This is a genomic window from Brevibacillus brevis, from assembly GCF_900637055.1.
Taxonomy (GTDB): domain Bacteria; phylum Bacillota; class Bacilli; order Brevibacillales; family Brevibacillaceae; genus Brevibacillus; species Brevibacillus brevis.
This window is the reverse complement of record NZ_LR134338.1, coordinates 2,500,568-2,615,910: the sequence shown is the minus strand read 5'-3', so window position 1 is coordinate 2,615,910 and position 115,343 is coordinate 2,500,568. Positions and strand designations below refer to the sequence as shown.

Sequence of the window (115,343 nt, the reverse complement as noted above, 5' to 3'; positions counted from 1 at the left end):
ACGATACGCGATAAACCATATCAGCCCGGCCACTTGGCAGGACAGTATAAAATAACAAAAGTACTAGGGATGGGAAGCTACGGGATCGCATATCTCGCTACTCACAACCCTACAGGTAATCAGGTCGTGCTGAAACAAGTGAAACCAAGCCTGCGTCATACGCCAAAAGGAGAAGCCATGCAAGCGTATGAAAAAAAGGTGCTGATGTCCCTCTCGCATCCGCAAATCCCCCGCTGTCTGGATTCTTTCACTTATCGGCAAGACTCGTTTATGGTCATGACTTATATAGCAGGCCCGACACTCGAAGACATGTTGTTTGATCAAAACATCGTGGCGGATGAGCAAAAATGCGCCAAATGGATCCGCCAAATCGGGGAACTCGTGGCCTACCTCCATGAGCAAAATGTGATTCACCGCGACGTACGCATCCCCAACGTCATCTGGAAAGAGGACAAGCCGTACCTGATTGATTTTGGCCTCGCTCGGTTCATTGGTGATCGCCCGACTTACACGGCTGATGCCCTTTCCGCCTACCCGTCTGAAAAACAATTGAAGCGAGAAGTTGCTCCATCCAGTGATTTGTACGCATTGGGACATTTCTTTTTATTCTTGCTCTATTCCGGGTACGAATCGGAACCGGACGCACCTGAAAAAAGCTGGGAAGAAGAGCTCACTTTATCCCCTTCCATTCACATGATGATACGGCGCTTGTTACAAATGGACGCCCCTTATGAAAGCGTACATGATTGGCTAATGGAGCTGGACCGCTATTTGATCCACTACCAAGAAAAAAGAGCAGGGCATCCGTAGACTCCACGGATTCTCCCTGCTCTTCTTCGTCATTCATTCTGCAATCGGCTCTTGTTTCGCCTGTTCCATCTTTTCCTTCAGTTCCCCTGCTTCCTGGCGCAGCACTTGCCGTTCGTGTTTCGTCAGAACTTCTCCACCAACTGTGCCATTTACCAGCAAATCCTCTTCATATAACCGATCTTTGCGCATGGAAACCTCCTGCAGACAAGTTGTGTACTTCTTGTCCTACTTTGTTCCAAAGCTGCCCTTCTTATGTGCACGATTTTGATTCCGTTTTGCAGGGCTCGCATTTTTGGCTAGAGCGCCTGACCTTTGTGCTGGCTCGGGCTTTCGTACAGGCCGCGGATCTTCGAGTGCTCCGTGCGCCATGAATTTTTCAGCAATAGGCAAGCCTGTTTGCTTGGAAAATTTTTGGATGATGAACCGTTCCTGTGCCGTAATGATCGAAAATACCAGTCCGGCACGCCCCATACGCCCAGTTCGGCCACTGCGATGAATGTACGTGTCAGCATCCGATGCAGGATCGTAATGAACAATACATTCCACACCTGGAATATCAATACCACGTGCCGATACATCTGTCGTAATCAACACAGGAAATGCTCCATCCCGGAATTGTTGCAGGGTGCGGGCACGATCTTCTTTCGTAGCATCACGGTGCAGGAGTCTGCACGGCAAATGGTGGTAGTTGAGCTTCGAGACAATCTCGTCCACTTTTTCGATTTGATTGACAAAAACAATCGAGGAGCGTACATTCACGAGGCGCAACAAACGACGAAGCGTGTCCACCTTTTTGCGTGGATCGGTGACCAAATACATATGTGCTACTCCTGCGGCTCCTTCTGGTGCTGCTGCACGAATAACAGCTGCATCTTTTGTAAAAATTTCAGCCGTATGCACGACTTCCTCTGCGATTGTCGCTGAGAATAACAGACGTTGTGTATCACGCAGTGTTTTTTTCATGACCTCTTGAACTGGCTTGCCGAAGCCCGCATCCAGCATCCGGTCTGCCTCGTCGACAACAACCGTCTTCACTTCATGGACCTTTAGCTTGCGTTGCTCAATCAGTTCCAACAGTCTTCCTGGTGTCGCTACGATCAATACAGGCTTCTTCTTCAGCCTCTCGATTTGGCGTTTCACATCGACACCGCCAATAATGGACATCACGGCCGTGTCCTTCCCTGGCAGAAGGCTTTCTGCTTCCCGCGCGATCTGAACAACGAGCTCATGCGTCGGTGCAAGTACAATAGCCTGTACATCTTTTTGCTCCATATTGATTTTCGATAAAATCGGCAATAGATACGCAAACGTTTTGCCTGTCCCTGTCGGTGATTCAATCAAGGCATCTCGACCAGCCATAATCAACGGGATGGCTTCACTTTGTACAGGTGTCGGTGTTTCCATTTTTCGCTCTCGCAATATAGTCAACAGCGGTGCGCTAATTTGTAAATCTGCAAACGTGGTGCTCACAAAAACCCTCCTGGCATAAATTCGTGCATTGGGTAAGCTTACCACACTTTGCAGGTAGAAAACAGAGGTAAGCAAGTCCTCATGAGGTAAGGTCCATCAGAGATAGATAAAAACAGGCGAAATCCGCATTGGACTTCGCCTGACCTTCCTTCTACCCGTTATTGGAATCGAAACGGGTTTCCTGCTTCTCACCCTGGTCTTGACGGTCCCGGCTGGTGGTTTGGTTACGTGTCCCTTTTGGACTTTCCATGTACTCCTCTACTTCCTTTTGAAACGCCTCATCATAGTCACGCACACCTATCACCTCCTGTCCTTTATTTTGACCAGGGTGATCACATATTATTTTCTGAAACCTTTTGCTCCCTCATGCGTCTTCTCCTATAGGAATGATAACCCAAGTACAATTTGTCAAATGGATGTGAATATGGAATGGAGACGTTATCGCGCACTCGCACTCGCACACGGAAGCGAGCCAAGCGCAAAAGACCATGGCGTTGGGTCAAGAAATGGATGCTCGGCACTGCCTTAACCTGTACAACCTTAGCACTGCTGGGAATTATTTTTTTATTCGGAACGAAAAACGGAGTAGAATTACGCGAGTGGGCGGCAGGCACTTTGCTGACAACACAGCACGATTACTGGGCCCCCTATACATTTTTACCTGATGAAAAACTGAAAGAACTAAAGCAGCAAATTACACATCCGACCGTTATCAATTCCGAAGGCGCAGGTACAGTCACGGCAGGACCTGCTGTTCCGACGAAATCGAATCTGGTAACCGTCACACTTCCGGAGAAACCAAAGGAGCTAATCGAGATCGAGGAAATTGATGTCTCGAAAGGCAGTTATTATTTTAAAGGAAAAATCATGTACATTAGCGACCCGAGCAGAGTACGGCTCGTCGTCACGAATCGCAAGGACCGTGGAGATCTGCTCGATGAGTTCGTGAAAAAAACAGGAGCCATCGGGATTGTCAATGCGAGCGGATTCGCTGACCCAGACGGCTACGGCAAAGGAGCGCGAGCCTACGGCGTCGTCATCCACGACGGAAAGATTTTGCAGGGCTACAACCCGAGAAGCGGAGAAACCGCGTTAGGACTGACCTATGACGGTAAACTGATTACAGGCAGCTACTCGGCTGAACAACTCGTAAAGATGGGCGTGCGTGACGCTGTGAGCTTTCGTCCGCAGTTGATTGTAAACGGGAAAAATATGTTTGAAGGAAAGCCTGCCAAAAGCTGGGGTATTCAACCGCGTACCGCAATTGGACAAAAAGAAGACGGGACGATCGTATTTGCTGTCATTGACGGACGCCAACCCGGCCATTCCATCGGCGCAAGCATGAACGATATGGCGGAAGTATTGGCTGAGCGCGGCGTAGTTACAGCAATGGCCATGGACGGTGGTTCCAGCTCCATGATGCTGCACAACGGTGAAGCCATCACGAAGACGTCTTCTCCGTATCATCGAGGCCGCTATTTGCCAAATGCGTGGGCTGTTTTTTAGAGAGGGCTGAGAGGATAGAGGAGGTTTAAGACACTTGGACAAATTGTTTCATTATAGTGAAGACCCGGCCATTACGATTTTTCAGCCTCGCGCACATCCCTCCCACCCCACACTTGCTCCGGCTGTATGGGCGATTGATGCAGCAAGAGCGCCGATGTATTATTTACCGCGAGATTGCCCAAGGATTTGCTTTTACAAAAAAGCAGATTCCGAGTCAGCAGACGTCGAGCGCTTTCTTGGGTTGACGAGCGTCAAAATGGTTATGGCTATCGAAAGCAAATGGTACCCCGTGCTTACACAAACTAAGCTATATGAATATGCCTTCTCTCCAGAACCTTTTTATTTCTGGGACGAAGGCGCGGGTTACTATTTGTCAAAGGAAACCGTTACGCCACTAGACGTAAGGCCATTAGGAGACCTCGTACACTGCCTTAGCCAAGCGGATATAGAATTGCGAATTACGCCTTCGCTGTTGCCGCTTCGAGATTCATTGCTACAAAGCAGTCTGCACTTTTCCATGATCCGTATGCGAAATGCGTCGCTCACATAAAAAAACAGGCAGTCTCACCCAATGGTGGCTGCCTGTTTTTGCTTTTACAATTTAATCGGAGTTTTTGCCTGTTCCAAGCTCCATTTCTCAACATCCCACGTCTGTGTAACCCAATCCTCATAAAATTCAGGTTCGTGGCAAACGAGAAGGACGGTCCCTTTGAACTCCTTCAACGAGCGTTTGAGCTCTTCCTTGGCGACGACATCCAAGTGGTTCGTCGGCTCGTCAAATACCAGCCAGTTGCTTTCGCGCTGCAGTAATTTACAGAGACGAACTTTTGCTTGCTCGCCCCCGGACAGAGCGTTCATGTTACGATTGATATGCTCATTTTTCAAGCCACAACGTGCCAGCGCTCCGCGAACTTCATGGTTATTCATGGAAGGGAATTCATTCCATACATCATCGAGTGCAGTAATTGGCTTCGCCTTTACTTCTTGCTCGAAGTAAGCAGGATGGAGGAAATCACCTTTCTCCAGTTTTCCGCCCAGCGGTGGAATCACACCCAGCAACGTTTTCAACAGGGTAGACTTACCGACACCGTTCATGCCGACAATCGCTACTTTTTCACCGCGCTCCAGCTTCACGCTAAGCTTCGGCAGCAATGGATGAGAATATCCGATCTCCAAGTTTTCAGCCTCGATGACAAAACGGCTACTTGCCCGGGATTCTTTAAAGATAAACGAAGGTTTCGCAGCCGTTTCCGGCTTGTCGATGCGATCCATTTTATCAAGCTGCTTTTGACGGCTCTTCGCACGGCCAGTAGTAGACGCACGTGCCTTATTGCGCGCAATAAAGTCTTCCATCTTTGCGATTTCTTCCTGCTGCTTCTCAAATGCGTCAAAGTGCTGACTGCGTTTCATCTCAGACTGTGCCAGAAAGGATTCGTAGTTCCCTGTGTAACGATTCAACTTGGTAAATTCCAAATGATAAATCACATTCACGACTTCGTTCATGAAGGTCGTGTCATGGGAAATCAGCATGAAGGCATAAGGATATTCCTTCAAGTAGTTTTTCAGCCACACGATATGCTCTTCATCCAAGTAGTTCGTCGGCTCATCCAGCAAAAGAACAGTTGGTTGTTCCAGCAGCAATTTTGCCAAAAGAACCTTGGTACGCTGACCACCAGAGAGGGAGGAAACGTCACGGTCCAAACCGATTGCACTCAAACCCAAAGCGTTGGCGATTTCATCTACTTTCGCATCGATCAAATAAAAGCCGCTAGTTTCCAGCTTGTCTTGAATTTCGCCCATGCGCTCCAGCAATTCTTCCAGTTCCTCTGGAGTCGCCTCGGCCATCTTTTCACCAATCGTCATCAGTTCCGCTTCTTGCTCCAACAGCGGCAGGAAAGCATCCTTGAGTACGTCGCGAATCGTTTTGCCAGCTTGCAACTTGGTATGCTGATCCAAATATCCGTATTCGATTTTGGGCATCCATTCAACACGACCATTATCAGGCAAGTTTTGGCCTGTCAAAATCCCCATCATCGTTGATTTTCCAGTACCATTTGCGCCTACGAGTCCTACACGGTCATTCGGTTGCAAACGGAAAGACACATCGCGAAACAAAACACGGTCCCCAAAACCATGGGACAAATTCTCTACAATCAAAACACTCATGCTTTATTCTTCCTCCTGATCTGTTTCCTCTATGAGGCTTACAACAAAATTCTTTCAAAATAAGTGGGAGCGTACCGTGCCACATAAGATTCGCCCGTAAATACCAATTCGTCCAGCCGAACGCGTATATCCTGAAGGTTGACACTTTCCCCGGCGATGTTTAAGATCGCGGCTCGTGTCATTGCCCTCAGCGTATTGACTTCTGCAGCCAGCTTGTCACCGAACAGCTTGCCGCTATGCACAATCTCTGAGCGATGATTGTACGATTTTTTTACAAACTGTGCAATCCGTTCACGCTGCAAGGCGGTTTCTCCAAAATAGTAAGCCATTCGGACACGCAATTTATAGGTAATCTCGCCTTTTTTGCCATCGGGAACGAACAATGATTCCAATGCAATCCACAGATCCAACAGCTGATCCTCGTAGTTTTTCTTCTCCAGCGAAAGCGTATAGCGACGAAAAGCAAGGGACGGCAGCTTCTGTTCGACTAATGAGGTAAAAATGCCCGCAGCTTCATCATCAAATGTGTACTTGTCACCATCAAGTGATCGCTTTAAATACGTAATGCCATACATATTGCCATTGACGGTAATGATGTAAGGAATCGAACAAGTCCCCGTTGTGGAAGCTAGATTCAGCTTACTTTCGATTTCTTCAATCCACACCCGATCATCCGTTACTTTCATCTCTTCGTGATCCCCAACTAAAAATAAACTGCTGGGGTCTACACGCAAATCAAAAGTTCGCTTGTTCTCGTCCATCTCATTGCGCAAGAAACGAGACGCGATCTCATATGGCCTCTTTGCCCCTGATATGAGCGTGTACGAATTAGGCAAATCGATCCGAACGGGCTGTGCTGTTGTTGAATTGAATACGGGGGCGATTAAGACCGGCATAGTTCTCGCTCCTTCCAGACCAGCAGAGCTCGTTTATTGTTTACATAATAAATATTATGTTCTATAAACAGTATCGTGCCATTCTGTAGTTTTGACAACATATCAATTCCTTCTAAATGTGGACATGCTTCCTTATAGAATACCAGCATTTCCTATGATTCGTCATCATGTGTTTACGCCAAACTACGTAAAGAAGGAGTTGATTTTATGGAAAAGGACCATATTCTTGATGAAAATCCGCATCAAACTTACAATAATGTAGCTCAACCGCTGGAACAGACTGGCGAACCACAGCCCGGCTCTAAAAAAGTGAAGCAAGAAAATCATTCGCGCTCCATTCGAACACGAGAAGGGTAATGGATGGCACCCGGCTCTATTGCGGTCGGGTGCCCTGCCCTTCCTTTTTTTTACATCGAAAAAGATTGAATTGTCCCACAAGGATGCACTATGATAAATTTAGTATCCTTGATGGAGGTTAAGTGAAGATGATCACGATTCCACTTCCGGGCAACCATAGCCCTCTTTCCAATTTGATCAGCTACAGTGTTTCCCCGCTGTACGAGATGGCTGCTAGTTTGTATACACTCGCCCAAGAGACACCTCCCGAGCGATTTGCGTATTGGACCGAAGAAAAGTTAGAGCAGTTTGACTCAGCCCGTCTATTAAAAGAATGGAGCTATTTCGTCCCCCTCTTTCGATATGGGATCCCTGACTCATTTGACCCCCTACATACAAAAGGCGTGATGGCTGTCGATGATCAATATGAGTACTTCGTAACACTTCCCACCGATCATTTTGTGCGAAGTATGAAACCGATCTTGGAGGAGTGGATATTGCATCACGATGCTCCTATGATTGCCTTCGATTTAGAAGAGGATGCCGATTATGTGAAAGGCCGTTTTAGCCTGTTCGTTTCATCTTATTGGCAGTTATTTTTTGAGGCGAATTGGGAGGCGATTGCTCCAAAATTTGTTCGTGAAGCAGAACGGATTTATTACTCTTTACAAGGAATCGAATCCCTTACCACCTATTTGCAATCCATTTCTCCCGCCATTACCTATGACACAGCAACTCATCAACTTACCTGTCCGAGTAGTGGTCCAAGCTACGATGCGCAGCAACTCATTCTATATCCTAGCTATTATTATGCCCAAGAACCCACGCTTACGAAAAAAGGCTGGAATGCCCATTTGCTTTATTCCATCTCGGAAGCACCCACTCAACCAAAAACGCCCTCATGAAGGGCGTTTTTCATGTTGCATATGTGCGACAATTAATTGATCTAATTGTTGGCTGATTCTCACGATTTCAGGGTCAAGAAAATTGTAACCTGCATCTTTTGCTGCGCGTTCTAGCCTTTGTCGCAAGTCATCAATCATCTTACTCGTAATTTCCATGCTGCAGACCCCCACCTAACGTTGTCTCCCACTATTTTACATTATTTCAGAACAGGTGGAAAGGGGAAGATGTGGAAGAAAAAGCCTTGTACCCGTTTCCGGCACAAGGCTTTTTCCACTTCCTATTTCATGACGTGGATCGGACGACCCAAAGCCAATTCAGCAGCTTCCATTGTTACTTCACCCAGCGTTGGATGTGCATGGATGGTCAGCTCGATATCTTCGAGTGTTGCGCCCATTTCGATCGCCAATCCGATCTCTGCGATGATGTTGGATGCTTCTGGACCAACGATTTGTGCACCCAATACGAGATTCGTTTCTTTTTCTGCAATCAGCTTCACGTAGCCTTCGCCTGCATTTACAGACAGAGCGCGACCGTTTGCTGCGAATGGGAAACGACCTACAACGTAATCGATGCCTTTTTCTTTTGCTTCTTTCTCATTGATTCCTACGCTTGCGATTTCTGGATCGCAGAATACAACCGCTGGAATCGCCTTGTAGTCTACTTCTGCTGGATGGCCAGCAATCGCCTCAGCTGCAACCTTACCTTCGTAGGAAGCTTTGTGAGCCAATGCAGGACCAGCTACGATATCCCCGATCGCGTACACGTTAGGAATGTTCGTGCGACCTTGTTTGTCAACAACGATCAACCCACGGTCAGTTACGTTCATGCCGATATCGCGAATACCGAGTTCATCTGTATTTGGGCGGCGTCCAACAGTAACGAGTACGTATTCCGCCTCGATTTTTTGTTGCTCGCCTTTTACTTCCGCAGTCACGATCACACCGTTTTCTGTTTCTTCCATTCCTTGTGCCAATGCTTTTGTATGGATGGTAACGTCGAGCTTTTTCAGCTTGCGTTCCACCAAACGTGGCATGTCTGGCTCAAATCCTGGCAAGATTTGATCGGAACCTTCCAAAATCGTAACTTTCGTACCAAACTTCGCGAACACAGTGCCAAGCTCGATACCGATGTATCCGCCGCCGATTACCACGAGGCTCTTCGGCAGTTCAGTCAAGGACAGCGCTTCAGTAGAAGACATTACGCGTTTGCCAAACGGGAATGCAGGCAACTCGATTGGACGCGAACCAGTTGCAATGATGCAATGCTGGAAGCGATAACGGTTGACATCATAACCGTGGAATACACGTACTTCATTTTCACTTACGAACAATGCTTCACCAGGGATTACCTGGATTTTGTTGCCTTTGAAGAGGGAGCCTACGCCACCAGTCAGTTGCTTCACGACGCCGCTTTTCCACTCTTGCACTTTGGCAAAATCCACTTTTACATTTTCCATGGTGATACCCATGGATTCTGTATGTTGTGTGTGCTCATATGTGTGTGCAGCGTGGATCATCGCTTTGGAAGGGATGCAACCTACGTTCAGGCACACGCCGCCCAGCTCAGCTTTTTCCACGACAGCTACTGTTTTACCTAGTTGAGCTGCACGAATCGCTGCAACATATCCACCTGGACCGGCACCAATTACGAGTACGTCAACCTCTGTAGTAAATTCACCTACTACCATTGTCTCTTATCCCTCCATGACGAGCAGCGTTGGGTTTTCGAGGAGCTGCTTCACGTAGTTGACGAAACGCTGTGCAGGTTCGCCATCAACCAAGCGGTGGTCAAAGCTCAAGGACAAGTGCAACATTTGACCTACCGCGATTTCTCCATTTTTCACAATCGGCTTTTCGCTAATGCGGCCAACACCCAGAATAGCTACTTCTGGATAGTTAATGATTGGCGTGAAGAACATACCGCCCGCAGAACCGATGTTTGTGATGCTGAAAGTAGAACCTTTCAGCTCGTCAGCAGTCGCTTTGCGGTCGCGTGCTTTCTTCGCCAGCTCGCCGATTTCGCCTCCGATTTGGAAGATAGATTTGCTGTCAGCGGATTTCACAACTGGAACCAGCAAGCCGTCTTCTGTCGAGGTAGCGATACCAATGTGGTAGTACTTTTTAAAGATGATTTCTTGTTTTTCATCGTCGATAGAAGCGTTGAGCTCTGGGAATTTCTTCAGACCAGCTACAACTGCTTTCACGATCATAGGCAGGTAAGTCAGCTTCACACCACGCTCTTCAGCAAGTGGCTTCGCATCTTTGCGCATAGCGACAAGCGCTGTAACATCCACTTCGTCGAAGATCGTTACGTGTGGTGCTGTGTAAGCAGATTTCACCATTGCTTTCGCGATTGCTTTACGCATACCTTTCAGCGGAACGCGCTCTTCCAGCTCGCCAGCTTGAGGTGCGTGGTGAACAGTTGGAGCCGCTGCTGCTTGTGCTACACCTGTAGCTGCTGCTGCAGGAGCCTCAGTTGCTACTGGAGCTGCCACTTGTGCGGTTGGTGCTGCTGCTCCGCCAGATACGAAGCGGTCTACGTCTTCACGTGTGATGCGACCCAATTTGCCTGTACCAGGTACATTAGCCAATTGAACGCCTTTTTCGCGAGCGTATTTGCGAACAGAAGGTGTAGCCAACACATGCTTGCGGTCAATCGGTGCCGCTACTGCTGTTGCAGTTGCTTGTGCCATTGGCGTTTCCAGAGATTGGTTCGCATTTGCGCTCACTTGGGAACCGATGTCGCAACCTGGCTCCATTTTGTCTGCAGCTTGAGGCGCTGGTGCCGCTTCAGCAGCGTGGGAATCGCCATGACCATGGTCTGGCAGGTTCGGAATTTCGCCTTCTACGTCAAACTCGATCAGTGGATCGCCGACTACAGAAACCGTACCCTCGGTTACTTTCAGGTCGATAACTTTCCCTTTAACAGGCGACGGTACTTCTACAACCGCCTTGTCATTTTGTACTTCCATGATGACTTGGTCTTCTTCTACGGAATCTCCGGGCTGTACGTGCCATTTGACGATTTCGCCTTCATGGATACCCTCGCCGAGCTCCGGGAGTCTGAATGTAAAACGACTCACAGTATCTCCTCCTTATAACACTTCGCCATAGTAGTAAGCCTATATTTCCCAAAAGAAGGCGGAAAGCTTTCAACTTTTCCGCCATTATGTCCGTTTCTCAATTAAAAATCGAGGACTTGAGTCAGACCATCTACTACGCGTTTTACGTCAGGCAGCCATACATCTTCTGCTTGTGCAAACGGGTAAACGGTATCTGGTGCTGTAATACGCAGCACTGGTGCTTCGAGGTGCAGGATTGCACGCTCGTTGATTTGCGTGATGATTTCTGCCGCAACACCAGACGTTTTTTGTGCTTCTTGAACTACAATCGCACGATTTGTTTTCTTCACAGAATCCACGATCGTATCGATATCGAGTGGGCTGATGGTGCGCAGGTCGATTACTTCTACTTTTGCTCCACGCGCTTTCTCGATTTCTTCTGCTGCTTTCAGGCTGGTATGCACCATCGCACCATAGGTGATGATGGTAACATCGCTACCTTCTTTAACTACGTTTGCTTTGCCGAGTGGAATCGTGTACTCGCCTTCTGGAACTTCTTGACGGAAGGAACGGTACAGCTTCATGTGCTCGAGGAAAACAACTGGATCGTTGTCGCGAATCGCGGAGATCAACAGTCCTTTTGCATCATATGGGTTGGAAGGGATAACCACTTTCAGACCCGGAGTTTGCATCATCAAGCCTTCCAAAGAGTCAGCATGCAGCTCAGGCGTTTTCACACCGCCACCAAATGGGGAGCGGAATGTAACTGGGCTCGTGAAGCGACCGCCGGAACGGTAACGCATACGAGTAGCTTGAGATGCAATAGCATCGAACGTTTCAAATACGAAACCAAAGAACTGAATTTCTGCTACTGGACGGAAGCCGTTTACGGAAAGACCAACAGCCAAACCGCCGATTCCGGACTCAGCGAGCGGCGTATCGAAAACGCGTTGCTCGCCGAACTCAGCTTGCAGACCTTCTGTTGCACGGAACACCCCGCCGTTGTTACCTACGTCTTCACCGAAGACAAGAACGGTTTCATCGCGCTTCAATTCTACGCGCATTGCATCCGTAATGGCTTGAACCATTGTCATTTGTGCCATGGCTTATTTCGACTCCTTCGCCAGGAATTCTGCCTTTTGCTCTTCGAGTGCAGGCGGCAGTGTCTCAAACATTACATCGATCAGTTCGGAAACCTTCATCTTAGGTGTTTCGTCCGCTTTTTTGATTGCGTCCGCAACAGCTGCTTTCGCTTCTTCGATGACAGCTTCTTCGTCTTTTTCGCTCCACAGGCCTTTTGCCTCGAGGAACTTGCGGAAGCGGATCAGTGGATCGCGCAGTTCCCACTCGCTTTGCTCTTCACCTGTACGGTAACGAGTTGGGTCGTCACCAGCCATGGTGTGAGGACCATAACGGTACGTCATTGCTTCGATCAGAGTCGCACCTTCGCCATTCACGCCGCGCTCTTTTGCTTGTTGAACCGCGTAGTAAACTGCGAGAATATCCATACCGTCAACGCGTTCGCTAGCAATACCAGCTGCAACTGCTTTGACTGCGATATTTTCAGAAGCCGTTTGTTTTTCGAACGGCAGTGAGATTGCATAACCGTTGTTTTGGGAGAAGAAGATAACAGGCAGCTTGTATACCCCTGCAAAGTTCATACCCTCATAGAAGTCACCTTGGGAGGTCGCACCGTCACCAAAGTAGTTGATCGCAACTTTCTTTTCACCGCGCAGCTTGTAACCCATTGCAACACCTGTTGCTTGTGTACATTGAGCTGCGATGATGATTTGAGGCATCAATACGTTTACACCTTCAGGAATTTTGCCACCCTCGATGTGTCCGCGGGAGTACAGGAATGCTTTGTGCATAGGGTAACCATGCCATACCATTTGTGGAATATCACGGTAGCTAGGCAGGACAAAGTCTTCTTTGGAAAGAGCAGCCTCGGAACCGATCATGCTTGCTTCTTGACCAGCTACTGGTGCATAGAAACCAAGGCGGCCTTGGCGGTTCAAGCTGATTGCGCGTTGGTCCCATACACGGGTAAATACCATTTTACGCATCAGTTCACGCAATTCATCATCGGAGAGCTTAGGCATCAAGTCAGGACGAACAACTGTACCATCCGGGGCAAGAATTTGCAGCGGGGCGTTGTTCTCTGTTTGTTCAACAGCAGTGGATACGCTCATCACATTCACCTCGTCACTAGAATAAGGGACTTCCTTTTCCCGAGTTGCCCTTTGTCGCCTTTATCTGAGCATCTGCTCGATGAGCGACGAATGCAATTCGCAGCGGAAGTGACCCTGATAAAAACCAGAAGAAAGTTGCATGGTGCAAGAAAGGGCTTACAGCGCCGTTTGCAACACCCTGTTATAATGCAGATGAAATACCTGTTTAACGTGTTACAGTATTGATATTACAGGGTTTATTTCCTCTCTGTTATCATTTACTATATAAGCTGTATCAGTTTTTTTCAAGGCTTAGTTTTTCATTTGAGCAAACAGGGAGTGTGAATCGATGTCTGACTATGTAAAGCGAACCATAATGAAAGAAGAAGTGCCCAGCATCCACGTGGACACTCCCCGCTCGGTCAAAGTATACCTACCGCCGGGGTACAATGAGCTTCTTTCTTACCCTGTTGTGTATTGTCAGGATGGGAACGACTTTTTTACGATGGGGCGAATCGCAACCATCTCCAATCAATTGATTCTGGAAGAAGGTATCGAACCCTACATCGTCGTCGGTGTCTCAGTCGATCGCAACAAGCGCACGAGCGAGTATTCTCCGTCTGGGTCGAGAAACGCAGCCTATCAGCGTTTTTTCACCGAAGAGCTGATTCCTTACATAGAGGAGCGCTATCCTGTACGCCGTGATCCCGGTTCACGCATACTGGCAGGAGACTCTTTGGGTGGAACCGTTTCTTTGCATCTCGCATTGGAGCACCCCGACCTCTTTCCACAGGTACTCGCGCTGTCCGGGGCTTTTTTCCAAACGACACTCGACCCGCTTTTGAATCAGTCCAGTCTATCTTGGCTGCGAATCTGGATGGTCGTTGGCCTCGATGAGACAGCTGTGGAAACAAGTGCGGGTACCTTCGATTTCGTGCAATGGAATCGCGAGGCAAAACAGATTCTGGAGGACAAGCAAGCAACCTTGTCCTACCGAGAAAAACCAGGGAATCACGTCTGGGGTTTGTGGCAAAAAGAGCTGCCTGACGCCTTGCGTTACTTCTTCCCACCTCCCCGTCTGTAACCATTACGAGCCATTGATTTCTTTGATGTCCTCGTACCCGTAATACCGGCCATCCACCAGGAAAATACCTTGGTGGTTGGCTTTTTCAATTTCGCCCGCAACCTGATTGGCGTCGTTTAGAACGATGTTGACAATCTTGCTCTCGTCCCGTTTCATTTGATTGAGAATGCGTTCTCGCTCTTTAGCCGAGATCATATCCATCCCTCTTTTCCCCTATGTTGGATAGCTATAGTATTTCATTGGCGGGTCTGAATTACACACACAAGTGAGTCAACCGAATGGAACCAAAAAAAAGCCTTGCCGCTCTCCCATTTTCCGGACACGGCAAGACTTTTACACGTCTTTATTTATTGTTCGACGGTTGTATATTTAAAATCTCTACCACCAAACGGGTTGATCAAAAACCCTTTGACTTTGTCATTTTTTATATAGGGTCTTGCGCCATAATACACAGGAGCAATCGGCATTTCCTCCATTAAGATAGTCTCAGCCTCACGCATGATCGCATTACGCTTCGTCGGATCTTTTTCCAAGTAACTCTGGACGATTAGCTCCCGGTATCTGTTGTTTTCCCAAGCAGCGTCATTCGTCCCCACTGTTTTGTCCTTGAAAATTTCCAGGAAATTGATGGGGTCGTTAAAATCAGCACCCCAATTTCGGTAGGCAAACTGATAGTTTTTGGAGCGCTTGTTTTGTAAAAATACTTTTTCCTCCAAGCCACTGATTTTCACATCAACACCTAGACTTCTTTTCCATTGATCCTGAAGAGCTTCCGCCAGCTTTTTCTGACGATCGTCACCTGAACCATATGTGAATGTCACTTCAGGCATCGTCGAAAGCCCCAGCTCCTTCAACCCTTCAGCCAATAACTGCTTGGCTTTGTCTACATCCTCTTGAAAATAGTCATTTCCGCTGAGTTGCATAGAGGGCGGAACCCATGCAAAAGCCGCAGGCACCCCTGTCTGCACGATTCCGTCTACGAGAGGCTGCCGTTGGATCGAATACGAGAAGGCTTGTCGAATCTTTTTATTCGTAAAAGGGGGCATGGTTGTATTAAAGGTGACGGCAACAGTATTCGGATACGGCGCCATTACGACTTTTCCTTCATCCTGCAAAGCGGGGATCACATCGACGGGCAACACATAGGTTGGATGCCCTCCCCAATCCAAATCACCAGAATCAAACAACGCTTGAGCGGTGTTGGTATCGGTAATCATGCTCCAGACGATCTTGTCGAGTTTTACAGCATCTTTGTCATGATACTTCTCGTTTTTCACAAGAACCAATTTGTTTTTATGCTCCCACAGCTCCATTTTGAATGGGCCGTTGCCCACGTAGTTGTCTGGAGACGCTGCCCAGTCCGGATGTGCCTCCAAGGTCTTTTTATGTAAAGGAAACAATGTCGGGAAAGCTGTCAGCTCGTAAAAAAACGGAGCTGGCGAATTGAGCTTGACCTCTAGTGTAAAATCGTCTAGCGCTTTGACCCCTACGTCTTCATGCGATCCTTTCCCTGTGTTGAACTCCTCTGCTCCTTTAATGAAATAAAGCATATAGGCATATTCGGATGCTGTCTTCGGATCGAGATTTCTTTTCCAGGCAAACTCAAAATCATGGGCGGTTACCGAATCTCCGTTGCTCCATAGCGCATTCGTTTTCAATTTGAACGTGTACGTCGTCAAATCCTCGGATACTGTATAGCTGTCGGCAATCGCGTTGGCTATTTTCCCATCCGGTCCATAGCGGGTCAGTCCTTCAAAACAGGCAGTAATGACATCAAAGGAAGTGCCATCGGAAGCAAGTCCGGGATCTGCTGTCGGAGGCTCTCCACCGTCTGCGTTCCAATTCAAGACCATCTCTTTCCCCGTTGGCTGCGTTGGTTGAGATGCCAGATCATTCGGTTTGTTAGGTACAGCCGTTTCACTTGTACTACATCCTGCTAAAACTTGAAGTAGCAAGAAACAGCTGAAAATGAAGCTCATCCTCTTTCTCATCGAGACCATCCCCCTTGATTCCATTCGATTCCATCCACCAGTAAACGTTATCGCTTTATCACACTACCATGATAGCGCAAGTGTAGACGAAACAAATCAGACGGAATGGCGAAAAACAGATCGTGTAGAGACTCTTATTTTGTACAAATTGTCTAACTATTTAGAATCTATTTTTGAGGCAAAGAAAAAAGCCAGCCTTCCCTTCGACTGGCTACAACCCATTGAAACAATTACACCGTTTCCAATAATTGCTCGACTGCTTCCACAACGGTGTTGATATGTTGATCACGAATGTGTCGATGCGTCGTAAAGCGAATGACATACTCGTCAAAATCAACAGCGAGCACTCCTTTTTCCTCCAATCGTTCCAAGAAGGCGACAGCTGTTTGTCCAATCGAGTCCGTATTCACGAGTACGATATTCGTCTCGACTTGCTCGACCTGGAGCGATAGCTGGCGCAAGCCTTTTGCCAATTGCTGTGCCCGTTCATGGTCTTCGGCCAATCGTTCAGTCATTTGAGTCAGAGCGATGATGCCCGGTGCTGCCAAATACCCTGCCTGGCGCAGCCCGCCTCCTAATTTTTTTCTCCACCATCTCGCTTCTTCGATAAACGCACGATCACCAGCCAAAATAGAACCAACTGGAGCACTAAGCCCTTTGGACAAGCAAATCTGAACGGTATCGGCAAAAGCGCTTAGCTCACTGACTGCAACACCTTGGGCCACAGCCGCATTGAAGAGACGGGCACCGTCCAAATGAACGGGAATACTGTATTTTTGTGCGATATCATAGACACTCTTCATTTGCGCGACAGAGATTACCGCCCCGCCAGCGCGATTATGTGTATTTTCGAGACAGATCAATTTTGTGCGAGGAAAATGGATATTGTTGCCCCGAATCGCCCTCTCCACATCCTCTGCACGCAAAGCACCACGTTCGCCAACCAGTGTCCGTGTCTGCACGCCAGCCAATGCCGACATAGCGCCGCCTTCATAGTAAAAAATGTGCGAATCCGCTTCCGCAATGACCTCGTCTCCGTTGACACAATGCGTCAAAACAGCCACTTGATTGCCTTGCGTTCCACTTGTTACGAACAGGGCTGCTTCCTTTCCGAGTATTTCAGCCGCGATCGCTTCCAAACGATTGACAGTTGGGTCCTCCCGGTAAACATCATCACCAACCTCCGCTTCCGCCATTGCTCGAAGCATCTCCTCGGTTGGTTTGGTAATGGTATCGCTGCGCAAATCGATTTTCATAGATGACTCTCCTTCCTCCCTGTTGTCATTCTCTAGACATGTCGTAACACTTTCAACATTGCATCCTGAATTCCCTCTTGCTAAGATGAAGGGGTAACTTACATACAGTTAGGGGATTTGACCTGTGAAACTAAAAATCACGCGTAACGCTGCCAAGCAATTGGCTCCAATCATCGAGCAAGAAGAAGACAAAGAATTGAAACTGCGCGTTTATATCACTCACGCTCACGGTGATCATGCACACTACGGACTCGCTCTGGACAAGCCAACAGAAGAAGATGTTGTGATCTCGACAGACAAAGAGATCGATGTGATCGTGAAAAAGGATGAGCCATTGCTAGATGGCGTCGTCATTGATTACCTCTTCTTGCCGCAAGAAGGTTTTGTTATTACCAACCCTTCTAAAGGTAACACAGGCGACCACTAAGCATGATACAGATAAACCCTCTGCTTTTTACAGGCAGAGGGTTTTCTTTGATAATTCGTTTCTTATTCGTCAGTAGCCATGGTGTACAGCTCTATCGGTAAATCTTTCAGCAACGGTGAAGAAACGCCATCAACCTGCGTCAAAACAAGTCGATGGACCGGACGCGTCATGGCGACATACAATAATTTTGCGTCCCATTCATTATTTTGATAGGCGTCTATATCCAGTAAAATGACCACATCGAACTGCAAGCCTTTCGTTAAAAAAGCAGGCATGACGGTGACGCCACCCGGAAATTGGTTATCCTTGCTGCCTAACAGAGTCAGATCAGCGACCTTGTCTTGCAGGCCTTTATGTGCTTTTTTACTGGCTTGAATGGTTTTCGCTACGATCGCAATCGTTTTGAAGCCTTCCGACTGGTAGGCAGCCACACGCGAAGAGATGTCCTCCCACAGTTGCACTCGTGAACGAGCCTTGACCATGATTGGTTTTTCACCATGCCGCAAAACCGGTTTTGCCAATACCGTCTCTGGCAATTCAATTTGCCGCAACACTTCATTGGCACAGCGCATAATTTCTATTGTCGAACGATAGCTTTGCGACAACGTATAATAGGAAGGAAACAGATGTGCAAAAATCCCCTTCGTCAACTCTTCCCACGCATGAATCCCCCGATAGCTATGAATGCCTTGCGCAATATCTCCCACGATCGTGAGCGAATTTCGCTTGGTTGCCAATGCAATCACGGCTATTTCTAACGCACTCAAGTCTTGTGCCTCATCCACGACCGTATGATCAAAATGCTCCGCTTTATTCATTCCTTCAACAATATGCTGCAAATATAGCAATGGCGCGATATCTTCCGGTTCCAATCTCTCCTCTGCAAACAGCGCAGCACTTGACTGCGTCACATCACGAACAACTTCGTCTGAAATGTCAGCAGGTACGAGCTTGCGCAGCAATTCCTCGTCAGCAATCAACTCGCGATAAGCTGCGAAGATCTCCAGTCTTGGAAACGAAGTCAGGTACGTATCCAGTATTTGCTCCAGCATTTTCTCGAATTTGTACAAGCCTTCTTTGTCCAAATCGACTTTTCGCTCTCGCAAATGGGCAAACAATTGCTTGTTCATTTCTTGTTTCAAATGCTTGCGAAGCGCTTCTACCCGGCGATGATACGGCATATTGGCGAATTGCTCCAGGAAGCACTGACGAATAAAATCACCGGGAATGGAAAAGACTTGCTTCGTTTTGTTGTATAAAAAGCTGAGCTTCTTAAAAGGGATTCTTGTTTCGACGATATGCCGAATGTACTGCTCAAGCGCCTCTCGACAAGCGAGCGATCCTTTGAAGCGAAGCCTGTTGCGCGTCATTTCTTGCTGGCGCTCATCCTGCCCCTCTTCGAAGAACAATTGAAGAGGCTTATCTGGACTCACGATTCTCCATCCTTTTGGCAGCAGAGGCTTCACAAGACGCGCTGCCCAATCTACAAAGGTAGACTGTTGAACGTCATCGACTCCCAGCTCAGGTAAAACCTCGGATATGTAGGTAAGAAACATCCGGTTAGGTGCAAACACCATGAACTTTTTGGACATCATGGAATCCTGGTAGTTATAAATCAAATAGGAGAGTCGGTGCAGCGCGATGGTTGTTTTTCCGCTCCCCGCTACTCCTTGCACAACAATGGGCCGTTCTTTTTCCGCCCGGATAATATCATTTTGCTCGGATTGAATCGTAGCGACGATGTCTTTTAGCCTGCTATCGTTTGCCTGATTCAGATTGGCTGCCAAAAATTCATCAATGAAGCCCTCTTGCAAAAATTCGTCGGGATGCCCCATTTCGCGGTTAATCGTTTCTTTTACCGCTCCATCATAGATGCCGACGATCTTTCCGTCTTCAATCGCAAAATTACGCTTTAATCGAACTTCACCACGTACGATCTCGCGTCCCATCCGGTAAAACGCGTCTTTGCTCTCACCAGAGTAATAAAGACCGGCGATAGGCGCACGCCAATCTACGACGACAGAATCAAATGTATCGCTGCGTACAATTCCTCGTTTTCCTATGTAGACCTGATCCAGCTCGTAGATTTCATCCTTCAAGAAATCCACTCTGCCGAAATAAGGCTTCTCTCGACCCTGATCTTCCAGGTAGCGCAAATCCTTTGCCTTTTTATAGTTCACGACCTGTTTCACATAGTCATCCGTTGCCTCGCGAATATCATTGCGAAGCTGCTCCATTTCTTCGTCGATCGCTGAAATGGTTTCATCCAGCTTTTTTTGTTCCAATTCATAATCACGATGCTGTGTACTCACATTCATTCCCCCTCACATGTATCGTGTCATTGAACGTATCAGGACCATTGCCTAGCCAACCATATTCCAACCGCACAAGAGAGTAGGCCGACTCCCAAACTGAGAAGAGCGTACAAAGTGCCACGCAACAGGTGACCTTCTCCCCAAAAAGAGACCACTTCCAAGGAGAAGCTAGAGAAAGTCGTAAATCCTCCCATGACACCCGTTGCAAATAAGAGATAGAGCGTTGGAGATAAAATGTCGCGTTCTTTCCCCAGCACGAACAAGATGCCGATGATCAAAGATCCACAAACATTGGCGATCCAGGTTCCCCACGGCCATCCCGGCTGATTCGCGAGCAAAGACAATAGGTAGCGAACAAGAGAGCCAACTGCTCCTCCAACCGCCACAGCTATCCACGCCATCGCTTTCCCTCCTTGGCTATCAAAACCGTATGTATGTTACAGAAAAAGACACCCTAGCTTCAAGCGAGGATGTCTGTCGTATCAGTAATTGTTATCTTACTGTTTTGGCTTATTTTCTTCAAGGTCTTCCACATAACGGATGGAGTCCAAATTTGCTTTCAATGAAAGCTTAACGGCGTCAATATACTTTTGGCGCAATGCTTTTTGTTCGAGCTTTTCCTCTTCGGTCAAACCTTCTTCGCGAGATTTTTTGACCAATTCGTTAATGCGTTTAATTTCTGCGTCAGATACCACTGCTGGTTCCTCCCACTCTGTAGTAGTGCCGCTTCATTATACCACATTCGAATGATCCCGCAAGACAGCCGAACACTTATGGGGTATCAGGAAGGATGAGAGTCTGACCCGGATAAATCCTGTTGCTCTCTAAACCGTTCGCATCCTTAATCTCTATTATATAGTCACGAACATCCATATGCTGATTTGTATTGTATTGAACAGCTAATGACCATAGGCTATCTCCGGATTGTACAGTTACCTCTCTACCCTTTGGCTCCTCCATTGGCGAAGAAGCAAACACTAGTTCGGTCAACAAGTAAAAAAAGAGAGTAAATGTAATAAGAAACAAGAGAGCTTGTCCTCTCGTGATACCAAAACGAACACGGCGTTCTTCTTTTTTCTCGAAACGATTACGTACTGTCGATGAATTCATGATAATGGCCCCCTCACAAACATACGTTCTGATCACTTGTAACCTCATAATAAATGAGAACATATGTTCATGTCAACAAATAATCGAACTTATGTTTGTCGAACGCAAGCTCCCATGGTATAATATAGGAAAATATGTTCGAGAAATCAGGGGTGTCTTTCTATGTCAAAATTATCGAGTAGACAACAAGCCATCATCGAGTTCATACGAAAGGAAGTTCGTGATAAAGGATATCCGCCATCTGTACGTGAAATTGGAGAAGCTGTTGGACTAGCTTCCAGCTCAACGGTACATGGGCATTTGGCACGTTTAGAGAAAAAAGGCCTCATTCGTCGAGATCCTACCAAACCTCGTGCCATCGAATTGCTATCAGATGAAGATCGTTTTCAAGACAATTTCGAAGACTCTGTCGTCCGTGTGCCAGTAATCGGAAAAGTAACCGCTGGACAACCGATTACTGCCATTGAGGATGTGGAAGAATACTTCCCGCTTCCAGATAATATCGTGACTTCTGACAAGGTCTATATGCTGCGCGTCTCCGGGAACAGTATGATTGATGCCGGGATTCTCGACGGGGACTACGTAATTGTTCGCCAACAGCACGTAGCGAACAATGGTGACATTGTCGTAGCCATGACAGAAGAAGACGAAGCCACCGTCAAAAGATTTTTCAAAGAAAAGAACCACTTCCGTCTCCAACCGGAAAATGCCACGATGGAACCGATCATTCTGGAACATGTCACCATTCTCGGTAAAGTCATCGGTGTCTATCGACTCATTCACTAGTTTCCACGTAAAAAAGGACAGCCTCGGCTGTCCTTTTCGTTTTCTGTATGTTATCTGGCGATAAAAAACCAGATGATCATCGTAACTTGCAAAATGACTTTTACGACCGCACTGCCCAAAAATCCGATCAGTGAGCCTACGCCCGCTTTCACTGCTCGCTCCATTGACTGCTTCTGTACCATCAGTTCTACCAGAACGACAAATACGAACGGCAAGATCAGCATACCAAACGGTGGGAAAACGAAAATCCCGAGGATAATTCCGACCACAGCCGCAACGGACGACCACTTGGACCCCCCGTACCTTTTCACGAAGTACATGTTCGTCAGTAAGTCAGCACCGTAAAGCAGAATGCTTAGAACGACCATTCCCCACCAAAAGGATGCCGGCAATCCCGCTCCCGGATCTGCAATGAAAAAGTGATAGAGCAAAAAGCCCGCCCACAGCAAGATCGTATCAGGTAAAACGGGTAAAAAAATTCCTGCGATGCTTAGCAAGAACAATAACACAACCACGACCCACAAAAATATTTCCATCCACTACACTCCCTTCATCTAGGTATACGAGTAATGACCGATTTCGTTGCGTACTTATTCACTTTTGTCTAAACTATTTTAAAAGAAAGTAGACATGGAGGTAGTCTCATGAGAAATTGGCATGATCTCTCTTACTTGGGCAGAGGAACGATGCGCCAAAAAGCGGCGTGGGCAGCGATTCAACATACGCACATCATGAAAGTACTATCCGATTACCGCCCAGTGCTTGCCGGAACCATCCCATTGGACATTGATGTCAAGGAAAGCGATCTAGACATTATTTGCGAAAGTCATGATCTGGAACAGTTTGAGCAAGCTGTTCGTACAGCGTTTGGCTGCTTGCCCGGATTTGAAGTGACATACCTGGATGTAAAAAGTATTCCCACGTGCGTTATCTCGTTTTTCACAGCTGACTTTTGGTTTGAATTGTTTGCTCAACCGGTGGCTGTCGAAAAGCAAAATGCCTACCGTCATATGGACATTGAAGCACGATTGTTAGACATAGGAGGCTTGGATGCGTACCAACATATCAGATCTCTGAAGCAAAGCGGCATCAAAACAGAGCCTGCATTTGCTCGATACTTTCATATTCCGGGTAATGATCCCTATGAGGCATTGTTGCAATTGGAGCCGTTAACCGACCAGGAATTACGACAAAGAATTCAGCTCCTGCGAAAGGATTAATCTTCGAACAAAGAACCGATGTCTACTTCTTGAATACAGGAAGGATCATCATTTTTGGGACTGCCCACTTTGGTAGATACCGGATACACCGTCATCTCGCTGGAATCATAGGGGGTAAACAGTGACTGTAGCTGCAGCTGATCATACTTCTCCCGATCAAGCCATAAGTCCTCGTCATCTTTCTTTAAGATGACAGGCATTCGCTCATGTATATTCTTCATGAGCTCATTCGCCTTTGTCGTAACAATCGTGCAGGTATGTACTTTTTCTCCCTCTTGATTCGTCCACGTATCATACAGGCCAGCAAAAGCAAATGGTTCCCCGGTCTTCATCATGATCCGAATCGGTTGCTTCCCTGTAATGGCGTTCATCCACTCATAAAAGCTGTCAGCAGGAAGGATGCATCTCTTTCGGGCGAAAAGCTGTTTGAATGCGGGCTTTTCATTTAATGTCTCGCAACGCGCATTGATCATTTTGTAGCTGCTCTTCTCATCGGCAGCCCACGACGGCACTAACCCCCATCTCAACTGACCCATACGTCGCTCGCCACGATTAGCAATAATCGCTGGAATGAACTGACCCGGTGCAATATTGTACCGTGGCTTTGCATCAAATGGAATGACTTCGATTTGGAACCGTTCCTTCCATTTTTCCAAGTTCGTTACGAGAGTAAAACGGCCACACATGCTTTTCCCCTCACACCCCTCCATACTGGACGTCTGCTTTTTCTCTTCTACTTTACTGTTTCACCTGACGTGTCATTTCAAACCTTTTATGCGTGTGAAGTAAGCGGAAAACGAAAATGCTCTCTCTCCATTTTTAACGAGGGACGAACAAATAAGGCATCATCCGTCGTTGTCATCCATGCAGATTGGATCTTTTCATTCTCACTATCCGGCATAAAGTGAAAATGAATGATCGTTGTCTCAGCCGTTACCAAATGAGAAAGGACTGCTTCTATATCAACTGGTTTTTTACTTACTAGATCAAATACATGCAGGTGGTCATCTTCTTGTTCAAATAAGACAATCACATCCTCTTCTTCGACATAATAAATCGCATCCCGAAAAGCGAGCAGAAAGTAAAACATCAACAGATGCTCGCTATCCTTGACACCCAATTTCGATGAAACAGGAATTCGTTTGGCAGCAAATTCCTTCATGATGATAAAATCAACCTCATTATCAACATCTAGCTTGCGCAAGACCGACTTTTTTCCTACTTGCTTTTTCAAATCAGACGCCATTAAGCGAAAACTACTTTCCTGTACTCTCTCAAATCCGAACTTCGGATAAAAATCGAGCACAGTTTCGTTGGCAAACAAATAAATAAAATCGTATTCCTTCTCGCATGTTTGAAGAATATGGTTCATCAATTTTGCTGCCAATCCTTGGGTGCGATATGCCGGGTGCGTCATGACCGTTCCGATCTGGAGTGCCTTATAGTCTTTACCATTGGATGTCACGACCATCTTGCTGGCAGAAGCGTTGGCAATGACCTGGTCCCCATCCATATAGGAGTAGCAGACATAGTTGTCATTCCAAAAGCCCTTGTTATACCATTCTTTAAAATCGAGCTGAAAGATCAGCTTGGCGAGGTCATTAAAGCTTTCCTTGTATGTTTCGATATGCTTGTAGTCGCTAATCAAACGATATTCACCCATGTAAAAACCTCCCATTCTATTGTTAGTGCTGTTTGTCATCATCCATTCCTTTTCAGCAATCCCTTCGTTCCAATAAAAAAGACCACAAGAAGAATTCTCTTCTCATGGTCAAATTTATCGATGTGAGGAAGACACCTATCCCGAACAGAATAGATATCATGCACAAACGGAAATTTGTTTTGATGAGATATAATGTCTTCTAATCGCTTTTGGAAAAAAGGGGTAAAAAATAAACAAAGGGCATGCCCTTCATTTGACCTTTTCCCGTATCAAATTCAGTTAGAATTTTATTTAGCGATTGTCAGTTTCATCATATTCTATCAAAACCTCTTTTCACATTCGTTACCTTTACTATATTTGACTTTCAATAGGCTGTAAATGAGTAATTCATATGTTTTAGTTGCGTAAGTACCGTTATACAAAAAAGTCATTTTCTTATATAATTACATATAGTCCCTTCGTATATAGGAAGGGAAAACCATACCTCGAGGGGGGTGTACCAATGGCGAATGCTCTCAATTTGCCACATACCGCAGCGGCTCATGCAAAGCCTAGAAATAGTGAGGCGATACTTTGCATGAGGTGGTCTTACGTTTAATCGAATCATCGCCTTCATTTGCGTATCTCATTTCCTATTTCTTGGCTTTGCCCCTTATTTGCCTATTTATAAATAAGGAGCGAGCAGAAATGAAATGTGTGAAAGCAAATTTAATCCTTCCTGAATCGTTACTCGCAGAAATTCAAAAGTACGTGCAAGGAGAAACCATTTACATTCCGAAGACAAAAGTAGCCCATCAAAGATGGGGGACGCGTACTGGCGGGAGAAAACTCCTGGATGAGCGGAATACGGCTATTAAAAGCAGCTTCCGGGCCGGGACGGCTATTTCTCAGTTAGCGGAGGAATACTTTTTGTCTACAGAGACGATTAAAAAGATCGTGTATACCAAATAGACGTTTATCAAGCACTGACGACCTTTCCATTCAGGTTGTCAGTGCTTTTTTATGGCGAGTTTTTTTAGGAAATGTCCTCCCCCTTTCTCCTCTCTTGCAAACACGCTAAAGTAAAGAAGAACCCACCTTACAAGACAGAAGCAGGAGGAACCGAAAGATGGAACCTTTTATCCATACGCATCAGTATCACTTCATTAAATCACGCGTTCAAGCAATCATGAACGCCTATGCGACCAGTACAGACGTCAACGTGATTCGTGCTCGCAAAGAAATCGCCCATGAAGAAATCTTTCAGTTGTTCCCAAACATGACGGAAGAACAAAAAGAGATTTTGCAGCCGATTGACTCGATTAAAGAAAAAGCAGAAGGAAAGCAGTTTTTGCATCAACTTTCACCGTTTGTGATTCCATTCCCTGCTCTCACAGAGGCTTCCATTAAGAAGCTCTTTCCAAAAGTAAAGAAGCTGAAAGTCTCGAATTTAGCTGAGATCAATTTTTCAGAAATCTCTTATGTGAGCTGGCTAGACACTGCGACGGAAAAGAAATTTATTGTCGCTTACCACGAAGGAAAACTGATTGGCATACACGGACAATTTACAAACGTAAACAAAAAAGGCGTTTGTGCTCTCTGTAATCGCTTTGAGGAAATCGGCATGTTCGTACTCGAAGCAAAAGGTTCTGGGGATGGAACGTATTTGAAAAAAGGAAACTACATTTGCCAAGACAGTGTGACGTGCAATCAAAATATCATTTCGTTGGATAAGTTAAATGATTTTATCTCGCTAATGGTGAAATAAATCTGCAACGAAAATGAAAAAGCCGCCGGGTCTCCATGCCAGGCGGCCTTTCCTATATGTCCCTTACTTAATCTCGTTCAGACTCTCTTCCAAACGATCCCATGTTTGGGTGATACCCTCTAGCATGCCCATGTCCATGACAGTCTTCAGTGCTTCTGCGGACACGTATTCACCACGGCTAACCAACTTCGTCTTGCCGCCCAAATCAATGAATTCCATCGTGACCTCTGTTGAAGGCATTGTATCATTCGTATTGCCTTCTGCATCTGAAAAGTAATCGGTATAGATGATTTTTTCCGGCTCGACAATTTCCTTATAAACGGCCTTGCCCCAAGATTCCATGCCGTAAAAATCACCTTGATTCTTATCGACACATTTCATGCAGTAGTGCCAAACACCGCCCGGTCGGAATTCGACATGACAAACCGGAAGTTCCCAGCCTTTCGGTCCCCACCAACGCTTGAGATGCTCAGGCTCCTTAAACATCTTGAACACGAGATCTCTGGGCGCGTCGAAAACACGCTCCAATATCAGCACCCGCTCATTCTCTACCTTTGAAACCATTGTATTTCTTGTCATAGCAATTCCTCCTCATTCATTTGAGTGGATCTCAAGAATTTTCCTTGTTTTGCAGTTCCCGCAAATAGTCTTCCAGATTATCGAATCTTTCTTCCATAACACGCTGGAATGATCTCACCCAAGAATCCAGCGCTCGGAAGGGCTCGGGCCTGAGTTTGTAAAATCGACGATTGGCTTCGGCCTTCACATCTACGATCCCGTTGTCACTAAGCACCTTCAAATGCTTCGAGGCTTGGGGTTGGCGAAGCCCCAGTTGTTCAGCGATTTCCCCTACAGTTAGAGGACCCTCGCGTAAAAGTTCGACGATTTTCATACGATTCGGTTCAGCCAAAGCACTCAGCGTCGCCATGTCCATGCCCGGATCCATCCCTGACATGTCACTCACCTCGTTACATGATGGATTCTACGTTCATCTCATCCCCTTCAGCGTTATTGTGATCATCTTGTTAGGTAAAATATACACCAAGGGGAATATTCCTGTAAAGGAATATTTAAAGAATTATTTGTTAGTGATTAATCAATAACTAACCGCTAGCATTTATTTCATGGAAGTTCGATTCTGCAAATGCTGGATCGTTGCCGTTATACCCTCCTCGAAATTCGTCGCTGGGATCGGTCCAATAAGCCGTTTATATTTTTCTCCGCTAAGGATCAACGGTTTTTCGGTTAAGTACAGCATCTCGACAACCTCCTTCATCACAGGGACGAACATACCTAACAAAGACAAACCCATTTTGCCAAGAGGAATGACAGGTTTCACGGTGCCACTTGCTTTTTGGGCGATTCGAACAATGTCTCGACCGGAAATGATGCCTCCACCTGGAATATGCCAGTTTTGTCCATAAGCCAACTCACGGCTGGCCAACTCTACAATCATCTTCGCCGCATCCGGCAAATAAACAAACTCGCGAGGAACGCGCATATTCCCAATGAAAAGCCCTGGTTTTCCAGCCGCAATTGCCTCAAGTGTGGAACCCAAATACGATGCTTGATTAGCAGTAGGTCCGTAATAATCCGGTAATCTGACAATCATCGTTCGCGCATGATCCCAGCGACTGCTAAACAGCATCTGTTCAAATGCCAATCTGATTTTTCCTTTCTTCGTATGCGGTTGCTTTGGATGCTCTTCCGTCACTGGTTCCATCTGCTTTCTTCCGTATGGATAAATGCCGTCTACTGCAACAACCTTCAAACCTTTCTTGTTGGCGGCTTCCATAACCGCTTCGCCAAGTGGGATCAGCTTATTTACCATCTCGTGATATGGGACGTTTGCACAATGGAAAAGTACATCCGCTCCTTCCGATGCTGCTACGATGTCTTGAGACCGGAATGCATCCCCGACGGCCAGGTACAAATGTGCTGGATTCCCCAGCTCTGACGCCATTTGTTCTAGCTTTTGTCGAGAACGCCCAAAAGCAATTGTTTCAACCCCTCGATTGATGAGTTCCGCCAAAATTGCCGCTCCCGTTCCGCCTGTTGCCCCGACTACAATCGCTTTTTTCATTCAGATCATCTCCACTTGTTTTATTTGTGATTGATCAATCACTAACTAATTTGAACTATAACGTTTTAGTTAGTGATTAGTCAATAACTAATTGTCGCATTTTTTTTCTCCGCTACACCTCCATCAATTCTGGCATGTCCAAAGCCGCTGAAATATTACACAGCATTCCTCTTGCCAGGAAAATTAGTGTTCTCTCTTCCGGACTCGCGATGCCCGCTTCACGAAAAGCTGTTAGGACAATCTGACGAACCTCCCGAAATCCTTCGCGCATTGCCTCTCGAATCGAAGGCTCTTGAATCGTCTGGGACTGCATTTGAAGAAGTATTTCATTTTGATGGGAAGCCAAAATCTTTTCATATGCCTTGATTAAATCTGTTTCCACTTGCTCTTTGGATGTGGACTCCACAACGAGACGGAAAGAGTCAATGATTCGCTCCCACGAAGCCTCCAAGGCTGCCTGTAACAGAGCTTCCTTCGATGCAAAAAACTTGAAAATATACGGCTGGGAAATCTTTGCACGCTCTGCCACTTGCGCTGTCGTTGCCCGGAAATATCCGATTTCAGCAAAAACTTCAATGGCAGCAGAAATGATTTCCGTTTTACGATTGACCGACGTCATTGCAAGATCGACTCCTTTTAGTGATTAATCAATAATAACTGATTATACGCCAGTTTGTGATGGGTTTCAAATGACGTGTAGCACTCTCATACAGACTTGCCACAAACCTCGCGATTGATGATGGGTGTTTGCTTGTTCTCACAGTTGCAAATGATTAAGAAAGCCTTGATGATTCTAGTAGTAAGCTCTGTTGTCGCGGTACCAGGCTTAGCCACAACCGCCCAAGGAGCAACACTCCCGTTACAGGGGAAGTCGGTCCCCTTCGCAGCAAGCACTACCCAATATGACTGGAAAGGGAAAGAAACTTCTTACGCTGTCCAACCAACAAGCTGACGTTGAAACTCCATCGACATCAGCTGGTTTCCTTTCCTATTTCAATTTCTAACACACTCTTTTTCTATGTCCTTTTACAAAGTGGCGGCTGCCGCTTGGCGCTGTATTCCAACAATAGTTAATGAAGAATGGAGAGACATAATTAGATGCTTTCAAGTGAGAGATCATTGAACGATAATTTTACATTGCCGCAGGTATCAGTCAGTTCCCTTTCTTGTTATCACAATTCGTAGTTTAATAACTAAGACAACGACATTTCATTAGCAGATTTTTATTTTCCGAATTTTTGGTATTTTTCATGTTAATTTGAGTGTATGTGTGTTATTATTAAATTAGAAGTTATATTTTTCCATTTAAGGAGGTGAATAACAATGTTGAAGAAATTACTTCAAAAAATAGGTGCTAACTCATACCGCCCATGCCCTCGGGAGTGCATTCCAGCAGGAAAACACTGTATGTGTCCTGCGTAATGTTAGATGGTACTTAAAAAAGGCCGTCCCAAAAACCATGTGCGTGGCGGAGGGATGGTCTTTTTCCGTCTAACTATTCATCAAAATTTCTTGACTGTTTTACGGATTCACTCTATGAGCACTCGCCAGCTACTCGATTTCTTTTCAGAATAGATGTTGTTCACGAGCCTATACTTTTTTTGAAGTTACACTTACGAGGGGGAAGATTTATGAAAAAGCTTGCTCTGTTTGGTATTGCTGCTGCATTACTTTTATCGCTTTCATTTCCTGGGGTTAGCAGCGCAAAAGAACAACGCGTACCATGTGAAGCTGACGGGTATTGCGGATGGCCGACCTATAGCGTTTAACACCAAACATTCCAATAAAGACTGATATGAAATAGTAACGTAAAAGAAAGCAAAGTAAATTCTACATCGTTTATTTTAGCTAAACATCATACACCGACTGTTCAACGATCGGTATGATGTTTTTCTTTTTTCTTATTTGTAAATTACGATTCGTGATACCATTATGAAAAAACATATATGAATGGAAACTTTCCATTACCGATTGGTAAAAGAACTGGTTTCATTTGCATTTCCTATTGAATCGTTTTCTCTGTGTTCCTCGTCTTATTAAACAAACGTATGTAGCAGGGAGAAGAAAGCATGAAAAGTCTTTGAAAATGATGATTGGTTTGGCCTTTGCTTTTTGGTTCTTTATTCTTTGGGCCAATAAATCGCTTCTTTCAAGCGATATTCCAGTAACCATCTCGACCTGGGGCACGATCGTTTTCTCTTTCAGTTATCTCGTTTCTACGGTAGTAGCTCTTATCTATGTCAGGTTTACGCATAATGGAAAGATACATATCTTCCTGTCTATTCCTACACTTTTGTGGATTCTGATGCAGCGTAAATCTCCGAATTTTACCTAAAACAAATGCTACATCACTATATCCATGATTGTTCATGATCCTTCTTCAAGTGTTATTCATGAATCCCAGCTTTGCATTGGTCTCTTGAGAAAATAAGTTCAAATTTAGAAGAAATCACCTCAGATTATTTCCAAATTCTTCGAAAGGCTTGAAGCTTTAACTCCGAACATCGTGTTCAAATAAAATTCATGTTCTTATAATCACTTACCCACGATAATATGGTAATACATGGAAGATATATCTACCAAGGAGGTGAATGAACATGCTGAAGAAGCTCCTGAAAAAGTTAGGTTCAAATTATTCAATTGAGCCTTGCGGAGATTCATGCATTATTTATCATGGCAGATGCTTATGCCCTTGGTAGAGATAGCTACACTCACGAAAGTTCCAAGAAGGCTGTCCCGAATGCCATAAATGTGGCTAAGGGATGGTCTTTTTTCGTCATATCTCCCTGATTTTTTAACATAATTGAGTTTGTGGACATGACAGGTAACAGTTGGTTACATGCCCAAATTTCCCACTTGCTGTGATATCGCCCTTACATAGCTCCTCCATTTGCATAGCTTGAGTTTGAGGTTCTTCCTCATACTCTTGAAGGGGTGATATCGATGGGATTCTTTGACGACAATTTTGCTTTAGTTTTGGTTCTTTTCGTTTTATTAACAATTGTTGCTGTCAGCTGTGATGATTGCTAATATCCGTCCAATGTTTTTGGCGGCTTAGCTGCCCTCTTTCTCACTCTTAGACATAATTGAGCTTTGAGCCCATCTTTTTGTCCAATCCTCCCCCGTTACGCTTTAGTAGAAGTCGTGCAGTATTGCGGAGAGGTTAGATTTGGACACCCTGTCATACGACATAACTTTTTCAGTGGTATGTCCTTCACCTACGATTTCAACAAAAAAGCCGCCCGGTTCTTCCCCCCGAGCGGCTTAACGCCTTTCACATCATCATGTTAGGAACCTAACAACTCGTCACTGTATAGCCCCCTTGCGATGGGCATTTTTTTAGTACAACCGATTTACCTCATTCTGCTGCCTCATCACAGTTTCTCTTATAGTAAATGGCATGCTCAGTACTCTGCCTAGCCAAGATTCTCCATTTCCATCGTCATCACGATAAAGGGGGTGCCATCGTTTACGAATGAGGCCGACTCTTTAAATCTCGCTCTTGTATAAACTATAATAGGTACCATCTAATAGTTCCTGAAATGTTTCTGGACTATCTTCAAAATCATAAAAAGAATATTCCTGCGGATATTTCCAAGTTGCGACTTGCTTTGCACTGTATTTGTCATCAACTGAAAGTTCATTTATTGCCCCTCCATAAAACCTTTAAAAACTCACTTCGTTTTTCAGAGAGCTACCCCCTGCTTTTGCTTCACCTTCTATACGAATTTTCTCCATGTTATTCTCCTCATGACTTAAAGTACGAGTTGGATGAAGGAAACGAATTGCAATAGATTAAGAACAGCTTTATGATGATAAAAAACAGAGGTGTCCATTTCATGTATTTCATACCATTTACTGACGAGTTAATCTCAGAGGCTGGGCAACTATTGTCCAATCGTCATAGACTAGATCGAGAAATCCTTTCGGTACTACCCATTGAATGTGAAGAGGAAAATTATGCAACGACTGCTGTTAAAACGATATGGTCAAAACCAAACAGTAGCGGAGTCGCAGCAATTGAAGATGGTAAATTAGTCGGTTACCTAATTGGACAAAAGATTGAAAATCCTCTTCGGGATCGACATGTCTGGATTAATTTGGAGGGTCATGCAATTTCTCGCAATACCTCTGTTGAATTATATAGAGATCTTTATTCAGAGGCTTCTCAACTATGGGTAGATGAGGGATATTTCAGTCATTTTGCACTCATTCCAGCCAGTCAACCGGAATTACTTCATTCTTGGTTCCGTTTAGGATTTGGCTTTGAACAAACACATGCATTACTCTCATTACTTGATCGGGAATCTCCCCTTCCCTTGAGCATTCCAGATGTTGAAATTCGCTTGGCATCCCCAGAAGATCGTAGCTTGGTAGAGGATATTGCAAATATGATTAGAACTCATCAAAATAAGGCACCCGTTTTTGGTTATTCTTTACGTGATGATCCTCAGGAATTACGTAAAGGTTATGCAGGTCTCCTTGATGATCATGATGTCGATTTCTGGATCGCCTTAAAAGATGGAAAAATTGTTTCTTTCCAAGGATATTTCCCCTTAGATACAAGTAATGTAAATTTGAATGTACCGGATCGTTGTGTTGAATTAGGAGTTGCTGGTACTCTAGATCAATTTCGCGGGCAAGGTATTAATTATGCACTTACTCTACATGGACTTGCCCATGCGAAGAAAAAAGGATATGTCTACTGCATGACAGATTGGAGAGAAACGAATTTACAATCTTCACGTTATTGGCCTCGTCAAGGTTTCCTTCCTGTTTCTTACAGAGTTTCTCGCCTTATTGATAGCAGAATAACCTCGGTAAAAGAGTAGTTCCAAATACCCGTCCCCTCCGATATTTTGAAATGCTGTATTCAAATAAATGTTTCACGAATCCGTCCAATTTTTACAAAATTCCTTCTAAGCTGATCTACTATAGATCAGCTTGTTTTCATATCTAACCCAAATGATCGCAAACCGCCACCTTATATACTAGCACCGTTCCCCCTCCTTATCTCCCTAACTATTCCTGTAAGTCACCCATTCTGATTAGTTAAGTTCATACACATTGTTGCTTGCCAAAACGTAATTAGGGATTATTTAGCAATTTTGGACCTTGAATCTTTGCAAACATCTCAAAACCTTGTATCTCTAGATACCAAGTGGGGCTGCTGGGATCACAAAGATTGCTCGAATACACGTCACTACGTACAAATTCACCAGCGTTGCAAGAGAATAGATGGTACCAGCGACTATTAAGATGTATACCGAGAAGGCTGCCTCTAAGTAGATAATTCTACAAACGGGGCAGCCCTAGCAACCACATTTTCTTCAAATGAAGGAGATCTCTATTAGTTTAATGGGTATATTGGGGTCTGTTGCAGACCCGCTGCGTCCGGCGTAATAAATTTTAATTTTCGGCATCGATTATTCAGAGCGGTATAGCTGGCCGCATGCCACGTTAATGTCCGATCCGAATTGAGTTCGGACCGTGATGCTTATACCCTTTGACTTCAAGATCCGAACAAACGATTTAATCTGAGTAGGATCGGATTGCCGATAGCTGTCTGGCGTAACTTCGGTAGAATTGAATGGAATCAGGTTAACGTGGTAGAGATGTTCCCAAGGTCCCCTTCCCCTTAGCAACCCGGCAACTGCTTCCGCGTGCGCCGTCGAGTCGTTTACTCCACGAAGAAGAATATATGCAATATATACCTTTCTCCCTGTTTGCCGGATGTGACGATCCAATGCCATCAGTACGTCGCGGACTGGGAATCGGTCGTTGATCGGCATCAGCTCACTTCGCTGATCGTCGAACGGCGAATGCAGCGAGAAGGTTAGATTGACCTGGGGAAACTCCCGAGTCAGCTTGTCGATTCCCTGCAACAGGCCGATAGTGGAAATCGTAATTCGTCGATGTCCTAAACCAAAGAGATACGGGTCGGTCAATATCGTCATTGCATCAAAAATATGCGGGTTGGCAAGCGCCTCCCCCATGCCCATGAATGAGATGCTGTCCAAAGTGTGGCCGTTCAAGCGAAAGTACAGCAATTGGTCGGTAATTTCGTCGGCGGTCAGATTTCGTTTCAGGCCAATGGTACCGGTAGCACAAAACTTGCACCCGAATCCGCAGCCGCACTGTGTGGAAATACAATACGATTTCCACCCCCGCTCATAAGTAAGTCGTACGGCCTCCACGCGTTCGTCACCCGGAATAGCAAACAGCACCTTGCTAACCTGTTTCGATGTGAATTCCTTTACCGGAACGATACTGCAAACGTTTGGACCAAGTATCCGGTTCAACTCGTCACGCAAAAATTTGGGTAGTATGGTCATCCGTCCGTATTCGCCGATATTTTGCTTGAAAATTGCGTCCATAATCTGAGCATACCGATACTTGGGCTGCTTGAAGTCGGACAATATTCGCCGAATCGTTTCATATTTCGAGGTTAGTTTCATGTCTTCTCCTTACCGCCGGAGAAACCGTAAAAAGCAACCGTCAATTGGCGCTATGACACGTCATGTCAATAATCAACTATACAGAAAAAGCGCACACGTTTACAGACAGATTACTACGTGCACCTGTCGATAGATTGGTAAACCTCCGGCAACCGATTTGTTTTTTTGTGAACCGCTTCACACAATAGGAACCGGTTCACATAATCATCTACAACCTCAATCTCCATCACTTTCATCCTCCTAGAAATGGTTTATCTCTTGCAGTTCCACAATCTTTGTCCCGATATGCCTCCAAAAATTCGCTGTCATGCTTCAACCTCGACTAACGGCTGTTTGTGATACGCCATCTGAGATATTTTCAGTCTTTCCGAGCTCGACAACCTCCTTTGTCAGAATAAAAAAAGAGCTACAAGAAAGTTACCTTTCTTGTAGCTCAAAAAATACGGCACATCCAACCCATTGCAGGGTATAAAAAGGATATATTTTCTGAGTGAAAAGAATAAGGTAACTATCTTGCCAATAAAGAATAAAAGAAATTCTGCTTTATTCTTTAAAAAGGTGGCAAGAATTATTACATTATCCTCTTCAACTCCAATCGTTAAGTGTCAGCACGATTTTAACATACCAGTTTTTACATTACAACTTATTAAATGACAACTCGAAAATTTATGTAAATATTTACCAATTCATTCAATTTAAGTATAATTACCTTTAGTTCGTATAATTAGAATTTGATCAGAATTGATTCAAAGGAGTGTACTAGGTATGAAAAAACAGCTTCTCTCTATTTCGATGCTCGCTTTACTCCTCTCTGGCGGACCTGCCTATGCTTCCGCTTCTACCAATGCTCAAGTACAAGGTGAACCAAAAATATCCATGGAGCAGCAAAAACAAGAACAACAATTCACCAAATATTACTACCTTACACCTGGTCAGTTAAGTCCAAAAGAAGCGATTTATCTAAAGAAAGGGCAGGAGCTCCGTATCAATCCAAGAGGAAGCTTTGCTAATTACACCGTCTATCATGCTGAAAATAAACAGATTTGGAGCGGTACGACAGGAATCATTATTAAGGCTGATGCGGACGGGTATCGCTACGTACAATTTCAAGCCCCCTATTCCTATGAAGATCAAAATGTTATCGTAGCTACTTTTACGATTCAATAAAACATGAATAGCTTTTAGCCCGTCTTGTTTGTGAAGACGGGCTTTATACATATTTGCATTGCTCTTTCTTCCCGACACATTATTTCAATGTCAGCCTAATACCGTATTGTTCGTCAACCACTTCGCGTTGTCCATTCCTCCTGTGATAAGTCGAATAGCCAGCTTGCATCCTACCTTAGAGACGTTCCTAAATACTGATCTACATACATTTTTGAGACATAAGTACATTTGGCCAATCAAAACGATAATGGAGTTCGTACACTATCTAAGATCGTCATCAGGAGGGAATATCACTTGAAAAAGAAAAAATCAAAGTCTAAGCGCTTCAAGAAAGTAAATGGTCAATTGGTTGAATTTCTTCCTAGCTATCAAGAATGTGTGAACGAATGTAGACGTGTAAGTCCGCCTCAGGAAGATTGTGAAACGTTATGTCTCCCGTACCTAGACCCAAGAAGAGTACGATTGGATGTAGAGTGTTATGAACGTTGCCGTCGCTGGAGATCTCACGGGATTTGTGATCACATTTGTCAGGTGCCCTATTAAGCAGTAAGGCAGCTAAATATTCAGCCAACCGAGCAGGCATTGTTTTTCCTACCCTTAACGTTCGCGTTTACGCCGTGTTTCGTGGGTGCAGCCAAGATGACCTTTATTTTTTAAATGCACCCACGAAAGAAAAATTCTCTCGCACCAACAGGCACAAGGGGTTTCGCTTATTAGTAAGCAGTCAAACATAGCATATATTTTATCAAGTCCACGATAGGAAACAACTTTCGAATAGCTCCATTTTTAGTGTCTATCGCATGGTTATTGCTTTTTCAGCAACATGCTGCCAATCTCCTCTAAGAGCATTTCCTTGCCGATTGGGCCAAAGGCTTTGGTGTTGAATGTTTCATTGGTTACTTCATAGAGATGGCCTTGTTGAACTGCCTTGTTGCTTTTCCATACTGGGCTCTTTTTCAGTTCTGCGTAAACATCATCCGCTTTTCCGCCGAAATTGACGAGGAACATATGGTCTGGCTGAAACTTTGTCAGACCTTCCAGCTCGATCATTTCCATTGTTTTATCGGCAGGTGTTCCGGTAGCTGGCTTCAAACCGAGATCAGAGAACAGGATATCTGCATATCCATAGTTGCCGTACACGCGGAACAATTTTGGCGTTACGGCCAGGAACATGAAGGTCTGGTCGCCGTACGCTTGCTTGAGTTGCTCGCGCATCCCTTTCGTCTTCTCGTCGTAGCCAGCCAACCATTTGTTCACGTCCTCTTCTTGTCCGAGCAGGCGACCGATTTCTTTAAACTTATCACGCCACTTGTCCATATCTGTCTCCAGAACGACAGTCGGCGCAATTTTGGACAGCTGCTCGTACATCTTTTGCTGGCGGTTATTCATAATAATCAGGTCTGGCTTTGTTTCTACAACAGCTTCCAGATTGATGGAGTCATCCCACATCCATCCAACCGGTTTTACATCGGTCAGCTTATCTGCTACGTGGGACATGATTTTTGTCTTGTATGTATTGGCCGTAGCAACAGGCTTGTGTCCCAAAATTAAAAGCTCCTCCGCTGCTCCCGAGACGTCTGCAATTCGCTTTGGTTCCGCCGGGATCGTCACTTCCCCCATTAGATGCTTGACTACGCGTGTCTCAGACTTCTTGGGTGCTTCCGAAGCTGTTTGGCTGCTTCCGCAACCCGCCGATACGAGAGTGACTAATGCAACCAAGCAGGTCAGTACGATTCGTGTTCCTTTTTTCATGCGCTCATTTCTCCTTGTCACGTGATGTTTGGTGTGAAGTAATGTTTGATAATGATTATCATTATAAGTGACAGAGTAGATAATCACATATTTGAGCTCTCATGTCAATGATTTTTATATTTTTTGTGTATATAAAGAAAAGAGCTGGTCCCATTGTCTTTCGACTTTAGGACAGCCCCTTTTTCTTTTTCTTGTTCCGTCCCCTTTCTGATTACTCCCTCCCCTTCTCACACGTAATGTTGTGTAAAGTTCAATCGAAATGAAACAGCAAAATAACGAAAAGAATAGTGATTATAATTTGATATAGGTCTCTTATCTGAGACGATGGGAAACTTTTCTTTTCATAGTGGAGGGAGCGCGATTATGCATAAGGTAGTTGAGCCAAAAATTCTTTATTTTGGGACGCCAGTTGTACTCATCAGCACATTAAATGAGGACAATTCTGTCAACCTTGCCCCTATGTCTTCTGCATGGTGGCTTAATCAATCATGCATGCTTGGAATGAGTAGCTCATCTCAAACTGTTACCAATTTGTTGCGTGAGGGCGAATGTGTTTTAAATCTTCCTTCGTCTGATCTTGCTCATGCGGTGGATCGTCTGGCTCTACTAACTGGGCGAAATCCTGTCCCGGAGCGCAAAGCTAATGTGGGATACCGATTTGAACCGGATAAATTCGGAACGGCTAGGTTCACCCCACAAGATTCGGACCTGATTCGGCCTCCACGCGTTGCGGAGTGCCCGGTTCAATTAGAGGCCGTGGTAGAACAGGTCCATGTTTTTGAACGGCCAAGCACTTTAAAAGCTATTGAAGTAAAGATTATACGCGTTCATGTTGATGAACAAGTCCTAATGACTGGCGAGAAGAACTACATCGATCCCGAGAAGTGGGGCCCACTGATTATGAACTTCTGTGAATTTTTTGGCCTTAGCCACAAGCTGCACCCGTCAAGATTAGCCCCAGTTTTTAGCCCCTCTCCAAGTTCCGTTAGCAAATCGAATTAAACAAGGGGTGCTATGAGCGCCCTTTTCTTTTCGATTGTTTTTACAAGAAGGACAGTATTCGAAAAAAACAGTAGAACTTCATGAAAGAAACTTGTCCGGCTCCAATCATTCCTGCCACTTCTCTGCTATCTACCAGCAGTTGTCCATTTTGATTTATGACAGTGAGATTCTTCATGCTTCTATCCCTCCTAGATACACACGAAATATTTTGTTAAATATCGCGATTTCTTTACTTTCATGCTATTATTCACAAAGGTACAAGTTACCTAATGATTACCAATTAAGGTGGTATAAAAATGGATGTATTAGTCTTTGGGATTGTGGTAATGATCTCAATTGTGAATTTGTATTATCTGCTGAAGCAAACCAATCAACATTTACAGAGAATCGAAGACCTGCTTACCAAGTTAATCGATAAGAAGGATTAACATAGTTCATCACAATTTCTCATATGTTAAATGTCGATTCCCTTTGCCATAAGATAAACCTGGGAAGTAAGCTTCACGGAGACACCCTTTTTGGTCTTCCCAGCATTCGGTACCATCCCTCGTCAATCGCTTCTTTCCACCCCAACGTCTCCGTGACTTTTGCATCCAACTCACGTCCTGCTTGCATCGCCTATTCCTTTCATTTCCACTGCACGAATACGAATTCAGTCGCTCTATCTCTTACATGCCCCAGCTAACAACTGCTTCCTGCATTTCTATACGAAATATTGATTGAACCTCCTTTTTAGCTCCCTTAACTCGCTGATACCCATATATTTACATTTGAGTAAATGTTTTGTATAATTTCATTGCTTCCAATATACCGATCTAAAGGAGTGTTTTACATGAAACGTTTAGGGATCTCTACTGTGCTAGCTTTTGCATTAATGCTAAGTGGAACAAGCGCTTTTGCTTCTGAGAGCCTCCAAAATTCAAATCAAATTGAACCACTTGCATCGTACACCTATAAAGTTACTGTCAAAACAAACAATGCAGATGACGCAGGAACAAATTCGAAAATTCAAATTAAATTGCATGGCTCCAAGAAGGATTCCCCATGGACAACCTTAGACAGTGCTGGTGATGATTTTGAGCAAGGTTCTACAGGTGTATATTACGTAACCGCATCCGCCTCTCTTGGTAGTATTCAAAAGATTGAAATTAAATCTGATGGCAAAGGTAATAAGCCAGGATGGTTACCATACTCCTTTGTAATACAAAAAGATACTTCAACTTGGAAATTCTACAATAATAAGTGGATTGGTGATAATGGGCCTGAAACAGTCACTTTAACTCCTTAATTAAAAGCACAGAAAGCCGTTAAGAAAAGGATTTGATTGAAGATCATGGTCTTCCCATGGTCTTTTTTCTTTATCAAAGTTAACTAGTTTCCAACAACTCAGGATTATCATAAATGTTCCCGATAATGGTTAGTGTGTCCCAATCGTTCCACATTGGGCTGCGCTGCTCGTTCTTATCAATTCGTTTTCCTCGTTATTACCAAGGATGGTATCAAAACAAAATGCTCCCGATGATTTGTGGAATCAATTTTTTCCTGGACAAAAAATTTAAAAGCACAAAACACACCGTACGCCATTGATATTAGTCATGATCTTGATGTTCCTGATAATTCGATCATTCATCTCGAGGTTTATGGAAATGAAATGGATACTGTTAGTGATGACGAATTACCAGGATTTATTCATACATGGAACAGAGATAGCAGTTGGGGCTTAGGATTTCATCCCGAGAAACAGTCCAATGACACATAACTTACACACTTAATTATGAAATTCCCCAAATATAGGGCATAATTAACACCTGTTTATTACTTCGCCTCCCACGTTTTTTTTATTACAGCGTAGGGTTATCTCATTTAACATTCAATTCTCCTCGTTTCTTCCTTAACTATTTTGATAATTGATATACAACTCGTTTTTTTCTACAATTCTTGGAAGAACAATCAATAGGAGTGTTGAAGAATATTCCCAAGAATTCTCCGTATTAATGGAACCACAAGGCACGACAGACTTCATGTAATTGGAGAGATAAATGATGTGATCTCTGTGAGTGGCGGTTGGGCGCTTGATTACAAAATGTTTTCGAACGTATCGATAAACATTCTCTTCGAGATATCTCTTCGCGATGTCAATAGATTATTAACTGAGATACTGAAGATTAATGTGCAACTAACCAACGAACGTATTTCTCTTTTAGAAGAAGTCACTCAAAAGCAAGCTCAGCTTAGTGAAGATGCTATTTTTGACATTCCTGGTACACTACAAATTACCTTTATTCACAACGATCCAGATCTTAAAATCCCAGTCCCTCCCTTTAATCTGTTACGATCCCACTCTTGTCTCCCTACACATTGTGATAAGATCGCTTATTCACTGACCTAAGCTGCCTTGGCTTTTCAGCAACATAATCGGACCATTAACAAAGGCTTTTAGAATTGGCTGCACATTGACATCGCTAAACCCCCCGCCAAATCCAATGAAACCAGTTTGACTAAAAGTAATGCCTTCTCTCCTGCTGAAATAGCTGCCGTCTATTTGGATTTGAGCGTGCTTTAGGCCGCTTTTTAAAATCTTCACATCTTTTACTCTTGGCTTGCTTACTTTCATGTCCATCTGTCGGGCATGTACACCGCCATACAAGAGATAAGACCAAGCATATTTTGCAATACCATGATGTCTTCTTTCGTCAAGACGTCATAACTCAGCCCTAAATTTTTGAAGTGCTCCCACGCTTCGTTACTCTCCATGCTTATCCTCCTTATCTCCCTGAGCATTGTGACAAACACGCTCCTCAAATGATACAATTCAAAAAAATGGATTCTGGGAGTGTGTCCATAATGAAAGAATTAATTACTAAGAGTAGTGTATTAAAAATTACATATGCTCTCATTTTTCTTGCTCTATTATTCTGGGTGACCCATATCGTTCAGGAATACTACAATCAAAAGCCAATTAGGGACAAAATTGAGTCACGCCTCGGTAAAGTACTGAGCGTTAAAGAAGTTGAATTCAAGGACACCCCCTTTGCTGTCAAAATGAGGGGAAGGGACATTACAAATAGCGACATAGAAAAACGTTACTATGAGGTTTCATATCTCCTTTATGACAACCAATACAGAGCATGGTTCAACGGTGAAGATTGGTTTTTCCAAGCAAACCCAATAAATGAGGAACTGGAAACTTATCACAATTGAGCATTTGTCTCAATTATGGGTGATTTGTGGGTGAAACTATTTTTACAGCCACACCCACAAATAGAAAAAACTCCTCGCACCTACAGGCACAAGGGGTTTCGCTTATTAATAAGCAGTCATGTATTGCTCGCGCTCCCAATCGTGGACGCGTGTGCGGAACATATTCTTGGCTTTCGATCAGTTTTAAAACTCCATGAAAATCGCAAAATATCAATTGTTTCACCTACTATTGTTTCAAATGACATCAAAGCGTTTCAAATTTTCGTGGGCAAAAAGTAGGCAAAATTCAAAACTCCTATTCTTTAAATTAAGTGCACCCAGGGCAAACAAGCTCCTGGAATCTGCACTTTTCTTTATGCCAAATATCTTTCTTTCATGCTTGTTTGTTAACAGGATCACGAACCCCTCCAGCTTCCATCCAAGCAGTTAAACTACTGAGTTGAAAGGAATCACGCTCGCTGCTTTCTGATCGTCATGGTTAGATCCAGCTCTACGGCATATAAAATTCCATTCATATACATATACTGGAAATATATGTTATAATAGTTCCACATTGAAAATTGCATAAAATATACTGGAGGGAAAAGAATGAATATTAAGAGGCTTTCTATCGCAACTGTTTTACTTAGCAGTTTAGTAGTATCTGGAGCTGGTTCTGTTTTCGCAGCATCTCAAGATGACACTACTAAAATAGGTAACCTGAAGATTGTTGAACGTGTATATGAAAACCCAGTAGAGTATGATTTTACACCAGCCCTTACAAAGAGTGATTCATCTAAAATTGGTCCCTTAGGCAATGATATGACTGGCACAGTCTATGAAATGTCTAAAAAGGACCTATACAAATCAAAATCTTATGAAGCTGATATTGAAAATGATAGTAGCGAAAACGATTCCTTTTCAAGAAAGGTTACTAGAAAAACCTTTGTTACCGGAAAAATAGGTGGGTCAGCCGAGACGAAAGTCAACTGGAGGATAATAGAGGGGAAAGTTGGTATTAGTGCAGAAGTTGCATTTGGACAAGAAGACACTGTAGAAACAACCCACACTTGGGTCATACCAAAGCGTACAATTACAACCGTTGAATACGGATCAAAAGCCGTAAAAACAACTGGAAGCATAGTGGAATATTTTCAAGGCAGAGTAACAGATTCTAACTACGTTAACGTCAAATACTCGTACAAAGAGTATTCTAGTAAAAAATCAAAAGATCTATGATCCGACCTCTCCATATACTACTTCTCCTTCTGTTCATAGTTCTTCTTAGTGGTTGTAGCGAGGCAGTAACAGACCCTAAAGAGAAGTCATATGTAGGCGTCTACGATTATTTCGAAGAAATTACAGGGGAGAATTTAAAAACATCCGTGCTTCAAATAACAAAAAACGGTAATTCGGCAGAACTCACGTTACGAATCTTAATTTCGGACGAGTTGAGAGAAAAAATGATGCATACGGAAAAACCCATTTACTTTACGTTTGCAGATATGCCAGGTAACGAGACCATTAAAAATTTGCTTGCTGAGACTCCTTCACACGTTCAAATTGAGTTAAACAGTAAAGAGAATCGGTATACGATTTCGCAACAGCTAAAGTTAAAAGAAAATTTAACAGAAGCTGATAACCAGGCGCTATTGTCTCCTGCCAATTACCGATTACAGGTCATAAACGAAGAAAAACTCTCTGTAGCTAGTTTTATGGGTTTAGAATATTCACTACTTCCTGAAGATAATCAGAAGTAGCAAATCGCTGGTTACGAATTGTACCTCGTGGTCAAATAAAGTATTTGTTTCGTGTACCCGCAAATTCCGCATACGAATAGACAAAAGTAAAAACCCGTCTCCTGGAAATGTAGTGCACCCCTTAAAGTAGACATTGGAAAAACCTCCGTGGTTTTACCGATGTCTACTTTAAGGGGTGTATTTTTATGCCAGCAAAGAAAGGGCAGAAGTTTAAGCATTACAGTGAAGAACTTAAGTTGCAAGCAATTCAGATGAGATTAAAGGGTGTTTCCAAACGGGTGATCATGGAAGAATTGAATATTCATGATAAGGACCGACTAAAGATCTGGATGCGGAAGTATAAGAAACTCGGAGAGTTTGGTCTTCTAGATCAACGTGGCCGTCGCGAAGAATACATAGATACAAACAGATATATAGAAACATTAAAGCGGGAGAATACACCATCAGTGAGCTCTGTAAGTTGTTTGGCGTCTCAAGAAGTGGATACTACGCATACTTAAAACGCCAAAGAATAGATCGGGACAAGTCTATGAAAGATTTAGTCCAGGCTGTGTATAAGAAGTACCACGGTAAATATGGGTATAGACAAATCCAACTATTTCTCCTGCAAGATCATGGGGTGTGGGTCAATCATAAGAAGGTACTACGTCTCATGCAAGAAATGGGGCTCCGTTCTCGAATACGCCGCAAGTATCGTTATCACCTTGCTTCATCGGTTGGGGGACGAGTTGCCCAAAATATTCTACAGCGTAATTTCAAAGCAGATGCGCCCAATCAAAAGTGGGTAACGGACGTCACACAGTATCGTGTTGCGGATACTTGGCTCTACCTGTCTGCTATTAAAGATTTGTTTAATAACGAAATCGTGGCCTATCACATGGATGTTCGCAACGACAATCAATTGGTCCTACGGACCTTTGAGAAAGCTTTTGAAAAGACGAAAGACGTGACTGGACTGATCGTTCACAGCGATCAAGGATTCCAATACACGTCCTACACTTACCACGACATGCTGCCAAAGGTTGGCGCCCAAATCAGCATGTCTAGAAGGGGCAACTGTTATGACAATGCCTCGATGGAGAGCTTCTTCTCGCATCTCAAAACGGAAGGGCTCTATCCTTATGATATCCGAAGTATCAATGAGGCACAAAGGCGAATTGAGGAGTACATTGAATTCTACAACCAAAATCGCCCGCAGAGAAAATTAAAAAGCTGACGCCTGTTGAATTCAGACGCCAGCTAGTGGCCTAACGGCCCGGGTTTTTCTTACTGTCCACTAAACGGGGCCTTGACCAACAGGCACAAGGGGTTTCGCTTATTAATAAGCAGTCATGTATTGCTCGCGCTCCCAATCGTGAACGCGTGTTCTAAACATATCCCACTCAATTTCTTTCGCTTCAATAAAGTGTACCAATGCATGCTCGCCCAATGCTTCGCAAATCACCGGATCTGCTTTCAGGCACTCGATTGCTTCCTTCAAAGTAGCAGGCAGGTTCTCGATACCGTTTGCTTCGCGGTCTTGCTCAGTCATCACGTAGATGTTGCGATCAATGGCAGGTGGTGGCGTAAGCTTGTTTTTGATTCCGTCCAAACCAGCTTTCAGCATAACTGCCAGTGCCAGGTATGGGTTCGTTGCAGGGTCTGGGCTGCGAACTTCAATACGCGTGCTCAAGCCTCTGGATGCAGGGATACGGATCAATGGAGAACGGTTTTTCGCAGACCAAGCTACGTAGCAAGGAGCCTCGTAACCAGGAACCAAACGCTTGTAAGAGTTTACGAGCGGGTTCGTGATCGCAGTAAAGCTGCGAGCATGCTGCAAAATACCTGCCAGGTAATGCTTCGCTGTTTGGCTCAGTCCCATTACATCAGACTCGTCATAGAAAGCATTTTCTTTACCACGGAACAGCGATTGGTTCGCGTGCATACCGGAACCAGCTACACCGTACAGCGGTTTTGGCATGAAGGTCGCATGCAGACCGTGTTTTTGCGCGATGGTTTTGACAACCAGTTTGAACGTCAAAATTTGGTCAGCTGCTTGGAGTGCATTTGCATACTTGAAGTCGATTTCGTGTTGACCTGGAGCTACCTCGTGGTGAGATGCTTCCACTTCAAAGCCCATTTTTTCCAATGTCAATACGATATCACGACGGCAGTTTTCACCGGAGTCGAGTGGAGCAAAGTCGAAGTATCCGCCTTGGTCATTCAGATCCAGCGTAGGCTCGCCTTTTGCGTCCAGCTTGAACAGGAAAAACTCAGGCTCTGGACCTACGTTGAAAGCTGTGAAGCCCATTTCTTCAGCTTCTTTCAGGGCACGCTTCAGGATGTAGCGCGGATCTCCTTCGAATGGAGAGCCATCTGGCATGTGGATATCACAGATCAGACGTGCAATTTTACCAAACTCATTGCCCCACGGGAATACAACCCATGTATCCAGATCAGGTACCAGGTACATGTCGGATTCCTCGATGCGAACGAAGCCTTCGATGGAAGAACCATCAAACATCATTTTGCCATCGAGTGCTTTTGGCAATTGGGACAGCGGGATTTCTACGTTTTTAATGATCCCCATCAGGTCGGTAAACTGCAGTCGGATATACCTTACGTCCTCTTCTTGGGCCATGCGCATGATGTCTTCTCTTGTAAACTTGCTCACATTTCTCTCCTCCTGTCTCTATATCGGCTTTCTATCTAGTGGAAGAAGCGGGAAAGCTCTCCACGTATCAATGCACCCTCGCCATGGCGAGTGGCATCGCGATACATAATCTGTTGCCTTAGGAGCTGATGCAGCTCTTTGTCGGACATGTCCTTACGTTTCTCTTCGGACGTCGTGGTAATCTCTGTTTGTTCCATAGCAGGCTCTTGCATTTGTAGGACTTGCTTGATCCCTGCAATATTCAGTCCTTTTTCAATCAGAGCCTTGATCTCCAACAAGCGATCTACATCGTTGAAAGAAAAGAGCCTCTGCTTCCCTTCTGTGCGGGCGGGCTGAATCAGGTCGTTTTGCTCGTAATAACGGATTTGCCTCGCAGTGAGATCCGTCAGCTTCATGACGATCCCAATGGGAAAGAGGGCCATATTCCGGCGAAGGTCATCACTCATGACTTGTCCCTCCTGTTTCGTATTTCTTAGTCTTATTCTATTTTATAACAAAATCCCTGTCAATAGATGTTAGATAATATTACACAGAAAGTTATGTGCAGTTTTTTACTTAAAAAAACGACATCCTCCATCTTCAGAGAATGCCGTCCAATTTTTGCGCTTTTATCCTATTCACCCGGTATTTCGAGTAAGCCTTTTTCCAGCATTCCGTTCAACGCCGTCAAAATCCCTACTTTTACATGCGAGTACGTCAACCCGCCTTGAACGAAGCCCAAGTACGGTGGACGAATCGGACCATCTGCCGAGAATTCGATACTCGCCCCTTGAATGAAAGTACCTGCTGCCATAATCACAGGATCAGCGTATCCAGGCATTTCGCTTGGATACGGAGTGACGTGTGAATCGACTGGTGCTGCTTTTTGAATCCCTTGGCAAAACGTAATCAGTCGTTCAGCACTGCCGAATTCCACCGATTGAATCAGGTCGGTACGCGGCTCATGCCACAGTGGATTTGTTTTGAAGCCCAGGCGCTCCAGCATTGCCGAAGAGAATACCGCTCCTTTTAAAGCTTCTCCCACGACGTGTGGAGCCAAGAAAAAGCCTTGGTACATCTCCAGTAGTGAATAGAGCGATGCACCACCCTCTGCGCCAATTCCCGGTGCTGCCATCCGATACGAAGCAAGCTGAACCAAATCCCCGCGCCCTACTATATAACCGCCTGTTTTGACCAAGCCGCCACCCGGGTTTTTGATGAGGGAGCCTGCCATGAGGTCTGCACCTACATGCAGTGGCTCTTGCTCCTCCGTGAACTCTCCGTAGCAATTGTCTACAAATACGATCAGATCAGGCTTGATTTCTTTTACAACCTGAATCATTTCTTTGATTTTCGCAATGGTGAACGAAGGACGATCTGCATAGCCTCGTGAACGTTGAATCCCGATGACCTTCGTCTTTGGCGTAATCGCTTGTGCGACTGCCACAAAATCAATTTCACCTTCTGGCGTCAAAGGCACGTAGCTATAACCGATGCCGTAATCCTTGAGTGAGCCTTGCCCTTCGCCACGCACTCCTACTACTTCTTCAAGCGTATCGTACGGTTTGCCCGTAATATAGAGAAGATCGTCGCCCGGGCGAAGGATTCCAAACAAAGAAATCGCAATTGCATGCGTACCCGAGATGATATGGTTGCGAACCAAAGCCGCTTCTCCACCGAACACTTCGGCATAAATCGATTCTAATGTTGCACGTCCAGAATCATCGTAGCCATAGCCTGTGGATGGGGAAAAATGAAATTCATTAACCTCGTGCTTTTGGAAGGAACGCAACACTTTCAGTTGATTCGTATCCACCAAAGCGGAAATTTGACGATGTCTCTCTGAGATCGTCGCTTCCACCTCCATGACGAGGGGGCGAAGCTTTTCTCCATGGGAAAAATATGAAAACATCTGTTACTTACCAACTCTCTTCAACAGTCTCTGGTTTATCCAGGAGGAAAGGAGCAATCCTGCCGTAGATCGGATTATCCTTGTTCACACGGACGGTGATCAAGTAGGCCGCTTCCTCTTCATTAAATTCTTGTTCCATCTCTACCCCATCCCGATGCAACAGGGAGAGAATATCTCCGCGCTCGACAGGTACCCGCAGCTTCATCTCATTGAAGGATTGCAGGGCAAATGACTCAATTCTGGTGAGCAGTCGCTTCAAGTCATCTTCCCGCATAGCGGAAATCAAAATCGATTCGTCTGCATGCGGCAAGTAAGAACCCTCTGCAAGCAAGTCTGCCTTGTTGAAAACAACTAGCTGCGGAATTTCTTCTGCTTTTAGCTCACGCAAAATCCTATCTACGACTTCCATGTGTATTTGGAAATCAGGGTGATGACAATCAACCACATGCAGGATGAGGTCTGCTTCCTTCACACCTTCCAGCGTTGACCGGAATGCTGCGACCAAACTTGTAGGCAAATCTTGAATAAAACCAACCGTATCTGTCAATAGCACATCCAGTCCGCTCGGCAGCTCCAATTGCCTAGTCGTTGGGTCCAAAGTGGCAAACAGTTTGTCTTCCTGCAATGTGTTTGCATTCGTAAGCTTGTTGAGGATCGTCGACTTCCCAGCATTCGTATAGCCGACCAACGCAATCTGGAACACATTGTTTTTCTTCCGGCGTTCCCGATGCAATTGTCTCGTCCGAACGGTATCCTCTAATTGCTGCTTGAGTTCACTGATCCGCTTGCGAATATGACGACGGTCACTTTCCAGCTTGGTTTCACCCGGACCACGCGTACCGATACCGCCTCCGAGACGGGACAGCTGTTTCCCTTGCCCGGCAAGCCGCGGCAGCAAGTAGTTGTACTGCGCCAGCTCTACCTGGATTTTCCCTTCACGCGATTGTGCACGCCCTGCGAAAATATCCAAAATAAGCTGTGTGCGATCAATCACTTTGCAATCAAAAACTTTATCCAAATTACGAGTCTGACTTGGAGACAACTCATCGTTGAAAATGATGACGTCTACATCTAGCTCTTCAGCCCGCTGCGCGATTTCATCAATTTTACCTGTCCCCAAATACCAGGCAGAATCAACTCGGTCCCGATTTTGCGTGATGACGTCAAGTACCTCTACACCAGCAGTATCGGCCAGCTCATGTAATTCTTCCATGGAAAGACGGGTTCTTTCTTCATCCCGGTTATCTAAATAGCAACCAATCAGTATGGCTGTTTCTTTCGTTTTGATCAGATCGTTCACCGATTCACGCCCCTTCATGCACTATCATACCACATTTTGCCCAAAACGTTACGGCAGCGAGGCACACCAACTAAAATCGACTTGTCATGGATTACCTGCCTCTTTCTCTGAGAAAATCTCCTTCACGAAAATCGGAATCACTTTGCTAATCGCTTTGCGGAGTTCCTTCTCATCATATCCATCACGCAGGGAATCCGCCTCTTCCTTGAGGAGATCTTCATGAATGCGGAGATTCAGATTTTTCAGGATAACCCCCATGTCTTTTACGCCAAATGTCTCTTCCAGTAGGCCATCGTCAATCAATTTGTAGAGAAACTTCTCCACACGGGCGAGCGTCACATACTGCTCAACAAACAACACTTCTTCCGATTTCGGTTGATTCGGGTCTTTCGGTGGCTTTTGACGATTGACTTCACTAAATACATCCGTGACGATTTTGACAAATAACTGTCGTCCAAAACGATCCCGGTAATCGGCATTTTTCACGACGATGCCCTCACCGATTTCTTCATCCCGGAGCTTGCCACCTAGCGCTGTTTTACCGACAAACGATCTGAGATGCTCTTCCCCTTGGTATTCCCCCTGATAAAAGACCGGCACGAGCTGCAAGCCAAGTCGCTGTGCTTCCCTTTCCACGATAGTAAAATCCACATATTCGCAGGCAGCGGTATCGTACATATCAAATAAAAAGAATTGTTTTTCATACTGAGGATATTTGATTTTATGCGGATTCAACCACTCTCCGAAATAAACCATGCCCGCCACGATTTTCTCTTTCGGGAGCTGTTGTGTCCATTGAAAAAAGCCGTGCAGATTCTCTTCCTCATGCAATTCCATATTCCGAGAGAATGCCCGGATGCTGTTCGTTTCTTCATCGTATCGAAAGCTTGCATTCGCTCCGTCAAGCTTTTCTTGAATGATAATGAAATCCCCTTCTTTAAATACACCTTCTGTCGTTTGATGGCCGAGACGTACAACGTCCGTATATTTCTTTTGTTCCATCTTGTTCCTCCGCTTGTTTGCTAAAGTTACTTTATTTTGGAAGATTATATCATATTGTGGAAATTTGAATGGGAGCATTGAAAAAACAAAAAGACCATCACTCTGATATTATCCCCTTTGAGTAGACAGTGTAAAAAGCCCGCTCACCTAACGGTGGGTGGTACACTCTACTTGGAGGGGATTTTCTCATGGCTAAAAAAGGTCAAACATTCAAGCGTTATTCCGAGGAGTTTAAGCTGAGGGCAGTAAACATGTATCAACAGGGAGAGATGGGTTATAAAGCAATAGCTAAGGAATTAGGGATACCTAGTAAAACACAAGTTCTACAATGGGTCCGGAAGAAGAATAAAGGCGAAGGTTTTGTGGATCAAAGAGGAAAGAATGGTTCTAGTGACACCCCATTTGTTGGTCGTCCAAGAACCAAGTTTGCTACTGTGGAAGAAGAAAGGGACTATCTAAAGGCGCAGGTAGAATACCTAAAAAAGCGCAATCCCAATCTGCATCTGGGGGGAAGGTATGGAAAATAACTCGCTTTACGATCATAGACGAGCTGCGTAAAAAATATCCACTAACGTGGTTGGTAGAAATTGCGCAAGTGTCACGGTCGGGTTTTTACAAATGGCTTAGCACCAAAGGAAAGCCGTCAGCAAGAAATGAGTTAGATCAGATTCTGAAAAAGCATATGATGGCGATTCATTTGGAGCATCCATACTATGGTTATCCACGAATGCAGGTAGCATTAAAGAAGAAGGGATTGAATGCGAATCATAAGCGAATATACCGCCTGATGAAAGAATTAAACCTTCAATCCATCATCAGGAGGAAGCGCCGCTATTTTGGTAAAGCACCTTCGATTGTATATCCCAACTTACTTAACCGTAAGTTTAGAGCGGACAAGCCCAATGAGGTATTTGTAACAGATATTACGTATGTTGCACTTCATAACCGTTACTATTACCTTTCGGTCATTCAGGACCTTTTTAACAACGAAGTTGTTGCCTGGAAAGTTTCCAAGCGAAATGATTTACAACTTGTGTTAGACACTGTGGGGCAGCTAAACGAAGAAAGAGACGTGCTGAAAGCAACCCTACATTCAGATCAGGGCTTCCAATACACGTCTCGACAGTACAATAAGCGAATAAAGGAACTTGGCATAAGTGGCAGCCACTCTCGCAAAGGAAACTGCCTTGATAACGCCTGCATCGAATCCTTTTTCTCGCACCTCAAAACTGAGACATTGTACTTTACTGAGTGTAAGACAGAAGAAGATCTCTTTCAAGCCATTGAAAAATACATTTGGTTTTATAACCATGAACGGTTCCAGAAAAAATTAAACCAGTGTGCCCCGGTTGAATACCGAAACACACTGGCTGCTTAGGCTTTTTTAATTGTGTCTACTTGACAGGGGTAAGACCACTCTGCCCTTACCGAGTAATGGTCTTTTCCGTATTGCAACAGGGAGTCAAACTTCTTTTACTTCTCCCGTTTGTGCATTAATTTGTAGAATAGTTTCTTCTTCATTATCATAATCTGTTGCTTTAATCTGCCAATAATCCTTCTGTCCATTTGCACTTTTAATAATGATTCCGTTATCATAGTTGCTCTTTAAATAATTGATTGCGTGTTGAATAGCCTTTTTTTCATCCATTTGATTAATAGGATTTTTGCTTTCATCATTAATTACAAGTTTACTGAGTTCTGCTGAACTGGGGTATGACTGCGCGGAAGGTGTCGTTGACCATGTAGATACCATTTGTCCTACTTCAATTTTATCAAAGGAAATGTTATTGCCCTTGCTATCTTGGAAGACTGCTTCTTCTTTTGGGAAGTACCACTCTGCTTCATAGTTCGTACTGTCGTTCGTCTTAGTTTCATCATTTTCTATGACTAAGAGACCTTTTTTTTCCGTATCTTTTTCAATAACGTATCCAGTTATTGTTTGTCTTTCAACCTCATTGTTACTAGTTGCACATCCAGACATGAGTAAAATGGCTAAAAATAAGGTGAAAGCTTTTTTCATTGCAATCCCTACCTTACCTTTCTAGATTTCCATTTAATTTTCAGTAAAAATTGCATCAAGGTTGAAATAATCTTCTATTTTACTGATATGTGTATACACTCCTGTATCAGCACTATGCACCCCAATGGCTGTTCCGCCATAAAAAATAGGCCCTCCACTATCTCCGCTTATTTCAGAATAAGTAGCTTGTCTCATGTTAGTAAAGTATTGTGTTTCTCCATTGGGGCTTACTATACTCCCTCTCCAATTCGTAGATTCCAGCGTGCCACATTTCACTTTTCCCATTTGACTTCCTGAAATACACACAGTATCTCCAATGGTTTCGTCCCTTGTCCTTTGAACCTCTGTAATAGTACTGTAGTTTGATTTGTGATTTCCAAAAAGATAATACGTAGCATCATCAGAACCTTTGGTTAATTCGATAATTGCTGCATCCACGCTTCCACCGAAATTAAAATCTGCTGTTCTTCCAAACCTTGCCCCTCCTTGCTCAAACCTATCTCCAACATTATCTGTGCAGTGTCCAGCAGTTATGACATAAAAATTATTATTCTTTTGCGCAGAAAACGCCGACGTACAAGTTCGATTTTCCGTATCATTTTTTATTTCTAATCCTGCCTGAATAGGTCTGAATTTGTCATCTGGACGAGCCTGAGCTTTTCTGACTTCTTCTTCCTTGATATTGAAAATGTCAGCATCAAAACCCATTTCATCTCGTGCAGCCTTTTCATCTATTTCTGCCATAAGAAGCTTTGCAGCCTTTTTGGCTGATGGCTTTTCCTTTACTCCAATGTTAATTTTTTGAGTTGGCAAGTCAACATTGACAGAAACGATAGGTAACCCTCTTTTCTCAAGGCTTGCTGCATTTTGAAAAACATGATCGGCTATTTCGTTTAGTTCATCCTCTGAGTATTCCGTAAAATAGATGATTAACTTGTCTTCTTCGTACAACTCTCGCAATTCTTCAAGATGATTTTCTACTTTCGTTTTAGCATTGGCTTTAAATCCAATATTAACTACTCCACCTGATCTTTGATCGATATAGATCCCAGCAAATTCTTCTTTAAGATTCTCTTCAATAAAATCTTTAATAAATGGAATCTTATCTTTTTGCTGATTGATTCTTTCGTCAAGTTCTTGTTCTTCTTCTACCGTTAAGTAGGCACCAAATTTAGAGAGTTTGAACTCTCCGCTGGAAAAATCCGGTTCTTCTAATTCTTCAAGACCCATTTCCTTTCGAAATCTAATTGTGTCATCAATGTCTGCTGAGTTCACCTTTTCATTCGCAATAAGAGGACTACTGTTTGTTAATGACATGGAAGTAGCTACTACAATTGCAGCAAAAATAGTTTTACATTTACGCAAAACTTCCACTCTCCTCCCCATTACCAATTACCATAATAGTAACATTTTGGTATTTGGTCAATCTTGTATTTGCCCATATCATGCCCCCTACGCAATTTCGCCTACTTACATAACATCACTTTCACAACAACCCCTTCAACGACTTGTCCAATTCGATCTCTTGCGTAAAAATTGGCAGGTTTTCCAATGTTCCTGAGTATACATTCTGTATGATGGTCAAGGCAGGTGAAACATGTGAAGCAAGCAGGAGCCATTCCTCAAACTGAGGTGCTCGAATCTTCAAGTAGTAATAATCGAATTCAAGTTGTATTCAATCGACCAGTAAGTGTTAAGCAGCTAAATACTTTACCTGAAATAGTTCGTACCACATCGAGTTCAAATTTAACAACTGTTTTTGAAGAATTAGAAAGCCTGATTGGTTTACATGAAGCCAAGAAAACGATTTATGAAATTTATGCGCTCATCAAAATGAATAAAGCAAGGGAACGACACGGGCTAAAAATTGAGAAGCAAGTTTTCCATATGGTTTTTAAAGGAAATCCGGGTACTGGGAAAACAACAATTGCACGTCTTTTCGGAAAGATCTTTAAAGAAATGGGTGTTTTAACGAAGGGCCATCTAACTGAAGTTGAACGTGCAGATCTCGTTGGTGAATTTATTGGGCACACGGCACAAAAGACCCGTGATCTTGTTAAGAAAGCCATGGGGGGAATACTTTTTATCGATGAGGCCTACTCATTAGCTCGTGGTGGTGAAAAAGATTTTGGAAAAGAGGCTGTAGACTGTCTTACAAAATGCCTTGAGGACTTTGGCAATGATTTTGTCTGTATAATTGCAGGGTACAATGATGAAATGGATACATTCCTGGAGTTAAATCCGGGACTGCCTTCACGCTTTCCCGTCCACATCAACTTTGCTGATTATGAGGTAGATGAGCTGATGGATATTGCAAATTTGATGGCAAAGAACAAGGAGTATAGAATCTCTGCAGAAGCAAGTGAAAAACTGAGAAGAAGACTGCTAACAGTAACAAGCGATCCATTTCATGTGAATTTCAGTAATGCAAGATATGTACGAAATAATATTGAAAAGGCCATACGTGTGCAAGCCGTTCGATTGCTCAAAATTCCCGACCCAACTCGTGATGATTTAATGAATCTGAAGTCCGAGGATTTTTCAATTTAGAAACAATAAAATCCCTCATATTGAGGGATTTTGTATTCTATTACCGAGGTAAACCTGCCCTATATTTTCAATCTGAGCCTGACCAATGCGAAGCAGAGCACTACGATTCCAAGCAGTGATCCTGAGAGAAACGGGACCACTTGCTGCAAAGGATGGACGAAGGGTGAAATTCCTTTTACCAGGAATGCGTGAATAAAGACCGTCGCGATACCAAAAAACCCCACTCCGAACCAGAACAACCATTTTTCCAAGACAGGTACTTGTCTCAGAACGATCTGTCTGTTTTTCCGCGCCCTTTGTGCAATGACATACAATATGGCCAAGCCGCCGAAAAATGTACTACCGTGCTGCAGCAGCTTGTAAACAGGCACTTTATAATGAGCGATCGAGATGGTCTGTTGCAAGATCAAGAAGTGGTCTACCATACGTCCACCATCATGGGTAAAGGCATCCCATGCGATATGACTCAGACTGCCGAGTAACGCGGAGTACATAAACACAATTGCCGCTCGCCATGCTGGCATTCTGCTACCATTGTCGGTGTAGACTAGCCCTCGTCCAATCCACCCTGGCAACCGGGCAAGCATCGGCTTTTTCACCACATGCTGGTACAAAAACGCTAATAGGATCGCGATTGGCAAATCAACCACCCACAATCCGAGCATGGTGTGACTGTACACACTGAATGGCTGCATCCGGAAGAAATACTCAAAATCCGGTGCCATACTGCCAAAAACAAGGGCAGAGAACGAAAACCACTTGCATTTTCGTAACGGCAGTACAATAGCCGGATGAGCAAAAGTAAAAGGCATGCGCTTACTCCCTTTTCGTCATTAGAGTGGCAATAGATTGGCAACAACCTGCTTGCCGCTTACTTGAATCCCTTTATCCTGTTTTCCGCAATGAGTCAGATCTTTGATGAGCTGCTCAATTAATCGCTTGGCTTCCTGACTTTCCTTTTTCTCCAGTTTGACAGTCAACTGCACAGCATCCCCGGATGAAAGAATTCGTTCTGCCTGTCTTTTTTTCGTATCGTAATCATGGTCTTCGATGTAGGCACTTAAACGAATTTCTTTTACTTTTACGCCTTTTTCTGCTTTCCGGTTTTTGGCGTTTTCCTTGATGACCTGTTCCTTATAATTCGTTCGATTCACTAACTGACAAGGCGGCGGACTCGTAGCCAAAGACAGACATACTAAATCCACTCCCTGTTCCTTTGCCATTTGAAGCGCTTCTTTTGTGGAGATGATTCCGAGATCTTCTCCGTCTACCCCTGTTAATTGTACGACTGCCGCTTTTATTTTTTCATTCAGGATCATCTTGATCTCACCTAACCTGTTCATTCGATTTTCAAGGACATCATTACTTCTCCAAAGAATGCAGCGTATCCTTCCAAAGCTCGTAAATGCAAATCATTTTCATGACGAGGACCAATCGTTTTTGTATAATAGGACAAGGCATAAACTTACGGACGTCTTTAACAAAATATTCATTAGCAAACTAATTAATTGGGGGTACTTTGGTGGAGTTCAGTTATGCAACCGCATTAACCCATTCTGCGTCGCATGTAATGAAAATGCATCGGCAAAATGTAGAATTTCTGATTCAAAAATACGACGTCTATCCCGGACAGCCGATTCTGTTGATGCGCTTGATTGAAAAAGATGGAATGATTCAGAGAGAATTGGCCCGAAAAATCGGGGTAAAGCCCGCTACGCTTACTGTCATGATTAATCGGATGGCCAAATCGGGACTTGTCGAGCGCAGAGCAGATGAACGGGACCAACGTATCTCCCGCGTTTATCTTACCGACAAAGGTCGGATGGCTACCATGCACGTCAAAGAAGTATTACGCGTCATTGAGGAAAATTGCTTCATCGGATTCTCAGAGGAAGAAAAGGATGTATTGCGTGGCTTACTCGATCGCATGCACAGCAACCTCCAAGCTTTTTACTTGCAAAATACGCAACCCACTTCAGAGTTGTAAAAAGCTTCTTATCTGAAAAATAATGAGAAAGGTTTGACAACTTACCGTGAATAATCTAGCAAAAGAACTTGATTCCACGTCCCTAACCGGCAACAAGTCACGCCGGCTGTGGATGGCTGCGATTTTAGGGTCACTTTCGGCTTTTGGTCCACTATCCCTAGATATGTATTTACCTGCGCTTCCAATGCTTGCCGATGATTTGCAGACGAGCACCTCCATGACCCAACTCAGTTTGACAGCATGCATGCTCGGTCTGTCCATTGGTCAATTGTTCGCGGGGCCGATCAGCGACGTACGCGGTCGAAGAATCCCTTTGATTATCGGACTCATTTTGTATGCGATCTCTTCCTTTTTGTGTGCGGTGGCTCCCTCTATTTATACGTTCGTCTTGCTTCGCTTCGTACAAGGTCTTGCTGGTTCTGCTGGAATTGTTATCGCCCGGGCTACCGTTCGGGATTTGTACGCGGGGACAGAGCTGACGAAGTTTTTCGCCCTCTTGATGCTCATTAACGGGATTGCTCCGATCGCGGCACCTATCGTAGGGGGACAAATCCTCCAATTTACTACCTGGCACGGTGTATTTGTCGTACTCGGTCTCATTGGTGCGATCATGTTTCTCGTCGTGCTGCTTGCTCTTCCAGAAACATTGCCACAAGAGCGCCGCTCCAAGGCGGGAATCGGCAATACTCTGACGACCTTTGGTACCTTGCTGAAGGATCGCATTTTTATGGGTTACGCCATGGCGCAGGGACTTGTGACTGCTGCTATGTTTGCTTACATCGCCGGTTCGCCCTTTGTCTTTCAAAAAATATTTGAAGTGTCTCCACAAACGTTTAGTCTCATTTTCGCGATTAATGGTGTAGGCATTATTATTGCGAGTCAAATCACAGGTAAGCTTGCAGGTAAAGTGAAAGAAACTTCTTTGTTCATTGCTGGAATATTGATTGCGGGAGTCGGCGGAATCCTCCTTCTCGCGATGATCCTCCTACAAGCTGGTCTTATTGCTGTGCTCGTTCCCCTTTTCTTTGTCGTATCTAGTGTAGGGATTGTCGGCGCAACAGGATTTTCCCTCGCCATGCAAAATCAAAGCAAGGCGGCAGGAAGTGCATCTGCTCTCCAGGGGCTACTTTCCTTCATTAGTGGCGGAATTGTCGCCCCACTTGTGGGAATCAGCGGCGAACATACCGCAGTACCAATGGGGATCATTATTGCTCTTTCTACGATCGGCGCCATTGTCTGCTACGTAGTCATGGTTCGTCGGAGTTCATCAGCTTCCTGATCACTTTTCTACTTGCAAACATACGTTCTGTGCATTACAATCACATTATAGGTAATAATAGTAAGTGGGCTTGACAAGTTGGTCATATGAAAACCAAGGGAGATGTTGACTGATGGCATTGCGTTTGATTCCTTACATCGTTTTGAATGGTACTGCAAGTGAAGCAATTAGCTTTTACGAGCAAGCTCTAGGTGCTGAAGTGCTGTATAAGCAAACCTTCGGTGAAATGCCGGAAAATCCGGAGTTCCCATTACCTGAAGAAGCCAAGAATCGTATCGGACATGCTACTATTCGCGTCGGTGAAACGGAACTGATGTTTTCCGATACCTTTCCAGGACAACCGCATCAGCTTGGTGATCAAGTGACCATCTGCATCTCTACCGATGATAAAGAACAATCTCATAAGATTTTTGATGCCCTGCAAGAAGGCGGTCAAGTGCTTATGCCACTGCAAGAAACATTCTTCAGCCCAGCATACGGCAATGTGAAGGACAAGTTCGGCATCACGTTCCAAATTTACACAGATAACCATTGCATGGACTAATGTGAAAGCCCTGTTCGCTTCAACGGCGACAGGGCTTTTTATTGATGCTTTTTGCGTTTAATAAAAAAAGAACCAGGATCACATGTATCCTGGCTGTTGTGTTGCTTCGCTTACTGTTGGTTGTTCTCCTGAGACATGAGCGATACAGGGCGTTGCGGAGTGAAAGTGGAGATCGCATGCTTGTATACTAATTGTTGCTTGCCTTCGCTATCAATCACAATCGTGAAATTATCGAATGCTTTAATATACCCGCGCAATTGAAATCCGTTCACAAGGTAAATGGTAACCGCGATGTTTTCTTTCCGCAAATGATTCAAGAACGTATCTTGAATGTTGATCGTCTGTTTCATGTACACTACCCCCTAAAAGGACTTGTATGTTATATATTCGGCAATTGTTGAAACTTTCCTGCCAATATTCGCTTGATAGTTTCCACGTTATTCCTCTGTTCGGCCGGATCAGTCATGTCAAACCATTGAATTTCTTCCATGCGACGGAACCAGGAAAGCTGGCGTTTGGCAAAATGTCGGGTTCGCTGCTGTATGTCGTTCACCGCTTTTTCTAGCGTGATTTCTCCATACAGATAAGGAATGAGCTCCTTGTACCCCAAACCTTGCATGGAGACCAGTGACGCGTCGTAGCCAGCATCCAAGAGCCCCCTCACTTCTTCAACCAGTCCCGCTTCGATCATGAGTTCGACCCGGTGGTTGATTCGTTCATACAGCTTTGCGCGGTCCATCGTGAGACCAATCATCACCAAATCATAGGGTGAATGCTGCGCCCGCAGTTGAAAGTCGGACATTTTGTACCCGCTGCTTTCATAAATCTCCAGTGCGCGAATCACCCGTTTTACATCATTGGGATGCAAGCGTTTGGCTGTAATCGGATCGACATCGGCCAGTCTGGCGTGAAGTGCTTCCACGCCTTCGCTGTCAGCCAATCTTTGCAGTCGATCACGCAGCTCAGGGTCTTGAGAAGTGGTGGAAAACTGAAATCGATGGGTAACCGATTCTATGTACAGACCTGTTCCGCCAACGATAAACGGAAGTTTGCCACGTTGGTTGATGTCTGTAATCAACGCTGCGGCACTTTCCTGAAACATCGCGACAGAGTATTCTTCGTCTGGATTTTTAATATCAATGAGGTGATGCGGTATGCTCGCAAGCTCCTCAGGTTCTGCTTTTGCGGTGCCAATATCCATTCCACGGTATACTTGCATGGAATCTCCGGAAATGATCTCACCGTCGAACTGTTCGGCCAGCTCCAAGCTAAGCTGGGTTTTGCCGACCGCTGTTGGGCCAATAATCACGACTAGCCTTTCTCTCTGTTGCAAGGTCACTCCCCTCCACCTATCTCTTTGTAGCTGTACACGACCTGCTGGCCGCGGGAGCGAAACGGCGTAAAACCAAAGCGCTCGTACATCCTACCTTCTTTTCCTTCTTTCATTACCACACGTTTTCTCGCAACTCGCTGCGCTTCCAATACAGCCTCCTCTGAAAGAGCATCTGGATTGGCGAGCTCACGGACTCCGGCAATTCCCGACGAGCTTTGTACAGTTATTTCGAACATGGGATCGAAATAAACGACGTCGAAGGAACGTGCAGGCAGTCCTCTCAGTACTTCTAGATGGTTGCCACATCGCACCTCAATACGACGCATGGCCTGCTCCAGTTCTTCCGCATCGGATGACCAGTGCCGCAGTCCATCTTCTACCAAGATGGCTAGCAATCGCTCAGATTCGATGCCAACAACTTTCCCATTTGCCCCAGTCGCATGAGAAAATACAATAGCATCAGCACCTAAACCCAAGGTTGCGTCCAGCACTTCATCCCCTGGTTGAATTTGGCAAGCAACAAGCATAGTATCAGTATCGCCGCGCATGAGCCGCTTTATACGAAAAGCAGATGTGTTCGGATGAAAAAAGAATGGTTTTTTCCCCGGCACTTCCAGACGTGCTCCGAGAGCGGAAACCACCAATACTTCTTCTACCCCATATCGCTTGCGCATTTGACCCAATGAAAAATCGCGTCGATTCACAACTTGTAGCCCCAACGTACTAGCCAATTCAGCTGCGTGACGCAAGGTTTCTTCACCAGGCTCAAGTCCTGTCGTAACAATCACGCCTTTGTTCCCTTCCTTACGTCTTCGCCCTTTTTGACAAGAACTGCTGTTCAAGAAAAACGACTCGACGATTTTTACATAAACGGTAACGATCATATTATTGTAAGCAGGATTAATTTGCCGGTCAAATAGAATCTGAACCAAACTGTTTTCCTCTTCGCTATGACAATCATACCATTTTTTATGAAAGCGCGTCGGACTGTAGTATGATTTTCCAATCCATCCGTTTCACCCATGAAAAAAAGACCCGCGAAGTTCCGTGGGTCTTGTTACATGTGGGCATACGCCATGCGAATGAAAAATGCTATCTCCACTCCTCAACTGCAAGGTTCGCCTGTTTGATCCAGTCCAGCCTGCGGTTATTTAACAGTCCGAGATTGTAATAGGTAATCGATTGAGCACCTGCGTCCACCGCGGTTTTCACCCTCGCTGCCAACTCGACTGCTGACTGGATTTGGCTATGATGCAGGGAGAAAGCTGCCCCCAGCGCAGCTTCTGGGGCAACAAGCTTGATTGCATGGAACGCATACGCCACATCACCGACACTGTCTCCATAGGCGAGCGGAACAAGACGATCCAATGTAGCCACTGCTTTTCGCAACGAAACCCCTTCCCAATAAGACTGATTCACAAAAAACGGTGTCGAGGACGGAAAGCCATCCAACGCAGTCCCCATACTCTGCGCGATCTCCTTCAAGCTCCTCCATAACTGATCTACCATCTCCAGACGGGATTGCTGATAGTGATACAATTCCGGGTATTCCAGCAGTAAAAAGGCAATCTCTCTCGCTTCTGCGGATACTTGCGAAATAGAATCGGCTTCCACCATCTGATTGACCAGCCTTGATACAAGCTGTCGGACTGCGCCAACATCGATTCGCTTCGATTCGGCACGCTCCGTACATGCCCCGCAAAAACAGAGCGAGAGTAACCATTGCAGTGATTCTCCTAACGGTAAGAGGCATACTTCATGATGCTCGCCATGCTTCATCGGCAAAAAGGCGGTCGCTTCGATCAAAATCCGCTCTGGCTTCACCTGCTCCAGCGTATCGGTAAAAAGCGCCTTGGCGTAGTGCTGAACCTCAGGCTGCGATGGACATAATGCGTATGTGTATGTATCCCCCCAAATGTTTTGAACACAAAGATCTGGATGAGCCAAACCAAGCGTAGAATTGTGAAGGCCAACCCACCAAGTATGAAACCCCATCCCTGTCTGTTTACAAGCTTCTTTCATTTTGGCAAGAATGCCTGCTTGTGCGATTTGCTCGTGTACGGTCGGTCGCAAACGGTTGTACTTCGACCATTCAGGCGTAAACGATACTCCTGAAAACGGCAGCCTGCGAAACGTTTTGCTTCGCGGGTGAAAAAATCTCCCCTGATGGTAGCTGCTATTGACCACCGCTGTGTTACATCTGGCTGTTTGCAAGGTTTGCATCACAGCTTCGATACCACTCTCGGCTATATCCCACGGATAAATAAACATCCCCGTTTGGCGTGATGAACTCATTTTGTTTCACCTCGTTTTTGCAAGTAATCATAAGTCAGTGTTTGTCTAAAATCAACCTTGATTTTCGAATTTTCTGAACAACATATCCGAAGAAACACCCCCAAGGAATTGTACCGGGCAGGGGGTGTCTGTTACATCACACGCTTCATTATTGCAAGGTATGGGGAATGAAATACCTGCACTTAGCGCGGTGTTTCATGAATTTTTAGAGTGCGTATTTTTATATGCTTTACGTATGCGCGTTGTCAATTTTGTTGTTACCGTTGTCGCGGTTACGCCCTTTTCAGTTGTAACAGAATATGAATACGCAAATTAAAGTGAATGGAGAGAAATCTAATTAGAAGATATCAACTGGTCTGATCCTTAGAGCATGAAGCTAAAAGGACAAGACCCGTTTTCTTTTACTCAGCTCCGTCATCTTTTGCTTCCAAGGGCTGAATCCCCCAATTCTCTTATTCAAACTCATCCCTTTTAGGACGCTTTGGTGTAGCTGCCATTGCCATAAAGCCCCTCCTCAATGAATCGCATAGAAATGATTTTCTATCTTCTTGCCATCTGCTTTGGTACTTTCTCTCCCATACATATAGTACCTTCTTCCATGTTCTTACTTGCAGGGATACATGTTTCTTCATCATGTCATATTTAGCATATCAGTATAAATTTCATAAATATTTCATTTTTATTTAACATTTTATTTTTATTTAGATTTTATTTTTGTTAGAATCTGAAAGAGTTTTACATTACATATAAAGAAAATAGGGGTTGGTATCATGATTGCACTGGATAATGAATGGAATTCACTTAGGGTGTTCTACGGCCTAACAAAAGAAGACTTAGACCTCTTGTATTCACACAAAGAATTCTTCACCACTCATTCAAAAGAAATCGTAGATTGTTTTTATGAAGAATTGGAAACACATTCTAACTTGGATCAATTGATTCGTACAAATGTAACAATGGACCAATTAAAGAACATGCAGATTTGGTATATCGAAACACTTTCTTCTCATGTTATTGATGAAGAATATGTAAACAGCCGAAAACGAATCGGAACAACCCATGCGAGAATTGGATTGTCAGCTTCTTGGTTTTTGGGGGGATACTCACTATATTTACGTCTTTTTTCAGAAAGAATTCAATCGCTAGAAAACTCAACTGCATTTTATCAGGCTCTTATCAAAAGAGTTTTTTTTGATTCTGCAATTATTCTTGAACAGTATATCGGTGACACGATGCGTGAAAATGTAAGCTACCGCCACAGTATGGAGCAAATGGCAACCGAATTGACAGCTACAACCCAGGAAGCGCTTAGAATCTCTTCCGTCTTCACCGACTCCGCAACCAAACTATACGAATACAATGGTGAAATCGCTCATTCCATGAATGTGTTAAAGGAGCAGAATGAGGAGATTGAGAAACTCAGCGGCTTCGTAGCAGATGTTTCTACACAAACAAATCTTCTAGGCCTTAATGCAGCGATTGAAGCTGCTAGAGCTGGGGAGCACGGACGTGGCTTTACCGTTGTTGCTAATGAAGTACGTAAATTAGCCGATAAATCAAATGCCTCATCTAAAGACATTTATCAATCTCTACAGAACATTAACAATCAATTACTTAAAATCGATCAACAGGTCTCATTATCAACTGTTTCCGCTGAACAATTAGATACTACTTCCGAGCAATTATTTTCTATCATCCATAAACTAGATGGAATTTCTCGTCGTCTTCAGAATAAACACTAACTAACTACTTCTGAACGGCCAAAGGAGCTTATTTCTTTGGCCGTGTTCTATTATGTAGCTCCTTCCTTTCCCACGCTTCCAGGACCGTCATGTTATCTGGTTCTGAACGTTTCCACTCAATATATTTCTCAGGTGCCAGGACCTCCAACATTGTCATGATGCCGCCGCGAGATCGACCTGTCTTGATACATAGTTCCTCTACTGTTGGTATTCTACGCCGCCCTGCCGAATAGTTGCCGATCACTTGCAAGACTTTCCTCTCAATATCTGACAACGTACCAATCACTCCCCAAAAACAAGAATATTTGTTCCTGAATTAGGACGGGTGACGAAAAAAGAAAAGCCCCACTTTTTAGTGGAGCAATGCCATCGGGTGCCAGCCAGGACCGCCGTCCAAACTTAGTCCCCAATCAGGACCAGTTAATAGGATTTGCGGTCGTACAAAAGTACAGAGCTCACTATTATATAAACAGATACTCCCCTACTTTTCGTTTTTCAATAAAAGAAGAAATATATCTGTAGTCGTATCCAATGATCCGATTTGTCATCTGCCTCGATGGAAGAAGCTCTGTTCCAGCTTGAGTGATGACAGATTGGGGTAACCGCAGAGGAACACCTGATTTCGATGGGAACCGAAGCAAGTAGTCCACACAAAAATACCCTCCCGGATTTTTCCGCAGGAGGGCATAGTTTACATCACACGCTTAAACATTTTTTCTAAATCATAACCAGTAAAATGAATCACAATCGGCCTGCCGTGTGGACACGTATATGGACTGCTCGTATTACGCAGCTGGTTCAGCAAGCTTTCCATCTCTGCATGCGTCAGGAAGCGGTTCGCTTTAATCGATGCTTTGCAGGACATCATGATGGCAGCTTTTTCGCGCATCAGAACGACATTGGCATGGGCGTTTTCTCCCGTTTCCAGTACAAACTGAATGAGCTCCTCAATGACCTCCAGCTCCGCCCCTTCTGGAAACCAATGCGGGTGAGCGCGAACGATAAAGGTCCGTCCACCGAACGCCTCGATCTCCAAACCAAACGATTGCAAAAGCGACAGTCGCTTCTCCAGTTTGCTTGCCTCTGCAGCCGTATATTCCACCGTATGAGGAAACAGCATGATCTGGCTGGAAATGTCCTCTTCTGCAAGCTTGTCCATGAAATACTCGTAAAAAATCCGCTCCTGGGCGGCATGTTGATCAATTAAATACATGCCTTCGTCATTTTGCGCGACGATGTAGGTGCCATGGACTTGACCAACTGGGTACATAACGGGAACAGGCGAATCCGTTTCATTTTCATTGGTAGCTTCCATGAGTGGAGGTGATTGCTCGATATCAGCTACGGTTGTGGTATCCTCGCTGCTGATCTCATTCAATAGATGCGCAGGAGATGGTGTCCGGGCAATGTCCAGCTGTGACGGAAGCTTCGTCTCGTAAGGTTGGAAAGATTCCCTCGTGTCCGCTTGATCCAACAGAGTCGCCTGCACCATTTCATTCGGGAAAGCCTCTGCTTTTGCAGACTCCAGCTTTTCATAGTTGGCTGCCGACTCCTTCACCGTGCCGCTCTCAATGGATGGTGCGATAGGCGCCGCCGTCACAACATCCACTTGCTTACTGGTCGTTTCCTGCTTGGCCATCCATTCCTGGAGCCGGGGACTCGCTGCTAATAGTGGCGTTTGCGGAGTATCAGGCTTATTGATTTGCAGGTCAAACTGCGGTTGAATGACCTGGGTGACGACCTTAGCTTTTGGTTGCGTAACCATGGGTCTGACAATTCCTAAGCCTTGTCGCAATGTCTCTTTTACCGACTGTTCTATTGCACTGCACAATTCATCTTCTTTGCTAAATCTCGCTTCTAGTTTGGCAGGATGTACATTCACATCAACCAGTGACGGATCCATTTCGATCTGTAAAGCCACAATCGGATAACGGCCGATGGGTAACAATGTATGATAACCGCGCATAATCGCATTGTTAATCGAATAACTGCGCACGTACCGACCGTTTACCAGTGTTGAAAGGTAAGAGCGATTCGCCCTCGTCACTTCCGTCTTCGAAAGAAAACCAGACCACCTATAGTCGAGGGTCTCCCCTGCAATTGGAAGCAACAGCTTCGCTACTTGCACACCGTAGATAGCCGCCATAACGTGCAGCAGCTTTCCGTCGCCAGACGTTTGCAAGAGTGTCTTGCCATTATGAGTCAGCAGAAAGGAGATCGACGGATGCGTCAGTGCAAGCCGATTCACATAATCGGAAATATGCCCGACTTCCGTGGCGATCGACTTCATGTATTTCAAGCGAGCAGGTGTGTTGAAAAACAAGCTGCGTACACATACTTCCGTCCCTTTTACAGCGGCTTTATCGGAAATAGTGCCAAGCTGCCCACCTTCAATCAAAAGATGCGTGCCTACCTCACTACTGGACGTACTGCTCGTCAGCTCCATACGCGAGACTGCCGCAATACTCGGCAGTGCCTCGCCACGAAAGCCCAGTGTGCGAATGCGGAACAAATCACGAGCGTTGCTGATTTTACTCGTGGCATGGCGCTCAAAAGCCAACTGACAATCTTCCCGATCCATCCCTTTTCCATTGTCAACGATCCGAATCATCTCCAGACCGCCTTCTTCTACGTGGATCTCGATTGTCGTTGCACTGGCATCAATTGCATTTTCGACCAGCTCTTTGACAACCGAAGCCGGTCTTTCCACTACTTCCCCTGCAGCAATCATATTGGCGAGATGCTCATCTAACACTTGAATGCTTCCCATGAGTGCCTCCCCTCCGGACGAAGCCTATCGCTTTTTCAATTGCTGTTTCCATGCATACAGCTTCATCATGGCGTCCATTGGCGTCGTTGAATTCAAATCCAGCTCGCGCAGTTCAGCCATAATCGCCTCTTCCTCCGCTGAAGCAAACTGCATCGGTTCTTCATGCACCGCGGCAACTGGTGCCGTCCATAGCGATTCGAGCGACATTTGCACGTCACTCGCTGCATTTCCATTCCCTGCATTTCCATTCGCTTCAAGCCCGGTCAAAATACTGCGTGCCCGCTCAATGACCCAGGTCGGCATTTCAGCCAGCTCTGCCACATGGATTCCATAACTTTTGTCTGCTCGTCCTTCTTCAATTTTGTGAAGGAACAAGAGCTTTCCTTCCCGTTCTTCGCATCGAGCGTTGACATTCACGACACCACTCAACGTCTCTGCTAACCCGGTCAACTCGTGGTAGTGCGTCGAGAAGAGTGTTTTGGCACCGATTTTTTGGCAAATGTACTCAATGACTGCTTGTGCAAGCGCCATTCCATCGTACGTCGAAGTCCCGCGACCAATTTCATCGAGCAGAATCAAGCTCTTCGCTGTCGCTTTTTGCAGGGCGTGTCTGGTCTCCAGCATTTCTACCATAAACGTACTGTGCCCGCCTACCAAGTCGTCGGCAGCCCCAATTCGCGTAAAAATCTGATCGACAATCGCCAGCTTGGCCTGTTTAGCCGGAACAAAACAACCGATCTGTGCCATCACTGTAATCAAGGCGATCTGTCTCATATACGTACTCTTACCTGCCATATTCGGACCTGTAATGAGCAAAACTTGACGATTGGTCTGATCCATCTCCACGTCATTTGCCACGTATTTTTCGCGTTCTAGAACGGCTTCTACTACTGGATGCCGCCCTTCTGTAATGACGTATTCGCCACTTTCCACAAGCTCAGGACGTATAAATCCACGCTCGTCACTTACCGTAGCAAACGACTGGAGAACGTCCACAGATGCGACGCGCTCTGCGAGGTTCTGCAGTCTTGGTATATGCTTCGCGACTTCACTTCTTACAGCGACGAACAGTTGGTATTCCAGCTCAATCATCTTTTCTTCCGCTTCCAGAATGAGCGCTTCGCGTTCCTTCAACTCTGGCGTGATGTACCGCTCTGCATTGGCCAAAGTTTGCTTGCGCTCATACCGACCCGCCGGAACGTTGGCGATGTTGGATTTCGATATTTCGATGTAATAGCCGAACACCTTATTGAAGCCGACTTTGAGTGAACGAATCCCTGTCGCTTCCCGTTCTCCCTGTTCTAGTTGGGCAATCCACGTCTTCCCTTCACGACTTGCCGTATGGAGCTTGTCCAGGTACTCATCATATCCCGTCCGAATCATTCCGCCTTCACGAACCGATATCGGGGGATCATCCACAAGCGCATGAGCCAAATAGTTGACGATATCCGTACATTCATCCATCCCTTGCGCCAGTTCCATTAATACCGGAGTATTCGTTTGGATCATATACTGCTTCAGCTCTGGAACAGCTTCCAAAGACAACCGCAGCTGAATGAGATCTCGAGCGTTCGCATTCCCGTAGGAAATGCGCCCCGCCAGACGCTCCAAATCATAGACACGATCCAAGCAAGTCCGCAAATCGGAGCGAAGCAGCATGTCACCCTTCAAGGCTTCCACAGCGCTCAGGCGTGCCTCCAACTGCTCGCGACTGAGCAATGGACGCTCAATCCATCTGCGCAAAAGACGACCACCCATTGCGGTTTGTGTCCGATCCAACAGCCACAGCAGAGAGCCTTTTTTCGTCTTATCGCGAATGGTCTCTGTCAATTCCAGATTGCGTCTGGAAAAGCCGTCCATTTGCAGATACTGCTTTGCATCGTACTGCTTTAACAGGCGCATATGGGCAAGACTGCGTTTTTGCGTCGTCCCTATGTAGAACAAAAGAGCATTGACTGCCGCTCGCATGGACATATCCAACCCTTTTGCCTGCTCCGCATATTGACTATCCACCGCAAATGCGTCCAGCTGGTGTGCATCCACGATAGTAGATGGCAGTGCTGTCTTCGGCAAAACAGCGAGGCCAAAAAAGACGAGCTCCTTAGGGCGATATTGCAAGGCTTCATCCAGAACAGCCTCTGCCTGTCCCACCAAAGAGGTAACGTACATCTCGCCTGTACTCATATCACACGCAGCAACACCTGTACGCCCTTCTACCTGGGCCAACGCTGCCATGTAATTGTTTTCCTTATCCGTCAGCCATTTGCCTTCCATCATCGTACCCGGAGTAATGACGCGAGTAACTTCCCGGCGAACGACCCCTTTGGCTTCCTTTGGATCTTCGACTTGCTCGCAAACGGCTACTTTATGTCCTTTTTTCAGTAGCTCTGCAATATAGCCATCTGCCGCATGGTGTGGAACTCCACACATTGGTATGCGCTCAGAACCACCACCATCACGTCCCGTCAGTGTAATTTCCAGCTCACGGGACGCAAGAATGGCGTCATCAAAAAACAGTTCGTAAAAATCGCCTAAGCGAAAAAATAAGAAAGTATCCGGATAATCTTTTTTGATAGCCAGATACTGTTGAATCATTGGGGTGTATTGAGCCATGATTTTCTTCTCCTAGCCTACTAATTCTCGTCGCTATTATATCATGATTGTACGGTAATGTTGACCCTGCATCCGATGGAAGACCCGTTTATGGCAGCTTCCATGTTTTACGCAAGTCTTCATCCGTTCTCCACGCTTGGCTCTCGATTAAAAAAGAAAAGTATCGATCCAAATGGATTCGTGACAGCGTATAGCCTGGTAGCTCCTTTAATTCTTGCCAGACTTGGACTACGTACGGCAGGAGCTTTTCTTTTTCACCCTGGTAGTACGCTTTAATAAGCGGGAGCTTTAGATGAGGCGTTGCTTGTAGCTTCTCGTGATTGGTTGCAACCAAATGGGCCAAATGAAGAATACCTCGAGCGACAAGGGGATCAACGAGCCAACTGGGGAGTGTACGATATTCGAATCCATATTCCTTCTCCCTTACATCCCCCAAAAATCCATAGCGCTCTCTGCGACTCATACACCCTGCATCCTCAATCAGAACAAGGGGAAGAGCCAAGTACGCATCCAACTTTCGCCGAAGAGAAAAAGTAGGTGTGAGCCCGCCAAAATGAATATGCCCGCCGATTGGATAACCTTGAAACGGCATTCCGCCAGCGAGCCATTCGATAGACGCGTTCCCTATTTTTTGGTATGCGAGTGCCAGACTATCGTAGATATGCATAAATAATTGATCAGGGTCCTCCGATGGCGCAGGTCTCAACTCTGCAACCGGGTGCTGATGGAGACCTAATTCTTCCCGATAGCGTGTCGTATCACAACCAACCGTGCCATTGATGCTCAGGAAGTCCGAGGCAAGTGCCATTTCTCCTGAGGACTTGCGTAAAGCAAACTCAGGATCAGCCCCTATGCTTTGCAGCTTTTGCGGCTGTTTGCGCATCTGACCTTCCCACCAAATTCGGGCACTCTGCATATATTCGTCAGCATGCTTGGCTGGCCAATTTGGTTCCACCTCGACGACCTTAAGTCGATGGGGAGAAGCCGCCATGATCGTCACTTGACCCGCATCAGCTCCGGCAGCATACAAACTGCGCGCAGCCAGCCCTTGCACCACCTGAACTTCTGTTTCGGTGGAAGGCAAGGAGACGGAATGCCACTCGGGTTCCTGTAGGCGATGAAGCAGCCATTGTGATTGCTCCTCGCTCCTGGCAATATCCAGTACATAGTCTTGGTAAAGGCAGATCCTATATGTCCGCCAGCCCGGTCGCGCTGCTTTTCCTGTTGTTACAGGTATTCTCCCCTGCCGGAGCAACCAGCGCCCGATTTCTGGACGATGCAAATACGCTACGACTTCTTTTGCGTTGGCCGTCATCGGTTGTGTTGCTGGCGTTTCCTGCTTGTTAGCTCGCTGACTCGCCTTTGTGCGTAGAATCATGCCTTCCACACTCCCCCGCTATTCTTTCGTTATCTTATGACTGCGCCTAGAAAAAAGTGTGAATGGTACGCATCCGAAAAAAAGAAAAAAGAGGAGATAATTTCTCCTCTTTAGTCGAGCTCGTCGAGTAGCGTAGCGGAATCAAAGTCATCAAACTCGTCACTGTTATCTTCAAAGTCGTCATCCAGATGGAACTCTTTGTCATCACAACTATTGCAGACAACAACGCACACCTTTGTTTCTCCAATGACCTCTACTGCATATTCGCTTTCAACTCTGACTGTGATTGTGCCACCACCACTTAACTCCGCTTTTATGCACTTCGGTTGCTCCACGGCGCGTGCAACGATTTCCAGATCGCCTCTGCAGTTTTTGTCGAAGAACGTAAGCGGTACGAGTACGGAGAACTTAACAGTTTCCCGCTTGACTTCGGTTTGCGTGTTATTAGCAAACGAAAACCACAGGTTGACGTCATACGTACCAGATACTTCAACGGCATCTCCGACTTTCTCTGCTTGGAAGTTCGTGTTTATAATCCAGCATCCGAGGATCGTCGAAGGAGTTTGCGACGGTATGATGGTGTGGGTGGTAGTAGAAAATTTATGGCCTTTGCCGCAGACTGCTTTCGCGATAAGTTCCCGGCACTGTAGATCTTTGTCTATACCCGACATTTCGTTACCTCCTCCATACAACGTTTCTGTACATTTGTATGCAGGGCATTCGACTAGCGTGCAAACAACCACCTTATATTTGGGAAAGTTGTTGGGTATTCATCAAAACAGCGCCGGGAAGGCTTTCTATCAAGAATTAGGAGCAGCAGCCGCCAGATTTTTTCTTCTCAGGCCCGCCACCCGTCTCTCCAGTCAATGGGTTTCCGCCTGTATCCAAAATAATACGCTCCGAAACGGTGTTCGTGATCACGTTCGTGACCATTTGCAAAAGATCATTCACATCGACCTGCGATTGCTTGAATTCCGTAACAATTGGAATCGCATCCAGTTCCTCATGCAATTGGTTGTATTCGTCTTCCACTTTTTTCACCAGTTCCGGCTTGTTGATGGATTCAAACATCACCATTTGCTTTTGCTTTTGCTTCAATGTATCAATCAAATCTTGCACACGTTCATTGTGCTTGATTTGCAGTTCGGCACGTTTGAAGAAATCAACTTCATTTGTACGCGCGATCATAGCTGCGAGCTCGCGAGCTTTATCGAGAATTTCTTTCTGTGTATATACGTTTGTTTGTTCCATAATGACCTACACCTCAACTTTGGATACGAGCTCTCCGTGGAGTGTCCACGTTTTCGCATCTGTAATTTTTATGTGAACATACTGTCCGATCAAGGATTTGTCGCCAGTGAAATGAACCAGCTTGTTCGTGCGCGTACGACCCGCAAGCACTTCCGCATTCGTTCTCGATTCGCCTTCCACAAGTACCTCGACAACCTGATCCTGCAGTTTTTTGTTCTGCTCTAGCCCGATGCGAGCCAACACTTCATTAAGTCGATACAAGCGCGCTTTTTTCACTTCCATCGGAACGTTGTCTTCCATGACAGCTGCCGGTGTACCTTCACGCGGAGAGTAGATGAAGGTATACGCAAAATCGTACTTGACCTCTTCCACCATCGAAATCGTATCTTCAAACTGCTCATCGGTTTCGCCTGGGAAGCCAACAATAATATCGGTAGAAAGCGAGACATTCGGGATCGCGTCCTTAATTTTGCGAACGAGCTCCAAATAATGCTCACGCGAATATTTGCGCGCCATCCGCTTGAGTACTTCTGTCGAACCGGATTGGACAGGCAAATGGATTTGCTCCACGAGGTTGCCGCCTTTTGCCAGCACCTCGATCAAGTGGTCGTCAAAATCGCGCGGGTGACTTGTCGTAAAGCGCACACGCGGGATATCAATCTTGCGGATCTCATCCATCAGGTCTCCAAAACCGTATTCGATGTCCTCAAAATCTTTCCCATACGCATTGACGTTTTGTCCAAGAAGCATGATTTCCTTAAAGCCTTGGCGAGCGAGATCACGCACTTCCGCGATGACATCTTCAGGGCGTCGACTGCGCTCTTTTCCGCGGGTATACGGCACGATACAGTACGTACAGAACTTGTCACAGCCGTACATAATGTTAACCCAGCCCTTGGTGTTTCCTTCGCGGAGCTTCGGCATATTTTCGACGATATCGCCTTCTTTGGACCAAACCTCAATCACCATTTCTTTGCTGAACATCGCATCGCGCAACAGTTCTGGCAGTCGGTGAATATTGTGCGTTCCAAAAATCAAGTCGACCTGCTGGTAGCTTTTCAGGATTTTCTTGACGACTTTCTCTTCTTGGGACATACAGCCGCAAACACCGAGGATCAGATTCGGGTTGTTATTCTTGAGCCGCTTCATGTGGCCAAGCTCTCCAAATACTTTATCCTCTGCATTTTCGCGGATCGCACAGGTGTTAAATAGGATGACATCCGCATCTTCGACAGAATCAGAGGAGGTATAACCCATTGCTTGCAAAATACCAGAAATCGTCTCCGAATCATGCTCGTTCATTTGGCAGCCATACGTACGAACGTGATAACGCTTTCCTTTTCCGATGTTCTGCATGTCTTCTGGGATATTAAAATCGTAATGGACTAAAATCTCTTCCTTACCGCGCTTTTTCGCATCCTTCAGAGAGGGGGCCTGGAAGTATTTCGCATAGTCTTCCGTTTTCTTTGGAGACTTAACGGATTTTAAGTCCACAGTCGCCTCTTTCGTTTCCTTCATCATGTATCACCTCAGCTAAAATCATCTACATAAGTAACCAATAAAGAATTATATCATTTTGGGTGATACAAAAGCTAATGCATAATAACCATTATGAGGCAAAATATGTACGAAACGGCGAGTGACCGTTCCGATCATCTCTGGGTTTCCCGGCAAGGAGATGTGGCCTCGCACGCGCCCCTTGTACATCGTTAACCGGGTGATCCCCCACATATACCGCTTCACTCGCTTTCACTCCAAGCCGGTCCAACGCTCTTTCAAGTATGATTGACTCTGGCTTGGACACCCCTTCCCGCTCCGAAATCAATATGGCATGAAAAAATGGTTCAATTCCAATCGCATTCAAGTTTTTCATTTGAAACTCACTTCGTCCATTCGTAATGATCCCTAGCTTCATTCCCAATTGATGTAAGATCTGAAGTGTTTCAACCACACCTCTAAAAGACAGACAGTCCTGCCAAAATAGATGTACGTATTCTTCTAATAAACATAAAGAAGTAACCTCTTCAGTCTTTGACTCTTCCAAGATGGTCTGATAGACAACATCTTTCCACACATACCCACGCTGGTCCAGCTCATGAAAACGGGATGTGAACGCTTCCAGAGACATTTTTTTCTGGAGCGGCTGTGTACGTTCGTACTGTCGTGCCAAAAATGTATCCAACGACCGTTCCCGATCCAAAAGCGTTCCATCCAAATCAAACAAGCATGCCCTTACCATTGGTATATGCTCCTCCTTACCTGTCAATTTTTTTGGAACTCCGTCTTTTTGCCTATTTTCACCATAATATTTTTTTCTCCTGCAACAATACAAGCCCACTCGCCGTCTGAATAGCAGTCAACAAAAAACTACATTGCCATTTTGAGGAGGTTAACATGAAAAGAGCACTAGCCGTATTTTTGTCGGTGTTGATGTTCTTAACGGTTATCCCGGTCGTCGGTGCCGCTTCCACTCCTTCGTTCTCAGACGTTCCACGTAGCCATTGGGCATACAAGGAAATTACGGAGATGGCGGCAAAAGGGATTATCAAAGGGTACGACAATCGAACATTTAGACCGAACAATGAGGTTACCCGCGCCGAATTTGCAAAAATTATGATCGCAGCAGCAGATGTAGATATAAACAAACGCTACGTCGACCAAACCTTTAAAGATGTACCACGTCATCACTGGGCATTTCTGTATGTGGAATACGCCAAGCCTTACTTGACTGGTTACAAATCCGGCTCCACCTACACGTATAAGCCAGATCATGCGGCAGTACGGGAAGACATTGCTGTCGCATTGGTACGCCTGTTGGGCTACGATCAAAAGTACAAAGCTGACATGAATCAATTGAAAAAGTTCCGTGATTACGACGATATTTCGTCAGCACTGCGTCCGTATATTGCGATTGCGATCCAAACCGATTTGATGAAAGGATACAATGGCAATTTCCGTCCACAAGATCCGATTACTCGTGCGGAAGCTGCTTCTCTTCTCTATCGCGCTATTTTGGATCGTGACGATGATGATGAGATCAAAATTGTTTTCCCTAACCCTGGTCAACCGAAACCGCAGCCAGAACCAGAGCGAATCAATATCAGTGACTCCTTCTCTGATTCCAAATTGAAAAACTGGGATACAGACAAAGCGACAGGAAACTGGGAGGTCGCTAGCAAACAAGTGACAGCTGAATCCGATGACGATGATCTGGATCACTACTTCCTGCCACTGAATTGGAATGAGTCTGACAAAGTTAAAAAATACGAATTGAGCGTCGATGTTAATGTCGTTGGCAGTGAGGGTTTAGGAGGCCTTTACTTCAACGGTAAAGACGGAAAAGCCAATGTTGTATTTGTCCAAAAAGATCGCGTTGTTTTAGGAAAAGTGAATGATGTCGAAGAAGACGATATTGACATCATTACTTCTAGCTCCTACAAGTTGAAATCCAGCAATCGCTTAAAAGTCGAAGTTAACGAGAACACTGTTTCCATTTACTTGAACGATCAATACTTGTTCGGTCAACAGTATGTGAAACAAGAAGGCACAAAGCTCGGTCTGTACCTGCAAGAAGAGGCAACTGAAAACGCGCCTCGCAAAACGACCTACCTAGACAATTTCTCCTTCAAGGAGACCAAATAAAGAACCATATTTTGACCCGACAAGCTATCTTGGCCTGTCGGGTATTTTTTCACTCTACTTGACATGCATGTTCTACCAAATGGAAAAAAGATAGCGAAAACGTAGAAATAAACGCATTTCAGATGGTATAATGGTAGCTATTCTTGTCCTGTGAAGGAGCCTTCCTATGTCATTTTCTGTTAATCAACCGTTTCGCTGGATGGACTCCGGTACCTACCAGGATAGTCCACTTGAGCCTTTAATCCGTGATGAAGCGTTGGCAGCCAGCATGCAATCTGAATCAGCAACCCCTGTTATTCATCTCTGGGTGTACGATCAGGCGCTGTATCTCGGCCGCAGAGACGCCAAGCTTCCTCAACTCCAGCAAGCCTTACGTAAGTTCGGTCAAGATGGCTTTGGTTGTGTTCTTCGCTCGTCTGGTGGAGCTTGTGTTCCACTAGATGCTGGCGTACTCAATATGGCTTGTTTATTGCCTGACACTTCGATTTCCATTGACTCTTTCTTCTCGTTTGTTGCCCAACTTCTTGATGTTGGCCTGCGCGATTACGGGAAGCTGGAATTTGGAGAAGTGACGGGTTCCTACTGTGCAGGGGAATACGATTTTTCCATTCACGGTAAAAAAATCGGAGGTATGGCACAAAGACGCACGCGACACGGCTCTATTTTGCAATTGTGCATTAACGTCGACGATCGGCCACGAGGGGAATGGATGGAGCGCTTTTACCGTCTAGCCGGTTTGGATGAAATGCAAAGCCATAAGCCAATTCCTTCCATCGATGCTTCTACCGTTGGCAGCATTGCGAGTTTGACTGGAAAATTGGCCACTATAGATGATGTAAAAGCTCGTCTATTGGAGACAATCCGTTCTGAGTGGGCGGTATCACCTACCCCCTTTTATGTCCAAAATGAGTTAGTGACAGAGTCGAGGCATCATTTGTCGCAGCGATTACACTTATTTTCTTATACCGCAAAAGAACTGGCCGCACCTGACTGGCACTTACCCGAATAACGGGCATGTTACTTGCTTTTGATTCTCCAGGTGCTGCCGGTAAAATTCTGGAGGAATTATGAATAGCAATCGAAAGGGGACGTTTCAGGATCTGAATGCCCTTTTTGTTTTTGGGGCTCTTACTGTCTTGATGATTCACATCCTCAGTTTTTTTCTCGCTAATGAAAAGACGTATCCGTGGAATAGTGATTTGCAAGCCGTTCTCATCATCTTGTTGAAATTCGGTCGCTCTTTGTTTATTTTTGCAACTGGAATGCTGCTGTTTTACTGGTATCAGAACCGACAATTGGATTGGCGTGCTTTCTGGAAAAAACGCTGGCGCGCAGTTATATTGCCTTACGTAATATGGACAGCCATCTTCACCTATTTTAAACACCAAACCTTTGATCCCGCCGTGCTGGTAGGACCCTTTTTCGATAGTCTGTTTACGGGTAGCTCTTTCTACCATCTGTACTACATTCCGCTTTACTTGCAATTGTGCTTGTTGTTTTGCCTGATCAAACCGTGGATGGAACGGTACTTGAACTTCCGCTGGATCATCGCCCTCTTTATTGGACAAGCTGGTCTGTACGTTCTCTACCACTATTTGTTCATTAAACCGTTTTGGGCCATTGATTGGGATGCAAACCCATTCCTGTCCCTCGTGAAGCACAGTTATGTTTACGGACAGCATTATGTTTTCATGTACGTATTTACTTTTGCACTCGGCGCTTATGCCGGAATGAATGTGAATAAATGGCGGACGTGGGTGAAACGCCTTCAAATACCTTCTATTGTTGTGATGGCAAGTGCAGCCGTTTGGATGGCGTACAGCTATCTTTCCGGCTCCAAAAGCTACTACGAGAGCATGAATATTTTCGAACCGCTTTACTTGGTATACACACTCTGTGTGATCATCAGCTTTTACCCTGCATCCACTTATTTCGGCAAACTGCCTAAACTAGGTCCGTGGCTTGCCCGATTGGCCAAACAAAATATGGCTATCTATTTAGTTCATCCGCTGATCTTGTTCTTAATGCAGAGTTACGTTATTCATCGACTAGGCTGGTCGACGCCGTCATTGGTTCTGGGCATGTTTGTGATTACGCCGCCACTGTGCATTTTCCTTTACGAGCTGACGACGATGTCCTTTTGGTTCAATCGGAAAAAACGGGTGGAAGCAAAACCGATTTTCAAAAATCAAACGTATAAAGCGTAAGGGAGAAACTGGTTTCCTCTAAACTCCTAATGTAAAAAACAACATGATCTCCCATACTAGAACTAGGGACAATTGTTCCACACCTCGATTACTTGCCTGGCGTAACTGCCGGGCTTTTTTTTCGTCTAATGCCTCGTGAAAGGCTTGGCAACGCCAAGTTTTCTAAATGTAGCCCTACCGTTTGTACCTCGCTTACGGTATCATAGAAGAGGACCACAAGCAGTTCTTACTGCTATCGACGACAGAAAGAAAAGGTGGTGGATCTGAATTGAATCAAGAGATCCCTTTGTTACATATTCCGATCAAAGATCTCATAATCGCGTCCACAAAGGTCGCACATGTGCAGTTAGGCAATTCGCTTGAGCACGCCCTGCTCGTCCTAATCAAGTCCGGCTATTCAGCCGTTCCTGTACTGGATCATCAGTATCGTTTGCATGGGTTAATCAGCACGAATATGATCATGAATAAAACTCTAGGTCTGGAACGCTTCGAGACCGAACGTATGTCCGAACATATTGTAGATGATGTGATGGATACGAAGGTCCCTCGATTGCGTGACACCGATGAATTTTTGAAAGCATTGGAAGTGTCCATTAATCACCCTTTCGTCTGCATTGAAGACGACGAACACTATTTCCAAGGAATCTTGACTCGAAAATCGATTTTGGCATTGGTATATCGTCACTTTCGCAATCTGCCCTTTCCTTTGGCTGACCAACAACAGCCGGCAGAATCGTAAGTCAAGGCATACGAAAAGACGGGGCAATAATAGCCACCGTCTTTTTCACATTCTTGTACATTACTTCTTTAGTTGAAATAGCTAGGCGATAAAAGCTGATGCTTCCGTTTCTTTTTTTCAGCGAGTAATGTCTGCGCATATTCCAGTGGATGACGGTACGTTTGTTTAAACATCTCCTTCTCTCCAGCTTTGAAAAACGAATAGCGCTGATCACGCACATTGACTTCAATTAAATACGGATTGCCTCGATCATCAATTCCCATATCCATGCCTAAGTCTGCTAATGATGAAAAATGACGACCGTACTGCTTCGCAATTTCCACCGCTGCTATGCCAACTCTTTCGATGACCGCTTGTTGTTGTTTTACCTCAGGAAAGATGGGGAATAATGCTTCCGAAAACGGCACTGCTGTCCCACCTCGGGAGAGATTGCTGAGCTTGTTTTTCTTATTGGCGACCTTGGCAACCATCCCGCTCACTGTCCACTGTTTCTCTTTGTTTTTTTGCACCGAAACACGAATATCAAACGTTTTGCCTCCATAGCGCGCCAAAGGAATTCCTCGCTGGATCAAAAATCTTTTGTTACCGACCCAGCGTCGCACCGTGGAGAGTATCTGGGAATGAGATAAAATCTGCCGTTTTTTCGATGCAATGAAGTGATAATTGCCTCCGTGCCGTTCAATACGCGCTACCCCAATTCCAACAGATCCAATTGAAGGCTTGACGTACACCACCTGGTATTTATCCAAGAACAGACGCAACTGCTCCGTGGAATAAGGTACAGTATGCGGCAGATAGCTGCGAATCTGTTCGTTTTTCCAGAGCATCTGGTGTACTCTTCTCTTATCCCGTACAACCAAGCCATTGAACACCGTTTTCTTTTGGCTCAATCTTCGAATCACATTCCGCGCTTTTGTATCCCCTGTCAAAACACGATTGTGGATGACTCGCGGGACTGAAACCAGTTGTGAGACGAGTCGATTTCCGTTCCAAAAATATCCCTTGACCCTTGCATCTCCTGGCTTTACATGCCGCGGGTGGAAAAAAACAGGCTCCAATCCAAGCTCTTTTCCGATTTCGACATAATAAGGCAGACGCTCATATGACTTGAGGCCTTGAATTCCTTTCTCTATAAGGGCCCAATCCAACATTATCCCGATTCTGTCCACGGTAGATCCCCCTTGCCACATTGCTCTACATAGGGTATGTGCCAGAAAGGGCAAGAGCGTGCCTATTTTTGTACACCTATCCGCGACCCGACAAAATATTTGCTTTCCCATAGGAATCATGTCGGATGCTGCGCTTGCCCGGGAAAGGATCGCGTTGCGTTCTTTTTATTGTCCCCTGCGTTCGATGGCCAGTAAAAACGGGGCTTGGTTTTGCTGATTGATATATTGGTATTTTAAAACCAAATAATCCAATTGACTCAGCTCGTGGCAAAATGCTTCCACTGCCTCTTTTTCCGTCTCTCCCGCCGGATGCCCCCAGTAAATCATGACTGTCATGATTCCGCCTGGTCTGAGCACCCTCAACCCGGATTGAATCGCCTGAATGGTACTGCTCGCTTGTGTTGTGATTTCTTTGTCTCCGCCCGGCAAATAGCCCAAATTAAACATGATTGCCGCGGCACTAATCTCCAGCTTGTCAATTTCCTCATGACTGGCGAGCTTCATTTCTACCCTGTTCGCCAGACCCTCTCTTTCGAGTCTTTCTCGCGTTTTCTCGATCGCCTGCGGCTGGATATCGAAGGCGATTACTTTCCCTTCTTCTTGCACCAGTTGCGCAAGAAATAAGGTGTCATTTCCATTCCCCATCGTGGCGTCTACAACCGTTTCTCCTACTTGTACCCGTTCACGGATTAATTTGCGTGCGACTTCTAATACATTTGGAAACAAAGTCAACTCTCCTCTCTATGTACACAAACAACGTTATAAATCGATTTGCAGGCCGATGCGCGCGGCATAAACCGGACCTGCGACAAAAGCATTGGCCTCCGCAATTACTTGGGACTCATCATAGCCGTAAAACAAATGCGTAACCAATAACGAGCGGCAGGATAGGGATTGTGCCAATTCTGCCGCTTGGCGAACAGACAGGTGCCCATTTGGCTTCGCTGGTAAATTGTAATCCAGATAGGTGCCCTCACAAATGAACAAATCCGCTTGAGTTGCGAACCCCTCCCAGGCTGTACCTGGTCCACTGTCAGCTCCGTATACGAGGATACGTCCGTTTGCTTCCAAGCGCATGGCGTAGCATGGATCTCCGTCACCATGGTCTGTCCGTAAAAAAGTGATTGCGACATCCCCAATGGTAACAGACGTTTCTTCCGTGATTGGGGTAAATGTGGTCGCATCTCGATACACCAATGTCTGAGCATTGGTCACTGGCAGCGCAGGAGCATAGATTGGAAGCGGCTTGTCAGCAGGTCTTTGGCCAAACAACTGATGCACCATCAAACCGTACTGCATCACTCCTACATCCGCAACATGATCATGATGGTAGTGAGATAAAAGCATGGCATCCAGCTCATAAATGGGCAAATGCTTGCCTAACTGCGCAAGAACACCACTGCCGCAGTCGAGAAGAATTTTGACACGGTCTGTCTCAATCAGGTAACCCGGAGTAGCACCCCCTGGACCAGGATAAGGAGATTGATAGCCTAACACGGTAACGCGCATATTCGGTTCACTCCCTCTCATAGGATGGAATAAGGTGGGACAGGAGGTCTGAGATGCAAGGAACATGGAGAGCCGCATGGCAGATCGCTTTTACGTATATTGGAACAGTCGTAGGAGCTGGTTTTGCCTCTGGCAAAGAAATTGTAGAGTTCTTTGTTCAATATGGAACACAAGGCTTAGTAGGCATCATTCTGGCTACGACGCTGTTTATTTGGGCCGGCATCCGCGTAATGCTGATTGCCTATCGACTTCAGGCTGATTCCTATCAAGAAGTCAGCACCTATTTGTTTGGACATCCGTTTGGAACTGTATTTAATACCTTGCTTTTAACCGTTTTGCTAGGCACTACCTCCGTCATGCTCGCTGCTACCGGCGCGATTTTTTGGGAGTCTTTTCGATTATCTCCCCAAATCGGAATTTGGTTTAGCATGATTTTGATTTTTTTCGTGACGAAAAAAGGGCTGTTTGCCATCCATCACGTGAACAGCATTTTTGTTCCGATGCTCATTGGCTTTACTGTGCTTGTCTTTCTTTATACGAAGCCATGGTTAGATACGAATGTCGTCGTAGAATCATTACGGCCTTGGGCGTGGCTTAGCTCTCCCTTTTATTATGTTGCCTTAAATGTCACACTTACACAAGCGGTTTTGATTCCGATGGGCAGACAGAGTCCCAGCGAGAAACCTCTTATCCTAGGGGGAATCCTAGGAGGGCTGGGAATAGGCCTTCTGCTCATGCTCGCTTACGCTTCTCTGTCTGTAAAAATGCCGGGAATCCATCACGCGGAAATGCCCATGATCGCTGTGCTGCAAGGCTTGGGGCCAACTATTCCCTTTTTGTTCTCCCTATTGGTGTACGCCGAAATTTTCTCGACTCTTGTTGCCAACGTTTTTGGTCTAGCCCAACAGATTAGACAAGTTACCCCCCTTCGAGGTCCGACTATTTTACTCGGGATTCTGCTAATTTGTTATTTGATCAGTTTTATCGGGTTTAGCTCGCTTCTCCGTTTCCTGTATCCACTCTTTGGTCAATTGGTTGTCTTTTTCCTTGTCATGCTCGTGTACAGGCAGTGGCGCGATCGCATGTAATAAAAAAACCTCTCCCGTTAAGGAGAGGTTTTTCACTCTATCAAACTTAAGCAAATTCTTTAACCAATTTTTCGAAGTCTTCTTCAGACAAGCGAATGTCTTGGTTAACCAAACCTTCTTCTTTGAAGCCATTTACGAGAGCTTCATAAGGTTTTTGCTCAGTGTTTTGGTAGATCAGACCTGTAATCAGGCCTTTGTATTGCATGGAAGTAGACATTGCTTTGATACGGTCATGTGGATCGTATCCTTCGATTGTGTCTACTGGTACGATGTTCTCTTTGAACCAGTCGTACGTATTTACCTTGTTGTAGGTTACACAAGGGCTGAATACGTTGATCAAGGAGAAGCCTTCGTGTTGGATACCTTTTTCGATCAGTTCAGTCAAGCCCTTCAGATCGCTGGAGAAGGATTGAGCAACGAAAGTCGCACCTACAGACAGCGCCAGTTCAACTGGAGAAATGGAGGACTCGATGGAACCTGCCGGTGTAGACTTAGTCACGAAACCAGTCGCGGAACGCGGGGAGGTTTGACCTTTTGTCAGACCGTAGATTTGGTTATCCATTACGATGTACGTAACGTTCATATTACGACGGATTGCGTGTACAGTATGGCCCATACCGATCGCAAAACCATCCCCGTCTCCACCAGCTGCGATAACTGTCAGCTCGCGGTTCGCCATTTTCACACCTTGTGCGATTGGCAGGGAACGTCCGTGAATACCGTGGAAACCATAGCAGTTGATGTAGCCGGAAATACGACCAGAGCATCCGATACCAGAAACGAGAGCCAGATTTTCAGGTTCCAGACCTACGTTCGCTGCGGCGCGTTGAATAGCCGCCTGGATGGAGAAGTCACCACAGCCTGGGCACCAGTTTGGCTTTACATTATTTCGAAACTCTTTCATAGTCGCCATGTTTTACCAGCTCCTTTACTTCAGCATAGATTTCCTTCGGCAGGAATGGGTTACCATCATATTTCAGCACGGACTCGATTTTTTCAGCGTTTCCAACGTTTTGTTTGAGCAGGTTTGTTACTTGCGCTTGGATGTTGTGCTCAACAACAACGACTTTCTTCGCTTTGTCCACGAGTGCTTTGATTTCTTCGGTAGGGAACGGATGCAGCAAACGGATTTGTGCATGGTTTACTTTGATTCCCTCTTGTTCCAGACGAGCTTTTGCTTCTTGAATCGTACCAATTGTAGAGTTGATACCCACAACCAGAACATCCGCATCAGCGTGAGGAGCATCTGCTGTTACAGCGTTTTTGAAGTTTTTCAGTACGCCTTCCATTTTGCGCATACGTTTATCCATTTGTTGAATACGGTTTGCAGCATTCTCAGATGGACGACCAGTTTGATCATGCTCAACACCAGTTACATGGTGCAGACCGTATTTTTGGCCAGGAATAACACGAGGAGAAACGCCGTCTTCTGTTACTTCATAACGTTTGAACAGGTCGTTTTGCTCTTTTTCTGGCAATTCTTGTCCAGCAAGCAGTTTTCCGCGGCGGATTTCTACTTTGCTGTAGTCAAATGGAGTCACTGTTTGTTTACCCAAAGACAGAGTCAAGTCAGTCATCAGGATAACAGGCAGTTGGTATTCTTCCGCAATGTTAAACGCTTCAACTGCATCGTAGAAGCACTCTTCTACTGTGCTTGGCGCGATAACTACTTTTGGAATGTCACCGTGTGTACCATAAATCATAGCATTCACATCAGATTGCTCGATTTTGGTAGGCATACCGGTAGATGGGCCACCACGCTGCGTGTTCACGATTACAACTGGTTGTTCCGTGATACCAGCCAGACCAATTGCTTCCATCATCAGGGACAGACCAGGACCTGCAGAAGCAGTCAAGGAACGAGCACCCGCGAAGTTAGCACCGATTGCCATCGTAATAGCAGCAATCTCGTCTTCTGTTTGGATAACAGTACCGCCCAATTTAGGCAGCTTTTTAATCAAGTATTCCATTACCTCGGAAGCAGGTGTGATCGGGTAAGCTGGCATGAAACGGCAGCCTGCTGCTACAGCACCCAGAGCGATCGCATCGTTACCGATGAGGAACAGTTGTTTTTGTGGATCAGCCTTTTCCATTTGGAACTCTGGCAGTTGACCACCAGTCAATTCATTTACATAATCAAAACCGCGGCGAATGGCATCCATATTCTTTTCAACCACTTTTTCGCCCTTGCGGAGGAACATATCTTCAACGATGGGACGGTAGCTTTCCACTGCAATGCCGAGGATGGCACTGGACGCACCAATCGACACCATGTTTTTCATCAGGGAAGTTCCCAGCTCATCAGCGATCTCAGTCAGTGGTACAGTGAAGAAGCGAACTGGCTTCAAGCCGTCCGGCAACTTTGGATTAAATTTCGCATCCGCGATAATGATACCGCCTTCACGCAACTCATGCGCGTTGAAATCGATCGTCTCTTGGTCAAACGCTACGAGAATGTCCAGATCGTCAGAGATCGCACGCATTGGCGTTGTGCTCACGCGAATTTTATTGTTCGTGTGTCCACCCTTAATACGGGAAGAGAAGTGACGGTAGCTATACAGATGGTACCCCATCCGGTTCATCGCCATCGAGAAAATCTCACCAGTACTCTCGATGCCCTCCCCTTGCTGTCCTCCAACTTTCCAGGAAAGTTGACTAATCATTCAGATTCCACCCTTTCAGTGACTGTGAGAAAAGCTGCCTATCACACCTTGAAAAGACTGATAAGATGTGACATTTCTGTGCATAGACAGTAACAATTGTAGTCCTGTCCATGTCAAATTGCAAGTGCTTTTACTCAACTTACTTTTGACCTGAATTTTAATGTTGAACTTGGTACATTAATATCCTCATGCTTTATTGTAGCACGTTTCCGAAAACACGCAACCAATTTCCTTGCACAAATTTCAATACTTCCGCCTCTTTATAACGTTTTAACAAAGCTTCTAGTAACTGGGAGTAATCTGCCGAGGATGCCATGTCTCCAAACGTCTCGGTAATCCCATCGAAATCGGAACCAAAGCCTACGTGGTCTACACCACCCAACGCGCAGATGTGATCCAAGTGGCGCAACAAGTCATCGATCCAAACCGTGCGCTTGTCCGGTACGGTAAAGAAGTCTACAAACGTCAAGCCGATCGCGCCATCTTTGGCGATTAATGCTTGTATTTGTTCGTCCGTCAAATTGCGAGAGTGATTGCATATCGTTCTCACGTTCGAGTGCGAAGCGATCACTGGTGCTTTCGAGCATTCTAGTACATCCCAGAATCCTGGATCGGCCAAATGCGAAACATCAATGATCATCCCCAGCCGATTCATTTCTTCTATGACTTCTCGGCCAAATGAAGTAAGTCCACCTGGATTCGGCTCCCCATTTCCACTTGCTAGGGCATTGCCATGATTCCAGGTCAGCGTCATTCCTCGTACCCCAAGCCGGAACCATGTACGTAGCTGAACCAGACTCTCTTCTAAAGCATGCGCGCCTTCTACAAACAGAATAGCCCCTTTCTGTCCCTTTAATACGCATTCAGCCAAATCTGCCTTTGTGAAAATGGGTCGGAATTTATCACTCGCCACCTTTTGATAAAAAATATCGACCATTTCTAGCACAGTATGAAAGCGACGTCCAAACGGCACCTGAGTGGGGACGAAACAGGCTAGCACTTGTATGTCTACATTCCCTTTTTCAAGGGCGGTAAAACCAGTTTGCAAGAGCTTGTCTTCTTTATAAAAGTCCAGCTCGGGGTTCTGCCATAGCTTGCATAATACATCGCTATGCGCATCAAAGATTTTCATATGGAAACGCTCCTTCTCTTCGATATCTTCAAAGGGAATACTTCTGGACAAACGAAAAAACCTGTTCATTCTTCGAACAAACAGGCAGGTGAAGCATTTGCAGTTGTATCATCTGGGTTCTACGATTAATTTGATTGCAGTTCGTTCTTCTCCATCAATCACGATGTCGGTAAAGGCTGGAATACAAATGAGGTCAACTCCACTCGGCGCTACGAACCCTCGTGCGATTGCTACTGCCTTCACAGCTTGATTAAGCGCCCCAGCGCCAATGGCTTGGATCTCAGCCGCTCCTCGTTCACGAAGAACTCCGGCAAGGGCACCAGCAACGGAATTGGGGTTAGACTTTGCTGAAACTTTTAATACTTCCATCCTTTTTGAACCTCCCGTCTGATAGGAATCCTGTCATCATTAGAATGATATTCGCATAACCCCTAAAAATTCCTGCTAACTTGCTTGAAAGATTCAAAAAATTCTAATCTTATTCCCATTATTCCATAAACGGATGGTCAGAGTCAATTCTGATTCGTTCCATTTTTTTCGCATGCCCAGTCGCTTTATCTATGGTAATCAGCACCGCATTCAACTGCGCAGGATCTGGCGCTACCTCAAAGCGAACAGGGAGCTGCGTCAAAAATTTCTTAATAACAGCTTCGCGTTCCATTCCCAAAATGCCGTTACTTGGGCCACACATTCCTACATCACACAAAAATCCGGTTCCTTGAGGCAAAATACGTTCATCAGCTGTTTGCACATGGGTATGTGTCCCCACGACCGCTGTTACCTTCCCATCGAGGTACCATGACATTGCTTGCTTCTCCGATGTGGCTTCGGCATGAAAGTCTACAAAAATGAGCTTCGTACGCTTTCGAGCTTGCTCTACTAGCTTGTCAGCCATTTGGAACGGACAGTCGAGCGGTGGCAAGAACGTACGCCCCATCAAATTAATGACGGCTAGTTCCCCTTCAGGTTGCTTGATATATGTAATCCCTTTTCCAGGAGCCCCTTCTGGGAAGTTCGCGGGTCTTATCATCCGCGGCTCATCATCAATAAAATCGAAAATTTCTCTTTGGTCCCATGTATGATTCCCGAGCGTAATCGCTTGAACGCCCCACTCGAAAAGCTCCTTGGTAATTTTCTCTGTAATCCCGCGACCATGCGCAGCGTTCTCTCCATTCGCTACGATAAAGGTAGGGTTGTATTTTCGCTTCAGTAACGGCAGATATGTTTTCACGATCTCTCTGCCAGGCGAGCCCATAATATCTCCAATGAATAACAACTTCATTACCAAATCACCTCATTGCTAGTATACACAATTCCTCTGCTCATTAGAAAACTTGACTTCGTCAAGTATTTGGTGTGCTACAAAAAAAGTAAAGTGGCACGCAGCCACTTTACTTTGCATACTCAACTGCCCGCGTTTCACGGATAACCGTTACTTTAATATGACCTGGGTAGTCAAGTTCATTTTCAATTCGTTTCGTGATATCCCGTGCCAGACGGGTAGCTTCCGCATCGTCAATCTTATCAGGTTGAACCATCACGCGAATTTCGCGTCCTGCTTGAATCGCATAAGACTTTTCTACGCCATCGAACGACTCAGAGATTTCTTCCAGTTTCTCCAAACGTCTGATATATGTTTCCAATGTCTCACGGCGTGCACCTGGGCGTGCAGCAGACAGAGCGTCAGCAGCTCCCACGAGCATAGCAATGACGGAAGTTGGTTCGGTATCACCGTGATGAGACGCAATACTGTTCACTACTACGTGATGCTCATTGTACTTCTTAGCCAGTTCTACACCGATTTCAACGTGTGAACCTTCTACTTCATGGTCAATCGCTTTTCCGATATCATGCAGCAAACCTGCACGTTTGGCCAGCTTCACATCTTCTTTCAGTTCTGCCGCCATTAAACCGGCGAGATGTGCCACTTCCATAGAGTGCTTCAGTACGTTTTGACCGTAGCTTGTACGATAACGCAAGCGTCCAAGAATCTTGATCAGATCTGGATGCAAGCCGTGAACGCCTGTTTCAAACGTTGCTTGCTCACCGTATTCACGGATTCGCTCGTCTACTTCGCGACGCGCTTTTTCCACCATTTCCTCGATGCGAGCTGGGTGAATGCGACCGTCTGCGACCAGTTTATCCAACGCTGTCTTGGCGATTTCCCGACGAATCGGGTCGAAGCCAGACAGGATGACTGCTTCTGGAGTATCGTCAATAATCAGATCGATACCAGTCAACGTCTCCAGGGCACGAATGTTACGTCCTTCGCGTCCGATAATACGTCCCTTCATCTCATCATTTGGCAGCGTAACCACGGAAACGGTTGTTTCTGCTACATGGTCTGCTGCACAACGTTGAATGGAGGTCGTAATGATCTCACGAGCACGCTTGTCCGCTTCTTCCTTGGCCTGAGTCTCAATCTCCTTGATCATCACAGCCATTTCGTGACGGACGGTATTCTCCACATCCGTGAGAATGATCGTCTTCGCCTCATCCTGCGTCAAGCCGGAGATTCGTTCTAGCTCTGATACTTGTTCTTTATATAAGTGCTCTACCTTGCTTTGCAGTTCTGCGATGGCACGGTCACGCTCGGACAATTCTTCTTCTTTGCGCTCCAACTGTTCCATCTTGCGGTCCAACGATTCTTCTTTTTGTAGAATTCGTCGTTCCTGACGCTGGATCTCATTGCGTCTCTCACGCAATTCGGTTTCCGCTTCGGATCGAAGCTTGAACACTTCATCCTTCGCCTCCAGCACCTTTTCCTTCTTAACGGCCTCGGCGTCCCGTTTGGCTTCCTCCACGATCTGTCGTGCAGCTTCTTCTGCACTGGAGATCTTCGCTTCCGCAATCGATTTACGAGTGAAGTAGCCAGCACCCAAGCCGATCAGCAGGGCAACGAGCACAATGACAACAGTAATTATAGGATCCATAGGCTTTTTCGTTTCACCTCCTTATTGTAAGACATCTCCCCGCTTTCCAAGCATTTGTTTTTCATGGAGTGCTCTCACATTTGAACATTCGGCTAAAAAACAAGACCGATTTTACTCGGTCCGCTGAATCCGTACAGCTTTCGCACGGTTTTTCAGTTGTTCCATAGGCAACGAGTGAGCAAATCACAAAAAGTTATGATACACCAAGTAAATACAAACCTATTTTATTATTTGTGAACAAGAATTGTCAAGATCATGCAAATAGAGTTGGCCCTAACTATCGCTTCTATGACGCAATTCTTCACGCATTTGTTGAATGATCGCATGAGAGAATCCCTTGCGCATCAGCATGGACAGCAGCTTGCGTTCTTCATCGGGGTTCGGTGCACCCTCTATGCGTCGCGCCTTCTTCTCTATCAATGCGCGGGCAGCATCTAGTTCAGCCTGCCTAGACACGCCACGAACTGCGTCCTCTACAATCGCTCTGTCCACTCCTCGCTGGGTAAGCTCCATACGCAGCATATAAGGACTCCTCGGCTTCAAACGCAATCGCTCGTCTACCCATTGCTTCGCAAATGCTTCATCATCGATGTAGCCGTGATCCTTGCAGCGCTGGCATATCTCTTCGGCAATCTGCGTAGAAAATCCCTTCTCTACCAAATAAGAATGCAGCTGACTGCTTGTCCGTGGGCGTATTCCAAGGTATCGCAAAGCACCTAAATACGCTTTATGCTTTTCTTCTGCTACCAGGACTTCCCGGCAAAAAGCTTCATCTAATTCTGTTCCCTTAAATAGATTGTACTTTACCAGTATGTCTTCGTGTACGGTAATCGCATACTCGCCTTCTACATCGATATGGTAGCGTTGCTTTTGTTTGATATCTCGATGAACGGCAGTGATCAGGCCGCTCTTCATGCTGATTCACTCCTTCGCAAAGCTAAAATAACAGCCTGTCTCATCGACAGGCTGCTCTTCTACTCTTCATTAATCCAGATCAAATGTTGGCTCTTCATCTTGCTCTGGGTCGTTTACCGGCTCAGTTTCTGGAACAGAGCCAGGGTTCAGGCTGAAGTATTCGCGCACCTTTGTTTCAATCTGAGATGCAATGTGCGGATTTTCCTTCAGGAAGACCTTCGAATTTTCTCTACCTTGGCCGAGACGCTCTTCGTTGAAGGAATACCAAGCACCACTCTTTTGAACGACATCAATCTCAGAACCGATGTCGAGGATGCTACCTTCTCTGGAAATACCTTCACCGTACATGATGTCCACTTCTGCAACCTTAAATGGTGGAGCCACTTTATTTTTGACAACTTTGATCTTCGTCTTGCTACCCAAAATGTCGTTGCCGACTTTGATAGATTCTGCTTTACGAACATCCAAACGAACACTCGCGTAGAACTTCAAAGCGCGTCCACCTGGAGTTGTTTCCGGGTTCCCGAACATAACTCCCACTTTTTCACGAAGCTGGTTGATGAAGATCGCAATCGTTTTGGACTTGTTGATGGCACCGGACAGCTTGCGGAGTGCTTGGGACATCAAGCGTGCTTGCAAACCTACGTGGGAATCTCCCATCTCGCCTTCGATCTCTGCTTTTGGCACGAGTGCCGCAACGGAGTCGACTACGATAATATCTACCGCACCAGAACGAACCAGTGCTTCCGCGATCTCCAAAGCTTGCTCTCCAGTGTCTGGTTGGGACAACAGCAATTCGTCGATGTTCACACCCAGCTTCGCAGCGTAAACCGGATCCAAAGCATGCTCAGCATCGATAAACGCAGCCTGTCCGCCTTGTCTTTGCACCTCTGCGATCGCATGAAGTGCTACTGTTGTTTTACCAGAAGACTCTGGTCCGTAAATCTCAATAATCCGTCCACGTGGGAATCCGCCCACACCTAGTGCGATATCAAGAGCAAGCGCTCCACTCGATACGGTAGAAATCTGAACGTTGGATACTTCCCCCAATTTCATAATGGAACCTTTACCGAATTGCTTTTCTATCTGACGCAATGCACTCTCCAAAGCTGCGCGACGATCTGACAAATGGTACACACCCTTTCAATTTTTCGCATCTGTTTTGCTTGTCTTCATCATACCTCGAGACAGAAGTGTTTGCCAAGTATTTTTTACGAACAAATATTCGCATTGTAAAAAAGCAGCCATTTCCTGGTTATTCCCAGTGAAATGACTGCTTTGTAATGCTCGCTAATTAGGAACGTTTCGCTCCACGAGGCTTTGCTGGCTCCAGATTGATTCGTTTTCCGTTGATACGCGTTTGACGCAGTGACTCATATACGAATGCCGCTACCTCTTCTGGAACCTCAACAAACGTGAAGTTCTCAAAAATGTCGATGCGACCTACTGATTTTCCTGGGATACCAACAGATTCAGAGATCTCTCGTACCAGATCCTGTGGCTTCATGTTCGCATTGCGGCCAACGTTCAGGAAGAAGCGAACCATGCCTTTTGCTGCACCCGTTTCACCAAAGTTGTACGCTTCTGCTTCCTGCCCTTGTCCCGCTTCGGTATGGAATGCCAGGTGCAATGCAGCAGCTGCTACTTTTTCAGCCGGGTATTGACCAACGAGAGAATCCGCTACTTTTTGGTACATATCCGCGATTGCATCGCTTTCCAAAAGGCTAGTCAACTGTTCACGCAATTGTTCTTGTTTGCGCTCAGCCACTTCCTCCAGGGAAGGAACATTGCGAGAGAGTACTTGTGCTTTTGTCTGCTTTTGGATAAACATCATTTGTCTTACTTCACGAGGCGTAACCAACGTCATCGCAATTCCTTTGCGACCTGCGCGACCAGTACGGCCAATACGGTGAACGTAGCTCTCAGAGTCTTGTGGAATATCGTAGTTGATTACGTGAGAGACGTTTCCTACGTCGATACCGCGTGCTGCTACATCTGTCGCGATCAGGAATTCAATCGAGCCCTCACGGAACGCATTCATGACCTTGTCACGTTGTGCCTGTGACAAGTCGCCATGCAAGCCGTCCGCAAGGTATCCGCGGGATTGCAGCACTTCGGACAACTCATCTACACCGCGCTTGGTCCGGCAGAAAATGATTCCCAACTCAACATCCTCACTGTCCAAGATGCGGCAAAGGCTCTCCACTTTATTGCGGTCAAACACTTTGTAGTATACCTGTTCGATCAATGGCGCCGTTACTTCTTCACGGCTAACTGCAATCGTTTGCGGCTGTTTCATGTAACGGGTAGCCAAACGCTTGATTTCTGGCGGCATTGTCGCGGAGAACAGCAAGGTTTGACGCTCTTCCGGCATATGTGTGATGATCGTCTCGATATCTTCGATGAAGCCCATGTCCAGCATTTCATCCGCTTCATCCAAAACGAGTGTATGTACGTGATCCAGCTTCAATGTTTTGCGGCGCAAGTGGTCCATGACACGGCCAGGAGTACCTACAACGATTTGTACACCTTGGCGCAGCGCACGAATTTGATGTCCGATCGATTGTCCGCCATAGATTGGCAGCGTACGAACTTTGTTGTATTTGGAGATGCGCAAGAGCTCTCCCGCAACCTGGATAGCCAGCTCACGAGTTGGGGTCAGCACGATCGCTTGTACACGATTGGCAGGCGTAATCTTTTCTACAAGTGGAATCCCGAATGCAGCAGTCTTACCAGTACCTGTCTGTGCTTGACCAATCAGGTCTCCGCCATCCAGTACTTTTGGAATGCATGCTGCCTGAATCGGTGATGGCTCCTCGAAGCCCATATCGTGAATCGCTTGCAGAATAGATTTATGTAAAGGAAAATCGGAAAAAATCGTCATGAAAAAAATCACCTTTCTTTTTGCATTTGCAGCGCATAAAACAACGCGTATTTAGCGGCACGCCCAACGATTGCATGCCTTCTTCCGGCAAGGCGCAGCTCTTTTACAACTGTGGGCATTCCTTCTGCCGCGATCCCTACATATACAATGCCAACAGGCTTGCCCTCGGAAGGATCGGGTCCAGCCACTCCCGTAACAGAAATCCCGTAAGTAGCTCCCAGCTTTTCTCGTACATGTTCAGCCAGCAATTGAGCTGTTTTCTCACTGACTGCCCCATCTGTTTGCAAAATGGAATCAGGTACTTCGAGCAGCTGATTTTTCACTTCATTGGTGTAGCAGACTACCCCGCCACGAAACACTTGCGAGCTTCCCGGCACAGAGGTAATCAACGAGGCAATTGCTCCTCCTGTGCAGCTTTCTGCACAAGCAATTGTTTCATTTCTCTTTTTCAGCTCAGAAACCAGGACATCATGCAGCGACGAGCTCTCGCCCATCCCGTACATATACTGGCCAACACGGCTGAGAATTTCTTTTTCTACAGGCAAGATCAGGGCTTCCCCTTCTTCGACTGTAGCAGATCTTGCCGTAATCCGAAGCGTTACTTCGAATTCTTTGGCGTATGGCGCGATCGTTGGATTGTCCTGCTTTTCGATCAGATCGAGCAGTTGTTCCTCCAAAGCGGATTCGCCTATTCCGTAGAACCGGAGTAAATGAGAATGAAACACTTGTTTTTCGGGGAGCAAATCGGTTACGTAAGGCATCACGTAATTCTCCACCATTGGATACAACTCGCTTGGTGGTCCAGGCAACAGCACGAACGTACTACTGTCATGACGGATCGCCATCCCCGGCGCCATCCCGAAATCGTTGGAGAATACATGGCTGCCAGAAAGCACCAGCGCCTGCTTACGATTGTTCTCCGTCATGACAATCCCACGTTGCGAAAAGAATTTCTCAATTCTCTCCATGGCTTCTGGATTCGTTTCCAATCCAATGCCTACATGCCCCGCCACGGTTTCTTTCGTCAAATCATCTTGAGTCGGCCCTAACCCACCCGTGAAAATGACGAGATCAGATCGTCCTGATGCCAATCGAATCACTTGTAGCAATCGCTCCGTGTTGTCTCCCACAACCGTATGAAAGTATACTCCCACGCCAATTTCCGCCAGCTTCTGAGAAAGAAACTGTGCGTTGGTGTTAGCGATCTGGCCTAACAAAAGCTCGGTACCTACCGCGATAATCTCCGCTCTCATCTTCCTCATCCATTCTCTTTGAGAGTAGAAAAGCCTCTAAACTAATAGTTTATCACTTGGAAACGCTCAAGAGAAGAGTCTTGTGAAAAAAGAGACCAATACCCGCATTACGAGTATTGGATCACGTTACGATTTTTCGCAAAGTAGTCGTACCCGGAGTAAATCGTGATGATCACCATCGCCCAAGTAGCTACTTCGTCGAACGGAATACCGAAGAACTCAAATGGGAAGTTGCGAATCATGACAGCCGTAATCGCTACGATCTGCACCCATGTTTTCAGTTTACCCAATGCACTCGCAGCAATTACCTGTCCTTCTGCCGCAGCAACTAGCCGTAAACCCGTCACCGCAAACTCCCGGCTGATAATGACAATCGCAATCCACGCTTCCAGACGCTGCATCTCTACGAGTGAAATGAGTGCTGCAGAAATCAACAGCTTATCAGCAAGCGGGTCCAGAAACTTCCCCAAGTTCGTCACGATTTTATTTTTCCGTGCAATATAACCGTCGAGTCCGTCCGTACTGGCTGCTAGGATAAATACCAAAGCCGCAATCAGCTCGTTATACGTCATCGTCAGGCTGCCAATCGAAAATGTCCCGATGTTGTAACGCACCAGCATAAAAAACATAACTACCGGCACCAGAAAGATCCTGGCGAGTGTGATGCGGTTGGCGAGATTCACCTAGACTACCTCCCCGGCTAAATCGTATTCATAGGAGTGTGTAATTTTTACTTTTACGATGGTGCCCAGTTCGCCTTTAAAACCAGTGACGAATACTTCACCATCGATTTCCGGAGCGTCATACTGTGTTCGACCTACATAAATATCGTTACGTCCTTCATAACGTTCAATCAAAACATCCAAGACTTGACCAACAAAGCGTCCGTTGCGATCTCCGGCTACTTCACGCTGAATTTCCATCAGCATGTTCGCACGTTTTTCCTTAACCTCTTCGTCTACGTGGTCCGGCAGACGGGAAGCTGGAGTGTCATCCTCGTTGGAGTAAGTAAACACACCCAGTCGATCAAAACGGATATCCTTCACAAACTCGCTCAGGCGCTCGAAGTCTTCCTCTGTTTCCCCTGGGAACCCTACGATCAAAGAGGTACGCAGAGCCACATCTGGAACCTGCGCGCGAATTTTGGCTACCAACGCACGAATGTCCGTCTGTCTTCCAGGGCGACGCATTCTTTTGAGAATATGGTCTTCCGAGTGCTGCAAAGGCATATCTACGTATTTGCACACTTTTGGATTGGTAGCAAAGGTGTGGATCAATTCATCCGTGAAAAATCCAGGGTATGCATAGTGAAGACGAATCCACTCGATGCCCTCGACTTCTGCCAGACGGTTTAAAAGTTCAGGAAGCATCAGTTTTCCATCGTAAATATCCGTTCCGTAGTTCGTAGAATCTTGTGCGATCAGACTTACTTCTACGATACCTTGCGCAGCCAAATGACGCGCTTCTTCCACGATGGATTCGATTGTACGACTGCGGAATCCCCCACGCATTAAAGGAATCGAGCAAAACGTACAGGCGTTGTCGCAGCCCTCGGCAATTTTAATATATGCGGAGTACGTGCCTTCCTTTACTTTCCGCTTCACTACATCTTCGTACGTAAAAATGGGATTTCCTACAAAAATCGGTCGCTTGCCCTCTAGAGATTCTTCGATAATACCTGTAATCGACATAAAATCGCCTGTTCCGACAATGCCGTCCACCTCAGGAATCTCATTCAAGATATCCTCTTTGTAACGTTGTGTGAGACAGCCTGCCACCACAAGCGATTTCAGTTTGCCGGATTCCTTCAATTCACCCATTTCCAGAATCTTATTGACGGATTCTTCCTTGGCTGCATCGATGAAACCACAGGTATTGACGATGACCACAGTTGCTTCTTCCGGGTTATCAACCAGTTCATAACCTTTTTCATCTATCAGATGGGCCATCATGTCCGAATCAACGAGATTCTTTTCACAGCCCAGCGTAACAATCGCTACTTTTTCACGCGTGCCTACCTTCTCTGTCATCTTTTTTCCTCCAATTGGTCACACCAACCCATATTACACCTATCCAGTATAATATAAGCCTAAAGGAAGTGTCAAAAAAGAGAAAAGTATAAAAGGCAAGCATATGCTTGCCTACTGGGTGACCGCCTCTTTTACTTTCATCGTAATATTGGACGGCATTGACTTCATTTTAGACGTGTCTACCAAGACTCCGTTAACCTTCAATTCCACTAAAGTCGGTTTGCCTAAACGAATATAAGCGGATTTCCCCAGCTCAATCGTTTTTTCCTGATCCTTCTTGAGCGTGCCCTGCTCAACATAAGTTTTGCCTTTTCCTTCCGAAATACCGAACCAGCTGGTGTCTTCTTTCACCTTCAGATGAACCGTGATTTTTTCTCCTCCTTGCAAGGAATAGTTATACATCGATCCTTGCTGCGATTCGAATGTGATGGTTGCCTGAGGAGTTTCCGTAACGGTCTCAGGTGGGTTTGTTCCTGTTTCAGGATTCGGTGTGGTAATAGAAGGAGGCTTCGGTTGTTGAGCAATCGGGGATGTTACCGCTCCACCACCATTGCCAGGCGGGACAATTTCCGCTCCAGGACCAACTGTTCCACCCGGCACTGGCTGAGTCAACTGACCTCCATTGTTGTTAACGACAGCGAAATAAATAACCCCGATAATCAAGGCAATAAACAATACGAGCAAGGTCTTGGTAACCCATCGACCTGCTTGTAATGGATTGTTCGCTGAAGCAACTCTTCTGCGACGAAGTCGTTCTACTTGCTCTGTAGGTGGCTGGGCCGGCAAATCGGACTGAAAGTGATTCAGGATGTGGTTCGGGTCTAGACCGACAGCTTCCGCATAACTCTTTATAAATGCACGCGCGTAAAAGTGGCCAGGAAGTACGTGAAAATGACCCCTTTCAATGGCTTCCAAATATCGCCGCTGTATCTTGGTGATACGTTGGATGTCGTCGAGCGTGATTCCTTTTTCTTCGCGGGCCCTTTGCAGGACTTGACCTAGCTCAGACACAGCTGCCCCTCCTTAATTCATTTCGAAATTATCAAAGCCGCGATTGTTGATAAGCTCATATGTAATCTCTTCATCCGGATGATGACGCAGCTCAATAATGTAATGGAAATCATCAAGTTGGTACTCTGATTCCCTTACGAATATATCCGGATGCTCAATGATTTTTGCGGCAGGAAAGTTCATAATCTCCCGAAGCAAGGTGAAGTGCTTTTCTGTCGATCGCAGCGTTGAGACAATTCCATCTATCAAATATACATGATCAGTAGACATTTCATCAATGGCTAAGGAGCTGCGTACCGTCTGGCGCAACAAAGTGGAGGAAATGAATGTCCAACGTTTATTGGCGGATACGCTGGCAGCAATCATGGATTCAGTCTTCCCTACGCGAGGCATTCCACGAATCCCGATAAGCTGGTGACCTTCCTTCTTCAGGATTTCTGCCATGAAATCAACCAGCAAGCCCAGCTCTTCACGAACAAAGCGAAACGTTTTTTTGTCCTCGCTATCCCGTTCAATATAACGACCGTGGCGAACAGCCAAGCGATCCAGCATGGTCGGGGGACGTAACCTCGTTATGGTTATGTTGTCCATTTTTTGCACAACGTTGCGCAAAACCTCCATTTTTTCATCATCATCGGTCAAGAGCAGCATACCTCGACGCATGGTATCCACACCATTGATCGTTACGATATTGATGTTCAACATCCCCAGAATAGAAGATACGTCCCCTAAGAGACCGGGACGGTTACGGGCAATCTCATACTCCATGTACCATTCTTTCTTCGCTTCCATATGCAATCCTCTCCGCCAACCAGAATTCTCTTCTATGTAGTATATCACGTTCGTTTCATTCGACAATCGCGAAAAGAAAAATCCCCAAAAGTAGGGGATTTGAATGGCTAGCTGCCAGCGTTCGCGTCATTGCGATTCTGAACAAGCTTCACCATGAGTGATGCCAAAGCCTGTTGTTGCTGTTGATCACCTGCGTCCCACAGCTGTTTCAACAGACGCTCCTGATCGTTTTTCGGGTCTACTTGCTCAGACAGATAGCTACCGATTTGATAAGCTACATTTTGAAGCGTTTCGCTTTCCATCCCGGCTTGTTTCGCTTGTTCTACCCGATCTCCGAGAAACGCTTTCCAGTCGCTGAAATTGTCAAGAATCGACATAGGGAAATTCCCTCCTTTTGTACGTTGCGAACAGATTTGCTGCCCACACAAAAGGTAGAATTCCATCATTTCTCGTTTTTTATTCATGCATACTTTTATCTTCTACGTGTACCATCCACCGTTTGGACTAATCACTTGCCCCGTCACATAACTCGAATCCGCCGAAAGCAAAAAGCGCACGACTGCAGCTACCTCATATGGTTGTCCGAGACGGTTGGCTGGTATTTCTTCCGCGATCATTTCCATTTCATCTGGAGCAAAGCGCTCCATCATTCCACCAGCAATAGCTCCTGGAGCGACAGCATTTACCGTGATTCCGTTTGGTGCCATTTCCTTTGCCAAGGCTTTGGTGAACGTATTGATGGCTCCTTTGGTCATGGAATACAGTACCTCACATGAACCGCCCGTAAGCCCCCATATGGAAGAAATGTTGACGATACGCCCATACCTTGCCCGCAGCATGGCGGGAACAGCTGCTTGGCAGACCAAAAAAGCGGATCGAACATTAAGTGCGATGAGCTCATCGAATTTCTCGACAGACACATCCGTAAATAAACCGACATCATCCACAGAGGCGTTGTTTACGATCAACAGTGGTGCAACCTGCATCTGAGCAAACATCGCGGCAATTTGCTTTGGATCCCGTAGATCAGCTTGGAGGATGCCGTACGGAACGCCCCGCTCCTGGCATTTTTGCACCAACGGCTCCAATTTTTCCATATTTCGATTGTAATGCAGATAAAGGGGAACCCCCGCATCAATCAGGTAGGCGCCGATCGCGTGCCCGATCTCTCCGGAAGCTCCCGTAATTAACGCCCACGGCGTCTCTTGGTTGAACATGAATACATTACTCCTGTGGCGAAGCGGAACGAACGATGGAAACAGCCATCTGCTCGGTTAAAAAATGCTCCTTCAAACGTTTTTCCACATCTTCGCGTGTGATCGACTCCAAGGTCGGCACTACGGAAAACAGATCATTCCCGTTAAATTTGAAGCTGGTAAACTGGTTAGCGATAAACTCCACGGAGTTTAGAGAACGCAGGAAGTTTCCGATTTTTTTACGCTTCGCACGCTCAAAATCGTCCTGAGCTATACCGTTTTGCTTCAATTGTTCGATTTCCGCTTTGATCGTTTCCACTAAACGCTCTGGATCAGGTGTATCTCCACCAATGATCGTATACGCATAATCCTGCTCGCTGCTGTAGTCAAAATCAAAGCTTTCCGTAATTAGCTCACTATCATACAAACGCTCATAGACAGCGGAGCTTGTGCCGAACGCGATGTCCAATACCAGTTTAGTAGTCAACTCACGTTTTAACAAGGCTTCCTTGGTCAGTCCGTTTTCCTTTTCCTTGATTCCGATCATGCATTTAGGCAGACCAACTGTCAGAAACGCTTCTACTTTCGCCTCCGCCGGAGCTGATGGCTCTTCTGGAAACACGCGCGTGATTTGTGGCGCAGGAGGAAACTCCTTTGCTCCTTGGTTTTCACGAATGAGCTTCATGATCGCTTCTGGTTCGAAGGAGCCCACGACCAATAGGAGCATATTTGCAGGATGATAAAACGTTTCATAGCACTGATACAAATATTCTTTTGTAATATGAGAGATCGTCTCGATCGTACCCGCAATCTCAATGTTAATCGGATACTTTTGGTACATGGCCTTTAAGAGGTTCATGTACACCTTCCAGTCAGGGTTGTCATCGTACATGGTGATTTCCTGGCCGATGATTCCTTTTTCCTTTTCTACACTGGCATCTGTAAAATACGGGTCCTGCACATAGTCGAGCAGCAGATTCAAATTGTCGTCTAACTTATCTGTGCACGAGAACAAATAAGCCGTACGATTGAAACTCGTGAACGCATTGCAGCTCGCCCCGTTTTTACTGAATTCGTGCATGACATCCCGATCTTTTTTCTCAAACATTTTGTGCTCAAGAAAATGCGCAATGCCGTCAGGAACATTAATTTCTTCCCCGCTTCGGGTGCGGAAATGGCTATCAATGGAGCCATAGCGCGTAGTGAAAACAGCGTATGTTTTGCTGAAGCCTTGTTTGGGAACCAGATAGACTTGCAATCCATTTTGGAGAGTTTCATGATATACCGTTTCATTTACTTGTTCAAAGACAGTGGTCTGCATCTTATGCCTCTCCCTTCTTGTCCCGCAGCAGATAAATCGTGTCGATCGTTACCTTGCTCGCTACTTTCTTGATATCCTCAATTGTCGCTTGGTTAATCCCCGCCAAAAGCTCTTCGATTTTCCGAGGACGTCCGCTAACTACACCATTGTACGTAAAATCAATCATGCCGCGTGCACTGTCCAGCAGCTCACGGAATTGGTTAGACAAAGTCGCACGTGTCTGACTCAATTCCTCATCCGATATGGTTCCTTGTTGCATCAGATCAAGCTGCTGCTTAATAATCTCAACCGCACGTTGATATTTGCTAACATCAATCCCGGACATAATCATAAGAATCCCTTTGTGGCTCTCTAGCCTGGATACGGCATAATAAGCGAGACTCTCTTTTTCACGGACGTTGACAAACAGCTTGGAGTGAGGAAAGCCACCTAATATCCCGTTGAATAGCAACAACGTCGGGTAATCGTCATCCTTATAAGTGATCTGCGTGCGGCAGCCGATGTTGAGCTTTGCTTGGTTGACGTCGAGTCGATCGATCACTTCGCGTTCAGCAGATACGTCCTTCGCCGTCGATGCGATCTGCAGTTCTCCTACTTGGGTGCGCTCCAATGGGATGTGCTTGCGAATAGCCTCGCTTACTTCCTGCTGGTCAACATCGCCCACCACGAACATATTGATCGGATTCGTCGTCGTTACTTCTTTAAAATATTGATACAGTTCCTGACCTGTGATCTTCGGCAAATCTGCCACGCGCCCTTGGACGAGAAGAGCGAATGGTTCTCCTTTACACATTTCTTCTGTCACGCGTTGGTTTGCATACTTCATTTTGTCGTCGATCAAGCTCTCCATCCGTTTACGTAGCGTTTCTTTTTCCTGTGCCAAGTACTTTTCGGAAAAAGCGTTCTCCTGTACGTACGGTCTGACAAGCATGTCTCCTACGAATTCGATGGCCTGCTCCAAAAGAGAGGCTTCATTGGACAAATATTTTTCATTCGGTACTTCCATATAAATTTGCAGGATTTGCCGCTCGCCTTTTTTCATGACATCGACATCAAAAATGGCACCATACAGGAAATCCAAATGTGCTCGCAATAGCTTCGTTTCTGGAAAACGAGCGCTGGCACGTTTCATGACCATCGCAAGCAATGCTGTTTTCGTTACGTGCTCCTCCGAAAGCGCCTGTTCAATCATCGTCACGATCGTCGTTGTCTTGAACTTTTCTGTTGGAAGGATATGTACGTTCATCCCATTGATTTGGGAGCTTTGAAATGCAATTTCAGTTGTAGAAGCAGTCATAGTCCAATCTCCCTTCTCCATCAGCTTACTCATACTCTTCTCTATTGTAACCAATTGTCAGGGCATCAAGCATCAGAATCTTCCATTATATATCCCAGTCCTTCTTCCTATGCGCTCACGCAAGTCCCGTAATACGCAAATCACAGCGCTTCCATTGTATAAAAAAAGAGCGAACAACACCTTTTTACAAAGGGTGTTCACTCTATTCCTTACATATCCATTGCATCCCACTCCCGAGGATCATCCGAAGTGCTATGCTCTTCAACAAATCGACCGCAATCAGACGAGAGACAGAGCATGCCATCCAACTGCTCATCGTGAAAGGGTAAGCCGTGGCTTCCCCCACAGTACGGACAAGTCCACATACGAAGGGCCTCCTTTTATTCGTGAAGGTACTCCGTAGTAGTTTGTCCCAATATCAGAGGGGACTCTCCACTTTATTTTGCTCCCAAATCCGCAAGTAATCATACGGATCGATCGCTTTCCCCGTGCTGTTACGATAGAGGCCAAAATGCAGGTGAGGCTCAAACATTCCCACTGTACCAGTACCACCGTAGCCTGTGTCTCCAACAAAACCGATCAACTGTCCAGCTTTTATCGTTTTGCCTACATGCAATCCTGGAGCATAGGCCTGCAAATGAGCGTAGTACATCCGATATTGACCATTTTCATCCGTAATGTTTACTCTCCAGCCACCATACGTATTCCAGCCCACTTTGTTGATCGTCCCATCGGATACCGAGTAAATCGGCGTTCCCTTTGGTGCCATGATGTCGATGCCCTCGTGACTGCGAACACTGCCGCTATTGGACTCCGTCCACTCTCGATCAGACCCGAAGCTATCCCCATACGGCTCATACCAGCTATTCTCGTGGAAAGGAAACCGAAATTGATTTCCAGTCAATTGATCATCCGCAACTTTCGTGGCAATAGGATACTCAGCTCGTTGTGCACCTTCTGGCAAAAATAAAATCTGGCCCACTAGTAACTCATCAGAAGAGAGATGATTATTTTTCTGAATGGCACTCATGTTCGTATCGTGGCGAGCTGCAATTTTTGATAAGGTATCTCCCTGTTGAACGACATATGGATTCAAGGAGTATTTCACACTCACAGCTTTGTCTTCCACAGGTTTGGATTGTATGTATGCAACGGCCGACTTCTTATCCCATTGAACTTGATAGCCAAATGCCTCGGAGATAAATCGGATCGGAACAAGCGTCCGCCTATTCACAATGATGGGAGAGACATCCATCTTCCATCGTTTTCCATTTACGTACGCTGTCTGGCTGCCGATCGTAAGGGTTATATGCTTGCTTTTTTTGTTAAGGAATACTTTCTGCGTAGCAGCTTCGTAGCTTACTTCTGATCCTGTTTCCTCCGCTACTACCCGTATCGGAACCAGCATACGCCCATTTCGATGGATTGGCGATACATCGGACTGGACTCCCCTTCCATCGACAACGACAGAAATGACCGGTCCTGGCTCTTTTGCTGAAGCCATCCCACCAGATACCGCTATCATCAGGCACAAAACAAAAGCGCCTAGAAGCCTGTTCCATCGATAACTGCTGTACTTATGTAGACAGCGGTTCATCTTTTTCCCTCCCCACAGACAATTTGCCAAAACGGATAGGACCGTTTTTTGCGGACTGCAAGCAGTCACAAAAATTATCGCACAGGGAAAGTGACAGGTTCTAGACGCTAAATTTTGTCAACGAATGATTAACGCGATCCCGTATCGTAAGGTTTGCCGAGGGCCGCTGGAGCACTGGATCGTCCTACCAGACCAGCCATCACGAGAATCGTCAGTACGTACGGAAGCATGAAGATAAATTCAGTAGGAATGTAATTGGTCAATCCGAAGATTTGGACCAAAGACTTGATCGCTTGAGCGACACCGAAGAACAAGGCTGCTCCCATCGCACCCGCTGGATGCCATTTACCAAAGATCAAGGCCGCAATCGCGATAAACCCTTGTCCGGAAACCGTGTTATGGGAAAAGTTACTGGTAGTCGTCAAAGAAATGGTAGCTCCACCCAATGCAGCCAGCATACCACTGATCATAACAGCCGTGTAGCGCATTCTCTTAACATTGATCCCTACTGTATCAGCAGCACGCGGATGCTCACCAACCGAACGCAAGCGCAATCCGAAAGGTGTCTTAAATACAACATACCACGTAAGGAAAACAGCAATGAAAGCTAAAAAGCTAGTAGGATACGCCTCAAAAATGGCATGTCCGATATACGGAATTTCACTCAATCCAGGAATACTGAATTTGTTAAACACAGCGGTCAATGTTGTTGTCTGACCTGCTCCATCGAAAATAATTTTGGTCAGGTAGATGGAAAGTCCAGCTGCCAAGAAGTTCAGGGCCACACCACTGACGGTCTGGTCCGCTTTAAACGTAACGGAAGCAACGGCATGCGGGAGTGCAAAAATAGAACCGGCAATCCCCGCTGCAATAAATCCGACCCACGGTGCCCAAGCACCTAGTGAATCTTGGAAAGCATAGGTCATTACGGCACCGGTAAAAGCACCGATAATCATCATACCTTCTAGCGCAATGTTCACGACACCAGAACGCTCCGAGTACAATCCACCCAGTGCGGCAAAAATCAAGGCAGTGGAAAACACGATGGTATCATGAACGAGGTTGCTGAGAATTAATCCCCAATCCATCAGTTTCCACCTTCCTTTTTCTTCATCAAGATCGGCTTAACGAAAATTTTCACGATGCCATGTGCAGCAACGAAGAAAATAACAGAAGCAATCACGACACGAATCAATTCAAACGGTACACCCGCACTAAACTGCATGCCGCTCGCACCGAATGTGAGAACCCCAAACAATATGGCAGCAAGGATAACCCCGAATGGTGTATTTCCGCCAATCAATGCTACCGCGATTCCATCAAAGCCATAGCCCGTATGCTGCGTCATAATCGCTTGATAGTGGAATACGCCCAAAATCTCAGTAGCTCCACCAATCCCTGCAAACATACCACCAATGAACATAGCCTTTACAACATTACGATTCACGTTCATACCAGCATACTCAGAAGCATGCGGGTTCAAACCAACGGAACGCAATTCAAAACCAGATTTTGTTTTCCAAAGAATGATATAGAAGAAAATAGCTGCGAGTACGGCAACCAGTGTACCCCAGTGCAAACGAGCATTGTCAAACATTTCAGCTAGCCATCCAATGGTAATGATCGCAGAATCCTTTACCTCTTCAGATGTTTGTTTGCCTGCTGGAATAAAGAAGGCATTCATGACCCAGTTTGCAAAGTAAAGAGCTACCCAGTTCAACATGATGCTGGTAATAACCTCATTGACACCACGGGCTGCTTTCAAATAGCCGGCAATAGCTCCCCACAAACCACCTGCTACAGCACCTGCAAGGATAGCCAGTGGAGCATGAATGATTGCTGGGAGGTCAAAAGAAACACCTACGACAGTAGAAGCAATCATCCCTACGATAAATTGGCCTTCTGCCCCGATGTTAAAGAGACCTGTACGGAAAGCAAACGCTACAGCCAAACCTGTAAAGATCAAAGGCGTAATTTGGCGAATGGTTTCACCAAAGTTATACGCGCTACCAAATACTTTTTTAATCAAAGCCGTATAGGCATCGATTGGATTAAATCCACCTGCCAGCATGGCAATTGCTCCAGTCAAAAGACCAAGAATGATCGCAACGGCAGGAACGAGAAACGATTCTTTCGTGAAGACCGCAATAACTCTATTCATCGTTTCCCCCTCCTTGCATTACTTTTCCGCCGGACATCATCAAGCCAAGCTCTTGCTCCGTTGTCGATTTGGCATCGACAATCCCCACAATGGCTCCCTCATAAATAACCGCAATCCGGTCGGACACATTGATAACCTCATCCAACTCCAAGGAAAGCAAGAGAACTGCTTTTCCCTGATCGCGTTGATCAATCAGTCTGCGATGAATGAATTCGATAGCACCTACGTCCAAGCCACGAGTAGGTTGAGCCGCAATGAGCAAATCCGGGTTCTTGTCCACTTCGCGGGCAATAATTGCCTTCTGTTGGTTTCCTCCCGAGAGCGCTCGTGCTGGCGTGTAAATACTCGGCGTCCGAACGTCGAATTCTTCGATAAGCTTGGCCGCATGCTTGTCAATGGCGCCATAATCAAGAAAACCGTTTTTGCAGAACGTTGGATGGAAGTACGTTTCCAATACCATATTTTCACTCATGGTGAAATCAAGAACCAATCCTCGTTTATGTCGGTCTTCTGGAATGTGCGACAATCCTGATTCCGAGATGTTGCGCGGACTTTGATTCGTAATTTCTTTGCCATTAAGAAGGACACGCCCACTTGTTGCTTTACGCAAGCCAGTTAATACTTCAATCAATTCACTTTGACCATTTCCGTCGACTCCTGCAATTCCGAGAATTTCGCCGGCGCGAACTTCTAAGCTGAGATTGTTCAGCGCATTCACACCGCGGTTACCCATCGCAGTCAAGTTCTCTACGGAAAGAATCGTATCTTTTGGTTTTGCTTCCGTTTTATCCACGCGGAAGTTCACTTCACGACCAACCATTTTCGCAGCCAAGTCGTCTGGATTCGTATCTTTTACCAATACGGAGTCAATGACTTTTCCTCGACGAATGATCGTAACCGCGTCACATACAGCCATAATTTCTTTCAGCTTGTGTGTGATCAGGATAATCGTCTTACCTTCTTTTACCAAGTTATGCATGATCTCGATAAGTTCATGGATTTCCTGCGGCGTCAATACAGCCGTAGGCTCATCAAAAATCAAGATGTCCGCACCGCGATAAAGCGTTTTCAAAATCTCTACACGCTGCTGCATCCCTACTGAGATATCCTGAATTTTTGCTCTCGGATCAACTTTGAGCCCGTATTGATTCGACAGTTTTTCTACCGCTTTCTCAGCGCTTTGAATATCTATCTTCAACCCGTTTTTCGGTTCATTTCCTAGCACAATGTTTTCCGTGACTGTAAATGTTTCTACGAGCATAAAATGTTGGTGAACCATTCCGATACCAAGTTCGTTTGCAATCCTTGGACTGGTGATCTGTACAACTTTCTCGTTAATCAGAATTTCGCCTTCATCCGGCTGGTATAGACCGAACAAGATATTCATGAGTGTGGACTTACCCGCGCCATTCTCTCCGAGCAGCGCATGAATTTCACCTTTACCTACTGACAGTGTAATACTGTCATTCGCAATAATGCCTGGGAACCGTTTTGTGATCCCTCTCATTTCAACCACTTTTTTTACCGAGTTCATGCATGCTCACCCCATTTTTCGGGTCTATTGTGAAGGTAAAGGACAAGGCCAGTAGCTCGAACCAGCCTTGTCCGTTTGCAGTTTCCTTAGTTTTTACTTGTCAGGAACTGTGATTTCGCCTTTAACAATTTTTTGCTTATATTCTTCAACCAGCTTCAGTACGTCTTCAGGAACGTTCTTCGTGGAAGTGTCAGCCAGACCTACACCGTTTTCAGCCAGTCCGAGCCATTGCACTCCGCCTTTGAATTTACCCTCAGACAGGTCTTTCGCTACACGAATAACTGCTTCGTCAACACGTTTTACCATGGAAGTCAATGTGATTTCGTCGCCGAAAGTCAGGGATTGGTCTTTGTCAACACCGATTACCCATACGTTCTCGCCTTTAGCTTTACGGTCTTTTGCTTCGTTGAACACACCGTCGCCTGTACCGCCGGAAGCGTGGAAGATGATGTCCACACCTTGACCGTACATGGAGGAAGCCGTGGATTTACCCATGTCTGGTTTGTCAAAAGCACCCGTGTAAACTTTAACGACTTGAATGCTAGGATCTACAGCTTTTACACCCGCTTCGAAACCAAGATCAAAACGTTTGATTACCGGGATGTCAACGCCACCCACGAATCCTACCTTTTTCGTTTTGGTCATTTTCGCTGCAACTACCCCAGCGAGGAAGGAGCCTTCATGCTCTTTGAAGAGTACAGATGCTACGTTAGGAGCATCTACTTCAGCGTCGATGATCGCCAGTTTTGCGACTTTGTTTTCATCTGCTACTTTTTTCAGGTGGTCACCCATCAGGAAGCCGATACCCCAAGTCAGATCCCAACCGTCTTTTACGAATTGAGTCAGGTTTGGTACATAGTCAGCATCTGATTTTGATTGCAGATAGTTTACGTTTTCTTTCGGGAGATTCAAATCGGTTTGGAGTTTTTGCAGCCCTTCCCAAGCACTCTGGTTAAAGGAGTTGTCGTTTACACCACCAACGTCTGTAACCATACCTACTTTGATAGCTTTAGCGGCTGGAGCGCCTCCATTGCTACCAGTTTGGCCTTGAGGCTGTGCTTCTGGTTTGCTTCCGCACCCAGCGAGAACGAGCGACAGGCTGAGTGTTGCCACAGAAAGCACGGATAGAACTTTCTTCATCTGAGATTACCCCCTGTTTTTAGTTGATGAAATTGTTGAGTGAGGTTGCCCCCACAGTTACAACCGTCTCCTCACGACATGAAAGTGAATTTTGTCAGCCCTGAAGTAATTATGGGAGTATAGCACTGGCTTTTCACTTTCGTCGTAATGAATCTGTTTGAGCAAGAGCATGGGAGCAGATTTATCGCAGTGCAGCAGGTTGGAAACCTTTTCATTGTAGCCCACAGGTTCAATATCAGCTACTGCGTATGCGATCCTTACCCCTGTTACGCTCTCCAGCCATTTGAAGATAGACTCTCCACTTGCCGCATAGCCCTCAGGCACCAGATGTGCAGGAATGCGGTCCACACAATAAACCACAGGCTCACCGTCAGCCGTTCGAATTCGCTCTACTATGAGAACGCCTTCACCCGGATTTAAGGCCAGCCGCTTCCTCTCTTCTTCAGCAGATTCGCCAAAGGATGTTTTCAGGATCAAGGTTCCTGCGGTATATCCTTGACGCTCGATTGCATCCGTCACACTAAAGAGTTCCCCAATCCCGCCTGAAAAAACAGGCTTTGAATTAATAAAGGTACCTACACCGTGTCTACGAATGACAATCTTCTCTTCCTCAAGAAGTCGGAGTGCCTCGCGAAGCGTCGCCCTGCTTACACCAAGCTGTTTGGATAGTTCGGCTTCAGAAGGGAGGCGTTCACCAGGACGAAGAAGTCCGGTTTCGATATCACTCTTGATCTTGTCCATTACCAAGAGAAACAGTGATCGAACATTCCCTTTGATGCTCATCATCATTCACTCCTGCTGTCCTTCAGCCATCCCAACAGGTAGGACGTCAGACCTCTGATTCGTATGAGACATAATATAACAACAATTTCCGTCAATCTCTTAAAAATTTTACATGAGGGGCGAGTATCATGCAAGCCAAATATTTATGAATAATAATGCAAAATGATTAATTTCGACAGGGATTTTTCTCCTAAAATAGGAAAAAAGACCCTGCCAGTATAAATTCTGGCAAGGCCTTCCATTATGAAATATTGCTTTCTATGGATGGACGTGGCAGTCGAACCTCACGAGGCTTGCTTCCCTCATATGGACCGACTACTCCTTGAGCTTCCATCATATCAATCAATCGTGCCGCCCGCGTATAACCAACACGGAGACGACGCTGCAGCAAGGATGCCGATGCCGTCTGGGCTTCTGAAACGATTTGGACAGCTTGATCGTACAGTTCATCATCCACGACTGGCTGCTGTTCCTCCTGCACGTCACCCGGGATCATCTCTTCATTGTAGCGAACCTCTTGCTGTTCTTTCACAAAACGAACGACCTCTTCTACTTCCTTGTCGGATACAAAGGCTCCTTGAACACGGGTCGGCTTGGATGCCCCCATCGGCAACGAAAGCATGTCCCCTCTACCAAGAAGCTTTTCCGCTCCTCCCATATCCAGAATCGTTCTGGAGTCAGCCATCGAAGACACGCCAAAGGCAATACGAGAAGGGATGTTCGCCTTGATCACACCCGTGATGACATCTACGGAAGGGCGTTGTGTCGCGATGATTAAATGAATCCCGGAAGCACGAGCCATTTGCGCAAGTCGACAAATCGCATCCTCCACTTCTCCCGGAGCTACCATCATCAAGTCCGCAAGCTCATCGACGATGACGACAATATAAGGAAGTGGCGTGCCTTCCACTTGCGCATTGTACATTTCAATGTTGCGGCTACCTGTTTTGGCAAACAAATTATAGCGCCGCTCCATCTCGGCCACGACTTTTTTCAATGCAACAGAAGCCCTTCTCGGGTCAGTGACAACAGGAGCCAACAAATGTGGAATTCCGTTGTACACATTCAGTTCCACCATTTTCGGGTCAACCATCATCAGCTTGACTTCTTCTGGCTTGGCCTTGAACAAAATACTCATGATCAATCCGTTAATGCATACTGATTTTCCGCTTCCCGTCGCACCCGCTACGAGCAAATGCGGCATTTTGGTCAAATCTGCTACGATCGGCTCTCCGGAAATATCCCGGCCAAGAGCAACGGTAAGCTTCCCTGGCGCATCTTGATACTCGGGAGCTTCCAACACTTCTCGTAGTGATACGACCGCTACCTCCGAGTTCGGAACCTCGATGCCAATGGCTGATTTTCCTGGGATCGGTGCCTCAATCCGGATATCTTTTGCCGCCAATGCCAACGCAAGGTCATCCGTCAAGCTGACAATCCTGCTTACTTTTACCCCTGTAGCGGGTTGAACTTCGTAGCGTGTAACAGCAGGTCCGCGATGTACTTCGGAAACCGTTGCATTGACGCCAAAGCTCTTCAGTGTCTGTACTAATTTTGCCGCATTTGAGGTATGATCGACGTCTTTACTTGTTGCACTCGCTTTGGGCCTTGCGAGCATTTGCAGACTTGGCAGCTCATACGGTATGGTATTTTGTTCTTCTCCGGTATCTATTGTACCGAAGATTTCTTCTTCTCCTTCGAGCGCAAACGTAATTTCCTGATTCGTTTTCGGTTGTGCAGCTCGCGCTGAATGACTAGGATTAATTTGTCCGTCATCCTCTTCCAGCGCAATGCGATCCGTAAAATCACGAATTAACGGGGCGTTCGGTTGCTGGACTTCTTCCTCCTGAATAGCAGGCTGTGGATGAGATTTTTGCTCTTTCAACGCCGTAACCGCGATGGCCTCATTCTCTGACTGCGATTGCTTTTGCTTGCGAGCCTCTTCGGCTTCCTTTGCTTCTTTCTTTCGCTTCTCGCTCTCTTCCTGCAAAAGTTGTACAGAGTCCTTCACTGTATCTTTCGCCTTTCCGTAAACCAAAGCCAGCTTGTCCTTGGCAAACATCAAAATGTTTACATAAGAAAGATTGAACAGAAACATCAGTCCCACAAGGAAAAGGAAAACAATCACGAGACCAGTACCAATTGTTCCAACAAGGCCATTTGTCACTGCAAAAAACAGGGCACCGATCATTCCTCCACCTACCCCGGTGGTGGACACTTTCTGACCATGATCGAGCCAAATTCTGTCCCATGTAACCTTAATAATGCTTTGCTCTGCAAATTTTCCATCTGCGGTAATTTGTTTGTACAAAATCATGTGATCCCAGGTCAAAATCGCCACACCAATGAGAGCTATCCCTAAGACGCGGTATGTAAGCTTCGGTGACTTTCTCGTAAACATCATATGTATGGCCATACCGATTAGCAGAACAGGAATGATAAAATCCCATGAGCCCGCAATAAACCGAAATAGAAGTGCCAGTACATTTTTGCCCAGCCATCCACTCTCCAATAGCCCGATCAAGGACAGCACGATGATCAGAAGTCCCAGCAGCTCTATTTTGACAACTGAGGCCAATGCCGCTTGTGAACGCTCTTTTTTTCTTCTACTCAATGGCACGCCTCCTCCTTGTCGTTACACTCGTTATGTACCGTAATGGTAAGAAAACCTCTATCGAGGCCTTTTTAACGTGGAGCGACCGCGTTTTAGCGGAAAGTTTCCATACACTCCGGAATTTCATTTATAAATTCCTCTTCGTTAAAAAAGGCAGCCGTCGCGTGTTCGGCTGCTGTTCGTACATTACTAGTATAACACAGGAAATTCATAGAAATACAGGACTTCTTAGGCGAGCCATTCAGGTTGAAACTGAATTTTTTGTCCGGGTGCGTACTGCTCCTTCAGGTAGTCTTGCGGATCTGGGCTAATCAACCTGACGATTTTTCCTTCAAACGGTCCGGTTTGCTCAATGAGCATTGTGGCATGACCTACCGCAATCTCTTTCAGCTCTTGTTTCTCCACTTGCTCCATGTTCTCAAACACCGTTTCCATCGGAATGATGGAGTATAAGATCATTGGAGTACACTCTCCTCGCCTTTTTGCGCTTTGATCAGTTCGTTCAGCTTTTTCAGAGCACTACCAAGGCCACCGACTTCATCAATCAATCCATATTTCACCGCATCTACGCCAATCACATTGGTTCCAATGTCTCGTGTCAATTCACCGGTTCGGGTCATAAGCTCACGGAACTTTTCTTCTGAAACTTTGGAGTGACGGGCAATAAAGCTTACTACACGATCCTGCATTTTGTCCAAGTACTCAAACGTTTGGGGCACACCAATCACAAGTCCCGTCAAACGGATCGGGTGAATCGTCATCGTGGCTGTTTCTGCAATAAACGAGTACGAACCAGCTACAGCGATTGGCACACCAATACTATGACCACCGCCGAGTACGAGTGTGACTACCGGTTTGGACAAGGAGGATACCATTTCTGCAATCGCCAAGCCCGCTTCAACATCCCCACCAACCGTATTCAAAATAACGAGGACACCCTCTATTTTGCTGTTTTGTTCTGCCGCAACCAATTGAGGGATGAGGTGCTCGTATTTGGTTGTCTTATTTTGAGGAGGCAGCTGAATATGCCCTTCTACTTGTCCGATGATGGTCATACAATAAATATTGCTTTCGAGCTGTGGGACGTTTGTCTGACCCAGTTGCGTAATGGAATCGAGCAGTTTTTTCTTCGGATCTTCCTGTGCAGGTGCTTCCGATGGTGGCGAGGCAGCAGGCTCCTGATCATTAGTTGGTGATTTTGGCTGGGATTCTTTCCTATTTACCGGTGTGTTTGCAAACGGCGGCCTATTTAAAAAATCGCTAAATTGTTGATTCGACATGGATGATCCTCCCTCACTTTCCTCTGTAGTATGGATAAGGGGAGGAAAAATCATGCGCCCATAAAGCCAAAAAAAGCCAGAAACCCTTTTTCGAAAGGATTTCCAGCTCTTTTTCAAGTGATCCTACACTTCCATGATAATCGGCAAGATCATCGGACGTCTGCGCGTTTGCTCGTACAGATAACGGCCTAATGACTCTTTTACGTTATTTTTTAGTGAAGACCATTCATTCACATTTTCTTCCATACATTTGACAAGTGTTTGGGTCACTATGCGATTTGCCTCATCCAACAACTCTTCGGATTCACGCACGTAGACGAAACCGCGAGAAATGATGTCTGGACCTGACAAAATCGTGCCATTTTGTTTGCTGAGTGTAACGACAACTACCAGTATGCCATCTTGTGACAGTAATTTGCGATCTCTAAGTACGATGTTTCCTACATCACCAACACCCAAGCCGTCAATCAAAACGTTGCCAGCATGGACTTTTCCACCGTAACGGGCCTTGCCCCCTAAGAATTCAACTGTATCGCCGTTATCCAGCAAGAACGTGTTTTCTTCAGGAATGCCAACCTGTTCAGCAAGTAAGGCATGCGTTTTCAACATGCGATATTCACCGTGAACAGGAATAAAGTACTTAGGCTTCATTAGGTTAAGCATTAGGCGCAATTCTTCTTGGCTACCATGACCGGAGACGTGGACGGTTCCGTTAGGTCCATGGCCACCATAAATGACATCTGCACCAATACGCGATAATTGATCAATTGTACGCGCCACGTATTTTTCATTCCCTGGAATGGGAGTGGCTGCAATAATAACTGTATCCCCTGGAAGGATGTCAATTTTCCGATGGGCGGATCGGGCCATCCGAGTGAGCGCGGACATAGGCTCTCCTTGGCTTCCAGTTGATAAAATAACGACTTGTTCAGCATTCAGCTTGTTGATTTCATCGATCTCAACAATCAAGCCCTCAGGGACCAACAAGTACCCTAAGTCTCTACTGATATTAATAACATTTTGCATGCTCCGACCGACAACCGTCAATTTACGGTTGAACTGTGCAGCAGCGTCCACCACTTGTTGAATGCGGTGAACATTTGATGCAAACGTAGAAACAACAATACGTCCAGATGCTTTACTGAACACATCCATGAGTGCTTTGCCCACTGAGCGTTCCGATCCGGTAAATCCAGGCCGTTCTGCATTCGTACTGTCAGAGAGCAAGCACAAAACGCCTCTGTCACCAATCATCGCCATTTTTGCCAGATCAGCTACCTGATTGTTAACAGGCGTTTGATCGAACTTGAAGTCTCCTGTATGAACGATGTAACCTTCTGGCGTATCCAGGCATACCCCTACACAATCCGGGATGCTGTGGTTTACGCGGAAAAAGGTCGCCTTCATCTTTCCGAGAACGACTTCCGAGTCGCTGTTGATCAATACGCGTTTTGTTTCATGTAGGATGCCCGCTTCTTTTAACTTTGCATCAATTAAACCAAGGGTAAGTTTTGTCGCATAA

Annotated in this window: 117 protein-coding genes (2 of these 117 running past the window's edge); 34 read left to right on the top strand and 83 right to left on the bottom strand. The window is 45.6% G+C overall.

Annotated elements, in window-relative coordinates:
* A protein-coding gene (locus tag EL268_RS13155; RefSeq protein ID WP_232030406.1) for a serine/threonine protein kinase crosses the window boundary here: on the top strand, positions 1-810 show its 3' portion. 21 nt of this gene lie to the left of the window's left edge; only the last 810 of its 831 coding nucleotides appear in the window; its start codon lies off the left edge, out of view; the stop codon is at positions 808-810.
* A gap of 33 nt (positions 811-843) precedes the next feature.
* Here the strand turns inward: EL268_RS13155 and EL268_RS32795 are convergent, their stop codons facing one another.
* The 3 genes from EL268_RS32795 to EL268_RS32790 form a co-directional block, all read right to left on the bottom strand.
* Positions 844-999: a hypothetical protein gene (locus EL268_RS32795; RefSeq protein WP_007718860.1), complete on the bottom strand. Its 156-nt coding sequence runs from the start codon at positions 997-999 to the stop codon at positions 844-846.
* Between the two features lie 36 nt (positions 1,000-1,035).
* The gene (locus EL268_RS13150) at positions 1,036-2,280 is read right to left on the bottom strand and encodes a DEAD/DEAH box helicase (protein ID WP_106656507.1); all 1,245 of its coding nucleotides are present in this window, start codon (positions 2,278-2,280) and stop codon (positions 1,036-1,038) included.
* A 151-nt stretch (positions 2,281-2,431) separates the two neighbouring features.
* The gene (locus tag EL268_RS32790) at positions 2,432-2,575 is read right to left on the bottom strand and encodes a hypothetical protein (protein WP_162837736.1); all 144 of its coding nucleotides are present in this window, start codon (positions 2,573-2,575) and stop codon (positions 2,432-2,434) included.
* A 134-nt stretch (positions 2,576-2,709) separates the two neighbouring features.
* On the opposite strand from EL268_RS32790, the gene EL268_RS13145 reads away from it, so the two are divergent.
* Positions 2,710-3,786 carry a phosphodiester glycosidase family protein gene (locus tag EL268_RS13145; RefSeq protein WP_106656508.1) on the top strand — a complete coding sequence of 359 codons (1,077 nt, stop codon included), beginning with the start codon at positions 2,710-2,712 and terminating at the stop codon, positions 3,784-3,786.
* Positions 3,787-3,820: 34 nt separating this feature from the next.
* On the top strand, positions 3,821-4,336 hold the full coding sequence (locus EL268_RS13140) for a DUF6886 family protein (protein ID WP_106656509.1): 516 nt from the start codon (positions 3,821-3,823) through the stop codon (positions 4,334-4,336).
* A gap of 44 nt (positions 4,337-4,380) precedes the next feature.
* Here EL268_RS13140 and EL268_RS13135 read toward each other — a convergent pair whose 3' ends face one another.
* Together EL268_RS13135 and EL268_RS13130 are read right to left on the bottom strand one after the other, a co-directional pair.
* Entirely contained in the window at positions 4,381-5,952 is a 1,572-nt protein-coding gene (locus tag EL268_RS13135; RefSeq protein WP_106656510.1) for an ABC-F family ATP-binding cassette domain-containing protein, read from the bottom strand.
* Between the two features lie 38 nt (positions 5,953-5,990).
* Entirely contained in the window at positions 5,991-6,848 is an 858-nt protein-coding gene (locus tag EL268_RS13130) for a HEPN domain-containing protein (protein ID WP_106656511.1), read from the bottom strand.
* 207 nt (positions 6,849-7,055) lie between these two features.
* Between EL268_RS13130 and EL268_RS13125 the strand changes: the two genes are divergently transcribed.
* A complete protein-coding gene (locus tag EL268_RS13125; protein WP_106656512.1) occupies positions 7,056-7,205 on the top strand; it encodes a small acid-soluble spore protein P in 150 nt (49 codons plus the stop codon).
* A 128-nt stretch (positions 7,206-7,333) separates the two neighbouring features.
* The gene (locus EL268_RS13120) at positions 7,334-8,089 is read left to right on the top strand and encodes a hypothetical protein (RefSeq protein ID WP_106656513.1); all 756 of its coding nucleotides are present in this window, start codon (positions 7,334-7,336) and stop codon (positions 8,087-8,089) included.
* Here EL268_RS13120 and EL268_RS13115 read toward each other — a convergent pair.
* The 5 genes from EL268_RS13115 to pdhA all read right to left on the bottom strand — a co-directional run bounded on the left by EL268_RS13115 (position 8,084) and on the right by pdhA (position 13,343).
* Positions 8,084-8,245: an aspartyl-phosphate phosphatase Spo0E family protein gene (locus tag EL268_RS13115; RefSeq protein ID WP_106656514.1), complete on the bottom strand. Its 162-nt coding sequence runs from the start codon at positions 8,243-8,245 to the stop codon at positions 8,084-8,086. The genes EL268_RS13120 and EL268_RS13115 overlap by 6 nt on opposite strands.
* A 122-nt stretch (positions 8,246-8,367) precedes the next feature.
* The gene (gene lpdA / locus EL268_RS13110) at positions 8,368-9,777 is read right to left on the bottom strand and encodes a dihydrolipoyl dehydrogenase (RefSeq protein WP_106656515.1); all 1,410 of its coding nucleotides are present in this window, start codon (positions 9,775-9,777) and stop codon (positions 8,368-8,370) included.
* Between the two features lie 6 nt (positions 9,778-9,783).
* Positions 9,784-11,172, bottom strand: coding sequence for a dihydrolipoamide acetyltransferase family protein (locus tag EL268_RS13105; protein ID WP_106656516.1), 1,389 nt, complete (start codon positions 11,170-11,172; stop codon positions 9,784-9,786).
* Positions 11,173-11,273: 101 nt separating this feature from the next.
* Positions 11,274-12,254: an alpha-ketoacid dehydrogenase subunit beta gene (locus tag EL268_RS13100; RefSeq protein WP_047067643.1), complete on the bottom strand. Its 981-nt coding sequence runs from the start codon at positions 12,252-12,254 to the stop codon at positions 11,274-11,276.
* Between the two features lie 3 nt (positions 12,255-12,257).
* The gene (pdhA, locus tag EL268_RS13095; protein WP_015891588.1) at positions 12,258-13,343 is read right to left on the bottom strand and encodes a pyruvate dehydrogenase (acetyl-transferring) E1 component subunit alpha; all 1,086 of its coding nucleotides are present in this window, start codon (positions 13,341-13,343) and stop codon (positions 12,258-12,260) included.
* A gap of 328 nt (positions 13,344-13,671) precedes the next feature.
* On the opposite strand from pdhA, the gene EL268_RS13090 reads away from it, so the two are divergent.
* Positions 13,672-14,406: an alpha/beta hydrolase gene (locus EL268_RS13090; RefSeq protein WP_007718904.1), complete on the top strand. Its 735-nt coding sequence runs from the start codon at positions 13,672-13,674 to the stop codon at positions 14,404-14,406.
* A 3-nt stretch (positions 14,407-14,409) separates the two neighbouring features.
* Here EL268_RS13090 and EL268_RS13085 read toward each other — a convergent pair whose 3' ends face one another.
* The 3 genes from EL268_RS13085 to ltaE all read right to left on the bottom strand — a co-directional run bounded on the left by EL268_RS13085 (position 14,410) and on the right by ltaE (position 17,653).
* Positions 14,410-14,607 carry a hypothetical protein gene (locus EL268_RS13085; protein ID WP_015891590.1) on the bottom strand — a complete coding sequence of 66 codons (198 nt, stop codon included), beginning with the start codon at positions 14,605-14,607 and terminating at the stop codon, positions 14,410-14,412.
* A gap of 146 nt (positions 14,608-14,753) precedes the next feature.
* Positions 14,754-16,397, bottom strand: coding sequence for a peptide ABC transporter substrate-binding protein (locus tag EL268_RS13080; RefSeq protein ID WP_106656517.1), 1,644 nt, complete (start codon positions 16,395-16,397; stop codon positions 14,754-14,756).
* 230 nt (positions 16,398-16,627) lie between these two features.
* On the bottom strand, positions 16,628-17,653 hold the full coding sequence (ltaE, locus tag EL268_RS13075) for a low-specificity L-threonine aldolase (protein ID WP_106656518.1): 1,026 nt from the start codon (positions 17,651-17,653) through the stop codon (positions 16,628-16,630).
* 124 nt (positions 17,654-17,777) lie between these two features.
* Between ltaE and EL268_RS13070 the strand changes: the two genes are divergently transcribed.
* Positions 17,778-18,080 carry a HesB/IscA family protein gene (locus EL268_RS13070; protein ID WP_015891593.1) on the top strand — a complete coding sequence of 101 codons (303 nt, stop codon included), beginning with the start codon at positions 17,778-17,780 and terminating at the stop codon, positions 18,078-18,080.
* A 62-nt stretch (positions 18,081-18,142) separates the two neighbouring features.
* Here EL268_RS13070 and EL268_RS13065 read toward each other — a convergent pair whose 3' ends face one another.
* From EL268_RS13065 to yneA, 4 genes are all read right to left on the bottom strand, one after another.
* Positions 18,143-20,392 carry a HelD family protein gene (locus tag EL268_RS13065; RefSeq protein WP_106656519.1) on the bottom strand — a complete coding sequence of 750 codons (2,250 nt, stop codon included), beginning with the start codon at positions 20,390-20,392 and terminating at the stop codon, positions 18,143-18,145.
* A gap of 38 nt (positions 20,393-20,430) precedes the next feature.
* Positions 20,431-20,796 (bottom strand): fluoride efflux transporter CrcB, encoded by a 366-nt coding sequence (gene crcB, locus EL268_RS13060; protein WP_106656520.1) that lies wholly within the window; start codon positions 20,794-20,796, stop codon positions 20,431-20,433.
* Between the two features lie 96 nt (positions 20,797-20,892).
* Entirely contained in the window at positions 20,893-21,090 is a 198-nt protein-coding gene (locus EL268_RS13055; protein ID WP_106656521.1) for a DUF896 domain-containing protein, read from the bottom strand.
* 76 nt (positions 21,091-21,166) lie between these two features.
* Positions 21,167-21,505 carry a cell division suppressor protein YneA gene (gene yneA / locus EL268_RS13050; RefSeq protein WP_106656522.1) on the bottom strand — a complete coding sequence of 113 codons (339 nt, stop codon included), beginning with the start codon at positions 21,503-21,505 and terminating at the stop codon, positions 21,167-21,169.
* 162 nt (positions 21,506-21,667) lie between these two features.
* On the opposite strand from yneA, the gene lexA reads away from it, so the two are divergent.
* Positions 21,668-22,291: a transcriptional repressor LexA gene (lexA, locus tag EL268_RS13045; RefSeq protein WP_007718939.1), complete on the top strand. Its 624-nt coding sequence runs from the start codon at positions 21,668-21,670 to the stop codon at positions 22,289-22,291.
* Between the two features lie 50 nt (positions 22,292-22,341).
* On the opposite strand, the gene EL268_RS13040 is transcribed toward lexA, so the two are convergent.
* Entirely contained in the window at positions 22,342-22,827 is a 486-nt protein-coding gene (locus tag EL268_RS13040) for a DUF456 domain-containing protein (RefSeq protein WP_106656523.1), read from the bottom strand.
* 108 nt (positions 22,828-22,935) lie between these two features.
* Between EL268_RS13040 and EL268_RS13035 the strand changes: the two genes are divergently transcribed.
* A complete protein-coding gene (locus EL268_RS13035) occupies positions 22,936-23,511 on the top strand; it encodes a DUF4269 domain-containing protein (RefSeq protein ID WP_106656524.1) in 576 nt (191 codons plus the stop codon).
* On the opposite strand, the gene EL268_RS13030 is transcribed toward EL268_RS13035, so the two are convergent.
* Positions 23,508-24,197, bottom strand: coding sequence for an SOS response-associated peptidase (locus EL268_RS13030; RefSeq protein WP_106656525.1), 690 nt, complete (start codon positions 24,195-24,197; stop codon positions 23,508-23,510). The genes EL268_RS13035 and EL268_RS13030 overlap by 4 nt on opposite strands.
* 86 nt (positions 24,198-24,283) lie before the next feature.
* Positions 24,284-25,174, bottom strand: a complete 891-nt coding sequence (locus EL268_RS13025; RefSeq protein ID WP_106656526.1) for a GNAT family N-acetyltransferase — start codon at positions 25,172-25,174, stop codon at positions 24,284-24,286.
* Positions 25,175-25,861: 687 nt separating this feature from the next.
* On the opposite strand from EL268_RS13025, the gene EL268_RS13020 reads away from it, so the two are divergent.
* Together EL268_RS13020 and EL268_RS13015 are read left to right on the top strand one after the other, a co-directional pair.
* Complete coding sequence (locus EL268_RS13020) at positions 25,862-26,125, top strand: CD3324 family protein (protein WP_106656527.1); 264 nt, start codon at positions 25,862-25,864, stop codon at positions 26,123-26,125.
* A 157-nt stretch (positions 26,126-26,282) separates the two neighbouring features.
* Positions 26,283-26,921 carry a FusB/FusC family EF-G-binding protein gene (locus EL268_RS13015; RefSeq protein ID WP_106656528.1) on the top strand — a complete coding sequence of 213 codons (639 nt, stop codon included), beginning with the start codon at positions 26,283-26,285 and terminating at the stop codon, positions 26,919-26,921.
* A gap of 63 nt (positions 26,922-26,984) precedes the next feature.
* Here the strand turns inward: EL268_RS13015 and EL268_RS13010 are convergent, their stop codons facing one another.
* The 4 genes from EL268_RS13010 to EL268_RS12995 all read right to left on the bottom strand — a co-directional run bounded on the left by EL268_RS13010 (position 26,985) and on the right by EL268_RS12995 (position 29,623).
* Positions 26,985-27,500, bottom strand: coding sequence for an SRPBCC domain-containing protein (locus tag EL268_RS13010; RefSeq protein WP_106656529.1), 516 nt, complete (start codon positions 27,498-27,500; stop codon positions 26,985-26,987).
* Between the two features lie 31 nt (positions 27,501-27,531).
* Entirely contained in the window at positions 27,532-27,876 is a 345-nt protein-coding gene (locus EL268_RS13005; RefSeq protein WP_106656530.1) for an ArsR/SmtB family transcription factor, read from the bottom strand.
* A 162-nt stretch (positions 27,877-28,038) separates the two neighbouring features.
* The gene (locus EL268_RS13000) at positions 28,039-29,004 is read right to left on the bottom strand and encodes an SDR family NAD(P)-dependent oxidoreductase (protein ID WP_106656531.1); all 966 of its coding nucleotides are present in this window, start codon (positions 29,002-29,004) and stop codon (positions 28,039-28,041) included.
* Positions 29,005-29,116: 112 nt separating this feature from the next.
* Entirely contained in the window at positions 29,117-29,623 is a 507-nt protein-coding gene (locus EL268_RS12995; protein ID WP_106656532.1) for a TetR/AcrR family transcriptional regulator, read from the bottom strand.
* A 1,012-nt stretch (positions 29,624-30,635) separates the two neighbouring features.
* Between EL268_RS12995 and EL268_RS32785 the strand changes: the two genes are divergently transcribed.
* The 3 genes from EL268_RS32785 to EL268_RS12980 all read left to right on the top strand — a co-directional run bounded on the left by EL268_RS32785 (position 30,636) and on the right by EL268_RS12980 (position 33,836).
* Positions 30,636-30,773 (top strand): hypothetical protein, encoded by a 138-nt coding sequence (locus EL268_RS32785; RefSeq protein ID WP_164724472.1) that lies wholly within the window; start codon positions 30,636-30,638, stop codon positions 30,771-30,773.
* A gap of 1,174 nt (positions 30,774-31,947) precedes the next feature.
* Positions 31,948-32,034 (top strand): sporulation protein YjcZ, encoded by an 87-nt coding sequence (gene yjcZ / locus EL268_RS12985; protein ID WP_083995000.1) that lies wholly within the window; start codon positions 31,948-31,950, stop codon positions 32,032-32,034.
* Positions 32,035-32,843: 809 nt separating this feature from the next.
* On the top strand, positions 32,844-33,836 hold the full coding sequence (locus EL268_RS12980) for a GNAT family N-acetyltransferase (protein ID WP_106656533.1): 993 nt from the start codon (positions 32,844-32,846) through the stop codon (positions 33,834-33,836).
* A 594-nt stretch (positions 33,837-34,430) separates the two neighbouring features.
* Here the strand turns inward: EL268_RS12980 and EL268_RS12975 are convergent.
* Entirely contained in the window at positions 34,431-35,462 is a 1,032-nt protein-coding gene (locus EL268_RS12975; protein WP_106656534.1) for a Cfr family 23S rRNA (adenine(2503)-C(8))-methyltransferase, read from the bottom strand.
* A 765-nt stretch (positions 35,463-36,227) separates the two neighbouring features.
* On the opposite strand from EL268_RS12975, the gene EL268_RS12970 reads away from it, so the two are divergent.
* Positions 36,228-36,629, top strand: a complete 402-nt coding sequence (locus EL268_RS12970; RefSeq protein WP_106656535.1) for a hypothetical protein — start codon at positions 36,228-36,230, stop codon at positions 36,627-36,629.
* A gap of 804 nt (positions 36,630-37,433) precedes the next feature.
* On the opposite strand, the gene EL268_RS12965 is transcribed toward EL268_RS12970, so the two are convergent.
* Positions 37,434-38,381, bottom strand: a complete 948-nt coding sequence (locus EL268_RS12965) for an ABC transporter substrate-binding protein (protein ID WP_106656536.1) — start codon at positions 38,379-38,381, stop codon at positions 37,434-37,436.
* Between the two features lie 363 nt (positions 38,382-38,744).
* Here EL268_RS12965 and EL268_RS12960 point away from each other — a divergent pair, with 363 nt between their 5' ends.
* Complete coding sequence (locus EL268_RS12960) at positions 38,745-39,383, top strand: flavin reductase family protein (RefSeq protein WP_106656537.1); 639 nt, start codon at positions 38,745-38,747, stop codon at positions 39,381-39,383.
* 40 nt (positions 39,384-39,423) lie between these two features.
* Here the strand turns inward: EL268_RS12960 and EL268_RS33940 are convergent, their stop codons facing one another.
* Positions 39,424-39,558, bottom strand: a complete 135-nt coding sequence (locus EL268_RS33940) for a hypothetical protein (RefSeq protein WP_373863408.1) — start codon at positions 39,556-39,558, stop codon at positions 39,424-39,426.
* 121 nt (positions 39,559-39,679) lie between these two features.
* Between EL268_RS33940 and EL268_RS33685 the strand changes: the two genes are divergently transcribed.
* Both EL268_RS33685 and EL268_RS12950 read left to right on the top strand, forming a co-directional pair.
* Positions 39,680-39,811: a hypothetical protein gene (locus tag EL268_RS33685; RefSeq protein ID WP_255438263.1), complete on the top strand. Its 132-nt coding sequence runs from the start codon at positions 39,680-39,682 to the stop codon at positions 39,809-39,811.
* A 404-nt stretch (positions 39,812-40,215) separates the two neighbouring features.
* Positions 40,216-40,671: a PLAT/LH2 domain-containing protein gene (locus EL268_RS12950; RefSeq protein ID WP_164724471.1), complete on the top strand. Its 456-nt coding sequence runs from the start codon at positions 40,216-40,218 to the stop codon at positions 40,669-40,671.
* A gap of 79 nt (positions 40,672-40,750) precedes the next feature.
* Here the strand turns inward: EL268_RS12950 and EL268_RS33935 are convergent, their stop codons facing one another.
* The 3 genes from EL268_RS33935 to EL268_RS33115 all read right to left on the bottom strand — a co-directional run bounded on the left by EL268_RS33935 (position 40,751) and on the right by EL268_RS33115 (position 42,137).
* Positions 40,751-40,852 carry a YopX family protein gene (locus tag EL268_RS33935; protein ID WP_373863409.1) on the bottom strand — a complete coding sequence of 34 codons (102 nt, stop codon included), beginning with the start codon at positions 40,850-40,852 and terminating at the stop codon, positions 40,751-40,753.
* A 908-nt stretch (positions 40,853-41,760) separates the two neighbouring features.
* Positions 41,761-41,997: a hypothetical protein gene (locus EL268_RS33120; RefSeq protein ID WP_197724044.1), complete on the bottom strand. Its 237-nt coding sequence runs from the start codon at positions 41,995-41,997 to the stop codon at positions 41,761-41,763.
* Positions 41,994-42,137, bottom strand: a complete 144-nt coding sequence (locus EL268_RS33115) for a hypothetical protein (protein ID WP_197724043.1) — start codon at positions 42,135-42,137, stop codon at positions 41,994-41,996. The genes EL268_RS33120 and EL268_RS33115 overlap by 4 nt, the downstream gene beginning before the upstream one ends.
* 90 nt (positions 42,138-42,227) lie before the next feature.
* Here EL268_RS33115 and EL268_RS12935 point away from each other — a divergent pair, with 90 nt between their 5' ends.
* The 5 genes from EL268_RS12935 to EL268_RS12915 all read left to right on the top strand — a co-directional run bounded on the left by EL268_RS12935 (position 42,228) and on the right by EL268_RS12915 (position 45,539).
* Complete coding sequence (locus EL268_RS12935) at positions 42,228-42,584, top strand: hypothetical protein (RefSeq protein ID WP_106656541.1); 357 nt, start codon at positions 42,228-42,230, stop codon at positions 42,582-42,584.
* Between the two features lie 588 nt (positions 42,585-43,172).
* Positions 43,173-43,802: a hypothetical protein gene (locus EL268_RS12930; RefSeq protein WP_106656542.1), complete on the top strand. Its 630-nt coding sequence runs from the start codon at positions 43,173-43,175 to the stop codon at positions 43,800-43,802.
* 146 nt (positions 43,803-43,948) lie between these two features.
* A complete protein-coding gene (locus EL268_RS12925; RefSeq protein ID WP_232030404.1) occupies positions 43,949-44,323 on the top strand; it encodes a hypothetical protein in 375 nt (124 codons plus the stop codon).
* Between the two features lie 185 nt (positions 44,324-44,508).
* Positions 44,509-44,823, top strand: a complete 315-nt coding sequence (locus EL268_RS12920) for a helix-turn-helix domain-containing protein (RefSeq protein WP_106656544.1) — start codon at positions 44,509-44,511, stop codon at positions 44,821-44,823.
* Positions 44,784-45,539, top strand: a complete 756-nt coding sequence (locus EL268_RS12915; RefSeq protein WP_164724470.1) for an IS3 family transposase — start codon at positions 44,784-44,786, stop codon at positions 45,537-45,539. Before EL268_RS12920 ends, EL268_RS12915 begins: the two co-directional genes overlap by 40 nt.
* Positions 45,540-45,641: 102 nt before the next feature.
* Here the strand turns inward: EL268_RS12915 and glnA are convergent, their stop codons facing one another.
* From glnA to EL268_RS12890, 5 genes are all read right to left on the bottom strand, one after another.
* Entirely contained in the window at positions 45,642-46,976 is a 1,335-nt protein-coding gene (glnA, locus tag EL268_RS12910; protein ID WP_007719084.1) for a type I glutamate--ammonia ligase, read from the bottom strand.
* Positions 46,977-47,011: 35 nt separating this feature from the next.
* Positions 47,012-47,422 carry a MerR family transcriptional regulator gene (locus EL268_RS12905; protein ID WP_015891641.1) on the bottom strand — a complete coding sequence of 137 codons (411 nt, stop codon included), beginning with the start codon at positions 47,420-47,422 and terminating at the stop codon, positions 47,012-47,014.
* A gap of 167 nt (positions 47,423-47,589) precedes the next feature.
* Positions 47,590-48,867 (bottom strand): methionine gamma-lyase family protein, encoded by a 1,278-nt coding sequence (locus EL268_RS12900; protein ID WP_106656546.1) that lies wholly within the window; start codon positions 48,865-48,867, stop codon positions 47,590-47,592.
* Between the two features lie 7 nt (positions 48,868-48,874).
* On the bottom strand, positions 48,875-50,167 hold the full coding sequence (hflX, locus tag EL268_RS12895) for a GTPase HflX (protein WP_106656547.1): 1,293 nt from the start codon (positions 50,165-50,167) through the stop codon (positions 48,875-48,877).
* Between the two features lie 84 nt (positions 50,168-50,251).
* Positions 50,252-51,169, bottom strand: a complete 918-nt coding sequence (locus EL268_RS12890) for an RNA ligase family protein (protein ID WP_106656548.1) — start codon at positions 51,167-51,169, stop codon at positions 50,252-50,254.
* Between the two features lie 188 nt (positions 51,170-51,357).
* Here EL268_RS12890 and EL268_RS12885 point away from each other — a divergent pair.
* Positions 51,358-52,547, top strand: a protein-coding gene (locus EL268_RS12885) for an IS3 family transposase (RefSeq protein WP_126435325.1) whose coding sequence is annotated in 2 segments (ribosomal slippage) — positions 51,358-51,646 and positions 51,646-52,547 — 1,191 coding nt in all. Because the reading frame shifts where the segments join, the coding sequence is not laid out codon by codon here.
* 84 nt (positions 52,548-52,631) lie between these two features.
* Here the strand turns inward: EL268_RS12885 and EL268_RS12880 are convergent.
* On the bottom strand, positions 52,632-53,189 hold the full coding sequence (locus tag EL268_RS12880; RefSeq protein WP_106653548.1) for a DUF3221 domain-containing protein: 558 nt from the start codon (positions 53,187-53,189) through the stop codon (positions 52,632-52,634).
* A 33-nt stretch (positions 53,190-53,222) separates the two neighbouring features.
* Complete coding sequence (locus EL268_RS12875) at positions 53,223-54,554, bottom strand: S1 family peptidase (RefSeq protein ID WP_232030402.1); 1,332 nt, start codon at positions 54,552-54,554, stop codon at positions 53,223-53,225.
* Positions 54,555-54,788: 234 nt separating this feature from the next.
* Between EL268_RS12875 and EL268_RS12870 the strand changes: the two genes are divergently transcribed.
* Positions 54,789-55,739 (top strand): AAA family ATPase, encoded by a 951-nt coding sequence (locus EL268_RS12870; RefSeq protein ID WP_106653546.1) that lies wholly within the window; start codon positions 54,789-54,791, stop codon positions 55,737-55,739.
* A 59-nt stretch (positions 55,740-55,798) separates the two neighbouring features.
* Here EL268_RS12870 and EL268_RS12865 read toward each other — a convergent pair whose 3' ends face one another.
* Positions 55,799-56,551: a DUF4184 family protein gene (locus tag EL268_RS12865; protein WP_106653545.1), complete on the bottom strand. Its 753-nt coding sequence runs from the start codon at positions 56,549-56,551 to the stop codon at positions 55,799-55,801.
* Between the two features lie 21 nt (positions 56,552-56,572).
* Entirely contained in the window at positions 56,573-57,058 is a 486-nt protein-coding gene (gene infC / locus EL268_RS12860) for a translation initiation factor IF-3 (RefSeq protein ID WP_106653544.1), read from the bottom strand.
* Positions 57,059-57,258: 200 nt separating this feature from the next.
* Here infC and EL268_RS12855 point away from each other — a divergent pair, with 200 nt between their 5' ends.
* The 3 genes from EL268_RS12855 (at position 57,259) to EL268_RS12845 (ending at position 59,549) form a co-directional block, all read left to right on the top strand.
* A complete protein-coding gene (locus tag EL268_RS12855) occupies positions 57,259-57,726 on the top strand; it encodes a MarR family winged helix-turn-helix transcriptional regulator (RefSeq protein WP_174769407.1) in 468 nt (155 codons plus the stop codon).
* Between the two features lie 46 nt (positions 57,727-57,772).
* Positions 57,773-59,005: a multidrug effflux MFS transporter gene (locus tag EL268_RS12850; RefSeq protein WP_106653542.1), complete on the top strand. Its 1,233-nt coding sequence runs from the start codon at positions 57,773-57,775 to the stop codon at positions 59,003-59,005.
* Between the two features lie 112 nt (positions 59,006-59,117).
* On the top strand, positions 59,118-59,549 hold the full coding sequence (locus EL268_RS12845) for a VOC family protein (protein ID WP_106653541.1): 432 nt from the start codon (positions 59,118-59,120) through the stop codon (positions 59,547-59,549).
* A gap of 110 nt (positions 59,550-59,659) precedes the next feature.
* On the opposite strand, the gene hfq is transcribed toward EL268_RS12845, so the two are convergent.
* From hfq to EL268_RS12825, 4 genes are all read right to left on the bottom strand, one after another.
* Positions 59,660-59,899 carry an RNA chaperone Hfq gene (hfq, locus tag EL268_RS12840; protein ID WP_007719110.1) on the bottom strand — a complete coding sequence of 80 codons (240 nt, stop codon included), beginning with the start codon at positions 59,897-59,899 and terminating at the stop codon, positions 59,660-59,662.
* A 29-nt stretch (positions 59,900-59,928) separates the two neighbouring features.
* Positions 59,929-60,888: a tRNA (adenosine(37)-N6)-dimethylallyltransferase MiaA gene (gene miaA / locus EL268_RS12835; protein ID WP_106653540.1), complete on the bottom strand. Its 960-nt coding sequence runs from the start codon at positions 60,886-60,888 to the stop codon at positions 59,929-59,931.
* Positions 60,885-61,670, bottom strand: coding sequence for a class I SAM-dependent methyltransferase (locus EL268_RS12830; protein WP_106653562.1), 786 nt, complete (start codon positions 61,668-61,670; stop codon positions 60,885-60,887). Before EL268_RS12830 ends, miaA begins: the two co-directional genes overlap by 4 nt.
* A gap of 304 nt (positions 61,671-61,974) precedes the next feature.
* Positions 61,975-63,177, bottom strand: coding sequence for an alpha-amylase family protein (locus EL268_RS12825; protein WP_106653539.1), 1,203 nt, complete (start codon positions 63,175-63,177; stop codon positions 61,975-61,977).
* A 770-nt stretch (positions 63,178-63,947) separates the two neighbouring features.
* Here EL268_RS12825 and EL268_RS33680 point away from each other — a divergent pair.
* A complete protein-coding gene (locus EL268_RS33680) occupies positions 63,948-64,919 on the top strand; it encodes a globin-coupled sensor protein (protein WP_106653538.1) in 972 nt (323 codons plus the stop codon).
* Positions 64,920-65,380: 461 nt separating this feature from the next.
* Here EL268_RS33680 and EL268_RS12810 read toward each other — a convergent pair whose 3' ends face one another.
* From EL268_RS12810 to EL268_RS12775, 8 genes are all read right to left on the bottom strand, one after another.
* On the bottom strand, positions 65,381-65,569 hold the full coding sequence (locus tag EL268_RS12810) for a hypothetical protein (protein WP_126435424.1): 189 nt from the start codon (positions 65,567-65,569) through the stop codon (positions 65,381-65,383).
* Between the two features lie 41 nt (positions 65,570-65,610).
* Entirely contained in the window at positions 65,611-67,689 is a 2,079-nt protein-coding gene (mutL, locus tag EL268_RS12805; protein ID WP_106653536.1) for a DNA mismatch repair endonuclease MutL, read from the bottom strand.
* A gap of 24 nt (positions 67,690-67,713) precedes the next feature.
* The gene (gene mutS, locus EL268_RS12800) at positions 67,714-70,302 is read right to left on the bottom strand and encodes a DNA mismatch repair protein MutS (protein WP_106653535.1); all 2,589 of its coding nucleotides are present in this window, start codon (positions 70,300-70,302) and stop codon (positions 67,714-67,716) included.
* An 88-nt stretch (positions 70,303-70,390) separates the two neighbouring features.
* Positions 70,391-71,680, bottom strand: a complete 1,290-nt coding sequence (locus EL268_RS12795) for a putative amidoligase domain-containing protein (RefSeq protein ID WP_106653534.1) — start codon at positions 71,678-71,680, stop codon at positions 70,391-70,393.
* Positions 71,681-71,790: 110 nt separating this feature from the next.
* On the bottom strand, positions 71,791-72,351 hold the full coding sequence (locus EL268_RS12790) for an outer spore coat protein CotE (protein WP_106653533.1): 561 nt from the start codon (positions 72,349-72,351) through the stop codon (positions 71,791-71,793).
* Between the two features lie 136 nt (positions 72,352-72,487).
* Complete coding sequence (locus EL268_RS12785; protein ID WP_106653532.1) at positions 72,488-72,931, bottom strand: YlbF/YmcA family competence regulator; 444 nt, start codon at positions 72,929-72,931, stop codon at positions 72,488-72,490.
* Positions 72,932-72,937: 6 nt separating this feature from the next.
* Complete coding sequence (gene miaB / locus EL268_RS12780) at positions 72,938-74,449, bottom strand: tRNA (N6-isopentenyl adenosine(37)-C2)-methylthiotransferase MiaB (RefSeq protein WP_048033378.1); 1,512 nt, start codon at positions 74,447-74,449, stop codon at positions 72,938-72,940.
* 91 nt (positions 74,450-74,540) lie between these two features.
* Positions 74,541-75,170, bottom strand: a complete 630-nt coding sequence (locus EL268_RS12775) for an HAD family hydrolase (RefSeq protein WP_106653531.1) — start codon at positions 75,168-75,170, stop codon at positions 74,541-74,543.
* A gap of 155 nt (positions 75,171-75,325) precedes the next feature.
* Here EL268_RS12775 and EL268_RS12770 point away from each other — a divergent pair, with 155 nt between their 5' ends.
* The 4 genes from EL268_RS12770 (at position 75,326) to cbpB (ending at position 79,519) form a co-directional block, all read left to right on the top strand.
* A complete protein-coding gene (locus tag EL268_RS12770) occupies positions 75,326-76,573 on the top strand; it encodes an S-layer homology domain-containing protein (RefSeq protein WP_106653530.1) in 1,248 nt (415 codons plus the stop codon).
* A 166-nt stretch (positions 76,574-76,739) separates the two neighbouring features.
* Entirely contained in the window at positions 76,740-77,582 is an 843-nt protein-coding gene (locus EL268_RS12765) for a lipoate--protein ligase family protein (RefSeq protein WP_106653529.1), read from the top strand.
* Positions 77,583-77,640: 58 nt separating this feature from the next.
* Entirely contained in the window at positions 77,641-78,780 is a 1,140-nt protein-coding gene (locus EL268_RS12760) for an acyltransferase (protein ID WP_106653528.1), read from the top strand.
* A gap of 268 nt (positions 78,781-79,048) precedes the next feature.
* Positions 79,049-79,519, top strand: a complete 471-nt coding sequence (cbpB, locus tag EL268_RS12755) for a cyclic-di-AMP-binding protein CbpB (protein ID WP_047067754.1) — start codon at positions 79,049-79,051, stop codon at positions 79,517-79,519.
* A gap of 68 nt (positions 79,520-79,587) precedes the next feature.
* On the opposite strand, the gene EL268_RS12750 is transcribed toward cbpB, so the two are convergent.
* The 3 genes from EL268_RS12750 to EL268_RS12740 all read right to left on the bottom strand — a co-directional run bounded on the left by EL268_RS12750 (position 79,588) and on the right by EL268_RS12740 (position 82,197).
* Entirely contained in the window at positions 79,588-80,688 is a 1,101-nt protein-coding gene (locus EL268_RS12750) for a YheC/YheD family endospore coat-associated protein (RefSeq protein ID WP_106653527.1), read from the bottom strand.
* 165 nt (positions 80,689-80,853) lie between these two features.
* Positions 80,854-81,414: a tRNA 5-(aminomethyl)-2-thiouridylate-methyltransferase MnmM gene (locus EL268_RS12745; protein ID WP_088908043.1), complete on the bottom strand. Its 561-nt coding sequence runs from the start codon at positions 81,412-81,414 to the stop codon at positions 80,854-80,856.
* Positions 81,415-81,447: 33 nt separating this feature from the next.
* The gene (locus EL268_RS12740; protein WP_106653526.1) at positions 81,448-82,197 is read right to left on the bottom strand and encodes an MBL fold metallo-hydrolase; all 750 of its coding nucleotides are present in this window, start codon (positions 82,195-82,197) and stop codon (positions 81,448-81,450) included.
* A 53-nt stretch (positions 82,198-82,250) separates the two neighbouring features.
* Here EL268_RS12740 and EL268_RS12735 point away from each other — a divergent pair, with 53 nt between their 5' ends.
* Positions 82,251-83,285 (top strand): YkvI family membrane protein, encoded by a 1,035-nt coding sequence (locus EL268_RS12735; protein WP_106653525.1) that lies wholly within the window; start codon positions 82,251-82,253, stop codon positions 83,283-83,285.
* A gap of 46 nt (positions 83,286-83,331) precedes the next feature.
* On the opposite strand, the gene EL268_RS12730 is transcribed toward EL268_RS12735, so the two are convergent.
* From EL268_RS12730 to EL268_RS12595, 29 genes are all read right to left on the bottom strand, one after another.
* Positions 83,332-84,198 carry a 2-oxoacid:ferredoxin oxidoreductase subunit beta gene (locus EL268_RS12730; RefSeq protein WP_106653524.1) on the bottom strand — a complete coding sequence of 289 codons (867 nt, stop codon included), beginning with the start codon at positions 84,196-84,198 and terminating at the stop codon, positions 83,332-83,334.
* Positions 84,170-85,948, bottom strand: coding sequence for a 2-oxoacid:acceptor oxidoreductase subunit alpha (locus tag EL268_RS12725; protein WP_106653523.1), 1,779 nt, complete (start codon positions 85,946-85,948; stop codon positions 84,170-84,172). Before EL268_RS12725 ends, EL268_RS12730 begins: the two co-directional genes overlap by 29 nt.
* 193 nt (positions 85,949-86,141) lie before the next feature.
* On the bottom strand, positions 86,142-87,080 hold the full coding sequence (locus EL268_RS12720; RefSeq protein ID WP_106653522.1) for a dipeptidase: 939 nt from the start codon (positions 87,078-87,080) through the stop codon (positions 86,142-86,144).
* Positions 87,081-87,188: 108 nt separating this feature from the next.
* Positions 87,189-87,449, bottom strand: coding sequence for a stage V sporulation protein SpoVS (gene spoVS, locus EL268_RS12715; protein ID WP_003385776.1), 261 nt, complete (start codon positions 87,447-87,449; stop codon positions 87,189-87,191).
* A gap of 118 nt (positions 87,450-87,567) precedes the next feature.
* Positions 87,568-88,362 carry a TIGR00282 family metallophosphoesterase gene (locus EL268_RS12710; RefSeq protein ID WP_106653521.1) on the bottom strand — a complete coding sequence of 265 codons (795 nt, stop codon included), beginning with the start codon at positions 88,360-88,362 and terminating at the stop codon, positions 87,568-87,570.
* Between the two features lie 109 nt (positions 88,363-88,471).
* Complete coding sequence (gene rny / locus EL268_RS12705; protein ID WP_007719154.1) at positions 88,472-90,013, bottom strand: ribonuclease Y; 1,542 nt, start codon at positions 90,011-90,013, stop codon at positions 88,472-88,474.
* A 273-nt stretch (positions 90,014-90,286) separates the two neighbouring features.
* Positions 90,287-90,928, bottom strand: coding sequence for a RecX family transcriptional regulator (locus EL268_RS12700; protein ID WP_106653520.1), 642 nt, complete (start codon positions 90,926-90,928; stop codon positions 90,287-90,289).
* A 69-nt stretch (positions 90,929-90,997) separates the two neighbouring features.
* Complete coding sequence (recA, locus tag EL268_RS12695; RefSeq protein ID WP_106653519.1) at positions 90,998-92,056, bottom strand: recombinase RecA; 1,059 nt, start codon at positions 92,054-92,056, stop codon at positions 90,998-91,000.
* A 166-nt stretch (positions 92,057-92,222) separates the two neighbouring features.
* Positions 92,223-93,812, bottom strand: coding sequence for a DEAD/DEAH box helicase (locus EL268_RS12690; RefSeq protein ID WP_106653518.1), 1,590 nt, complete (start codon positions 93,810-93,812; stop codon positions 92,223-92,225).
* Positions 93,813-93,820: 8 nt separating this feature from the next.
* Complete coding sequence (locus EL268_RS12685) at positions 93,821-95,065, bottom strand: competence/damage-inducible protein A (protein WP_106653517.1); 1,245 nt, start codon at positions 95,063-95,065, stop codon at positions 93,821-93,823.
* 107 nt (positions 95,066-95,172) lie between these two features.
* Complete coding sequence (pgsA, locus tag EL268_RS12680; protein ID WP_017249262.1) at positions 95,173-95,748, bottom strand: CDP-diacylglycerol--glycerol-3-phosphate 3-phosphatidyltransferase; 576 nt, start codon at positions 95,746-95,748, stop codon at positions 95,173-95,175.
* Positions 95,749-97,095 (bottom strand): 30S ribosomal protein S12 methylthiotransferase RimO, encoded by a 1,347-nt coding sequence (gene rimO, locus EL268_RS12675; protein WP_106653516.1) that lies wholly within the window; start codon positions 97,093-97,095, stop codon positions 95,749-95,751.
* A gap of 111 nt (positions 97,096-97,206) precedes the next feature.
* Complete coding sequence (locus tag EL268_RS12670) at positions 97,207-98,106, bottom strand: helix-turn-helix domain-containing protein (RefSeq protein WP_106653515.1); 900 nt, start codon at positions 98,104-98,106, stop codon at positions 97,207-97,209.
* A 12-nt stretch (positions 98,107-98,118) separates the two neighbouring features.
* Positions 98,119-98,898: a YmfK family protein gene (locus EL268_RS12665; protein ID WP_016743377.1), complete on the bottom strand. Its 780-nt coding sequence runs from the start codon at positions 98,896-98,898 to the stop codon at positions 98,119-98,121.
* A 107-nt stretch (positions 98,899-99,005) separates the two neighbouring features.
* Positions 99,006-99,275, bottom strand: a complete 270-nt coding sequence (locus EL268_RS12660; protein WP_106653514.1) for a DUF3243 domain-containing protein — start codon at positions 99,273-99,275, stop codon at positions 99,006-99,008.
* Between the two features lie 102 nt (positions 99,276-99,377).
* A complete protein-coding gene (gene ymfI, locus EL268_RS12655) occupies positions 99,378-100,115 on the bottom strand; it encodes an elongation factor P 5-aminopentanone reductase (RefSeq protein ID WP_106653513.1) in 738 nt (245 codons plus the stop codon).
* 7 nt (positions 100,116-100,122) lie between these two features.
* The gene (gene yfmH, locus EL268_RS12650) at positions 100,123-101,415 is read right to left on the bottom strand and encodes an EF-P 5-aminopentanol modification-associated protein YfmH (protein WP_106653512.1); all 1,293 of its coding nucleotides are present in this window, start codon (positions 101,413-101,415) and stop codon (positions 100,123-100,125) included.
* Between the two features lies 1 nt (position 101,416).
* Positions 101,417-102,712 (bottom strand): EF-P 5-aminopentanol modification-associated protein YfmF, encoded by a 1,296-nt coding sequence (yfmF, locus tag EL268_RS12645; protein WP_106653511.1) that lies wholly within the window; start codon positions 102,710-102,712, stop codon positions 101,417-101,419.
* A 209-nt stretch (positions 102,713-102,921) separates the two neighbouring features.
* Entirely contained in the window at positions 102,922-103,077 is a 156-nt protein-coding gene (locus tag EL268_RS32780) for a hypothetical protein (protein ID WP_164724468.1), read from the bottom strand.
* A 53-nt stretch (positions 103,078-103,130) separates the two neighbouring features.
* Entirely contained in the window at positions 103,131-104,309 is a 1,179-nt protein-coding gene (locus EL268_RS12640) for a stalk domain-containing protein (RefSeq protein WP_106653510.1), read from the bottom strand.
* Positions 104,310-104,437: 128 nt separating this feature from the next.
* On the bottom strand, positions 104,438-105,397 hold the full coding sequence (locus tag EL268_RS12635; RefSeq protein WP_106653509.1) for an ABC transporter permease: 960 nt from the start codon (positions 105,395-105,397) through the stop codon (positions 104,438-104,440).
* On the bottom strand, positions 105,397-106,470 hold the full coding sequence (locus tag EL268_RS12630) for an ABC transporter permease (RefSeq protein WP_106653508.1): 1,074 nt from the start codon (positions 106,468-106,470) through the stop codon (positions 105,397-105,399). Before EL268_RS12630 ends, EL268_RS12635 begins: the two co-directional genes overlap by 1 nt.
* Positions 106,463-108,004, bottom strand: coding sequence for an ABC transporter ATP-binding protein (locus EL268_RS12625; protein ID WP_106653507.1), 1,542 nt, complete (start codon positions 108,002-108,004; stop codon positions 106,463-106,465). The genes EL268_RS12630 and EL268_RS12625 overlap by 8 nt, the downstream gene beginning before the upstream one ends.
* 93 nt (positions 108,005-108,097) lie before the next feature.
* Positions 108,098-109,144 (bottom strand): BMP family lipoprotein, encoded by a 1,047-nt coding sequence (locus tag EL268_RS12620; RefSeq protein WP_106653506.1) that lies wholly within the window; start codon positions 109,142-109,144, stop codon positions 108,098-108,100.
* Positions 109,145-109,201: 57 nt separating this feature from the next.
* Positions 109,202-109,927, bottom strand: a complete 726-nt coding sequence (locus tag EL268_RS12615) for a GntR family transcriptional regulator (RefSeq protein ID WP_015891694.1) — start codon at positions 109,925-109,927, stop codon at positions 109,202-109,204.
* A gap of 241 nt (positions 109,928-110,168) precedes the next feature.
* Positions 110,169-112,547 carry an FtsK/SpoIIIE family DNA translocase gene (locus tag EL268_RS12610; protein WP_106653505.1) on the bottom strand — a complete coding sequence of 793 codons (2,379 nt, stop codon included), beginning with the start codon at positions 112,545-112,547 and terminating at the stop codon, positions 110,169-110,171.
* A 222-nt stretch (positions 112,548-112,769) separates the two neighbouring features.
* On the bottom strand, positions 112,770-113,000 hold the full coding sequence (locus EL268_RS12605; RefSeq protein WP_047067802.1) for a YlzJ-like family protein: 231 nt from the start codon (positions 112,998-113,000) through the stop codon (positions 112,770-112,772).
* On the bottom strand, positions 112,997-113,821 hold the full coding sequence (locus tag EL268_RS12600; RefSeq protein ID WP_106653504.1) for a ClpP family protease: 825 nt from the start codon (positions 113,819-113,821) through the stop codon (positions 112,997-112,999). Before EL268_RS12600 ends, EL268_RS12605 begins: the two co-directional genes overlap by 4 nt.
* A 123-nt stretch (positions 113,822-113,944) precedes the next feature.
* Positions 113,945-115,343: the 3' portion of a ribonuclease J gene (locus EL268_RS12595; protein ID WP_211330243.1), read on the bottom strand. Its footprint extends 308 nt past the window's final position; the window shows 1,399 of its 1,707 coding nt (coding positions 309-1,707); the start codon falls outside the window, past its right edge; it ends in the stop codon at positions 113,945-113,947.

Coding starts and splice junctions, on each gene's coding strand:
- crcB (WP_106656520.1), bottom strand. CDS start 20,796: ATGGCGTGGATAGCTGTGGCGGTTGGAGGAGCAGTTGGCTCTCTTGTT.
- EL268_RS12710 (WP_106653521.1), bottom strand. CDS start 88,362: ATGAAGTTGTTATTCATTGGAGATATTATGGGCTCGCCTGGCAGAGAG.
- lpdA (WP_106656515.1), bottom strand. CDS start 9,777: ATGGTAGTAGGTGAATTTACTACAGAGGTTGACGTACTCGTAATTGGT.
- EL268_RS12665 (WP_016743377.1), bottom strand. CDS start 98,898: ATGGAAGCGAAGAAAGAATGGTACATGGAGTATGAGATTGCCCGTAAC.
- EL268_RS33685 (WP_255438263.1), top strand. CDS start 39,680: ATGGATGTATTAGTCTTTGGGATTGTGGTAATGATCTCAATTGTGAAT.
- EL268_RS12760 (WP_106653528.1), top strand. CDS start 77,641: ATGAATAGCAATCGAAAGGGGACGTTTCAGGATCTGAATGCCCTTTTT.
- EL268_RS12890 (WP_106656548.1), bottom strand. CDS start 51,169: ATGGAACAAAAGAAATATACGGACGTTGTACGTCTCGGCCATCAAACG.
- yfmF (WP_106653511.1), bottom strand. CDS start 102,712: ATGACTGCTTCTACAACTGAAATTGCATTTCAAAGCTCCCAAATCAAT.
- EL268_RS12615 (WP_015891694.1), bottom strand. CDS start 109,927: ATGAGCATCAAAGGGAATGTTCGATCACTGTTTCTCTTGGTAATGGAC.
- EL268_RS12765 (WP_106653529.1), top strand. CDS start 76,740: ATGTCATTTTCTGTTAATCAACCGTTTCGCTGGATGGACTCCGGTACC.
- EL268_RS13135 (WP_106656510.1), bottom strand. CDS start 5,952: ATGAGTGTTTTGATTGTAGAGAATTTGTCCCATGGTTTTGGGGACCGT.
- EL268_RS13115 (WP_106656514.1), bottom strand. CDS start 8,245: ATGGAAATTACGAGTAAGATGATTGATGACTTGCGACAAAGGCTAGAA.
- EL268_RS12740 (WP_106653526.1), bottom strand. CDS start 82,197: ATGCGCGTTACCGTGTTAGGCTATCAATCTCCTTATCCTGGTCCAGGG.
- EL268_RS12605 (WP_047067802.1), bottom strand. CDS start 113,000: ATGATCTTATACTCCATCATTCCGATGGAAACGGTGTTTGAGAACATG.
- EL268_RS32795 (WP_007718860.1), bottom strand. CDS start 999: ATGCGCAAAGATCGGTTATATGAAGAGGATTTGCTGGTAAATGGCACA.
- hfq (WP_007719110.1), bottom strand. CDS start 59,899: ATGAAACAGACGATCAACATTCAAGATACGTTCTTGAATCATTTGCGG.
- EL268_RS12700 (WP_106653520.1), bottom strand. CDS start 90,928: ATGAAGAGCGGCCTGATCACTGCCGTTCATCGAGATATCAAACAAAAG.
- miaB (WP_048033378.1), bottom strand. CDS start 74,449: ATGAAGGAAACGAAAGAGGCGACTGTGGACTTAAAATCCGTTAAGTCT.
- rny (WP_007719154.1), bottom strand. CDS start 90,013: ATGGATCCTATAATTACTGTTGTCATTGTGCTCGTTGCCCTGCTGATC.
- EL268_RS13120 (WP_106656513.1), top strand. CDS start 7,334: ATGATCACGATTCCACTTCCGGGCAACCATAGCCCTCTTTCCAATTTG.
- EL268_RS13100 (WP_047067643.1), bottom strand. CDS start 12,254: ATGGCACAAATGACAATGGTTCAAGCCATTACGGATGCAATGCGCGTA.
- EL268_RS12770 (WP_106653530.1), top strand. CDS start 75,326: ATGAAAAGAGCACTAGCCGTATTTTTGTCGGTGTTGATGTTCTTAACG.
- ltaE (WP_106656518.1), bottom strand. CDS start 17,653: ATGAAAATCGATTTGCGCAGCGATACCATTACCAAACCAACCGAGGAG.
- EL268_RS13085 (WP_015891590.1), bottom strand. CDS start 14,607: ATGGATATGATCTCGGCTAAAGAGCGAGAACGCATTCTCAATCAAATG.
- EL268_RS12735 (WP_106653525.1), top strand. CDS start 82,251: ATGCAAGGAACATGGAGAGCCGCATGGCAGATCGCTTTTACGTATATT.
- EL268_RS12720 (WP_106653522.1), bottom strand. CDS start 87,080: ATGAAAATCTTTGATGCGCATAGCGATGTATTATGCAAGCTATGGCAG.
- EL268_RS12795 (WP_106653534.1), bottom strand. CDS start 71,680: ATGATTCTACGCACAAAGGCGAGTCAGCGAGCTAACAAGCAGGAAACG.
- rimO (WP_106653516.1), bottom strand. CDS start 97,095: ATGACAGAGAAGGTAGGCACGCGTGAAAAAGTAGCGATTGTTACGCTG.
- EL268_RS12635 (WP_106653509.1), bottom strand. CDS start 105,397: ATGGATTGGGGATTAATTCTCAGCAACCTCGTTCATGATACCATCGTG.
- EL268_RS12865 (WP_106653545.1), bottom strand. CDS start 56,551: ATGCCTTTTACTTTTGCTCATCCGGCTATTGTACTGCCGTTACGAAAA.
- EL268_RS32785 (WP_164724472.1), top strand. CDS start 30,636: ATGAAAAAGCTTGCTCTGTTTGGTATTGCTGCTGCATTACTTTTATCG.
- lexA (WP_007718939.1), top strand. CDS start 21,668: ATGTCAAAATTATCGAGTAGACAACAAGCCATCATCGAGTTCATACGA.
- EL268_RS13040 (WP_106656523.1), bottom strand. CDS start 22,827: ATGGAAATATTTTTGTGGGTCGTGGTTGTGTTATTGTTCTTGCTAAGC.
- EL268_RS13015 (WP_106656528.1), top strand. CDS start 26,283: ATGGAACCTTTTATCCATACGCATCAGTATCACTTCATTAAATCACGC.
- EL268_RS12980 (WP_106656533.1), top strand. CDS start 32,844: ATGTATTTCATACCATTTACTGACGAGTTAATCTCAGAGGCTGGGCAA.
- EL268_RS12690 (WP_106653518.1), bottom strand. CDS start 93,812: ATGACGATTTTTTCCGATTTTCCTTTACATAAATCTATTCTGCAAGCG.
- EL268_RS12685 (WP_106653517.1), bottom strand. CDS start 95,065: ATGAGAGCGGAGATTATCGCGGTAGGTACCGAGCTTTTGTTAGGCCAG.
- EL268_RS12935 (WP_106656541.1), top strand. CDS start 42,228: ATGAAAGAATTAATTACTAAGAGTAGTGTATTAAAAATTACATATGCT.
- EL268_RS12825 (WP_106653539.1), bottom strand. CDS start 63,177: ATGAGTTCATCACGCCAAACGGGGATGTTTATTTATCCGTGGGATATA.
- mutS (WP_106653535.1), bottom strand. CDS start 70,302: ATGGCTCAATACACCCCAATGATTCAACAGTATCTGGCTATCAAAAAA.
- EL268_RS12970 (WP_106656535.1), top strand. CDS start 36,228: ATGAAAAAACAGCTTCTCTCTATTTCGATGCTCGCTTTACTCCTCTCT.
- EL268_RS12730 (WP_106653524.1), bottom strand. CDS start 84,198: ATGGCGACTATGAAAGAGTTTCGAAATAATGTAAAGCCAAACTGGTGC.
- EL268_RS32780 (WP_164724468.1), bottom strand. CDS start 103,077: ATGTGGACTTGTCCGTACTGTGGGGGAAGCCACGGCTTACCCTTTCAC.
- EL268_RS12905 (WP_015891641.1), bottom strand. CDS start 47,422: ATGAGTGATGACCTTCGCCGGAATATGGCCCTCTTTCCCATTGGGATC.
- EL268_RS12625 (WP_106653507.1), bottom strand. CDS start 108,004: ATGAACTCGGTAAAAAAAGTGGTTGAAATGAGAGGGATCACAAAACGG.
- EL268_RS12995 (WP_106656532.1), bottom strand. CDS start 29,623: ATGACGTCGGTCAATCGTAAAACGGAAATCATTTCTGCTGCCATTGAA.
- EL268_RS13030 (WP_106656525.1), bottom strand. CDS start 24,197: ATGTGTGGCCGTTTTACTCTCGTAACGAACTTGGAAAAATGGAAGGAA.
- EL268_RS13125 (WP_106656512.1), top strand. CDS start 7,056: ATGGAAAAGGACCATATTCTTGATGAAAATCCGCATCAAACTTACAAT.
- EL268_RS12660 (WP_106653514.1), bottom strand. CDS start 99,275: ATGTCGATTCTTGACAATTTCAGCGACTGGAAAGCGTTTCTCGGAGAT.
- EL268_RS33115 (WP_197724043.1), bottom strand. CDS start 42,137: ATGGAGAGTAACGAAGCGTGGGAGCACTTCAAAAATTTAGGGCTGAGT.
- EL268_RS13010 (WP_106656529.1), bottom strand. CDS start 27,500: ATGACAAGAAATACAATGGTTTCAAAGGTAGAGAATGAGCGGGTGCTG.
- EL268_RS33940 (WP_373863408.1), bottom strand. CDS start 39,558: ATGAAGAATCTCACTGTCATAAATCAAAATGGACAACTGCTGGTAGAT.
- EL268_RS12930 (WP_106656542.1), top strand. CDS start 43,173: ATGAATATTAAGAGGCTTTCTATCGCAACTGTTTTACTTAGCAGTTTA.
- EL268_RS12965 (WP_106656536.1), bottom strand. CDS start 38,381: ATGAAAAAAGGAACACGAATCGTACTGACCTGCTTGGTTGCATTAGTC.
- EL268_RS12790 (WP_106653533.1), bottom strand. CDS start 72,351: ATGTCGGGTATAGACAAAGATCTACAGTGCCGGGAACTTATCGCGAAA.
- pdhA (WP_015891588.1), bottom strand. CDS start 13,343: ATGAGCGTATCCACTGCTGTTGAACAAACAGAGAACAACGCCCCGCTG.
- ymfI (WP_106653513.1), bottom strand. CDS start 100,115: ATGTTCAACCAAGAGACGCCGTGGGCGTTAATTACGGGAGCTTCCGGA.
- EL268_RS13145 (WP_106656508.1), top strand. CDS start 2,710: ATGGAGACGTTATCGCGCACTCGCACTCGCACACGGAAGCGAGCCAAG.
- EL268_RS12630 (WP_106653508.1), bottom strand. CDS start 106,470: ATGAATAGAGTTATTGCGGTCTTCACGAAAGAATCGTTTCTCGTTCCT.
- EL268_RS13000 (WP_106656531.1), bottom strand. CDS start 29,004: ATGAAAAAAGCGATTGTAGTCGGGGCAACAGGCGGAACGGGAGCGGCA.
- EL268_RS13005 (WP_106656530.1), bottom strand. CDS start 27,876: ATGTCAGGGATGGATCCGGGCATGGACATGGCGACGCTGAGTGCTTTG.
- infC (WP_106653544.1), bottom strand. CDS start 57,058: ATGATCCTGAATGAAAAAATAAAAGCGGCAGTCGTACAATTAACAGGG.
- EL268_RS13025 (WP_106656526.1), bottom strand. CDS start 25,174: ATGGGTGAATATCGTTTGATTAGCGACTACAAGCATATCGAAACATAC.
- EL268_RS12900 (WP_106656546.1), bottom strand. CDS start 48,867: ATGTTTTCATATTTTTCCCATGGAGAAAAGCTTCGCCCCCTCGTCATG.
- EL268_RS12725 (WP_106653523.1), bottom strand. CDS start 85,948: ATGATTAGTCAACTTTCCTGGAAAGTTGGAGGACAGCAAGGGGAGGGC.
- mutL (WP_106653536.1), bottom strand. CDS start 67,689: ATGGGAAGCATTCAAGTGTTAGATGAGCATCTCGCCAATATGATTGCT.
- EL268_RS12920 (WP_106656544.1), top strand. CDS start 44,509: ATGCCAGCAAAGAAAGGGCAGAAGTTTAAGCATTACAGTGAAGAACTT.
- EL268_RS12775 (WP_106653531.1), bottom strand. CDS start 75,170: ATGGTAAGGGCATGCTTGTTTGATTTGGATGGAACGCTTTTGGATCGG.
- EL268_RS13020 (WP_106656527.1), top strand. CDS start 25,862: ATGAAATGTGTGAAAGCAAATTTAATCCTTCCTGAATCGTTACTCGCA.
- EL268_RS12950 (WP_164724471.1), top strand. CDS start 40,216: ATGAAACGTTTAGGGATCTCTACTGTGCTAGCTTTTGCATTAATGCTA.
- EL268_RS33680 (WP_106653538.1), top strand. CDS start 63,948: ATGATTGCACTGGATAATGAATGGAATTCACTTAGGGTGTTCTACGGC.
- EL268_RS12960 (WP_106656537.1), top strand. CDS start 38,745: ATGCATAAGGTAGTTGAGCCAAAAATTCTTTATTTTGGGACGCCAGTT.
- EL268_RS12640 (WP_106653510.1), bottom strand. CDS start 104,309: ATGAACCGCTGTCTACATAAGTACAGCAGTTATCGATGGAACAGGCTT.
- yfmH (WP_106653512.1), bottom strand. CDS start 101,415: ATGCAGACCACTGTCTTTGAACAAGTAAATGAAACGGTATATCATGAA.
- yneA (WP_106656522.1), bottom strand. CDS start 21,505: ATGAATTCATCGACAGTACGTAATCGTTTCGAGAAAAAAGAAGAACGC.
- spoVS (WP_003385776.1), bottom strand. CDS start 87,449: ATGGAAGTATTAAAAGTTTCAGCAAAGTCTAACCCCAATTCCGTTGCT.
- EL268_RS13090 (WP_007718904.1), top strand. CDS start 13,672: ATGTCTGACTATGTAAAGCGAACCATAATGAAAGAAGAAGTGCCCAGC.
- EL268_RS12600 (WP_106653504.1), bottom strand. CDS start 113,821: ATGTCGAATCAACAATTTAGCGATTTTTTAAATAGGCCGCCGTTTGCA.
- EL268_RS12785 (WP_106653532.1), bottom strand. CDS start 72,931: ATGGAACAAACAAACGTATATACACAGAAAGAAATTCTCGATAAAGCT.
- EL268_RS13035 (WP_106656524.1), top strand. CDS start 22,936: ATGAGAAATTGGCATGATCTCTCTTACTTGGGCAGAGGAACGATGCGC.
- EL268_RS13130 (WP_106656511.1), bottom strand. CDS start 6,848: ATGCCGGTCTTAATCGCCCCCGTATTCAATTCAACAACAGCACAGCCC.
- EL268_RS12880 (WP_106653548.1), bottom strand. CDS start 53,189: ATGAAAAAAGCTTTCACCTTATTTTTAGCCATTTTACTCATGTCTGGA.
- EL268_RS12845 (WP_106653541.1), top strand. CDS start 59,118: ATGGCATTGCGTTTGATTCCTTACATCGTTTTGAATGGTACTGCAAGT.
- EL268_RS13080 (WP_106656517.1), bottom strand. CDS start 16,397: ATGAGAAAGAGGATGAGCTTCATTTTCAGCTGTTTCTTGCTACTTCAA.
- yjcZ (WP_083995000.1), top strand. CDS start 31,948: ATGGGATTCTTTGACGACAATTTTGCTTTAGTTTTGGTTCTTTTCGTT.
- EL268_RS12620 (WP_106653506.1), bottom strand. CDS start 109,144: ATGAAGAAAGTTCTATCCGTGCTTTCTGTGGCAACACTCAGCCTGTCG.
- EL268_RS12975 (WP_106656534.1), bottom strand. CDS start 35,462: ATGAAACTAACCTCGAAATATGAAACGATTCGGCGAATATTGTCCGAC.
- EL268_RS33120 (WP_197724044.1), bottom strand. CDS start 41,997: ATGAAAGTAAGCAAGCCAAGAGTAAAAGATGTGAAGATTTTAAAAAGC.